This window comes from Streptomyces sp. NPDC004065, assembly GCF_044903565.1.
Classification (GTDB): Bacteria; Actinomycetota; Actinomycetes; order Streptomycetales; family Streptomycetaceae; genus Streptomyces.
In genome coordinates this window covers 76,613-189,172 of record NZ_JBJDQT010000003.1, presented here as the reverse complement: position 1 = coordinate 189,172, position 112,560 = coordinate 76,613, and the positions used below count along the sequence as shown (strand labels likewise).

Genomic DNA, 112,560 nt, shown 5'->3' with positions numbered 1-112,560 from the left:
CCCGGAGCCGTTTCAGCAGCCGCTCGCACATCTCCTCGGTCGAGCCGGACGGCGCCGCCAGCAGGCCCAGCAGATCGTTCAGACGTTCGTCGATGGGGTCGTCGCGGGTTTCGACCAGCCCGTCGGTGTAGAGGACCAGCCGGTCGCCGGGCCGCAGTTCGACGGTGGTGTTCTCGAAGGGGACACCGCCTACTCCCAAGGGGGTGGCCGTGGGCAGGTCGAGGAGCTCGGGCGGGTCGTCACCCCGGACGAGTACCGGGGGCAGATGGCCGGCGGAGGCGAGCTGCAGCCGGCTGCGATGGGGGTCGTAGACCGCGTACACGCAGGTGGCGATGTAGGGGTCCAGGCCCTGGGTGATCCGGTCCAGGTGGGTGAGGACCCGGGCGGGGTCCAGGTCGAGGCCGGCCAGGGTCGAGGTCGCCGTGCGCAGACGGCCCATGGTGGCGGCCGCCGGGATACCGCTGCCCATGACGTCGCCCACCGACAGGACGGTGCGGTCCCCGTCGAGGGGGATGATGTCGTACCAGTCGCCGCCCACCTCGCTGAAGGCCTGCGCCGGCCGGTAGCGGGCGGCGACCTCCAGACCGGGATGCCGGGGCGACAGCTCCGGGAGCAGGCTGCGCTGGAGGGTTTCGGCGGCCCTGCGGATGTGCTGGTGCAGGACGGCGTTGTCGATGCTCAGCGCGGCGCAGGAGGCCAGTTCGCAGGCGAGGGCGAGGTCGTCCTCGTCGAACGGCACCGGGGTGCGGGCGCGGGCCAGGCCCATCACGCCGATCAGGTGGCCGCGGGCGATCAGCGGGACGGCCATGTCGGTGTGGACGCCGGCCTCGGCGAGCAGGTGGGCCGCCTTCGAGTCGGCGGCCACGCGGGTGAGGTCGCGGCCGTCCAGGTGCCTGATCAGCAGCGGCCGGCGGGTGCGCAGGCAGTGGGCCGCCGGGTGGTCGGCGTGGTAGGCGGTGAGATGGCCGGGCGGGGCCAGTGCCTGGGTGGCGCTCGTGGGGTAGGCGGTCTTCACGGCCAGGGCGCGGAACAGCGCCGGGTTCTCCTCGATGTCCGTGCGGCCCGTGCGCAGCACGGAGTCCAGGACGTCCACGGTGACCAGGTCCGCCAGGTCGGGCACGAGGACGTCGGCCAGTTCCTGCGCGGTCCGCTCCACCTCCAGCGTGGTGCCGATGCCGGCCGTGCCGCTGGCCACCAGGCGCAGTCGCCGCTGGGCCTGGTCCGCCTTCATGGCCGCCCGGTAGCGGTCCGTCACGTCCACGACCACGTTGGCGATGCCCAGGGCGTGTCCGTGGTGGTCGTCCAGCCGGTAGAAGGAGACCGCCCAGGCGTGGTCGTGGTCCGGATCGCGGGGGGTACGCCCCACCACCTGCTCGTCCACCAGGGGGACGCCGGTCGCCAGCACCTCCCGCATCGCCTCCTCCGCCTTCCTGAAGTGCGGGCCGGACATGACCTCGCGGAAGGGACGGCCGACGTGGTCGGCCTGGGGCACGCCGTGCATCTCGGCCAGAGCCGGGTTGACGACCAGGTACCGCAGATCGGTGTCGAGCACGGCCAGCCCGATCGGGGCCTGGGTGACCAGGCGGTTGGACAGGGCCAGGTCGCGTTCCACCCGCTGTACCGTGGACCGGTCGGTGGCCAGCCCCAGGGCGTAGTGGTCGCCGACGTTGTCCGTCAGCCGCATGTTGCGGAACTCCACCATCCGGGTGCTGCCGTCCTTGTGCCGGACGGGGAAGGCCCCGGCCCAGCCGCGGCCGGTCGCCATCAACTCGGCGAAGAGCCTGATGGCGGCCTCCTGGTGTTCGGGGTGCAGAAGCAGGGGCGCCGCGTACTGTCCGACGGCCTCCTCCCCGGAGTAGCCGAACAGCTCCTCGGCCTGCGGGCTCCACATGTCGATCCGGCCGTCGGCCTCCAGCAGCACCGCGGCGACGCTCAGCATGTCCATCAGGCCGCTGGCTTCCGCGGCCTGTTCCGGCTCCGGCGGGCTGAACTTCGGGCTCATGGCAGTTCGCTCCTACAGCATCCATGGTGCGCTCATCCCGCCGGGCCGTTCATCAGCACCGCTCCGAGCAGGCCGTATCGGAGGCGGCCGGACCGCGGAAGGCCCGCGGACTGGGGCGGGCGGCTTCCGGCGCCGCGCCCTGTCGGCCGTACCCGGCGGCCGCGCGATGCCGGCCGTAGCCGTCGGCCGTGCCCCGCCTGCTGCACCCGTCGGATGCACCCGTCGGCCGCGGCTTGCCGGCCGCGGGCCTCCCGCCGGCCGTACGCCCCGGGCCCCGGCGCGCGGGCAGCCCCGGCGGGCCCTGCGTCCCCTGTCCTTCCGCAGGACCGGCCCCGACGGCTCGCCGGACCGGTCACCGGACCCGGAACCTGCCCCCGCGGCCCGAGCGCGATCCCCGGCACGCGGCCCGGCGGGCCCCGGCCAGGGTGTCTCCGGGCGCGAAGTCGCGCAGGGCGCGCCGGTGGACGTCGAAGTCCGGGCTCTCCTCCCACTCCACGGGCAGCGCCCTGTTCAGCGTGAGCACCGCGAACCCGCGCCAGGGCCGTCCGGCCGTGCCGGCGCACAGGTCGAGGACGAGCGGTCCGGCGGCCGGGGCGCCGGCCGGGCTCGCCGGGCCGCCGTGCACGGGCGCCTGCCGGGTACGGCGCGGAAAGGCCGCCAGGACTCCCGTGCTGGGAGCCCGCGCGGCGGGCGAGCGGAGTGGAGTACGCGCCGCGCGGCGCGTCGCAGCGCGACAGCGGCAGCGGCACACGCCGGGTGATCCGGCCGCGGCCGCTGCCGGTCAGGAGCAGGTCCAGGGTGCGGCCGGGGCCGTCGGCGCCGGGCACACGAACGGCAGGCCCCAGCGCGTCGGGCGGCCACCGGGGCAGCCCGGCCGCCCGGGAGAGCCGCGCCGTCGCGATGTGGTGCCGCGGGCTGTGCCGCCGGACGACGCCCAAGGCGTCGCCGCCGTGGTCCGCGACCTTTGGGTCCGCCGCGCATGTCGGCCCGGCCGGATGAAGCGCCGGTGCGCGGTGCGGCCGGGCCGGACCCCGGAAGCCGTTCGCGAGCACGGCGAGCGGTCCCGGGCCGGCCGCCTCCTGGCTTCTCACAGATCACTCCTCCTCGCCGTACCGCGCCACCCCGTCCGGGTCGAGTGTTCCCAGGTTCCCAGGGGAAGCCCTCGAGAACGGATTCCTCCCCCGTTCGCGCGGAGGCTTCCGGGCCGGGCCGTCGGCATCCCGCGTGCACGGCGGGCCAGGTGCCCGGGGGCGGCGACCGCCGCGCGGAGCGGCCCCACCAGGCACACCAGGCACCAGGCCGATCGCGCCGCCCCGAGACCGAGCGGGCCGCACCCGTCAGGACGGCGATCGCGCCCACCCGATTCACGGATTCACGGATTCACGGTGCCGTGCCCTGCCGCGCCGCAAGGTGTCATTCCGTGTCGTTCCCTGTCATTCCGTCCCGCGGCCACGGCTTCGCGCGGCGCCGTTTGGGCGGTCGGCGCGGGGAAACCCCGAGTACCCATGAAGACAGACACCCGCTCGACCAGCGCACTTCGACATGATCCCCTCGTCCGTGGACTCGGCGTGGCCAGTGCGCTTCTCGGCGCACCGCAGGTGGCGAGCCCGACGGGCTTCGTCCGGAGCCTGGGAATGGGCCCGACACCCCGGAACCGCCTGGCCACCACCGCGGTGGGCGTGCGGGAACTGGCCGCGGCCGCCGCACTGCTCGGCCGGCCGCATCCGGCCTGGCTGTGGAGCCGGGTCGGCGGTGACGTCATGGACCTGGCGATGCTGGCCCGGGCGCTCAGGAACCACGACGGCCGCGGCATGGCCCGGACGGTCGCCGCGACCGCCGCCAGCACCGCGATCACCGCCACGGACCTGTACGCGGCCGTGACCCGCACGCGCCGGAGGGCGCCGACGGAACTGACCGCGACGACCACGGTCATGCGGTCCCCCGACGAGGTCTACGGCCTGTGGCGCGACCTGGAGCGGCTGCCGTCGTTCATGGCCCACCTCGACGAGGTGCGCGTCACCGGGCCGTCCATGAGCCACTGGAAGGCGCGGGCGCCGTTCGGCCGGACCGTGGAGTGGGACGCCGAGACCACCCAGGACCTGCCCGGCCGGCTCATCGCCTGGCGTTCGGTGCCCGGCACGGGCATCGACAACTCCGGCGAGGTGCACTTCCATCCCGCGCCCGGCGGCCACGGCACCGAGATCCGGGTGACCCTGCGCTACACCCTTCCCGCGGGCCCGCTCGGCAAGGCGGCCGCGCGGTACTTCGGCGAGGAGCCGCACCAGCAGCTGGACGACGACCTGCGGCGCTTCAAGCAGATCGCGGAGACCGGCGAGGTGATCCGCTCCGAGGGCGCGCCCGGCGGCAAGCGGGCCCGCCAGGAGTTCCCGCAGCACCCGGCCCGGCCGCTCGCCGAGGACGAGCTGGAGGAACTGCGCCGGCACGGCGAACTGGACGAGTCCGAGGAGGCTCTGTCGTGAAGGCGAACTGCTGGACGGGACGCAACTCGGTCGAGGTGCTCGACGTGCCCGACCCCTCCATCCTCAACAGCCGCGACGCGATCGTGAAGATCACCTCCACGGCGATCTGCGGCTCCGACCTGCACCTGGTCGACGGCTATGTGCCTACGATGCAGAACGGCGACGTACTGGGCCACGAGTTCATGGGCGAGGTCGTGGAGGTGGGGCCGGGTCTGACCGACGGGAAGCTGCGGGTCGGCGACCGGGTCGTGGTGCCCTTCCCGATCGCCTGCGGCGCCTGCGCGGCCTGCCGGGCCGAGTTGTACTCCTGCTGCGAGAACACCAATCCCAACGCGGGGCTCGCGGAGAAGTTCTTCGGCCACCCCACGGCCGGCATCTACGGCTACTCCCACCTCACCGGAGGCTTCGCCGGGGGCCAGGCCGAGTACGCGCGCGTGGTCCTCGCCGACGCCAACGCGCTGAAGATCGAGTCGGACCTGACCGACGAACAGGTGCTGTTCCTGTCGGACATCCTGCCCACCGGTTACATGGGCGCCGACATGTGCGACATCCAGGACGGTGACGTCGTGGCCGTGTGGGGTGCCGGGCCGGTGGGCCAGTTCGCGATGGACAGCGCCCGCGTGCTGGGCGCGGAGAAGGTCATCGCGATCGACAAGGAGCCCTACCGGCTGGAGATGGCCGCCGGGCAGGGGTACACCACGATCAACTTCGAGGACACCGACGTGCGCTCGGCCCTCCTGGAACTGACCGGCGGCCGGGGCCCGGACAAGTGCATCGACGCGGTCGGCCTCGAGGCGACCCACGGCGCCAGCCACGTCCAGCTCTACGACCGGGCCAAGCAGGCGGTCCGCTCCGAGACCGACCGGCCGCACGCGCTGCGCCAGGCGATCACCTCCTGCCGCAGCGGCGGCATCGTGTCGGTGATCGGCGTCTACGGCGGGCTGATCGACAAGTTCCCGGCGGGCGCCTGGATGAACCGGTCGCTGACGCTGCGTGCCGGGCAGTGCCATGTGCACCGGTACCTCAAGGCACTGCTGCGCCTGATCGAGCAGCGCCGGATCGATCCCACCCGGGTGATCACCCACCGGCTGCCGCTGAACGAGGCGCCGCGCGGTTACGACCTGTTCAAGAACAAGAAGGACGGCTGCGAGAAGGTCGTCCTCAGCCCCTGAGGCGGAGCGCGTCCAGCGCACGGCGGTGCCCCCGTCCCGGCATGTGAGGGACGGGGGCACCGCCGTGCGTCCCAGGGGCGTACTGGCGTACCGGATCGTTTGACGGCAGAATGAGCAAGCGCTTAGTCGCCGGGCTCGCCGCCCGGGCTCGCCGGGTTCGCCGGTGGTCGGTACGGAGGGAGAAGGACACCCATGACGTCGCAGGCGGAGGCGTTCTACGAACGCGAGACGGGCGGCCGGTTCCTTCCCACCGCCTACACCCGGGGCCCCTGGGACGCCGGCTCGCAGCACGCCGGCCCGCCGGCCGCGCTGCTGGGCCTGGCGGTCGAGCAGCGTGAGGGTGCCCGGCCGGACCTGCGGGTCGCCAGGCTGACGTACGAGATCATGCGGCCGGTCCCGATACGGCCGCTGACCGTGGCCACGCGGGTGCTGCGGGCCGGGCGCAGCGTCGAGCTGGTCGAGGCCGTGCTGACGCCGGAGGGCGGCCGGGAGGCGATGAGGGCGACGGCCCTGCTGATGAAGACCGCCCCGGACTCCGTACCGCAGGTCTCGCCGGGCCGGCAGGTGCCCGGACCGGAGGCCGCGCCCGCGCAGGAGTTCTTCCCGGTCCCCTGGGAGCAGGGCTACCACACCGCGATGGAGGCGCGCTTCGCCGCCGGCTCCTTCCTCGAGCCGGGCCCGGCCACGGCCTGGATGCGCATGAGGGTGCCGCTGGTCGCGGGGGAGGAGATCACGCCGCTCAGCCGGGTCCTGACGGCCGCCGACTCGGGCAACGGCGTCAGCGCCGAACTCGACTTCGGCCGCTACGTGTTCGTCAACGCCGACCTCACCGTGAGCCTGCACCGCCACCCCGAGGGCGAGTGGGTCTGTCTGGACGCCCGCACCATGGTCGACGGCGCGGGCATCGGCCTGGCGGAGTCCGCGCTGCACGACGAGAAGGGGCCGATCGGCCGCGGCACCCAGAGTCTGTACGTGACCCCGCGCGCCTGAGGCGGGCGGACCGTCACTCCCGCCGCGCGGCCTGTTGCCGCGGCCCGTTCTGCAGTAGCCCGAAGGCGAGTTCCGCGTCGGCCGCCGCACCCGCATACCGCGCGTCGGCCGGCTCCCCGTGCGCCAGGCGCTCGGCGTTGTCCGGCCCAGTGGACGGCTGCGATCCGCACGGCGGCGATCCGCACGGCGGCGATCCGCACGGCGGCGATCCGCACGGCGGCGAGCCGCGCCGCGGGGTCGGGCGTGCCGCCGTCTCCCGCAGCGCCTCGGCGAGCGCGCGCTCGGCGCCCGCCTTCGCCGGGGCGCGCTGCGGCCGGCCGGCGGCGGCCGCGCGCGGCGTCGGGCGTCGACGGCCGCGCACCACGGCGTCCCCCTGCTTCCGGCCCGCCGCCGCCCCTGCGCGCCGGGCCGTAGGTGCCCTGTGCCGAGCTCCACAGCCGCGCCCGTGCCACACAGCGGGGCAGAGCGGGTAACAGGACGGCATGAGACGGCCGGAGGACGAGGTGTGGAGGTGTCAGGCGGTGGACCGGCCCGACCGAGGTCAGCACGCTCTGGACATGATCGACTGGCTGCTGGAGACCGCCTCGTTGCGGGAGTTCCTGCAGCACCTCATCGACGACGCCGTGAAGGCCACGGGCGCGGACGGCTGCGGGGTCACGCTGCAGCGGCACGATCGCCCGCTGACCGTGGTCAGCACCGGGGGACTGGCGGGCCGGCTGGACGAGAAGCAGTACGGCCTGGACGAGGGGCCCTGTCTTCAGGCCCTGCGGACCGGCCGGATCGTGGCGGTGCCCGACATGGTGCGGGAGACGAGGTGGGGCTCCTATCCGGGCTTCGCGGCCGGCCTGGGGGTCCGCTCCTCGCTGTCGCTGCCGATTCCGGTGCGCAGCCACACGGCCGGCGCGCTCAACTTCTACGCCACCGGGCGGGACGCCTTCACCGACCACGACCGGCACACCCTGGCCCGGTTCGCGGCACAGGCCGGCGGCGGAATCGCCCTGGCGCAACGGCTGGCCGACGCGGAGGACTTCGCCCGCGACCTGCAGACCGCGCTCGCCTCCCGCAGCGTGATCGACCAGGCCATCGGCAGCGTCATGCAGCAGCGGCGGTGCACCGCCGAGGAGGCGTTCGACCTGCTGCGCCGGCTGTCGCAGGAGGCCAACCTCAAGCTGCGTGACGTCTGTACGCGCCTGCTGACCGAGCTCGCGGGCCGTCCCCCCGCCCCGCGACCGCCCCTGCGGCCCCGGCCCTGACGCCCGTGGGCGTCCGCGGCCGGCGCGGCACCGTCACAGGAAGCGGCGGACCGGGGTGACCGCGACCTCCTTGCACCGCTGGAGTACGGCCCGCCGTCTCCAGCGGTGCAGGTCGATGTCCACGCTGTGTTGGAGGTCCGCGTCGTAGTCCCGGTCGAGGGCGGCGGTGAACGTCTCGTCCAGGACGGCCAGCATGACCTCTTCGTCGTGGTCCATGGACCGGCGGTTGAAGTTCGTGGACCCGATCAGGGAGGCGACCGAGTCCACGGTGATGATCTTGGCGTGCATCATCGTGGGCTGGTACTGGCGTATGCGCACCCCCGCCTCCAGCAGGCGCGTGTAGTGGTGCTGGCCGGCGAGCTGACAGGCGCGCTGGTCGGTGTGCGGGCCCGGCAGCAGGATCTCCACCCGCACGCCGCGCCGGGCCGTCCGGCACAGCAGGTCCACGAAGTAGGTGTCGGGCGCGAAGTAGGCGGTGGCCAGCCGGAACCGCTCCTCGGCCGAGGTGAGCATGATCCGGATGAGCGTCTGCATGTCCTGCCAGCCGATGCTGGCCGAGCCGCGTACGACCTGGACGACCGCCGAGCCGGCCTGCGGGTGCTCGCCGAAGCGGTCCCGCTCGTCGAAGAGGCCGTCCTGGCACTCGGCCCAGTTCTGCGCGAACGCCGCCGCGATGCCGTCCACGGCGGGACCGCGCACCTGGACATGGGTGTCGCGCCACTCGCCCGGATGACGGGCGTCGCCGCACCACTCCTGCGCGATGCCGACGCCGCCGGTGAACGCGGTGTGCTCGTCGACGACGAGCACCTTGCGGTGGCACCGGTGGTTCTGCTTGAACGGCGACAGCCACACCGGCTTGCGGAACCAGGCCACCTGCACGCCCGCGGCGTCCATCAGGTCGAGCAGCCGCTGTTCGATCCTGCTGGCCCCGAACCCGTCGAGCAGCAACCGCACCCGGACGCCCGCACGGGCCCGGTCGGCGAGGGCGACGGCGAAGTCCCGGGCGATCCGGCCGCGCCAGTACACGAACGTCATCATGTCGATGGTGTGCCGGGCCGAGCGGATCGCGCCGAGCATGGCCGGGAAGATCGCGTCCCCGTTGCGCAGGGGCACCAGCTCGTTGCCCTCGGTGGCGGCCACGCCGATCAGGCGCTCCAGGCGGCGGCGCAGACGCTGCTTGCGGGCGGCCGCGTCGAGCACCGGACCGTCGGCGGGGGCCTGCGGTGTGTCGTCGAGGATCATGTGTCATCTCCCGGGGGACAGGAACTCGGACCTGTTCGGGCCGCGGGTCGCGCCCGAGGGACGCATGCCCCCCTGTCATCTGCTCACGCCCTCCGCCGTGTCCGTCCGCCGGCCACCCGCTCACGCCCGCCGCCGTCCGCCCGCCGGCGGAGGGGCGCGAGCAAGGCAGGCATGCGGCCCGCGATGGGGGGTAAGCGGCGGGACGTCGGTGAGTGAACCGGCGACGACGAGACCGATCCACTGGGAGGGGCGCATCATGGCGACGACAACCGTGCGGGCTGCGGGGCGGACGGTGGACGTCCCGGAGATCGCGGACCCGGCCCGGGTCGCGCCCCGGGACGCCCGCGAGTTGTCGAAGCTGTTCTTCGACCGGCTGGCGACGCTGGAGGAGGGCACGCCCGAGTACAGCTACGCGCGCAACACGCTGATCGAGATGAACATGTCCCTCGTCCGGTTCGCGGCGGCCCGGTTCCGCAGCCGCGACCGGGAGGAGATGGAGGACATCGTCCAGGTCGGCATGATCGGACTGATCAAGGCGATCGACCGGTTCGAGCTGACCCGGGAAGTGGAGTTCACCTCGTTCGCGGTGCCGTACATCGTGGGCGAGATCAAGCGGTTCTTCCGCGACACCTCCTGGGCCGTGCACGTGCCGCGCCGGCTGCAAGAGGCGCGGGTCCAGCTGGCGCGCGCCAACGAGGAACTGCGCAGCCGGCTCGGCCGGACTCCGACCACGAAGGAACTGTCGGAGCTGATGAGCCTCCCGGAGGAGGAGGTCGTCGAGGCCCAACTGGCCTCCAACGGCTACAAGTCGGCCTCCCTCGACGCGGCGATCTCCGGCAGCGAGGACGGCGAGGCCGCGCTGGCGGACTTCATCGGCGACGAGGACGCGGCCCTGGGTCTGGTGGAGGACTTCCACGCGCTGGCCCCGATGATCGCCGAACTGGACGAGCGCGACCGCCGTCTCATCCACTGGCGGTTCGTGGAGGAACTGACCCAGGCGCAGATCGGCGAGCGCCTCGGCGTCTCGCAGATGCACGTCTCCCGGCTGCTGTCCCGCCTGCTGGCCCGGCTGCGCGAAGGCATGCTCACCACCCAGTGACGGCGGCCGCGCCCGTCCGCCCGCGAGGACCTCGTCGCGCGGGCGGACGGGACGGAGGCGGTCAGCGTCCGGGGGCCCGCTGGGTGACCTCCTGGAGCACCCAGCCGTTGCCGTCGGGGTCGCTGAAGGTGGCGTAGGAGCCGTAACTGGCGCGGGCGGGGTGCGGGCCGGCGATCCGCCCCTGGCCCGGGCCGTCGTGCACCACGCCCCCGGCGTGGTGTCCGTGGAAGAAGATGCCCTTGTCGTCGTGGAACACCTCGCTCACCTCGACACCGCGCTCGACGAGCGCCGCACGGGCCTCCTCGATGTCCGCGACGACGAGGTACAGCCCCTGGGCGGAGCCCGGCGCGGCCGTGGTCAGGCCCTTGCCGAAGATGATCGAGGCCTCGGACCCGGGCGGCGTGAGGTGGACGGCCCGGAACTCCTCGGTGACGTCCGCGGCGAGGTCCAGCCGGAATCCCGCCTGCTCGTAGAAGGCCCTGGCACGGTCGACGTCGGAGACGGGCAGCACGAAGAGCTCGAGCCTCATGGCCGGGTTCTGGTTCATTGTTCGCTTCCTTGCTGTCCCGCCGCTTGCCGACGGGACGTGTGGGGGTGGTACCCGTGACGCGTGCCCTTGCCGGGTGACGCGGAGGGGCCGGGGGCGCGGCCGTCCGTAGGTCGGTCGGCTCACGCGTGCCCGGGTTCACGGGAAAGGCCGGGTGGCGCATGCACGCCATCGCCCGGCCGCTGATAGGAGCATATGCTCGTAATGGGGGAGAGGCAAGTGGAGACCGGTGGGGGAGCCGCTGGCACCGGTGGCCGCTAGGCGCATATACTCATAACCCGGAGCGGGTACTGGAGGAGATCATGGCGCACACCGGGGCGGACCCCGTCGACTCCTGCAACAACCTGGCCCTGCGCAAGGCGGCCCGGTACCTCGGCGCCACCTACGACAAGGCGCTCGCCCCCACGGGTCTGCGCGCGACGCAGTTCAGCATCCTGCAGAAGCTGAGCACCCAGGAGCGGACCACCATCACGAGCCTCGCCGAGGTGATCGCCATGGACCGCACCACCCTGGCCACCAATCTCAAGCCACTCGCCCGCGAGGGCCTGGTCACCGTCGAACCCTCGCCGACGGACCGGCGCGCTCGCGTCGTCACCATCACCGACGAGGGCCGCGCCCGTCTGAGGACCGCCCTGCCGTACTGGCGCACCGTGCAGGCGCGGTTCGAGGAGAGCTTCGGAGCGGAGAGGGCGGCCCGGCTCCGCGAGACCCTCGAAGCGGTCCTCGGTACCGGATTCCAGCCCTGGAGCGAGTGAGGCCCTCGACCTCGTGATCCCCGTGATCCTGGTGATCCCCGTGGTCCCGTGATCGAGGGCGAGGCGGAACGAGCCGCACCGGCCGTGGTGCCTACTTCGGCGGTGTGAGCACGGTGTCGACCAGGTTCACGGTGGCGTTGAGCGCCTTGAGATCGCCGCAGACGATGGTGGCGGTCTTGTTCACCTTGTACGTGTCACCGGACCCCGACGTGGTGAGTGTGGAGCCCTCGCGCGTCTTGAACGTGCCGTCGGCCAGCTCGCCACGGGTGATCTCCTGGTCGACGACGTGGTAGGTGAGAACCTTCTTCAGCTGCGAGCGGTCGTTGAGCAGCGACTGCAGCTGGGACACGGTCAGCTTCTTGAAGGCGTCGTCCGTGGGCGCGAAGAGCGTGACCTTCTTGGCGTCGTTGAGCTCGGTGTCGAGGCCGGCCTTCTTCAGCGCGGACGCGAGTTGGGTCAGCCTGGGGTTGTCGGCGACGGCGTCGGCCACCTTCTCCTTGGCCATCGCCACCGCGCTGCCCGGCCCCCCGCCCGGCAGGGACGAGCAGCCCGGACCGAACGCCTGGGAGGACCTGGAGGGCGTCGGCGACGGGCTGTCGGCGCCGAGGGCGAAGGAGTGGGGCGTGAACCCCGCCCACACCAGCGGGGCCGCCGCAACAGCGGCCACGGCCGTGCGTACGCGTGTTGATCTCATGGTCTGCCTCCCGTGACGGGCGGTAGGGGCTGACCCGCCGGCGCTCGGCCGGCCGGGCGCCGCCGTCCCCGCGGGCACCCGGTCCGCGGGACGTGCCGCATGTCCAGGGTCACCGCTCTCACGGCGCCGCGCATCTCAGCGCGGCCCGCTACCGCTGGGCCCGCACGAGGCCGAGTTGGCGCAGCATGCCGAGTTCGTCGCTGCCGCCCCAGCGCTCGACGAGCCGGCCCTCGTCGTCGAAGCGGCCGATCCGCATACCGCGGCAACTCGCCCCGCGTCCCGTCGGCGGATGCCCCATCGGCGGACCCCGATGCGTCCCGCTGATGGTGCAGGCGAAGGCCAACTCGTCGTCGGTGGCGACCACATGCTCCACCTCCAGGCTCAAGTCGGGGAAGACGGCGCGCAGTTCGCCGAACATGGCCTTGTATCCCTCGGCTCCCGGCCCCTGCCCGGGGGCCGGGTCGTGGTCGACGGAGCCGGGCGCGACGACGTCCGAGGCACTCCGGGAGGCCGCCGCGCCGGACTCCCGGAGCGCCGCCGGGCCGGCGCACCAGGCCCCGCGCCCGAGTGGTCGGGCGGACGCGGCCCGCCGAGACTGGGGGGTGAGTTCCCTGCCGCGGGCCCTCGCCGTGGATCCCGCCACGGCGTGACGGCCCCGGCTCGGCCCCGGCTCGGGCTCCGGCTCCGGCTCCGGCTCCTGGAGGAACACGTGTCCGCACCCCTCGGCGACGACGTCGTGGCACTGCTGCGCCGCCCGAGCATCTGCTTCCTCGCGACGACGATGCCCGACGGCTCGCCCCAGCTCACCCAGACATGGGTCGACACGGACGGCGAGCACGTCCTGATCAACAGCGTCGAGTCGAGCCAGAAGACACGCAACATCGCGCGCGACCCGCGGGTCGCCGTCGCGGTCGCCGATCCCGCACAGCCGGCGTCCTACGTCCAGATCCGCGGCCGTGTGACACGCGTGTCCACCGAGGGCGCCGTCGACCACATCGAGGCCCTCTCGCGGAAGTACCTCGGCGGCCCCTACCCGTGGTTCGGCGGCCGCGACCAGGTGCGGGTGGTCTACCGGATCCGGCCCGAACGGATCAGCAGGCCGGAAGGCTGACGGCGAACCGGGCCCACGGGACCGGGCCGGCGAGCCGCGGCGGGCCGGGGACCGGCGGACCGGCCCGGACCGGAGGACCGGCGGAAACCGGAAGGAAATCCGGTCCGCCCGCTTGCAGCCGTCAGCGGGCCGAAGTGCCGCCGTGCCCGCCCCACCTGCGGGAACAGCTCCGGCGGGCGCGGCTGGGACACGAAACCGTTCAACGTTCACCTTGGCTCGCTCGCCGGGCGACGGCGCATCCGCGCTGCACCCCGCGGCACGCCGGTGCAAGTCCCGCCCCGGCGCGAACCGTCCGCTGCGGCGCCCCGGCCGGGCGCGGACGCTGAATACTGCGGTTCCTGAGCGTCGGTCTCAACGGCGAGGGCGACTCCAAACCGTTGGGATGCACACAGCGCTTGGGAGCCACCATGCGGTCACGACTCATGCCCCTCACCACACGCCTGGCCCTCGCGGCGGGGCTGTTCCTCGCGGTCTTCCCGCCGGCCGCCGCCTCGGCGGCACCCGCGGCGGGTGAGCCGGCCCCGTCCTGCGTGGCCCTGTACGAGAGCTGGCGCTACACGCAGGCGGCCAACGCCTGCGCCACCACCGTCACCGTCAAGGTCGTCTACGCGGACGGGGCCGAGGGCCAGTGCCTCACCCTCGCCCCCGGTGACACCGCCACCGTGGGACCGGGATACCTGGGGGAACACGGTCACGCCGCCTGGCTGGCCACCTGCCCGGCCACCCCGGCCACCCCAGCCATCCCGGCCACCCCGGCCGGCGCACGGGCCGCGGGCGCCCGCTGACCGGGACCGGGGCGGGCCGCGGCGGGCGGTCCGGCCGCGGCGGCGCCCTACCAGCGGATGACGACCGCTCCGGTGCCGCCGTTCCCACCGTTGCCGCCCTGGCCGCGCACTCCCGCGAGGCCAGGCACACCGGAGCCCTGGACGGTGCCGGCGTACCCGCCCGCCGCACCGCCGCCGCCTCCGTCGCCGCCCGCGCTCCGGGTGCCGCCGCCCCCGCCCCCGCCGCCCCCGCCGCCACCGTAGAGGCGGCCGTTGCCTCCGTCGCCGCCGTCATGCACGTTGCCCCCGGCCGTGCGGTGGCCGGCGGCACCGCGCCCGCCGGCCGCACCGGCCCTGGTGAGGGTGCCGCCGCCGCGGCCAGGGCCGCCGTTCGCGCCGGTCGCCGTGGCGCAGCGGCCGGCGCCGTCGGCGCCGTGCCCGCCGCTGCCGCCCGAGCCTCCCGCTCCGCCTGCGAGGACGCCCCCGGCGCCGCCGCCCGCTCCGCCGCCGCCTCCGGTGGCGAGAACGAGGCTCGTGCCTCCCTGGGCGGGGGTGAGCGAACTGTTCCCGCCCGTGCGGCCGCCGCTGCCCGCAGAGGAGTTGCCGCCGATGCCCCGGTATCCGCCGGATCCGACGGATACCCGGTACGTCTGCCCCGGCGTCACCGGTACGGCACACTCGGCGTGGCCTCCGCCGCCCCCGCCGCCACCGCCGCCCCCGCCCTGCCGGGCACCGGCGCCGCCGCCACCCCCGGCCCCGCCACCTCCCCACGCCTCGACGTACAGCGTGGTGACGCCCGCCGGAACGGTGAACGTGGCGTCCGAGCGGAAGGTCCTCAGCGGCTGATGCCCGGCGGCCTGCGCCGCGGGCGCCGCCGACAGGCCCACCGCCCCGCCGCCGAGCAGGGCCAGGGCCGCCGCACCCGCTCCGATCCGGTGGCGGTGCGACGGACTCGGGCCCCCGAGCGGGCTGCGCGGCATCGTGCGATTGCGGAACATCTGTTTCCTTCCGTCCCGGCCGGGCGGACGGCCCGGCCGGCTCGAGGACGCGAACAGTGAGCTGGGTCCAGCGTGATCACGCCTTCCATGCGTGGCGGCCGCGGTAACGGACCGCTCCCGGCATTCGCCCGGCCGAGGACGTGTCCGCACCCCGACGGCCCAGCGCCGGAGGCGCCTGCCGGCGACCGCTATGGATGTAGGAACCATCCATTCGGGGCCCGGGAAGATGGACGAATCGTCCTCTGGTGCGCGTGTTCGGCACCGCCGTAGCGTCGGCAGACAACCGAGCGACTTGCCGCCCGGCGCACACCCCGCGCCGGGCGGCAGCCCTCCCGCCACCGCGCCACCCCCGCGCTCCGCCGTCGTCACTCCACTGGAGCCCGTCTTGTCCTCCCCGTCCCCCTCCCCACAGTCGGCCCCGCAGTCCTCGTCGCAGGACTCCGCCGCCGAGGCTCCCTCGCTCACCGAGGTGGAGCCCTACGGCGTCGAGCGCATACCCGACGCCGACCGGTCCGCCACCCCGCTGGACCTGTTCCGGGTCGCCTTCGGCGGCGCGAACACCTTCTCCACCTGCGTCCTCGGCGCGTTCCCGATCCTGTTCGGGCTCTCCTTCTGGCAGGGCCTCGCGGCCACCCTCCTCGGTGTCGTGGCGGGCGCGCTGATCCTGTGCCCGATGGCCGTGTTCGGGCCGGTCAACGGCACCAACAACGCCGTCTCCTCGTCCGCGCACCTCGGCGTGCACGGCCGCGTGGTCGGCTCGTTCCTGTCGCTGCTGACCGCGATCGCCTTCTTCTCCATCTCGGTGTGGAGCTCCGGCGACGCGCTGGTCGGCGGCGCCCACCGGCTGTTCGGCCTGGAGCGCAGCAACCTGTCGTACGTCATCGCCTACGCGCTGTTCGCGGGGCTGGTGCTCGCGGTGTGCGTGTACGGCTTCCGCTTCATGCTGTTCGTGAACAAGATCGCGGTGGCCTCGGCCAGCGTGCTGTTCCTGCTCGGCGCGGTCGCCTTCGCCGGTGACTTCGACCCCTCGTACGCGGGTGTCTTCACGGCCTCGGCGGACGCGGCCACCCAGTCGATGTTCTGGCCGTCCTTCATCGGCGCGGCGCTGATCGTGCTGTCCAACCCGGTGTCGTTCGGGGCGTTCCTCGGCGACTGGTCGCGCTACATCCCGGCCGGCACCCCGCGCCGCAAGGTGGTCGGCGCGGCGTTCCTGTCGCAGATCGCCACGCTGCTGCCGTTCGTGTTCGGTCTGGGCACCGCGAGCATCATCGCGGCGAAGGCACCCAAGTACGTCGATCCCGCGGCTCCCGACTTCGTCGGCGGGCTGCTGGCGATCTCGCCGGGCTGGTTCTTCCTGCCGGTGTGCCTGCTGGCCCTGATCGGCGGCATGTCGACGGGCACCACCTCCCTGTACGGCACCGGCCTGGACTTCTCCTCGGTGTTCCCGAGGCTCTCGCGGGTGCGGGCGACCATCCTGGTCGGTGTGCTGTCCATCGCGTTCATCTTCATCGGCCGGTTCGGCCTGGACCTGGTGCAGTCGATCTCCACCTTCGCCACCATGATCATCACCTGCACCACGCCGTGGATGGTCGTGATGATGCTGGGCTTCTACACCCGGCGCGGCTGGTACGACCCGGACGCCCTCCAGGTCTTCAACCGCCGCCAGCGCGGCGGGCGGTACTGGTTCGCGCACGGCTGGAACTGGCGCGGCATGACCGCCTGGTGGGTCTCCGCGGTGGTCGGGGTGCTGTTCACCAACATCCCGGGCCAGTTCGTCGGACCGCTGGGCGACCTGGCCAACGGTGTCGACATCAGCCTGCCGCTGTCGCTGGCGGTGGCCGCCGTCCTGTTCCTCGCGCTGCTGTGGCTGTTCCCCGAGCCGCGGGCGGTGTACGGCCCCGAGGGCGCCCGGCTGGCCCGTACCGTCGACGCGCCGGTGCCGCCGATCACCGGACCGGGCGCGGGCCCCGACGGCGACCTGGCCCCGGTGGCCGCCGCCGAGGCCGGCTGATGTCCGCCTGGCTCGACCTGTCGGTGCCCGTGGTCACCGGGATGCCCGTGTATCCCGGTGACCCGGAGGTCACGGTCGGCGCCGCGCTGCGGGCGCCGGCCGACGGCGTCAACGTGCTGCGGCTCCACCTGGGTTCGCAGTCCGGCACGCACGTCGACGCGCCGTACCACGTGGACGACGCCTGGCCGCGCCTCGACGAGCTGCCCCTGGACCGCTTCGCGGGCCGCGCGGTGGTCGCCGACCTGCGCGGCCTGCCGCCCCGGGCGCCGATCACGCCGGAGCTGCTCGCGCCCGCGCTGGACCGTGTCCGGCTCACCTCCTGCGCGATCCTGCTGCTGGCCACCGGCTGGTCGGCCCACTGGGGCAGCGACGCCTACCTCGACCATCCCTGGCTCACCCCCGACGCGGCCGAGGCGCTGGTCGGGGCGGGGATCCGCACGGTCGGGGCCGACGCGCTGAGCATCGACCCCACCCCCCACCCCGGGCAGCCCGGCCCCGCCGACGGGCTGCCGGCCCACCGGGTGCTGTGCGGCGCCGGCGGCGTCATCGCCGAGAACCTCACCGGACTCGCGCCCCTGCTGGACGCCCACGAGGTGGAGGTCTTCCTCTTCCCGCTCCGGCTGCCGGGGGCGGACGGCGCACCCGTACGGGCCGTCGCCCGCCTCTCCTGACCGGCGGGGCGCCCCGCTCGCGCCGGTCAGAGAGCCGGGGTGTCCGGGGAGAGCACGGCGTCGAGGGCGGCGGCGGCCCGCAGCAGAGCCCTGGAGCGGGCTTCGATGCCCGCGTCCCGGGCGGCCAGCGCGGACACGACGTCCCCGAGGCGGTGGGCGTCGCGCAGCCGGGGCATGAGGGCCCGCAGGGGCGCGACGCCGTAGCCGGCCTGGCGCAGCTGATGCACGATCCGCGCGTCCCGCACCTGGACGGGCGTGTACCGGCGGGTCCCCCGCCCGGCATCGCGGTCCGGGACGACCAGGCCCTCCGCGTCCCAGTGCCGTAGAGTCGAGGGGCGTACGCCGAGCGCGGCGGCGAGTTCGGAGACGCTCATCGCGTCCGACGGGCGTACGTCGCCGACCGGCTCCCCGGAAATAGCCCGGGCCGCCTCCCGGGCCTGCCGCAGCAGCGCGCGCTCGGCGTCGAGCCGGGTGTGCGCCGCGTCGAGGAGAGCCAGCGCCTGCGACAGGGGCGAGTGGTGGAAGGCCCGCACGATCCTCTTCGCCTCGACCGGGCCGGCGCCCGCCGCGAGCGCGCGGTACGCGAGCGCGGACCGCAGATGCCGCTCCCCGTACACCCGGTGGCCCGTGGCGGTGCGCGAGGCCGGCGGGAGCACGCCGTCACGCTCGAGATTGCGGATCTGCTGCACGGAGTACCCGGCGCGCCGCGCCACATCGACGGTGCGCATACCCCTCGATTCGAGGCTTTCCACCCCGGACCGCCTCCTCACTCGCGTCGAAGTCTCCACAAGCACATGAATGCCACGCTGGAGCACATGACCATGGAGGAGATCATCGGATTTGTAAACGGCCTCGACGGCGTCCTGACCCTCAGGCCCGCACCCGGCGACGGCTCGCCGGAGATCAGCTGGGGCGACACGTTCTTCTACTACGCCCCGGACGGCATCGTGCCGGCCACCGGGCAGCCGTTCGCGACGATCGTGACCAAGGACTACCCCGGAGACGAGGGGTCCCTGCTGCACCGGGCGGACGCCTTCCGGGTGAACGTGTTCGCCGGGAGGGACGCCTTCACCCGGTGGACCGGGCACGCGCCCCGCGAGCAGGGCCCGGCCGCGATCGATCCCGGCACCGCCGACACCGTGATGGCGCACCCCGTCTACGGCAGGCAGGGCTGGCTGGCGGTGGTGAACCCGGGCCCCCGCACCCGTGAGGCCACACGTGAACTGCTGCTCGCGGCGCACCGCGTGGCGCGCTCACGCCATGAGCGCCGCGCCGCGCCGCCCGCGCGGTGACGGCGTACCACGGTGACGTGGCGCCTACGGACGGTCGGCGGCGGGCACGGCGGCGTCCCCGCCGGCGCCGGTCCGTCCCGGTGCCGGGATGCCGAGGCGTTCGGTGAGTTCGGTGAGGACCCTGCCGAGCGGTCGCGCCACGTGGGCGTGCGCGATGTCGTCGGCACGTGTGGGACCGAGGTTGACCAGGGAGACGGTCTTGCCGTCCTTCGCCGCCCGCCGCACCAGGCGCAGTCCCGACAGGACGGCCAGCGAGGAGCCGAGGACCAGCACGGAGCCGGCCGCGTCGACCAGGTCGAAGCAGTGCCGCATGCGCGGCTTGGGCACGTTCTCGCCGAAGAACACGACGTCCGGCTTGAGCACGCCGCCGCACCGCTCGCACGGCACGACGCGGAAGGCGTCGACGAGGTCGTCGGGCAGTTCCAGGTCGCCGTCGGGGTTGACGGCGAGCGCGGCGGTGCGCTGCGCGTCGACGAACTCCCCGTTGGCGGCCAGAAGCCGGGCATCCAGTGCGTCGCGCGGGCCGACGGTCCCGCAGCCGAGGCAGACCACGCGGTCCAGGCTGCCGTGCAGGGCGACGGTGTCCGTGGTCCCGGCGGCGTGGTGCAGCCCGTCGACGTTCTGCGTGATCACCGCGTCGACGTGGCCGGAGGCGCGCAGCGCCTGCACGGCGAGGTGCCCGGCGTTGGGGCGGGCGGCGGCGATGGCGCGGCGCCCGAGGTAGCCGCGGGCCCAGTAGCGGCGCCGGTTCTGCTCGTCGGAGACGAAGTCCTGGTACGTCATGGGGGAGTGGCGCCGGTGCCGCCCGCTGACGCCCCGGTAGTCGGGGATGCCGGACTCGCAAGGCATGGGCAGATGTAACACAAGCCACTGGGACGGGTGCGTACGAGACAGCCGTGGGTGGGTGCTGTGGGGGCGGGTGGGCGCACCGGGCTCAGCCGCCCATGACCCACCGCACCATCGCGACCACTCCGAGCAACAGGGCCGGTCCTACCCACCACCACCGCATGACCCGACGTACCGGCGGCAGTACCCACAACGCCGTCGCCGCACCGGCCGCCCCGATGGTGAGGACGCACGACAGAACGATGCCGGCGTACGCGTCGTCGTCCCAAGGCCCGGACGGCTGGATGGTCAGTGCAGTCCAGCAGAAATATGCGGCGATGAGGGTGAGCAGGACGAGTGGTACGGCGAGGACCAGGCGGAGGCAGCCGCGGTCGTCGTCCACGTGGGAAGGGCTGGTCATCAGCGCAGTGCGCTCCTTGCGTTGTCCAGATTGTTCATGAAGCCACGCCCGTACGCCTGGGCGTCGTCGGTCTGCCAGTACGGGCCACCGTTGTAACGAGAAGCGAGCTCCTGGTATTGAGCTGGAGTCATTTCCTCGGCGGGCACGTTGGCGAACTCGCTCTCCGCCTTGAGCTGGGCCAGGTACTCCGAGGCGATGAAGATGTTCTGCGCGGGATCCTGGAGGGAATCTTCTACTATGTTGCGCTGCTGGTCGGTGAGGTGGTCGGGGTTGTAGCCCAGGACCTCGGCGCCGCGTCGCACCTGGATGGCGATGGGTCCCATGGATGTGTTGTCGGGGTCGCCACCAAGGCGCCAGGGCAGGCTCTCGGGGGCGATCGGGCTGAGCGGGGAGTCAGCCTGTTCGCGGATGGTGTCGGTGATGTCGTCGAGGATGCCGGGCTGTCCGCCGATCTCCTGCCAGGCGATACCGGCGACCATGTCCGGCGGGAGCCCCGAGTTGCGCGCCGCCGCCTTGATGATCTCCTTGTTCGCCGCGATCCAGTCGGCGCGCTCCTGGGCGTTGGCCGGCGGGCTCCAGTAACTGTCCTTTGCTCCGGGGAGGTTGGCGACCTGGAGGCGGATGTCGCGCAGAGTCGGGGAGACGATGTCGTTCCCGGCGGTGGGGTAGTAGTCCTGTTTGGGGCCGCTGCCGGGCAGCCGCGTCAGCGGGTTCGTGCTTGCCTCGGCCGCCTCTCGCCGCAACTCCGCGATTGCGGAGACGATGTCGACGCGGTGGATGAAGCCCATGCGGAAGTCCGGCAACAAGTCGTACGCCTGCTTGAGCTGGTGGACGCAGAGCTCGCGTGCCTCGTGCTCGGTGGTCTTGGCCAGATGGAAATCCCCGCCGGCGGCATCGTGCAGCCGGTTCGCGTCGTCGCGGATGTCGTCGACGTCCATGGTGAGTTCGGCGAAGAAGTCCATGACACCGGTGGTGGCGCGCATGTCCTCCCACTGGCGCATCGGCTCCGCCTCCTGGGCATCGCGGGTGATCGCCGTGCCCTTGGTGTGGATCAGTTTCGCCAGGGCCTGTTCGTTCGCCTTGCCGTTGGCGTAGTGGGTCTTGGCGACCTCCAGTGCGAACGCGTAGTCCCGCAGGGCCCCGGCGGCTTTGTCATAGCCTTCGGCGAGTTGTGCAACGAGTTTGCGGCTTTCGGTGAGTCGGGCCTCGTAGTGCTGACTGCCCTCGCTCTTCCACTGCGTGTGCTTCTCGGCCCGCTCGGCTGAAGGGACGACCGCCACGAGCATGTCGTGAAGGCGCTTGAACTCGTCCGCGTTTCGCTCGACGAGGGGAGGACTGCAGCTCTCCAGGAACTCGACGTCCTCGCGGTGACTGATGCCGCTGCTCATCGCGCCTCCGGAGCGACGTACTGGCCATAGCGCAGGACGTTGTCGAGGAAGTGCTGTGCCGTGTCGCCGTCGACCTTCACGAAGTCGCTGCCGGCGGTGCGCAAGCGGGTGGAGAGTGCCGCGAACAGGGCGACCGCATCGAGGTACTGGTCATCGGCGAATTGGGCGAACCGTGCCACCTGCTTGGCCACGTCCTCGTGCGCTCGGGGCTCCCGGGCCATGGTGGTGAGTTCGGCGTCCGGCCGGCCCTCGTGGAGGAACCCTGCTATCTCGATCAGCAGATTCGCATTGCCGTTGATCGAATCGGTTTTGGCCACCAGGCTCCCGGCGGCTGGTGCACCTGTGCCACCGCCCACATCCGCCGGCAGCTGATCGATCTGCATGCCCGTCGAACGCCGCGCCAGCGCATCGGCCTTCAACTGGGCCCACTCCTCTTCGAAAGACAACCCGTTCCCCTTCGATCGGCCGTCTGTTCTGCCCTGGATGATCAGTCAACCATGTCATCGGATGGCTTCACGGGGAACCTCGTCCCCTTGGCCAGTGGCAGCCTGCCACCCGGGCGTTGCAGGGTCGCGCAGGCCGAACCCGCCTGAATCGGCGGTTGTCAGCAGTCGCTTCCGGTGCTCAGTCGGTGCAGCAGTGTGGGCAGGGCTGTGCCGATGGGTTCGCGTAGGACCTCGTCGGCGAGGTCGTCGTAGGGGGTCGGTTCGGCGTTGACGATGATCAGGCGGGCGCCGTGGTCGGCGGCCACGCCGGCGAGGCCGGCGGCGGGCTGGACCTGGAGGCTGGTGCCGACGGCGATGAACACGGTGCAGGCCTTGGTGATGGCGACCGCCTCGCCGAGGACTTCCGGGTCGAGGCGTTCGCCGAACATGACGGTGGCCGACTTCAGGATGCCGCCGCAGTCCCGGCAGGGCGGGTCGTTCTCGCCGGCCTCGACCCGGGCGAGGGCGTCCTCCATCGGGCCGCGCGCGCCGCACCGGGTGCACACCACGCTGTGTACGGTGCCGTGCAGTTCGAGGACCTTGCGGGCGGGCAGCCCGGCGCGCTGGTGCAGGCCGTCGACGTTCTGTGTGATCACCCGGACCGGGATCCCGGAGCGCTCCAGTTCGGCCACGGCCCGGTGCGCGGCGTTCGGCTCGGCCTGCAGAGCGCGGTTCCTGCGCCGCATCTGCCAGGACCGCCGCCGGATGTCCGGGTCGCTCATGTAGTACTCGTACGTCACGAGCTTCTCGGCCTCGGGGTCCTTCCGCCACAACCCGTTGGGCCCGCGGTAGTCCGGGATGCCGGAGTCGGTGGAGATACCGGCGCCGGTCAGTACGGCCACCCGGCCGGCGGCGAGCTGCCCGGCGATCTCGTCGATGCCGCCGGCGGGACGCACCCCGCTGTCGGGTACCGGGCCGACGATCGGACGTATGCGCATTCACGCAGTTTAGGCGTCCGAGCGCCGGACCCCGCCCGGGCAGGCGGAAGAAAACAGTAGTCATGTACATAGTAGCCATGTACGGTATTGCCATGAGCTCAGCAGCGGAGAGCGCCACGCCCGGATTCCTCGTGTGGCGCCTGTCGATGAAGTGGCGGGTGGCCGTCGACCGGGCGGTCGGTCCGCTGGGCCTGACCCACGCCCAGTACGCGCTGATGGCGTCGCTGTACGGCATGCAGCGCTCCGGGCTGCGGCCCAGCCAGCGCCGCCTCGCCGACCACACCGGGCTGGAGCCGCTGTACGTCTCCAAGCTCGCCCGCGCGCTGGAGGCCGGCGGGCTGCTCGCCCGCACCCGGGACCCGGACGACCCGCGCGCCATGCGGCTGTCGCTCACCGGGCAGGGCCGCGACGTCGCACGCCGTGCGATCGGCGTGGTCCAGGGCCTGCTGGACCAGATGCTCGAGCCGCTCGGCGGACAGGACAGCCCGCGTACCCGCCAGTTCGTCCGCGAGCTGGCGACCCTGCTCGACGCACCCCTCGATCCGTACGCCCAGGAAGCAGACCACGACAAGGAGCAGCCATGACCACCACCGAGCCCGCCCTCGACGGCCGGGTCGTTGCCCTGGCGCACCACGCCGCACGAGCCCTCCTGGAGGGCGTGCTGGCCCGCCACGGCATGACGTTCCACCAGAGTGTGACCCTCCGGTCCGTCGTGGCCGCGGGCGGGACCAGGGACGGCGACGAGCTGGCCGCCGACGTCACCGGCTCGCTGAAGACCGAGGAGTCCGTCGTCCGCGCCGCGATGGCGGAGCTGACGGCCGCCGGGCTGCTGGAGGCGGACCCGCAGCACGTGTCCGCGGTGCGGCTCACGGACACCGGACGGCGCCGGTACGAGACCACCACCGCCGAGACCGCCGAGATCTCCGCCCGGCTGTACGACGGAATCCCGGCCGGGGACCTCGCGGTGGCGGGCCGTGTGCTGACGCTGATCACACGGCGCGCGAACGCCGAACTGGCCGGCGTCTGAGGGATCAGCGGCGGCTGGAGACCGCGTAGTACTGCAGGTCCTGCACGGCGACCGTGCGCCGGACCGGGAAGCGGGTCGTGACGGAGGCGACGGCGGCCCCCGCGCGGCGGACCACGGCCTCGGTGCGGCCGGGAGCCAGCGGCAGGTACTGGGCGTGCACGCCGATCGGGGCACGGCAGGCGTGCGGGACGGCGCCCACGCGTGCGGACACCGTGGCCGGCGCGGTCAGGAAGGTCAGCAGCTCCACCTGGTCACGCGGGGGCGCGGTGCCCGGGCGCGGGCGCATCAGCCGGGGCTGCCGTGCGGCGCTGCCGGTGCCGGTGAACTGGACGCGGGAGGTGACGTACACGGTGTCGCGGACGATCCGCGGCCAGGCGCCGGTCTTGAAGCGGGTCAGGTAGTAGGAGGAGATGTCCAGATAGGCGTGGCCGTTGTGCAGCGACGGCGCGAACTGGGTGCCCTCCGAGTAGTCGTTCCAGGTGGTCAGCTGCACCCAGTCGGCGCCGTCGGAGATCGCGTGGTTCCAGGTGGACCGCAGGGTGGCGGTGTTGCCGGCCTCGTCGTAGACACCCTGGTTGGGCCGGGTGTCCTGCACGGACACCGCCTGCATCCACTTCTTGCCCAGCGCGTGGGCGAGCCGGACGTTGCCGGGCACGTCGTCCTGCCGGGTGTAGCTGCGGTTGCCCCAGGACGAGAAGGCGTAACTGACGGGCGCGAACCGCTCGGCGTTGGCGCGGAAGTTCAGGAAGACGGGGACGAGGGCGGTGGCCACGCCGTGCTCGCGCAGACGCGCGGTGACCTGCCGCCACCAGGCGGGCCCGTGTTCCTCGGCCTTGAACGGCGCGACCACGAGGCGTCCGTCGGCCAGACGGTGGGCGGCCGGGGAGGCGGCGAGCACCGCCAGCTGGTCGGCCAGGGCGCGCGGGTCGGTACGCAGGGACGTCATGTCCGGCATCAGCACGATCCTGAAGCCCGGGTCGACCCGGTGCGCGGCGCGCAGCAGCAGGTCGACGCGGTGCCGGTTGGTGCCGGTCAGGGAGAGGATGTCGACGGTGAAGCCGTCCACCCCGGCGTCCCGGGCCGTCCTCACCTCCCGCTCCAGGTTGGCCAGTTCCCAGTCGCCGCGCGAGGGCGGCACCGGCAGCGGCCGGTCGCGCAGCAGCCCGCCGTAGAACGCGTGCCTGCCCTGCTCGCCCTGCGGTGTGAGGTAGTTGCGGGCGTAGTAGTCCCGCTCGGCCGGCCGGTTGTCCAGGGAGAGCGGGTAGGGCGGGAAGTAGTGCGCGAAGACCAGCCGCGGGCTGTGGCGCAGCACCTCGGTGCCCGGCAGGTCGAACGGCAGCGCCGCGGTGTGCCGGTGCTCCGCGCCGCGCGGGCCCACCTCGCGGTCCAGCGCCAGCCCGGTGCCCGCGATCAGCGCGAGCAGCAGCAGACCGGCCAGGGCGCCCAGCGCGGTGCGCCGGCGGCGGCCCGACGGCCTTCGGTGGTGGCGCGCGACTGGAGCGGCCCGATCGGTCATGCTGTCCTCCGCGGACGCCGGTGGCTTCCGGTGCGAACTGTAGTGTGCCGGGCGGCCTGTTGTGCGGCGAACCGCACCCTACGGCCGCTTCGGTGGTGATCGGCCCCGCCTCGTCACCTCCGTACACCGGTGCCGCGACCGCCGCGACGCCGGAACACCCGCCGACCCGGCGGCGCGACAGCCGCGACGTCCGGAACACCCGCCGACCCGGCGGAATTTCCCCCCGGATGAGTCAAGTGCCTCCCATGGGGTGTCATGTACTCGTATGGTTCACGAGACAACAACACGTACGTTCGGGCCTGTTGGATTTGGGGAAATCCGCGGGTCCGTCAAGGCAGGGGCCCGCAGCCGGGCCCCGGAGCCGGGGGGTACATGAGAAGATCCAGGCGGCTGAGCGCCGCCCTCGTTCTGTCCACCACGGCCGGGCTGGGCCTGGTGGCCCTGCCGCAGCCGGCCGCCGCACTGACCCCGCCCGTCGCCTTCACCGCCGACGACCTGCCCACCTGGCAGACCAACGGCGTCGTGTGGGCCCTGGCGGAGGCCAACGGCACGGTCTTCGCCGGCGGCACCTTCTCGCAGGTGCGCCCGCCCGACGGGGCGAGCGGCACCGCCCAGAACGCGGTGAACTTCGTCGCGCTGGACGCGGCGAGCGGCAGTCCCACGTCCTGCAAGCTGTCCTTCACCGTCGGCAGCGGCACCGCGACCGTGCGCGCGCTGGCCGTCTCGCCCGACAAGAAGACCCTGTACGCGGGCGGTTACTTCGGCGCGGTCAACGGCACACCGGTCAGCAGCCTCGCCGCCATCGACATCGCCACCTGCACGCCCAGGGCCAGCTTCCACCCGAGCGTGTCCGCCACCGTGCGGGCGCTCGCCGTCACCGACGACACCGTGTACCTGGGCGGCGACTTCTCCACGGTCGGCGGCAGCGCGCACGCGCGGTTCGCGGCCGTGGACGCCGGCAGCGGAGCGGTCAGGCCGTTCCAGGCCGACGCCGACGAGCCCGGCCGGGCCCTCGCGGTCACCCCGGACGGCGGCAGCGTGATCCTCGGCGGTGACTTCTTCACCGTCAACGGCGCCAACTCCCACGCCCTGGCCGTCGTCGACGCCACCACGGGCGCCAACGTCCGCACCTACCCGGGCTTCATCGAGACCAACTCGGTGGTCAAGACGATCGACACCGACGCCACGGGCTTCTACACCGGCAACGAGGGCACCGGAGGCGGCGTCTTCGACGGACGTATCGCCCTGGACCTGTCGACGCTCGGCCAGCGCTGGCGCGACACCTGCCTGGGCGCCACCCAGGCCGTCAAGTCCTACCAGGGCGTGCTCTACAGCGCCTCGCACGCCCACGACTGCTCCAGCGTGGGCGAGTTCCCCGACGGGCGGCGCCACCACCTGCTCGCCCAGCCGACCACCGGCACCGGCAAGCTGGGCTGGTTCCCGGACACCAACGACGGGCTCGGCGAGGGAATCGGCCCGCGCGCCATGGCCGTCTCCGAGACCGACGGCAACAAGTACATGTGGGTCGGCGGCGAGTTCACCACCGTCAACGGCTCGCCCGCCCAGGGCCTGACCCGCTTCGCGGCCTCCCCGGACACCGGTGCGCCGACGGTGCCGGTGGCCGGCGCCGACTCGGTGCGGCCGACCGAGGTCCAGGTCCGCTGGCGCGCGAGTCTGGACACGGACGACACCAGACTGACGTACAAGGTCTACCGCAACGGCGGCTCCACACCCGTCCACACCGTGGAGGGCGACTCCGTGGAGTGGTCGCGCCCGCAGCTGTCGTTCACCGACACGGACGTCACGGCCGGCTCCACCTACACCTACCGGGTGACCGCCACCGACGGCGCGGGCAACACCTCCGCGCTGTCCGCCGCGGCCACGGTGACGGTGCCGGCCTCCGCCCAGAAGTACCCCTCGAAGGTGCTCGACGACGGCGCGGGCCTGTACTGGCGCTACGACGAGTCGACCACGCCGTTCGTCGGCGACTCCTCGCCCGCCGACCAGAACGGCGTGCACTTCAACGGCGCCTCGCTGAGGCAGACCCCGGCGGCCGTGACCGGCCCGTCCACCGCCATCGGCTTCAACGGCAGCAACCAGCTCGTCTACAGCGACAAGCGCACCACGGTGCCCAGCCGGTACTCGGTCGAGACCTGGTTCCGGACCACCACCACCCGGGGCGGCAAGCTGATCGGGTTCGGCAACAACACCACACGGGCCAGCGGGAACTACGACAAGCACGTCTACATGCGCAACGACGGCCGGCTGGTCTTCGGCGTGTGGACGGGCACCGCCCGCACCATCACCTCGCCGGGCAGCTACAACGACGGTTCCTGGCACCACGTCGTCGCCACCCAGGGCCCCTCCGGGATGGTCCTGTACGTCGACGGCGCCCAGGCCGGCACGCTGGCCGAGACGAGCAACCAGGCCTACCAGGGGTACTGGCACGTCGGCGGCGACAACCTCAACGGCTGGCCGAACCGGCCCACCAGCGACTACTTCGCCGGGCAGGTCGACGAGACCGCGGTCTACCCGTCGGTGCTGAGCGCGGCCCAGGTGCAGAGCCACTACACCCTGGCCTCGGCCCCGGCCGACAGCGTGCAGACCGTGAGGGCGTCCGAGGACACGTACGTCAACGCCGGTGCCGCCGGCACCAACTACGGCACCTCCACCTCGCTGGCGGTCCGCGGCAGCGCGGCGTACGAGACGTATCTGCGCTTCGACCTGCCGTCCGCGCCGGCCGGGACGGTGCTCAAGAGCGCCCGGCTGGCGGTGAAGACCACGACGCTGAGCAGCGCCGGGAGCACGGACGACGTCTCCGTGCGGCCGGTCACCGGCAGCTGGACGGAGACGGGAACGACCTACACCTCCAGGCCCTCCCTGTCGTCGTCCGTGATCGGCACGCTGGGCGGGGCCACCGACGTCTCGGCGGTGTACTCGGCGTCGCTCGACACCGCGGCGCTCTCCCCGGCCCTGGGCGGCAGCTACGACCTGGCGCTGACCAGCGCCGGGACGGACGCCCTGTGGCTGTGGTCCAGTGAGGCGCCGGCCGCGGAGAACACCCCGCAGCTGGTGCTGACCTTCGGGGCGCCGTAACGGGCCCCACCCCTTCCCGTGCGGGGCACCGGACCGAGCTCCGGTGCCCCGCACCCCTCCCGCCCTGCCCGCGGCCCGCCGCGGGCCGCTCGTCACCCATGGCCCATCGGGGCCGCAGGAGCCCGTATGCGCACTTCCACTTCCCGGACTCTGCGGCGCGGCGCCGGCACCGTCGCCCTCGCCGCGTTCCTCGTACTCACCGGCTGCTCCTCGCACGGCGGCACACACGCCGGGCCCGAGCCCACCCGCGGCATCTCCGACGACCAGGCCGCCGCCGTGCCCGAGGACGGGGCGAGCCCCGCGCCGGGGGCGACCGCTACAGACCCGGACGGCCCGCCGGCGTCCTCCAAGAAACCGAAGAACGGCAAGGGCAGCAAGCAGGAGGTCCTGCCCGACGCCCGACTCACCCCCGCGACCGGATCCTTCACCGCCAAGGAGAAGAAGTACCTGCACGGCCGGGTGCCCCGGAACATCGACCCCGCCGCCGTGCTCCAGGCCGGGCAGGAGACCTGCCAGCGCATGGAGCGCACCGCCGCCCACGACAAGGACGCCGCCGTCGGCGCGATCATCACCGACGAGGTGCCGTCCGCGGAAGCCGCGATCAGCCAGCTCTGCCCGGACCTCAAGCCGCTGCTGACCACCGCCGCGACCGGCTTCGCCGACGGCACCCGCAAGAACCCGGAGCCGGGCGCCTACCGGTCGCTGACCACCGCCACCGGCTGCACCTGGAAGGCGCTGGGCGCGGACGGCAAGGTCCTGGCGTCCGGTCCCGGCCCGGCCGGCGGGAGCAGGATCACCGCCAGGATCCCGGCCGGCACCCGCACCTTCGTCTCGTCGGGCTGCTACGCCTGGCTGCCGAAATAGCCGGAACGGGCGGGGCGCCGGGGGCACTCTCCTCAGGGGGAGCCCCGGCGCCACCGGGGCGTTCCGCTACGGCTTCCGGGCCAGCCCGGCGGCGATCAGCCGCTCCCAGACGGTGAGTTCGCGGCCGCCGCCGGCCCACGGTCCGTCGACCGTGTCGGGCCGCCACAGCGGGGCGGGGACGATCCCCGGGTCGAGAATCTCCAGACCGTCCAGCAAAGCCGCGATCTCCGCGTCGGTGCGCCACCTCCCGCGGCCGAAGGTCTCCTGGAGGACCTTCTCGGCCTCCACCGTCTCCGGGTTGTTGCCGGAGCGGAAGTGGCTGACGAAGAAGTAGCTCCCGGAGGGCACTTGGTCGCGCCAGTAGCGGACGATGCCGGCCGGGTCCTCCTCGTCGTTGACGTGGTGCAGGATCGCGCTGAACATGACGGCGACGGGCTGCTCGAAGTCGATCAGCTGCCGGGTGTCGGGGTGGGTGCGGATGTCCTCGGGCTTGCGCACGTCGGCCGGAACGACCCGGGTCCGGTCGTTCTCCTCCAGCAGCGCCCGCCCGTGGATCAGCACCTGGGGGTCGATGTCGACGTAGACGACCCGGGACTCGGGGGCGTGCCGCTGCGCGACCTGGTGGACGTTGTCGGCGGTGGGCAGGCCGCTGCCGAGGTCGATGAACTGCCGTACACCGGTGCTGGTCGCGATCTCCTTCACCGCCCGGGTCAGCGCCGCACGGTTGGCGAAGGCGATCGCCACCGAACCGGGCAGGTCGCGTTTGAAGACCTCGCCGATCTCCCGGTCCACGGCGTAGTTGTCCTTGCCGCCGAGGAGGTAGTCGTACACGCGGGCGATACTGGGCTTGGTGGGGTCGATGGAGGAGCCTTCAGCCGTCATGGCCGCCATCTTCCCCCCGGTAACGGCCTGTTGACCAGCGCTTCGGGGAACCTCGGCACCGCCTGGGCCGCCGCGGCGATGACGGCGGCCCCGGCGATGGCGACGTCGACGCGGGCGTGCACGACCAGACGGGTGCCGTGACCGGCGGCACCGGCCTCGAGCCTGCGCCGCGCGGGGGCGTCGTGCGTGGCGACCGCCATCACCGCTCCGAGACGATCGCACAAGCGGTGGGCGTCCAGGACGGCGCCCACCACGGCAGGCGACACCGCCGCGCGGTCGAGGACGACGACGACAGAGGCCGGCCGGTACGCCTGGAGCAGGTCGGCGATCCGCGAGGCCGGCTGGGACCGCTCGTCCGTACCCGGATCGTCGTGCACGGTGATGACCAGCACTCCCTGCTGGAGTGCATGAGAGAGCGACACGGCCCCGGCCTCCCTTCCGTCGCCGGTCGGACACCGTTCGGATACCCGGTGCACGATGCGCGATGCACGCTGCCTGAGGCGGCACGCGCGGCCGCCCGGACGCCCTGCACGTCCCGGACACCCCGAGACGCCGCGGACGTCCCGGACGCGAGGCGACGCCACGCGGCGGGGCGGTGCGGGCGACGCCACGGGGCGGGGGCGGTACGGGCTTGCGTTCGGGCAGCGGTCGGCAAGGACGGGTACGGCCGCGCCGACAGGCCGCACGAGCGGGAGACCTGCCGCCCGCGGCGGCGACCGCGTGCCGAGAGCCCTCCCGCCCGTGCGTAGGAGTCCCGTGTCCCGGACCACAGGCCCCGCCGCCGACGACGCCGGCCGCCGTCCGGCCGGTCACGCCCCCGAAGCGACGGGCGTCCTCGGCCGCAGCGGCGTGCAGGTCACCGCCCTCGGCTTCGGCGGCGCCGCGCTCGGCAACCTCTGCACGCCCGTGGGCGAGGAGGAGGCGCACGAGGCGGTGGCCGCCGTCTGGAGCAGGGCGTCCGCTACTTCGACACCGCTCCGCACTACGGCCTCGGCCTGTCCGAACGGCGCCTGGGGGCCGCCCTGCGCGGGTACGACCGCGCCTGCCGCACCGTCTCCACCAAGGTCGGCCGCCGCCTGGAGCCGGGCGACGGGGACGGGGACGACCTCGCGCACGGGTTCGCCGTCCCGGCCACGCACCGCCGGGTCCCGGACTTCAGCGCCGACGGCGTCCGCCGCTCCCTGGACGCCTCCCTCGGCCGGCTCGGCCTGGACCGCGTCGACGTGGTCTACCGCTGATCTCGCGAGAGTGCCCCGGCCTCCAGGCCGGGGGTGAATCGCATCTCTGACCTGCTCTGACCTCAGCCGTGGGCACGGGTCCGCACTGTCTGCCCGCGCCCACAGCCGGCCGCGCTCGGCGGCCGAACTCCGCGACTGCGCCGCGCAGTTCCGCACGCCCGTCCCGGCTGCCTGCCGGCAGGAACTGCGGGAGAGCGGCATGCTGCCCACGGAGCCGTGACGGCGACGCCGGCCGCACGGACGGCGGTGGCGCCCCCGAGGCCGGCCGGGTCGGCGCGTCAGCCGCCCAGCGACGCCAGCGCGGCGGCGACCCGTTCGCACGCCTCGGGCGGGGTCGAGGCGTGCGGCGACAGCCGCAGCGAGTCCTCGCGCACGGTCGCCGTGACACCCTCGGCGTGCAACGCCTTGGCGACGAGCGACGGATCGCGGCCGGGCACCGTGAAGGAGAGGATGCCCGCGCGCCGCGCCGGTTCGGCGGGGGAGAGGACCCGTCCGCCGAAGCCGGCGACCACGTCGGTCAGTTCGGCCACCCGCGCGGCGATCGCCGCCTCGATCGCCGCCACGCCGTACCGCTCGACGAGGTGCAGCGCGGCGGCGAACGAGGCGGCGGCGACCGGGCTGAGATGGGTGATCGACCAGCGTCGCGCGTCCGGGGCGGGCGGGTGCTCGGCTCCGTCGAACAGGCCGGCGTCCTGCACGCCCGTCCAGCCGGTCAGCACCGGCTCCAGCGACTCCAGCGCCCGGTCGGACAGCGTCGCGAAGCCGGTGGCCCAGCCCGCACGCAGCCACTTCTGACCGCCCGCGACCAGCACGTCGGCCGCCTGCCACGCCATGTCGGCCACCCCGAAACCCTGGATGGCGTCCACGATCAGCAACCGGTCCCGGCCGATCGCCTCGCGCAGCGCCGCCAGGTCGGCGCGGAAGCCGGTGCGGAAGTCCACGGCGCTGACGGACACGGCGACGACGTCGTCGGTCAGCGCGGCACGGACCAGGTCGGGGGTGACCCCGCCGCCGGGCGCCGGGTCCAGCCAGCGCGGTACGACCCGGCCGAGGTCCGCGGCACGGCGCCACGGATAGTGGTTGGCGGGGAAGTCGGTGCGCGGCGCGAGGACCACCCCGGCACGCATGCCGAGAGCGGCGTGGAACAGGCCGGTGGACGCGTTCGGCAGCAGCACGGTGTGCCGGGCGTCGGAGCCCGCGAGACGGGCGGCCGCGTCCCGGGCCGCCTCTTCCGCGCGCATCAGAGCGTCGACCGTGGTGTGACCGGCCCGGGCGGACTGCTCCATGGCCCGCGCGGTGGCGGCCACGGCGTCCCGCGAGGGGGGACCGAACCGGGCGAAGTCCAGGTAGCCGGCGGGCGTGTCGAAATGGGCTGCGTACGACGTGAGCACGGGGCTCGTCCTTCCGAGGCGGTGCGGATCCGGCGGTGCGGCGCGGCCCCGGCGAAGACCCGTCGCGCCCCGCGCGGACCGGCGTTCCGCCGTCGACCGCGTGTGCGCCACCTTCGCCCGTACAGTACGGCACCGCGGCGGGCGCCGGCGCGCACGGCCCGCGCGGTGGCGGCCGCGGCGTCCGGCGAGGGCGGGCCGGCGCGGGCCCGCCCGGGTCTCTTCCGGCCGTATGCGGAGCGGTTCCCGGCGCACCCGGCGACCGGCGTGCTCGGCGGCAGAGTGGCCCATGCCGGCGGCTCGTGCAATATGGCGGTTCTCACTTCGGCCCTCCCAGGCCGCCCGTTCGCCGCCCGGCACGGCGGACTCGCCGCCCCCGCTCCGGCCGCACGCCCACCGGATTGGCCAACTCCCCCCTGGCCACAGCGGTGTTGTCCGCTTCGGACGGCGACCGGCCCCACCGCTCGGATCCGGCCAACCCCCGCCGGGCCCCCCGCACAACCAGGCTTGCGACCCGCCGTCCCATTACGACAGGATCACCGGCGATCGCTCCCAGTGACGGGATGCCGACTCCGCGCGCCCCGCCCCGCACACCGGTACACGACGGGCAAACCCACCTGAAGTGCCGGCCCGCTGGGACACCGGCGTCACCCGACCGCCGACGGCGGGCGCAGCGGAGCCCCGGCAGGCGGCCGGCGATCCGGACCGCGGCCGGACCGGCCGGAGGCGAGCAGGAGAGCACACGCACACGGGGATGAGGCACACCGGCGTGCCGCCGTTCGACGACCACGGATGAGGAAGGCGCAAGTGACGGACACCACGCAGCCCGAGGCTGCCACCACGCACCCGCAGGAGCCGGCCGCGGACCGGCCGGGAACGGCCTACTACCAGCGGATCGGCGGCGCCCCGACCGTCAGGACGGTCGTCGACGACCTCTACTTCCACGCCTTGCGGGACGAGCAGCTGTCCCCGTACTTCGCCGGCACCGACCTGTCCTCGCTCAAGCGCCACATGGTGCTGATGCTGACCAAGGTGCTCGGCGGGCCGGACACCTACACCGGACGGGGCCTGGCCGAGGCCCATCAGGGGCTGGACATCACCGGGGAGCACTACGAGCGGGTGGGGCACGTCCTGCTGGACGTGCTGAGGCAGAACGGTGCCGGAGCGGACGTCATAACGCACGTGTCCGGGGTACTGGCCACGGTCCGCGAGCAGGTCGTGCGGCAGCCCGGCGACGAGCCGGCACGGGAAGCCTGACACGGTGATGGACGCTCGCCGCCTGCAGGAGAGCTGGAACCTGGTCGCCGGCCACGGCGACCAGGTACCGCTGTTCTTCTACTCGACGCTGTTCTTCACCCATCCCCAGACCCGGGACATGTTCCCGATCGGCATGGCGGGGCAGCGCGACAAACTCTTCACCGCGCTGGGCACCATCGTGTCCCGCGTCGACCGCGTGGACGACCTCGTGCCGTACCTCGGGCAACTCGGCCGGGACCACCGCAAGTTCAGCGTGACCGCCGACCACTATCCCGCGGTGGGGGCCGCGCTGCTGGCGACGCTCGCCCACTTCCTGGGCCCGCGCTGGACGGAGGAGCTGGCCGCCGACTGGCAGGCGGCCTACGAACTCGTGGCCAAGGTCATGGCCGAGGCCGCCGAGAAGGCCGCCGCCGACAGCCCGCCCTGGTGGGACGCCGAGGTGATCAGCCACGAACGGCGCACCCTGGACGTGGCCGTACTGACCGTCAAGCCCACCTACCGACTGGAGTTCCGGCCCGGCCAGAGCCTGTCGGTCGAGACCCACCTGCGCCCCGGACTGTGGCGCTACTACAGCCCGGCCAACGCGCCGCGTCCGGACGGCGGCATCGAGCTGCACGTCCGCATGGTGCCGGGCGGCCCGGTCTCCTCCGCGCTGGTGCACGGCGTCCAGGTCGGCGACGTGCTGCGCCTCGGCGCCCCGGTCGGCGACCGGCTGACCCTCGACCCGGACGGCGACCGGCCGCTGCTGCTGCTCGCCGGCGGCACCGGGCTGGCGCCGATGAAGGCCCTCATCGGGCAGCTGGCCGGGCAGCCGGGCGGGCGGCCGGAACGCACGGTGACGCTCGTGGCCGGCGCACGCACCGACCACGACCTGTACGACTGGGCGGCGCTGGAGCACCTCGCCAAGTCCCACCGCCGCTGGCTGACCGTCACCCCGGCCGTCTCCGAGGTGGCCCTGGGCCCCCAGGAGCGCGGCACCGCGGTGGAGGTGGCCCTGCGCCTCGGCCGCTTCACCGACCACGAGGTGTACGTGTGCGGTTCCGACCAGATGGTGCGCGACTCGGCGCAGCGCCTCGCGCAGTGCGGCGTGCCGGCCGAACGCATCCGGTTCGAGTCGTTCACCGGCCTGGGCGGCGAGCAGTACGGCATCGCGTTCCACGGGAAGGACTTCGAGGCATGAACCCGCCCCACCACCAGGCCCAGCGCCGGCTGACGCCCGAACAGGTCCGCACCAAGCGGTTCACCCGCACCCCGATCGGCCGGCGCGGCCTGAGCGAGGAGGAGGTCGGCCGGTTCATGCTGCGGGTCGCCGACGAGATCGCGGCACTGCACCAGGACGTGGCCGGGCTGTGGGCCGAGAACGACCGTCTGCGCAACTTCTACCGCGACCGCGGCGAGCGGACGGACGGCCCGGACGGCGGCGACGCCAGGCCGGTACTGCAGCGGCAGCCGACCGTGGAAGCGGTCAACCTGCTCTCCCGCGCCCAGCAGCAGGCGGACTCGCTGATCGCCCAGGCCCGCGAATACGCCCGGCAGGTCGCCGACCAGGCCCGGCGGCAGTACCACGACGTACTGCGCCAGGCACAGCAGCAGGCCCAGCGGGAGGCCGAGCGGGCCGTACTCCAGTACCGGGCCCGCGCCGGCACCCACTACTCCGCCGAGTTCGAGGAACTCGAACGCCGGCTGGCCTGGGCGCGCGCCTTCCTCGACGCCATCCAGTCCGTGGAGACGCAACTCAAGTCCGCGCGCGAGGCCCTGGCGTACGAGGTGGAGAAGCTCGCCGGGGCGGGCGGCCCCGCCGCGCCGCCCGCCGTGCCGCACGCGCCGGCCCACCGGCGGCCCTCGTACACGCCCGAACGGATCCAGGGCCCCTCTCCGGAGCGGCCGTACACCCCGGAGGCGGGCGGCCCGAGCGCCATCACCGGCACCGGCACCGGCACAGGCACCAGCACCGGCACCGGCACAGGCACTGGCACCGGCACCCGCTGAGCCGGCCGGCCGCCGGGTGCCTGCCGCACGCCCGGCGGCCCGCGCCTGCCGCACGCCCGGCGGCCGGCCCGCGGATCGGTCACGGCCGGCCCGTGGTTACGGTCACGGGCGGCCATCCGGTCACGGCCGCCCCGTGGATTCGGTCACGCGGGCAGCCATCCGGGCACGGGCGGTCCGCCGATCCGGTCACGGCCGGCCGGTGGCCGGGAACTCCTCGGGCGGGAGCGCCGCGCGCAGAGCGGCGTGCAGCACGGGCGCCGCGGTCAGCTCACGGCCGCGGGTCGCGGGCACCTGCCAGTACAGGCCGGGGCCGGCCGTGCGGTGCGGCGGGGGCACCGCCACGTAGGAACCCGGGCCCAGGACGGTCACGCGCGGCAGTCGCCAGCCGGCGGCGTCGCCGCGGGGGACGAGCCAGTACAGGATGCCCCCGTAGCCGTCCCTGATCACGGCTCCCGTCGCGTCCCCCAGGTGCCGCAGCGCGCGCAGACCGGGTCCGAGCGGCACGCGGACGGCGTCCCACCAGTCCCCGGCGGCCAGGGTCCGTACCTCGACGCCGTGCGCCGGCAACCATCGCGGTACCCCTCTGCCTGTCATCGCACCCACCGGCTCTCCCGTCCGACACACACCGACCCTAGGGCGCACACGGTGTCGTCGACTTGCCCCCGCGCGCAGGGGAGTTGTGCTCGTGCGCAGCGCGCGCCGGGCGGTCTCGCCAGACACGTTACGCCCGAGTAGCTTCACCGTTCGTACCGGTGTCCGAGCGCCAGGAGGCTGCGGTGGAAGACCCCCGACCCTTAGTGATCGACCCGACCGGACGCGACATCCACGGCGAGGCCGACCGGATGCGCGCACGCGGACCGGTGACCCTCGTCGAACTCCCGGGCGGAGTCCGGGCGTGGGCCGTCGGCGCGCCCGAACTCCTCAAGCGCCTGCTCGTGGATTCCCGGGTCTCCAAGGACCCGCGCCGGCACTGGACCCGGTGGATCGAGGGCGGGATATCCCCCGACTGGCCCCTGTACACCTGGGTGGCGGTGCGGAACATGTTCACCGCCTACGGCGGCGAGCACCGGCGGCTGCGCGCCCTGGTCTCCAAGGCGTTCACGGCCCGCCGCACGGCGGCGCTGCGGCCCCGCATCGAAGCGATCACCAAGGCCCTGCTGGACGACATCGAGGAGGCCGGGCGGCGCGGGGGAGCCGTCGACCTGCGCGAGTCGTTCTGTTATCCGTTGCCCATCCAGGTGATCAGCGAGCTGTTCGGTCTGCCGGAGGAGCAGGGAGCGGAGCTGCGGGCGGTGGTGGACGGCGTCTTCCACACCTCCGCCACCCCGGAGCAGGTCACCGAGAACCAGGCCCGGTTCTACGCGGCGCTCGGCGAACTCGTCGCCCTCAAGCGGCGTTCACCGGGCGACGACCTGACCTCGGCGCTGATCGCCGCGCGCGACGGCGAGGACGGTACGGGGCTGAGCGAGCAGGAACTGCTGGACACCCTGGTCCTGATGGTCAGCGCCGCCCATGAGACCACCGTCAACCTCATCGACAACGCCATCCACCTCCTGCTCGCCCACCCCGCCCAGCTCGCCCACGTCCGCGCGGGCCGTGCCTCCTGGGACGACGTGATCGAGGAGGTGCTGCGGGTGGACGCGCCCGTGGCCAGCCTGCCGCTGCGCTATGCCGTGGAGGACCTGGAGATGAGCGCGTTCGGCGGACCGGACGGCGTGGTGATCCGCAAGGGCGAGGCGATCCTCGCCGCCTACGCCGCCGCCGGGCGCCACCCGGACAGGTACGGCGAGACCGCCGCCGTCTTCGACGTCACGCGCGGTGACAAGGAGCATCTCTCCTTCGGCCACGGGGTCCACTTCTGTCTGGGCGCGCCCCTGGGGCGGCTGGAGGCCCGGGTCGCGCTGCCGGCCCTCTTCGGCCGCTTCCCCGGGCTCCGGCTCGCCGTCGACAGCGCGGAGCTGACGCCGGTCGACTCCTTCATCTCCAACGGCCACCGGGCGCTGCCGGTCCACCTGTCCTGATCAGTCCCCCCGCCACCAGGCCCGCAGCCGGGCCGCCCAGCCACGCCGGGCACCGCCGGCCGCGGGCGCCGTGGCGGACGGTCCGGGGCCGTGGGCGGGCCCGGCCACGGCGGAGCCTTCGTCGAGCGGCGCGGGCCCGCCGACCACGGCGGCCGGCGGGAACTCCACGGGCAGCGCGACCAGTGCCCGGTGGAAGGGCCCCGGCCGCCAGGCCAGCTCCTCGGCGGGGACGGCCAGTTCGGTCTCGGGCAGGCGGTCGAGCAGTTTCTCCACCGCGGTGGCCGCGATCAGGCGGGCCGGGCCCTGGGCCGGGCAGTTGTGCGGGCCCGCGCTCCACGCCAGGTGCGCCCGGTTGCCCGTCCGCCGGTCCGCCGCCAGGGCCGGGTCGGTGTTCGCGGCGGCGAGCGAGACGACGACGGGACAGCCCTCGCGCAGACTCACCCCTTCGTACACGACGTCGTGCACCGGGTAGTGGACGGCGTAGTTGGCCATGGGCGGGTCGGTCCACAGCACTTCGTCCAGGGCGTCCTCCACCGGCAGGCTGCCGCGCGACAGACTGCCCCCGAACCGGTCGTCGGCGAGCAGCAGCCGCAGGGCGTTCGCGATCAGGTTCTGCTGCGGTTCGGTGCCCGCGCCCATGAGGAGCACGAGGGTGTGGACCATCTCCTCGTCGGTGAGCTCGGCCGGGTGGGCCATGAGCCAGGACGTCACGTCGTGCCCGGGCCGCTCCCGCTTGAGGGCGACGAGGTCCAGCAGTGTCGTGGCGAGCAGGCCGTTCGCCTTCTCGGCGTCCACCCCGTCGAAGATGCCGGACATCCCCTCGACCAGCCGGTCCCCGTAGTCGGCCGGGCAGCCGAAGAGGCGGTTGAACACCAGCAGGGGCAGCACCCGGGCGTAGTCGCCCAGCAGATCGGCCCGTCCGGCGGGCGCGACGCGGTCGATCAGGGTGTCGGCGCACGTCTCGACGTAGCCGCGGAGGGTGGCGGGACTGACCCGGGCGAGGCTGTCGGTGATGGCGCCGCGCAGCCGGCGGTGCTCGGCGCCGTCGGTCCACAGCGCGTTCGGCCGGTACATCATCATCGGTACGACCGGGCTGTCCGCGGGTACGGCGCCGGCCGCCAGCTCGCGCCAGCGGCGGGGGTCCTTGGAGAAGGTCCCGGTGCCGCGCAGCACGTGCAGGGCGGCCTCGTAGCCGACGACGAGCGAGGCGCGCACGCCCGGTGCCAGCTCGACCGGGGCGATCGGGCCGTGCTCGCGCAGCCGCCGGTAGGCGGCGGCCGGATCGGCGGCGAAGCCGGCGCCGTAGAGCGGCTCGTGGGCCGGGCGGACGGGCGGTGGCTGGGGTGGGAGGGAGGTCACAGGTGCTCCAGGTGGCCGGTGGGGACGTCCCCGTCCGGGCGGGACCCGGGGCGGGGGAGGGTCAGGAGGTACTCGACGAGACGGATCAGGGCCCGGGTGGACGAGACCCGGTCGCGTGCGTCGCAGCGGACGAGGGGGGTCTCCGGGAGCAGGTCGAGGGCCTCGCGGACCTCGTCGAGTCCGTGCGCGGGCGCGTCGTCGAACTGGTTCAGCGCGACCGCGTAGGGCAGGCCGAGTTCCTCCAGCACGCCCATCACCTCGAACGACAGGCCGAGGCGGCGGATGTCGGCGAGGACGAGCGCGCCGAGCGCCCCCCGTGTCATGTCGTGCCACAGCGGGGCGAAACGCTGCTGACCGGGGGTGCCGAACAGGTACAGCACGAGACGGTCGTTGAGCGTGAGCCGGCCGAAGTCCAGGGCCACGGTGGTGGTGGTCTTGTCCGTCAGGCCGGCCAGGTCGTCGACCAGGGCGCCGGCCTGCGTCATCACCTCCTCGGTGCGCAGCGGCCGGATCTCGGAGAGTGCACCGACGAAGGTGGTCTTGCCGACCGCGAAGTGGCCCACGACCAGCAGCTTGACGGCGGTGTGCACACCGGGCGGCAGGTGGACGCCGGCCGCGGCGGGTTCAGAGGCGGGCACGGAGCCCATCGAGCACCTCCTGGAGGATTCGGGCGTCGGCCGGCCGGGCGGCGGGGACCGGCGCGCGGGTGACGAGGTGACCGCTGTCCATGAGGTCGGCGATCAGGACCTTGGTGACGCTGACCGGCAGGCCGAGGTGGCCGGCCACCTCGGCGACGGACAGGGCGCCGGGCCGGCACAGCCGCATCAGCCGGCGTTTCTCCGGGTTCAGGCCGGCCAGGGGCCGGTCGTCGGTCACGACCAGCAGCGTGACCAGGTCCAGGGTGTTGCGGGTGGGGTGCGCACGGCCGTCCGTGACGACGTACGACCGCACCAGCCGGTCCGCGGGGTGGCGCCGGGCGGTCATGCCGGGCTGCCGGCGTCCTGCCGGGCGGGACTGGTCAGCTCCTGGCCGAGCCGGTCGACGAGTTTGTGCATGCGGTAGGTGACCGCCTCCATGTCCACGTCCTCGCCGGTGGAGACCGCGAGGTAGGCGCCCTCGCCGGCGGCGACCAGGAAGACGTAGCCGCTCGCGAACTCGATCAGTGTTTGGCGCCAGGGGGTGTGCGGGCTGCCGCAGAACTCCGCCGTGCTGCGGCTGATCGACTGCACGCCGGACAGTCCCGCGGCCAGCCGTTCGGCGTCGTCGCGGCCGATGTCCTGCGAGTGCGCACGGAGCATTCCGTCGGCCGAGAGCAGGATCGCGTGCCGTGCGTGCGGCACGTTGAGCACCTCGTCCAGCATCCAGCCCAACGTGTTGTTGGCGGGCCCGGTCATTTCTCGCTGTTCCCTTCGTCTGCGTGGGCGGTGGACTGCGCGGTCCGGCCGGAGCGGGTGCCGCGGGCGAAGGCGCCCATACGACGGGCGTTCTCCTCGGCCGAGCGGCCCCCGACCTCCACGGCGGGCCCGGCCGCGGGCTCCACGGCCGCTTCCCGCAGGGAGCGGCGGCGGCGCCTGGGCAGGCCACCGGGGGTGGTCGGCTCCCGGTGCCCGGGGGCGGGGGACCGGGAGGGCACCAGATCGGGTGTGGGCGTGTGCTCGCCGGTGGGCGCGGGCGCCGTGGCGGGGGCGTGGGGGGCGGGGGTGAGGGAGGCGGGGGTGGTTCCGGGGGCGGCGGCCGGGCCGGTGCCGTCAGCGGTGTCCGTGGGGGTCAGCAGCCCGGACGGCAGGAGCACCACGGCGCGTACGCCCCCGTAGGGGGACAGGGTGTCGACGCAGACGCTGAAGCCGTAGCGCCCGGCGAGCACGCCGATGACGGCGAAGCCGAAGCGGGGCGGATCGCCCAGCCGGGTGACGTCCGTCGTGCGCCTGCCGGAGAGCAGTTCGGCGGCTGCCTCGACCGCCTGGCTGTCCATGCCCACACCCGCGTCGTCGATCACGACGCAGGCGCCGTTGTGCACGGACTGAACCGTGACTTCGACGGTGGTGTGCGGCTGGGAGTGGCGCGCCGCGTTGTCGAGCAGCTCGGCGATCGCGAGCACCACGGGCTCCACCGCCCGGCTCCGCACGGCGACGCCGATGTCTCCGTTGACGCGGACGCGCCGGTAGTCGCGGATGCGGGAGGTGGCGCCGCGGACGACCTCGACGAGCGCCGAGGCGGCGCGCCGGCGCCCGGGCCAGGAGCCGCAGAGCACGGCGACGGCCTGGGCGCGCCGGCCGAACTGGGCGTTGGTGTGGTCCACTTCGAGCAGGTCTCGCAGCACGTCGGGGTGATCGTGCCGGTCCTGCATCCGGGCGATGGACACCTGCTGTTCGTTGGCCAGGGCCTGCAGGGAGCGCATCGAGGCCTTCAGGGCGGTCTGCGCGGACAGGTCGGCGCGCGACCGCGCGTGCTCGACGGCCGCGGCGAACCGGTGCAGCACGTCCTCGAGCCGGGCCGCGAAGTCCGTGCCGGCCAGGCGCGCCTCGAGCAGGCCGGTCTGCGGCGCCGTCCCGTCGCCGGCGTCCTCCACGGCGGGCAGCCGGACGGCGAGCAGGTGACGCAGCTCGGCGTCCCGCGCCCGCAGGCCGTGGGAGAGTTCCGCGTTGCGCCGGCGCTGGCGGGCGGTGATGCCGTGCTGACGCACGAGCAGGACGACGGCGGTGAACAGGCCAAGGGCCAGGCACCAGGACACGGCCTCCGGTATCCGATCGGTCATGGGGGTCCTCAAGGGCGGGCGGGTCGACGGGCGCTCGACGGTAGCGGCGCCCTCACCCGGCGCACTTGCGCGCACACGCAAGGAAGTTGCCGCGAGGCGCACACGCGCCCCGGAGCGCGGTCACCGGCGGACGGTCTGTCGCCCACATGCCAGTGGCATGTGCCAAAAGCCTTCCGCCGCTCCCGGACACCGCTTGCTGCCCCTATGGTGACCATGTGTAACCAGCCCGTGGACGCACGGGAGTTCTGGGCTGCCACGCACACACCGCCGGAAAACCCGTCGCAGCGGAGGAGTCACGTTGCCCACGGGGCCTTACATCCTGGAGTCGCAGACCACGGGCGAAGTGGACCCGCGTGAGCGGGCCGACTTCTGGAGCGAGCACATCGCCTCCTACCAGCCCCGCATGGGGTACCGCTATGCGTGCCCCGACGACTTCCGCGGCGCGACGGTCCGCCAGCGCAGCCGCACCTACCAGCTCGTCCGGTTCTGGTCGGACCCGGTCGAGTACCACCGGACCGCCCAGCACGTACGGCAGGACCCGGACGAGGACTACCGCCTCCTCCTGCCCGTCGAGGGGCACATCGTCCTGCGGCAGAACGACGAGGTGGCGCACCTTTCCCCGGGGTCGGCCGCCCTGGTCACCTTCGGCGATCCCTTCCAGTGCCGGCAGCAGACCCGGGCTCTCGCCTACATCTTCACCATCCCCGCGCGTGAGGTGGACGGCCCGCTGAACCGGAGGTCACCGCTGGCCACCGGGGTGGACCTGACCAGGGGGCTGGGCGGGGTGGTCGGGTCCATGATCAGCGGCCTGCACGAGGAGCGCCACGCCCTGACCGACGCGCAGTTCGACGCCGTCTCGGACCGGATCGTCGAGCTGCTGTGCATGCTCGTCTCGGGCGACGACCGTCCCGACGCCCCCGGCCATCTCGGCGAGGTCGAGGCACTGGTCCGGCGCCATGTGCGCGACCACGCGGCCGACCCCGGCCTGACCGGGGCGTCCATGGCCCACGCGCTGGGCTGGTCGCTGCGGCAGATCCAACTGGCCCTCCAGCGCGTGGGCACCACCCCACGTGAGCTGATCCGGGAGGAACGCCTGCGCCTGGTGCGCGACCGCCTCCAGTGCGCCGAGTGCGACCACATGACGATCACGGAACTCGCCCACGCCTCGGGGTTCTCCTCGGCCAGCGCGATGAGCACGGCGGTCCGCCGGCGCTTCGGCGTCAGCCCCCGGGAGATCCGCCACCGGGCCCGGGAGACCGCCACCGCGCGGCCGGACCGGCGGGAGCCGTCCGCGAACGGGGACCGCCCGGCATGAGTTGGGGGCCCGCCCGCTATGAGGGGGGACCGCCGGGCATGAGCGGGGGATCCGCCCGGCACGAGCGGGGGACCGCCCGGCATGAAGGGGGCCGCCTTCCGGTGGGATTCCACCGACGGAAACGTGTCTGTGGTGTTACGTTGAGTATCCACCGCCTCGTGACGAGGCCGGGACGCTCGACGGGTGGGGGACGCCGGTGTCAGCAGGGCCAGTTGTGCGTGTGCCGTTGGACGGGGGCGGCTCGATCCTTGTGCAGGCCGAGCCGGCCGACGCGTCGGCCGGACCGGTCATGGCCGGGCGAACGGCCGACGCGATACGCGAGTTGCCGCACAGCCTGCAGAGCGCGATCGGTCCCGTCACCGCCATGGCGCGGGCGGTGCTGGACGAGTTCCGGCGGGCGCGGCCCGACAGCATGGAGATCGAGTTCGGCGTCGATCTGGCCGCGCAGGCGGGGGCGGTGATCGCCAAGAGCGAGGCGGGCTGCCATCTGAGGGTCACCCTGACCTGGAACGCCGCCGAGAGCGCCGCCGACGGCGCCGGTGAGAACCCGGACTGAGGTGGAACCCGTGATCGCGTCCTCCGCGGACGGAAACCCTGTAGCGTCCGGGCCCCCCGGGCGCGGCGGTCCGGCCGCCGCGGTGGCACAGGTCCTCACCCGCGCGGGCACGGTCGCCGGGGCCGGCTTCCTCGTCCCGGGCGGGGCCGTGGTCACCTGCGCCCATGTCGTGCTGGAGGCGGGGTGCGGCCCCGGTGACGAGCTGCCGCTGCGCTTCCCGCAGGCCCTCGGGACGCCTCAGGTCACCGGGACGGTGCTGACGGGGCCCTGGCGGGCACCGCAGGACGAGGACATGGCCGTCGTCCGGCTGGCCGGGCCCCCGCCGTCGGTTCCGGCCCTGCTGGTGGGGCTCGCGAGCGGGGCGGAGGGGCGGCCCGCCTGGTCGTTCGGCTTCCCCGGCTCGACCTTCGCCGGCGGTCACGAAGGCACGGCGGTGGCGGGCGGTCCGCTGCGCGTCCGGGACCACTGGGTGCTCCAGCTGCACGAGGCGAACACCGTCGCGCGGGGATTCAGCGGCGGCCCGGTCGTCGACGTCCGGACCGGCCTGGTGATCGGCATGGTGACCGCGCTGCCGGGAGCCGACCCCCACCAGCGGGGTCTGAACACCGCGTACGCGACGCCCGGAGAGATCCTGCGCGAGGTGTGGCCCGAGCTGGAGCCGGAGGAGGCCTGCCCGTACCAGGACTTCCGCGCGTTCACCCGGGACAGCGCGCGCTGGTTCCACGGCCGTGACCGGGCGAAGGGGCAGCTGCTGCGCCATCTGGTGGGCGGGCGGCGCGGGGTGCTGCTGCAGGGGCCTTCCGGATCCGGCAAGTCGTCCCTGGTGCAGGCGGGTGTGCTGACCGCTCTGCCGCCGGGCTGGCGGCCGGTCGTCGTCCGCCCGGAGCGCGGCCTCACGGCCGGCCTGGAACGCGAGGGTCTCCAGGGAGCCGCCGACGGCATCCTCGCCGCGGCCGAGAGGTTCCTGGCACGGTCCGCCGACAGCCGTCATCTGCTGCTGGTGATCGACCAGTTCGAAGAACTGCTCACATCCCCCGGTCCCGGCGACGGCACGCCGTCCGGGGCCGACGAGGACCTCGCCGTGCTGCGGCAGCTCACCGAGCTCGTCGAGTCCTGCGCCCCCGTCACCGTACTGCTCGTCATGCGCAACGACTTCTATCCGCGACTGGCCGACCGGGCGCCGAAGCTGCTGGAGGCCGTCAAGCCCGTCGTCGACATGCCGCCCACGCTGACCTCGGGCGAACTGCGCGACATCATCACCGAGCCCGCCGCGGACGCCCGGCTGTGCTTCGAGGAGGGACTGCCGCAGACGATCCTCACCGAGGTCCTGTCGGGCGGCCGGTACGACACCGGCCCCGACGAGGTCCGCGCCACCGTGCTGCCGCTGCTGGAGAAGACGCTGACGCTGCTGTGGGAGCGCCGCACCGACAACCTGCTGACGCACACGGCCTACGCCGAGGTCGGCCGGTTCGGCGGCAGCCTGGCCCAGTGGCACGACGGTGTGCTGCGCCAGCTGGACGAGCGTCAGAAGGCGGTCGCCCAGCGCGTCCTGGCCCTCCTGGTGCGCCACGACCGGACGGGGCAGAGCCTGGACACGCGCAGACCACGCGGTGTCGAGGCGCTGCGCGCGATGGTCTGCGGTCCGGCCGCGGACGAGGCCACGGTGGACCAGGTGCTGGCCGTACTGACCCGGGAACGGATCATCACCGTCCGCTCCCCGGAGGGACCCGGGCAGGAAGCCGCGCCCGTGGCCGAACTCGTCCACGACCTGCTCATCGACAAGTGGCCCCGGCTGCGCCAGTGGAGCGCCCGGTACGCCGAGTACGACGCCTGGCTGGACCACGCCCTGGAGCGGGCCGGCCGGTGGCGCGGCTCCAGGAACCGCGGCGACCTCCTGCAGGGAACCGACCTGGCGCTCGGACAGCGGTGGCGCCGTGAGTTCGGACTGCCCGGGCCGGCCGAGGAGTTCCTGCGCCGCAGCGAACGCCAGCGGTACTGGCGCCGGCTGCAGGCCGTCTCCGCCCTGTCGGCCGTACCCGTCGCCGTCCTCGTCGCCCTCGGAGTGATCGACATCGGCATCGGCCCCCCGGGTGGCCCCGGCGGGCCGGCCGCGTCGGCGAGCGCCTATCCCGGGACCGCCGAAGGAGCCAGGGCCCTGCTGGTGAAGGCCGGTGCGGGCAGCGACTTGAGCCTGGTGGACTCCCTGCGGCCCACGCACGAGGACTACCGGACCGTGTTCCAGCCGCAGTTCGCCGAACGGGCCGAGCGCTTCTACCGGACCGCGCCGCCCCTGCCGCTCGGGCCCTGGGCCAAACCCCAGCAGACCGTGCTGCAGATGTGGTCGGCCACCACCGACGAGATCCGGACCGGGACCGCGCCGTCCCTCTCGGCGTTCCCCGGTGGCTACGCGCAGGTCAAGGACGCCTTCAGACCGGGCCTGACCGTCTACCGCTGGAAGTACACCGAGCCCGGTGAGCCGTACGGCATGGCCTACGACGGCCTGGTCTTCGTCAACGGCCACTGGGCACTGTTCCCGAAACCCTGGCTCGTCCCGAAGTCCTGAGCGGCCGCAGCCGACGTACCGCGGCGCCACGAGCCGGCCGGCCGTCCCGCCGTCCCGCACGCCGGTGCCGCTACCGGTGCTCGGGGTTCTCGTAGTCGTGGCGGCAGCCCGCGTCCCAGGCGGTGCGCTGGTTGCCGTAGGCCGGAATGCCGCCGAGATCCTTCAGCGCCCGGGCCAGGTGCAGCAGATTCCAGGTCATGAACGTGGTGTTGCGGTTGGTGAAGTCGTTCTCGGGACCGCCCGAACCGGGATCCAGGTAGGAGGGTCCCGGGCCCGCCTCGCCGATCCAGCCGGCGTCCGCCTGGGGCGGGATCGTGTACCCCAGGTGCTGCAGGCTGTAGATGATGTTCATGGCGCAGTGCTTGACACCGTCCTCGTTACCGGTGATCAGGCAGCCGCCGACCCGGCCGTAATAGGCGTACTGGCCCGCGTCGTTGAGCAGGCTGGAGCAGGCGTAGAGGCGTTCGATCACCTTCTTCGTCACGGAGCCGTTGTCGCCCAGCCAGATGGGGCCGGCCAGGATCAGGATGTCGGCCGCCATGACCGTGCGGTACAGCTCCGGCCACGCGTCGCTCTCCCAGCCGTGCTCCCTCATGTCGGGCCACACGCCGGTCGCGATGTCGAGGTCCACCGCCCGTACCACGTCCACCGCCACGCCCTGGGCCTCCATGATGGCGGTGCTGCGGTCGATCAGGCCCTGGGTGTTGCTCCGCTCGGGCGAGCGCTTCAAGGTGCAGTTGATCACCAGGGCGCGCAGATCGTCGTAGTGGGCCGGCGGCGCGTCGGCGGCGGGCGAAGAAGCGGTCACACGGTCCTCCCTGAACCTTCTGCTCGCACCACGGCGCGAGGCATGTCCACATCCGCCAATCAGCGTGCGGGCCGGCCACGGCAGGCGCCACCGCAACACCCCCAAGGGGACCGGCGCCGAGCACGAGCCCGGACGGCGCACCCCCGGTTCCACCGGCCGGCCCACGAGAAATCGCCGGGGGCGCGCGGTGCGCCTACGGTCCTGCCATGGGCACTGACGACGCGACCGCCCCGCCGCCCGCCGCGCCGGAGGACGTCGCGCACCTGCTGGTGCGCTGTCTGCGGGCCGAGGGCGTGGAGTACGTCTTCGGGATCCCCGGCGAGGAGAACATCCGCTTCGTCGACGCGCTGAGCGGGTCCGGGATCCGGTACGTCCTGGTCCGCCACGAACAGGCCGCGTCCTTCATGGCGGAGATCTACGGGCGGCTCACCGGCCGGGCCGGCGTGTGCTCGGCGACGCTGGGCCCCGGCGCGATCAACCTCCTGCTGGGCGCCGCCGACGCCACGACCAACAGCGCGCCGATGGTGGCGCTGGCGGCCCAGGGCTCGCTGCGGCGCGTCCACAAGGAGTCGCACCAGATCATCGACCTGGTGTCGATGTTCGCGCCGGTCACCCAGTGGTCGGCCTGCGTCCAGTGCCCGGACGCGGTGCCGGAGATGACCCGCAAGGCGTTCAAGACCGCGCAGAGCGAGCGGCCCGGCGCCGTGTTCCTCGCCGTGCCCGAGGACATCGAGGCCGAGCGGCCCGCCGAACCGCTCGAGCCCCTGCAGATCGACGTGGTGCGCGCCGAGGCGCCCTCCCCCTCCCAGATCGCACGAGCGGCCGAGGTGCTGGCCGCCGCCCGGCGCCCCGTCGTGCTGGCCGGCCACGGCGCCGCCCGGGCCGGCGCCTCGGCCGCTCTCGTACGGTTCGCCGAGCGGCTGGACATCCCGGTCGCCACCACCTTCCACGGCAAGGGCGTCTTCCCCGACGACCATCCGAACGCACTCGGCGCGGTCGGCTTCATGCGCCACGACTACGGCAACTTCGGCTTCGACGCGGCCGATGTGCTGATCTGCGTGGGCTACGAGATCCAGGAGTTCGACCCGGCCAGGATCAATCCGCACGGGGACAAGCGCATCGTGCACGTGCACCGCTTCCCCGCGGAGGTGGACGCCCGCTATCCGGTCGCCGTGGGCGTCGAGGGAGACCTCTCCCAGGCACTGGACGCGCTCGCCGCGGCGCTCCCCGACGGCGTCGTCTTCGACTCGGGAAGCAGCCAGAGGATCCGCACGCTGCTCGACGAGGAACTGAGGTACGGACGCGGCAACGACGCCTTCCCGCTCGCTCCGCAGCGGGTGGTGCACGACGTGCGTGCCGCCCTGGACCGGCACGACATCGTGCTCGCCGACACCGGCGCCGGGAAGATGTGGATGGCCCGCCTCTACCCGACCTACGCACCGGACACCTGCCTGGTCAGCAACGGGCTGTCCACCATGGGCTTCGCGCTGCCCGGCGCGATCGCCGCCAAGCTGGCCCGGCCGGACAGAAGAGTGCTGGCCGTGACGGGCGACGGCGCGTTCCTGATGAACTCCCAGGAACTGGAGACGGCCGTGCGCGAAGGCGTCGCGCTGGTCGTGCTGGTCCTGGTGGACGAGGAGTACGGGCTGATCACCTGGAAGATGGAGCTCGAACTCGGCCGCCACAGCCACACCCGGTTCACCAACCCCGACCTGGTCGCCTACGCCGAGAGTTTCGGCGCCCGCGGCTACGCGATCGACGCCGCCGGCCAACTGCTGCCCACCCTGCGCCGTGCCCTCGACGACGAGGGCGTGTCCGTGATCGCCTGCCCGGTCGACTACGCCGAGAACCTGCGCCTCACCGACCGGCTCGGCAGCCTGCACGGCCCGTTCTGACCCACGACCGGCGCGGAACCGTCCGGCAGGTCCCCGCGGATCGGGCCGGACGGCCCGATCCGGTGCGGTCGCCCACCCCCTGCCCCGGTTCCGGCCCGCCGGCCGGGTTTCCGGCCGCCTGCTCTGCCCGTCGGCGCTGACGCGTCCGGGCGCGGAGGGGCGCGGAGGGGCGCGGACGGGCGGGCACAGCCGGGCATCCCGCCGCCGAGGACGTCGCCAAGTGGTGCGATGGGGCGCCCCGGCGGCGGTGTGGCGGGCCGGCCGAGCCGGCCCGGCCGCCGAGGCGCCGGTCCGTCACCCGCGGCCGGGGTGATGCGCGGCGGCGGGGCGCCGCGGCGGACGGCGCCGGCCGAGCAGCAGCACGCCCGCGCCGACGGTCACCAGGGCGGCGGCGGCACCGCCGCCGAGCACCGCGGCGAGTTCACGGCCGCCGCCCGAGCCCGTGCTCGCCGGCCGCGGGGCCGGACCGGCCGCGGCGGCGGTGGCCCCTCGCACGATCAGGCCGGCCACGACGTCCGGGGCGGCGCCGAGGGACACATGGCAGGAGCCGACCTCCCCGGTGCGGGAGTGGGCCCGACGCGCCTCGAAACGCTCCCGCGAGGGCCGGACGGTCCTGTCCTGCCGCCCCGGCGGCGCCCAGGACGGGATGCCGGAACCGCCGCTGCCGGTGGTCCGGCACGGCACGGAGGCGGTGGCGGTGCCCAGGGCACCGGGGAAGTGGGCGGACGGCGACCTGCCGCCGCTCCTCCCGGCGTCCGGCATCAGTGCGTTGATGTAGACGAGGGACTTGACCTGGGGATTTCCGGCGGCGGCGGTGCTGATGACGGCACCGCCGTAGGAGTGGCCCGCCAGAACCAGGGGGCCCTGGACCGTCTTCAGGACGGAGGCGAGGTGGGCGGCGTCGCTGTACAGGCCGCGCAGGGGGTTGACCGGGGCCATGACGGTGTACCCGCCGCGCCGGAGCCGCTCGGTCACCCCGCTCCAGCTGGAGGCGTCCGCGAAGGCACCGTGCACGAGGACGACGGTCGGCCTGGCGGCGCCCGCGGTGGCGCCGTCCGCGACCGCGGGCGCCGTCGTCACCGCGCACAGGGCGGCCACCGCACACCCCGCAGCCGCCCCGCGCAGCGGTCCGCCACGGCGCAGTGAACCGCGTATCGCGGATATCGGCATGTCGACCTCGCTCTCGATCGGTGCCCTACGGCACCTCAGCGTTCACGCAGTCGACCGAACGGGCCCGGTGGCGCCGCCCAACCAGGTGACTCGCGTGCGGCACCCGGGTGACACGCGGCCGGACGCGGGCCCCTTCCGGCCCGCGTCCGCCGGCGCCGGGAGGTCCGCCGGGCCGCTGCCGGAAACCGGAAAGGGCCGGCGGCCGTCGGCGAGGCGTCGATGGTCCGGCGTGCGCCCGATGTGCTCGGGCGTGCGCCCGAAGTGCTCAGCGGTGTCCGCGCAGCCTGCCCAGCAGGCGCTGGGCCTGGGCCCGGCGACGGGGGTCGGCCGCGGCCCGCCGCACCTGCTCGGCCGCGCGCCGCCCCTGCGGGCTCCTGGCGAACTGCTTGATGCGCTCCATCATGCCTGGCATGGCACTCCTTTCCCGGGGCCCCGGGCCTCGGGGTCGTCCTCGCCCGGCGCCGTTGTCCTCTCGACGCTTCAGCGCGGTTACCCCCTGCACGGCGCCTCAGCCGTCCGGGGCCACGGCGGATACGGCAGTTCACCGGCTGCGAGGAAACTACTTGCAAGCGCGGGTAAAGAGCGGAAACGGATTATGTGCGGCTACAATCGGCTGGGGACGCGGTGAAGCCGGTGCGTACGGCGCCGGACCTCACCGCCGGTCCCGCCGCGGTACGCAGCCCTCTCACAAGGAGCCCGACTTGACCTCCCTCTTCACTCCGTACAAGCTCCGGTCGCTGACCATTCCCAACCGCATCTGGATGGCGGCGATGTGCCAGTACAGCGCGGCCCCGGAAGGCGACGCGGTCGGCGCGGCGACGGACTGGCACTTCGCGCACCTGGCCGCGCGGGCCACCGGAGGCACCGGACTGATCATCACCGAGGCCACGGCCGTCAGCCCCGAGGGGCGGATCAGCCCGTACGACCTCGGCATCTGGAACGACACGCAGGTCACCGCCTTCCGGCGGATCACCGGGTTCCTGAAGGCGCAGGGCACCGTGCCCGGCATCCAGCTGGCGCACGCCGGGCGCAAGGCCTCGACCGAGCGCACCTGGGTCGACCGCGGACGCCCGATCGCCCCGGACGAGCCCTACGGCTGGAAGCCCGTCGCGCCCAGCCCGCTGCCGTTCAGCGCGTCGTCGGCGACGCCGGAGGAACTGACCGAGGAGGGGATCGCTCAGATCGTCCGGCGGTTCGCCGCGGCCGCCGAGCGCGCGCTGGCGGCCGGCTTCCAGGTCGCCGAGATCCACGGCGCGCACGGCTACCTGATCCACCAGTTCCTTTCCCCCTACAGCAACCACCGCGACGACGAGTACGGCGGCTCCTTCGAGGGCAGGACCCGGTTCGCCCTGGAGGTCGCCGACGCCGTCCGCGCGGTGTGGCCGGAGGAGCTGCCGGTGTTCTTCCGCGTCTCCGCCACCGACTGGGTGGCCGAGAACCCGCAGGACGGCCGGGAAGGCTGGACCGCGGACGACACCGTGCGGCTCGCCAAGGAACTCCACGCCCGCGGTGTCGACCTCGTCGACGTCTCCACCGGTGGCAACGTGCCGGACGCGAAGATCGTGACCGGGCCCGGCTACCAGGTCCCGTTCGCCGAGCGGATCCGCAGCGAGACGGGTGTGCCCGTGGCGGCCGTCGGCATGATCACCGAACCGGCGCAGGCCCAGGAGGTCGTCGCCTCCGGCAGGGCCGACGCGGTCCTGCTGGGCCGGGAACTCCTGCGCGACCCCTACTGGGCGCGCCACGCGGCCGGCGCACTCGGCGGCGAGGTGTCGGCACCCGTCCAGTACCACCGCGCCTGACCGCGCCCCGCACGCCCGGCCGCGCGGGCGGCCGGGCGGGCGGCCGGGCGGCCGGGCGGGCGGCCGGGCGGCCGGGCGGCCGGGCGCTCTCCCTTCGCGCGCGGGCTGTCACGGCGCGGAGGGGTCGCCTCCGGTGCGCAGAACGGCGCGGGCCTCCTCGGCGGCGCGCGCGATGCTCCGGCTGATGAAGTCGAGGTAGCGGGCGATGTTCTCCAGCCGGTCGGCGGCAGGGGTGTCGGGGCCGAGCACGGCGGCGCCTTGGCGTGCGGTCCGGATGAGCTGGTCATGGGCCCGGGCGCTGGAAAGGGTGGCCTGGTAGAAGAGTTCGTCGTCGACGACGTACCGGTCGCGGCGGCGTTCGTCGCGTTCCCGGCGGACCAGGCTCTGGCCTTCCAGGAACGCGATCGCCTTGGACACGGACGCCGCGCTGACCTGGAGCCGCCGTACGAGCTCCGCCGCGGTGAGGCTGCCCGCGTCGGTGGTGAAGAGGCAGGTCAGCACCCGGGCCGCCATTCTGGGCAGCCCCGAGGCCATCAGAACGGTGGTCAGCGACTCCTCGTACTCGGCCACGGCGCGAGCGTCGCGGCCACGGCTCTCGGGCAGGGGCCCCGCGCCCCGCGAGGGGACCGGCGCCCGTCGGCGGGCGCGGCGCTCGGTGGCGCGGTGGGCCGCGTCGGCGCGGTAGGCGGTGGGGCCGCCGTTGCGCATCACCTCACGGGTGACCGTCGAGGTCGGGCGGCCGAGACGCCGGGCGATCTCGGCGTAGGGAAGGCCGTCGGCCAGCCCCAGCGCGATCCGCCGGCGCTCCTGCTGGGTGAGTCTGCCTCCCGGCATCGCGTTCTCCTGGTGTCCTGTCCGGCCTGTCCGACTGTCCGGTGCCGCCGCTCGCGACTGTAGCGTTCCCTTCTGGGTCATTGCAACGCTCCGCGTGCGCGTCGTTGCGTTCGCTTCACGGTCGTTGCACTGAATTCGCGCCTCTGACCTGCAAGCTGGCTGCCGACGCGCAGTGAACTCGTTGCCGAGAATTGGAACGCAACGTAGCGTTTCCTGTATCGGAAACAGTGGCTCGCACGGTGGAACGCGAAGGAGCAGGGGGAGTACATGGCGAAGAACAGCACGTCCTCGGCCGGCGCCCGGTGGACCGGCATGGTGCCGGTCGAGGACACGGCGCTGGCGGTCACCGACGCCGGGGGCTCCGGCGTCCCGGTGGTCTACCTCAACGGCCAGTTCGCCACCCAGGGGTACTGGCGGCGGGTCATCGCCGAACTGGGCACCGGCTGGCGGCACATCACCTACGACGAGCGGGCCCGCGGCAGGTCGAAGCGTTCGGCGGACTACTCCTTCGAGGCCGCCGTCCGGGACGTCGACGCGGTTCTCGCGGCCCGGGGCGTCGACCGGGCGCTGCTGGTGGGCTGGTCCTACGGCGCGGTCGTCGCGGCGCACTGGGCCCACCGCAATCCGGACCGTACCGTGGGCGCGGTCCTGGTCGACGGAGCGTTCCCGTACGACTGGCTGGACGAGGCCATGGAGCAGCGGATCCGCCGGTTGTTCCGGCGGCTGGGCTGGTTCACGCCGCTGCTGCGCCCCACGGGCCTGACCCCGCGGATGACCGCCGGGCAGCAGGCGGAGAGCAACATCGAACTCGGCAGGCTCTCCCGCGAGCGCGAGCTGGGCCCCGTACTGGACGGCATCACCGTCCCGGTGCGGTACGTGGTCGCCTCGGGAACGTCCTTCGGGAGCCGCGGCGACGAGCAGGAGCGGATCCGTTCCGGCCTCGACGCGGTGACCGCCCGCAACCCGCACATCCGCGTCAGCGCCAAGGCCGCCGGCAACCACGGCGCGATCCTGCGCAAGGACTACCCGGCCATCGCCGGCGCCGTGCGCGAGACCGCCGCGCACGGCGCCGGGCGCCCGTGAACGCACCTTTCGTCCGCTGCGGCGGGGACGGAAACCGGCGCGGACCCGGGTTCGCGCCAACACCCCCCGTCTGCGAACGGGCCGGCCGGGCATACGGACTTCACCCTGCGGAACCCACGGAAGGAGCCCTCGATGCTCGGTCTGGTCGCGGCGGTGCTGTTCTTCATCGCGTTCCTGGTGAACGCGGCGGACATCGCCACCAACGACGCGTTCTCCTCGGTGAACATCATGCTGCTGGGGCTGACGGCCCTGGCCCTGCACGTCGCGGGAATCGGGGCCGGCTGGTCCCGCAGACGCTGACGCCCGCCGGTGAGGGGGACGCTGACGGTCCGTCACAAACCGTCAGCGGCCCCCTCACCGCCTCGGGTCCGCCGCCGCACGGTCACGGCGGTCACGGCAGGATGGAGTCGACGTATCCGCCGTCCACGCGCAGTGCGCCGCCGGTGGTGGCCGAGGCCTGGTCGGAGCTGAGGTAGACCACCATGTGGGCGATCTCCTCCGGCTCGATCAGCCGTTGCAGCAGGGACTGCGGCCGGTGCTCGCGCATGAACACCCGCTGGGCCTCGTCCCACGGCAGATCGCGGTCGACGAGTTCGTACACGAAGTCCTCGACGCCGCCGGTGTGCGTGGGGCCGGCGATCACGGAATTGACCGTCACCCCGGTGCCGGCGGCCTGTTTGGCGAAGCCCCGGCCCACTGCGAGCAGCGCGGTCTTCGACATGCCGTAGTGGATCATCTCCGCGGGGATGACGACCGCCGAGTCACTGGCGATGTACTGGATGCGTCCCCAGCCCCGTTCGGTCATGCCCGGCAGGTACGACCGGGTCAGCCGCACCGCGGCCAGCACGTTGACCTCGAAGTAGCGCCGCCACTGCGCGTCGGTGATCTCCAGGGGGTCCTCGGCGCCGAAGATCCCCAGATTGTTGACGAGGATGTCCACCCGCGGCAGGACGTCCGTGGCCCGGCCGGCTCCCTCCTCGGTGGCCACGTCCGCCGCCACGGGGACGAACTCGGCCCCGGGCACCTCCTGCGCCAGCCGCTCGACGCTGTCCTTCACGCGCTGCGCGTTGCGGCCGTTGACGCCCACCCGGGCCCCGGCACGGGCCAGCCCCGCCGCGATCGCCGCGCCGATGCCCTGCGTCGAGCCGGTGACCAGTGCCGTGCGGCCTTCGAGATCGATACGCATGCGCCGGCCCCTTCCGTCGATGTGTGCGTGCCCGTACGGGTACCCACGGCGGGCACTGCCGCGCCTCCCGCGGGGAGGGGCATCACGTCTGCGCGCGGCGCCACCGGGCGGGGCTGACGCCGTGCACCTTGCGGAAGGTGCGGGCGAAGTACCCGGGGTCGGGAAAGCCCACCCGCCTGCCTATCTCGCCGATCGGCAGGTCGGTCGCGGTCAGCAGCCGCCGCGCCTGCACCATCCGCCGCTCGGTGATCCACTCCTGCACGGTGCGCCCGGTCCGCCGGCGCACGGTGGAGGTGAGGTGGCCCGGGGAGACGCTGACCGCGGCGGCCACGTCGCGCAGCGACAGCGGCAGCGGGTAGCGCTCCTCGATCACCTCGAACACGTCGGCCAGCAGTTGCTCCCGGTTCTCGCGCAGGTCGCCCACGACGTCGGCGGCCAGCCGGGAGACGGCGACCAGCAGCAGGGTCAGGTGGGCGGAGACGGCCTCCCGGTAACCGTCCCGGCGCTGTGCGAGTTCGTCGTGCAGGGCCCGGATGCGGGCGGTCCACTCGGGCCGCTCCGCCGCGGGCACCCGCAGGCGCAGCGCGCCGATCGCGCCGCCGCGGACGAAGGGGAACAGCAGCGGATGGGTGCGCCAGGCCAGATGGGCGCCGGGGACGTCCGGGCCGAGCGCGTCGGAGGTGAAGAACACGCCCCAGCCCTCGGCACCGGCCAGGTCGGTGGCGTGGATCCGGCCCATCACGTCGCCCGGCGCGATGACGAACAGGTCCCCGGCCTCGATCGCCCAGGCCCGCCGGCCGGTGCGCAGCAGCCCGCCGCTCGTCGCGAAGTACGCCAGGCCGGGGAAGTCGTGCGCGTGCTCCTCGAACGTGCCGCCGCTCCGCAGACCGTGGTCCAGCCGCCAGGCCGCCACGGGCAGTTCCCCGGGCGCCGGCAGTATCGAGTAGGTCGCCGGCCGGTCCGGGCCGGGCGCCGAGCGCACCGTCCTCACCGCAGGATCGTCCCATACGAGCCGCACATCGGCACAGAATCCGTGCCTTGTACGCGTCGAGAATGACGGCATGACCGAAAAAACGTCTCAGTCGTCCACCGAACGCGAGTACGTCCCGGGCCTGGGCAAGCGCTTCCTGACGCCGCTGTACGACGTGGCGCACCATGTGTTCGGCCTGCACTCCGTCCACCAGGAGATGATCACGGCGGCCGGGCTGCGGGACGGGCACCGGGCGTTGGACGTGGGCTGCGGCACCGGGAACCTGCTCCGGGCGGTTGGCCGGCGGCACCCGGGCGTGGACCTCGTCGGCCTGGATCCCGACCCCGTGGCGCTGGCGCGGGCCGCGCGCAAGGCCCGCCGGGCCGGCCTGACCGTCCGCCTGGACCGCGGGTTCGCCCAGGAACTGCCCTACGGCACCGGCTCCTTCGACCGGGTCTTCTCCAGCCTGATGTTCCACCACCTGGACAGCGCGTCCAAGGACGCGTTGCTGGCCGAGGTACGGCGGGTGCTCCGGCCCGGCGGGCTGCTGGTCCTGGCCGACGCGGTGCTGGACCCGGACGGGCACGACCACCCGCACGGGCGGGCCATGCGCGGCCGGATGCGCGAGCGGATGCGCGACAACACCGGCGACGCCGTGCCGCGGAGGATCGCCGCGGCGGGCTTCACGGTGGAGCCGACCCGCACGGTGGCCCTGCGGGTCGGCGGCCGTGTCGGCATCGAACTGGCCCGCCCGGACCGGGACGGCGCCTGAAACCCGGTGCCTGCGCCGGTCCGCCGGATCTCTCGAGGCGGCGCGCCGGCCGGTGGGCGTGCCGCGGCTCACCTGTCCGGGCCGCTCCCCGGGCGGGACCGCGCGGCCGGCTCTATACGTGGAGACATGAGCGGGAGGGGACAGGGACCGGCCGTACCCTCCCGGGCGGAGCGACGTGCCCGGCGTACGGGCCGCACGGCGGCCGCCCCTCCTGGCGGAACGGCGGAAACGGCGGAAACGGCGGAACGGAGCACCGATGAGCACGCCACTGCAGGGCCGCACCGCCGTGGTGACGGGAGCCAGCAAGGGGATCGGGCTGGCCGTCGTCGCGGCTCTGGCGCGGTCCGGGGCCACGGTCGTCGCCGGATCCCGCTCCTCCACCCCCGAACTGGACTCGCTGGTGAACCAGGGCCCGGTCACCTGGATCCCGGTCGACCTCGGCGAGCCGCAGGACGCCGAGCGGCTCGTGCAGGCGGCCGGGGGACGCGTCGACGTCCTGGTCAACAACGTCGGCGGCGCGCCGGTCCGGACCGGCGGGTTCCTGTCGGTGACCGACGCGGACTGGCAGCGCGTCCTCGACCTGAACCTGCTCAGCGCCGTACGGGTCACCCGTGCGGCCCTGCCGCTGATGCTCGGCGCCGGGCAGGGCTCGATCGTCACCGTCGCCTCCGTCAACGCCACCCTGCCCGACCCGATGGTGATCGACTACAGCGCCGGCAAGGCCGCCCTCGTCGCCTTCTCCAAGGCGCTGTCGAAGGAGGTCGGACCCCGGGGCGTCCGGGTCAACACGGTCAGCCCCGGACCGGTGCGGACCGATCTGTGGCTGGCCGGGGACGGCGTCGCGGCCACCCTCTCCGCCGCCGCGGGCACCACCCCCGAGGACGTGGTGGCGCAGGCGGCGGCCGCCTCCGTCACCGGACGCTTCTCCACGCCGGAGGAGGTCGCCGAACTGGTGGTGTTCCTCGCCGGGGACCGGGCGGGCAACATCACCGGCAGCGACATGGTCATCGACGGCGGATACATTCCGACCTGGTGACCCACCGGTGCCGCTTCGCCGGAGGGCCGGGACCGGTGGCCGGAGCCGGGGGCGGGGGAGACCCGGGCCGGCCGGTCAGAGGCGGCCGGTGAGCATGCCGTGCCAGTACACGGGCGGCAGGCCGTACCGCTTGAACGCCCACAGGGTGCGCCGCTCCTTGAACGGGTCGAGCAGCGGGAAGCTGGGTGTGGGCTTCAGGTCGTAGTCGAACTCGGCGAGCAGCATCCGGTCGCGGGCCGTCACCAGCGGGCAGGACGTGTAGCCGTCGTAACGGTGCGAGGGGGAGCGCCCGTTCATCACGTCCAGCAGATTGCCGGCCACGACCGGCGCCTGTTTGCGCACGGCCGCCCCGGTCTTGGAGGTGGGCAGGTTCGCCACGTCGCCGAGCGCGAAGACGTTCTCGTGGACGGGGTGCCGGAGGGTGTGCTTGTCCGCGGCGACGAAGCCCTGGGGGCTGGCCGGGTCGGCGAGCGGGCTCGACTTCACCCAGTCGGGCGCGCTCTGCGGCGGCACGGCGTGCAGGAGGTCGTAGGCGATGGTCTCCTTGGTGCCGCTCGCGTGGTCGGTGACGGTGATCTCCCGGGCGGTGCCGTCGACGGCCGTCATCTCCGAGCGCAGCCGCACCTCGATGCCGTACCGCTCGGCGACCTTCTCCAGTACCCGCGACCAGGCGGGCACCTTGAACATCACCGGGTCGGGCAGGACGAGGACGATCCGTATGCCGTCGAGCACCTTCCGTCTGCGCCAGTGGTCGGCGGCCAGGTACGCGATCTTCTGCGGGGCGCCGCCGCACTTCACCGGGGTCGCCGGATGGGTGAACACGGCCGTGCCCGAGCGCAGGGACCTGATCAGCTCCCAGGTGCGCGGAGCGTACTCGGGCGCGTAGTTGCTGCTCACCCCGTCGTGGCCGACCGCCTCGGCCAGCCCTGGCACGCCGTTCCAGTCGAGTTGCAGGCCGGGCGCCACGACCAGGTACTCGTAGGCGAGTCCGGCGCCGTCGGACAGGGTCACCGTCCGGGCCTGCGGATCGACGGCCAGGGCGCGGCGGCGGATCCAGCGCACGCCGTCCGGTATCACCGACCCCTCGGGGCGGTGGGTGGCGTGCAGGGGCGCCTGGCCCCCGCCGACCAGCGTCCACAGCGGCTGGTACCAGTGGGTGTCGGAGGGCTCGATCAGGGTGATGCCGGTGACGCCGGCGCGGCGCAGGCGGGCGGCGACGCTGATGCCGGCGCTTCCGCCGCCGATGACGGCGACACGGTGACGGCCCGGGGCCGGTGGGTCGGAGGGGGAGGGGACGGCGGCCAAGGTGGTGCTCCCTTCCTGCGGGCAGGGGCGGTGTCGGGCGGGGAGGGGCGGGTTCAGGCCGCGTGCTCGCACGGCCGGGCCGTGGCGGGGCCAAGCGCTCCGGGAGTCCTTTCACGGGCCACTTCGTTGCCTCCTCAATTACCCCAGGGGGTATCTCTCCCCCGAGAGTATGGCGGAGCGGGGAAGGGCATCCCATACCTCAGGGGGTATTACCGGGGGTGCGGCTCGCGTCGCGGCGCATGGATCACCGACATCAGCGTCTCGTGGGTGCCGGCGTCCGCCGCGGCCACGAGCCCGCGGCCCGTCCGCCCGAGCGGGCCGCCGTCCACGCCGGTGACCACGCAGCCGGCGGCCCGGCACAGGGCGATGCCGGCGGCGAAGTGGACGCTGGCGGACAGGTCGCCGCCGTCGGTGACGTACGCGGCCCGCCTTCCGGCCGCGACCCAGGCCAGTGCCAGCGTCGAGGACACGACCCGTGCCCGGAAGCGCTCGGCGAACAGCGGGTGCGCCAGCAGGTCCACGGCGCGGAAGTCGGGTGCGCCGCAGAACGGCGGATCCAGGTTCACGTCCACCAACCGGGAGGCGGACGTGGGTGCCAGCCCGGTGTCGGCCCCTTCGTGCCGTACCCGGGCGGTCTCGCCGTCGGTGTGGAAGACCTCCCCGCTGAACGGGTCGGCCACCGCCGCCACCGCCGCCGCCCCGTCGCGCAGCGCGACGTTGACGGCCACCGCCATGGTGCCGGCGGCGTAGTTCAGCGTGCCGCACAGGGGATCCACCAGCCACTCCCGCACAGCCGTGGCAGGGCCTTGCCGCCCGCCCTCCTCGCCGAGCACCGCGTCATCGGGCCGAGCGGCGCGGATGACGCCGACGATCGCCTTCTCGGCCTCCACGTCGGCGGCGGTGGCGAAGTCCCCCGCGCCCTTGTCGATACGGGTCAGCCGCCGGCCGAACATGCCGCGCACCACGTGCGCACCGGCGCGGGCCGCGGCTGTCGCGACCCCGGCATCGTCCTCGGTCGCATACGAGTTGGTCATGCCCCCACGCTATCGGGACCGCGCCGATCCATGATCGGGGACGAACGGCAACGCCGATCCAGGGTCCGGGCACGATCGGCACGATCGGGCGAGGAAGGGGGAGTCCGCTGCCACCGCGGTGCGCGGAACCGCGTTGTCGCATGCAAAGGCCGTCCCGGCGGCACGGGGGATGACCGCCGGGACGGCATGCCAAGCGTAGCGCCGATTCGGGCTGATGGCCGCTGTCTTTGGTGAGTTTTTGCCGTTGCCGGGTGGCGGCCGCAGGGCGCTGTCCGAGGTGAACCGGCGTTGATTGCTTTCGTGATGCCTCTGATGCCTCCGGAGCGACGCTGCCGCAGCGGCCGCTGCGGCAGGACGGTGGGTGACGGTGGGAGTTCGGCCGGACCGCCCCGGGTCCGAGTGGCTATGCCACCGGGCCGAGGTCTCCTTCGAGGACGGTCCGGACGATCAGGGGCCGGTTCCACAGGGCCAGGATCTCGTTCGCGAGGTCCACGACGGGCAGCGGGTCCTGGTCGCCGTGCACCACGATGGCGGCGGCCGACAGGCTGCGCGGGACGGCCCCGGCGTCGAGCAGGGCGCGCCACTCCCGGGGGCCGAGCTCCAGGAACTCCAGCCCGGTGAGCTTGCCGATCTCCAGCGGGTCGGCGAGCGTGCCGGGGTAGGCGGTGAGGGTGCGCAGGCGGGGCAGCCCGGTGACGGGGGCGAGGCTGAACGGCGCGCCGTCCCACACGCCGATGGACAGCACCTCCAGACCGGGGTGCGCGGCGGCCTCGACGGTCTTCAGGCTCGCGATGTTGACCCGGGCCACGACGGGTGGCCGCTCCTCTTCCGCGCGGCCGGACCGTGCGCGGGGCCGGATGCCCAGCACCAGGTCGGTGAGGGAGTCGGCGATGAGCTCGGCGCCGGTGCTCTCCTCGTGGGAGAGCATGACGACCTGTCCCAGGTGCCCGCGGGGGCCGGGCGTCAGATCGACGGCCAGCCGGTCCCCGCCGCCGTTGTCGCCGAAGGCGATCCACCCGGGTGAGCCGACGAGCCCCTGCACCGCGGCGTCGGGCGGGGTGACGACCGCCTCCATCGCCGCGAACTCCCAGCGGCAGTGGCGGGAGCCGGCGTCGGCGACGTACAGGCCGTCGAGGTTGAAGAGCTCGCAGCCGACCGCCGTGCTCTCGCGGGCCGCCGCCTCGTAGTCGTCGCCCAGGTCCTCCCACCGCGCCCGGGTCACCCGGTAGAGGGCCTTCAGTTCCTCGGGCAGCGGGACGCCGAGGCGCGCCTCGGCCGCGGCGATCTCCTCCTCGGTCGCCCCGATCGCATGCGGCAGCCGCTCGCGCAGCGTCCGTTCGAGCAGGGCCGGGTCCGCCGAGGGAGCGGGCACCGCCCCGGGCGCGGGATCGGGCAGCCGGCGCCAGGGCTCGGGAAGGGAGCCGTCGACCAGGAGGAGGGCCCCCGGGTGCGGGGTGCCGATGCCGGGTTCCACGGCGGGGCTGGGCCCGAGCAGGCGGAGCGCGGTCCTCCCGGTCGGCTGTATCTCCGCCGTGAAGGAGACGTCGTCGACCCCCGCGTCCGCGAGCGCGCTCTGCACCCGCCGCACGGCGTCGAACTCCTCCCGCGCGTCCTCCGCCCGGGCGGCCCGGCCCGGCGCCGGCATACGCCGCCTCAGGTCCAGGCTCCAGCTGTGCCGGCCGATCCGTCCCGACACCTGGACGGGCCGCCCGGCGGGCCCGTGCGGGCGGCCGGCCAGCAGGAGCCGCAGCACGGGCTCCCAGGTCGCGAAGTCGTTCATCGATGCCGCGGAGGGCTCTTGATCAACCATGCGCAGACCGTACGCGCCGCCACTGACATCCGGGGCCGCCGGGGCCCGGCCGGCCCGGCCGGGCAAGCGGGCAGGATCACGGCCGGGACGGTGAGGAGTGCCGGCCCCGCAGAACGCGGTCGAGTGCTGCCCGGCCCGCGGGTCCCCACGCCGGCTTACCGCCGGGCAGGCCCCGGTCCCCGTTCCGGCCCATCAGCATGAGGAACAGGCTTTTCAGAGCGGCCAGCCCGCGGGCGCGCCGGATCGTCCCGACGTCCGCGCGCGCGTACACGTCGAAGAACCGTGAGGCGGTGCCCGCGGGAAGGATCACCCATGCGGCCGCGAGGTCCCACGCCGGGTCGCCGGCGAACAGGTCGCCGAAGTCGATCACCCCCGAGAGCGTCCCGTCCGAGACGACGACGTTCGCCGGATGCAGGTCGCCGTGCACCCAGAGCGGCGGACCCTCCCACTCGGGCGCCGCGACGGCGTCGTCCCAGACGGCCCGGACGTCCTCGGCGAGGTCGTCGGGGACGACGGCGTGGAAGAGGTGGTCGAAGCCGTCCGTGCACTCCCTGGGGTGGCCGCCGCGGTCCTTGCCGGCCGGCGCGTCGGCGGGGGCCTCTTCGTGGAGTGCCCTGAGGAACCCCGCCAGGGTGTCGGCCGCGTGGTCGCCGCGGCTGATCGAGGTGCGGTCCAGCGGCTCGCCCGGCACCCACGTCATGACGGTCCAGGGCTTGGGGAAGCGCGCCGACGGTTCACCGGTCCGTACCGGGGTCGGGACCGGAAGCGGCAGTCGCGGAGCCAGCACGGGCAGCCACCGGCACTCCTTGCGCTGGAGGTCCGGGGCGCGTTCCGTGCGCGGCATGCGCACGACCAACTCGTCCCCGAGACGCCACTGCTGGTTGTCCCACCCGCCCGCCACCTCGCGGACGGCCGGCCCCGCGAGGTCCGGATGCTGCTCGCGAAGCAGTTCGTGGACCAGGTCCGCGGTGATCTCGGTCTCGGAGTCGGTCATGCGAAGCCACGGTACCGGGCGGGCGCGGCGGAGCGGCTCTCGCCTGCTCCGCCGCCCCATGATCATCTCGCTGCGGCCTCGCGTGTTCGATTTTATGTTCGATAAGGTGAGGGAGGAGGTGACCTGATGGCGAACGAGGAGGTGCGACGGGTGTCCGGGGAGTCGACGGTGATGCATGTGCGCTGCCCCGACCGGGTGCCCGAGGAGCTCTACCGGCAGGTGCTGGAGCAGCTGGCGGAGCTGTCCCCGGTGGTTCAGGCGCTGCCGCCCACGGCCGCGCTGGTGGAGCTGAAGGGCGCCCTGCGCTACCACGGCGCGGACCCCGGCCGGCTGGGGGAGGTGCTGCGGGTGCGCACCCTGTCCCGTCTCGGTGTCGACGTCCGCGTCGGAATCGGCCCCTCGGCCACGGTGGCGGCCACCGCTTCCGCCCAGGTGCCCCGGCCCGGCGGTGTCCTGACCGTGGCACCGGAGCAGGTTCCCGGCTGGCTCGCCACCCTGCCGGTGCAGGCCCTGCACGGGATCGGCCCGCGCCAGGCCGAGACCCTGCGCGACTACGGCATCCACACCGTGGGCCTGCTCGCCGCCGTCCCGGCCGCGACCGTGCAGCGCCTGCTCGGCGGCAGGGCCGGCCGGCTGGCCGCGGACCGGGCCCGCGGCGTCGACCCGCGCCCGGTCGTCGCCCGCGCCCTGCCCGAGGCCGCCCTCGTGCGCCACGCCTTCACCCAGCACACCCTGGACGGCGCCACGGTGCGCGCCGCGCTGCTCGACCTCGTCGTGCGACTGGGTCTGCTGCTGCGCCGGCGTGGCCAGGCCGCCCGCGCGCTCACCCTCGTGCTGAAGTTCGCCGGCGGAGCCTCCTGGGACCGGACGCGCCGCCTCGCCGAACCGTCCGCGCACGAGGAGGACCTGCGCGCGGTGGCGTACCAGCTGATGGACGCCGCCGGCCTGCAGCGCGGCCGCCTCACGGGCATCGTCCTCAAGGGCGAGGACCTCGTCGACGCCGGCCGGGTCGCCCGGCAGATCACCCTCGACCAGGCCCGCGAGGCGCGCCTGACGGCGGAGGCGGCCATGGACCGCATCCGCGCCAAGTACGGCCCCGACGTCATCGGCCCCGCCGCCGTCTTCCGCCACGCCTCCTGACCCTGCCCCGGTGACCGCGCGCGACCGCGCTCCCAGGGGCCCCGGCCCGGCCGGTCGGGGCACGGTCCCGCCCGGCCGGGCGACCCCCGGCCTGCTTTCCGGTCGGCTCAGGCCAGTTCGAGGACGAGCTTGCCGATGTTCTCCCCGCGGAAGAGCATCTGCAGGGTCTCGGGGAAGTCGTCCACGCTGCCGCGGACCACGTGCTCCTTGACCTTGATGCGGCCAGCGCCGATCCAGGCGGAGATCTCCCGCGCGGCCTGCGGGTAGCGCTTGGCGTAGTCGAAGACGACGAATCCCTCCATACGGGCGCGGCGCACCAGCAGCGACAGGTAGTTGGAGGGGCCCTTGACCGGCGTGGCGTTGTTGTACTGGCTGATGGCGCCGCAGATCACGACGCGCGCGTGCATCGCCAGCCGCGTCAGGGCGGCGTCGAGGACATCGCCGCCCACGTTGTCGAAGTAGACGTCGATGCCGTCGGGCGCGTGCCGGCGCAGCGCCTTGCGGACGTCCTCGGCGCGGTAGTCGATCGCGGCGTCGAAGCCCAGTTCCCCGGTGAGCAGCGCGCACTTCTGCGGCCCCCCGGCGATGCCCACGACCCGGCAGCCCTTGGCCTTGGCGATCTGCCCCACGAGGGAGCCCACCGCTCCGGCCGCCCCCGACACCACGACGGTCTCGCCGTCCTTGAGCGCCCCGACGTCCAGCAGCCCGAAGTAGGCGGTCATGCCGGGCATGCCCAGCGCGCCGAGGTAGGTCGAGGGCGGGGCGAGAGAGGTGTCGATCTTCATGGCGCCCCTGCCGTCGGAGACCACGTGCTCCTGGACGCCGAAGGTGCCGACGACGTGGTCGCCCGGCTGGAAGCCGGGGTGGCGGGAGGCGGTGACCTCGACGACCGAGCCGGCGCGCATCACCTCGCCGATGGCCACGGGCGGCAGGTAGGAGGGGCGGTCGTCCAGCCAGCCCCGCATCGCCGGGTCCAGGGAGATGACACGGGTGCGGCCCGCGAAACAGCCGGGGCCGGGCTCCTCGACGGGGCCGGAGAAGTGCTCCCAGTCCTCGGGCCGCACTTCGCCGACCGGGCGAGCGGCCAGACGGATCTGGCGGTTGGTCGCGGACATCGCGCCTCCTGTCGTTGACGGGCTCGCCGCAGCGTACCGACCAGTAGGTATGAGGGGAAGTGACGAGGGCCACAGCCGGCGCGCCGTCCGTCCCGGAAACGCCGGCGACCGCCGGCGCCGCACCGGCCCCCACGGCTCTTCGATCCGCCGCGACTGCCGCGACGTACTGCGGCGACCGGTGCCACGGGCCTGCGGCGAGTGCCGCGACGGGCCTGCGGTGAGTGCCGCGACCGGCGCGCTGGCGGCGAGTGCCGCGACGCGCCTGCGGCGACCGGCGCGACGGGCCTGGCGGCGAGTGCCGCGACGCGCCTGCGGCGACCGGCGCCACGGGCCTGCGGCGACCGGCGCCACGGGCCTGCGGCGACCGGCGCCACGGGCCTGCGGCGACCGGCGCGACGTACTGCGGTGACCCGCGACGGGCCCGCCGCGGCGCCGCACGGACCGCCGGCTTCGTCGCCGCACCGATCGCCCGTTTCGTCTCCGGCGCGAGCGGGCGCCGCCCTCGGAGCAGTGCGGCGAGGACCGCTGACGTGCGTTCAGGAACCGTCCTCCGGATGCCGGGTTGCTTCCCCGTTCCCACGCGCTCTGCCCCGCTCTCCGCGCCCGTGGACCGCGCGCCGGGGAGCCGGGCGCAGGGGCGGCCGACGGGGCCAGCCGGTCCGGTCCCGCGCTGTCCGATACCTGTCGGCCGACAGCGCAAGGTGAAGTACTTCACCGTCGGTTCACGTTGGCCCGCACCCCTCGGAAGGGTAGGTTCCAGCGATCACGGGAAGGACGTCGTCCCTTCCCCGAGCGCAGATTTCCCTTTCGCGCCCTCCTCTCACGAGAGATACAGGACATGTCTGCTGAAGAACTCTCACATCATCCTCCCCGGCGCATCGGCGTAGTGGCCGAGTCCGTCTCGGGGGAGACGCGGGTGGCGGCGACCCCGGCGACGGTGCGACAACTGCTCGGCCTCGGCTACGAGGTCGTCGTGGAGTCCGGGGCCGGCGAGGCCTCCGGCTTCGACGACCAGGCGTACGCCGATGCCGGCGCGGGGATCGGCGACGCCTGGGACACGGATGTCGTCCTGAAGGTGAACGCCCCCTCCGACGGGGAGATCCGCCGGTTGCGCCGCGGGGCGACCCTGGTCGCCCTGCTGACGCCGGCGCAGAAGCCCGAACTGCTCCAGGCGCTCGCCGGCGCCGGGGTGACCGCGCTGGCGCTGGACGCGGTGCCGCGCATCTCCCGGGCGCAGTCGATGGACGTGCTCTCCTCGATGGCGAACATCGCCGGCTACCGCGCGGTCATCGAGGCCGCGCACGTCTTCGGACGGTTCTTCACCGGCCAGGTCACCGCGGCGGGCAAGGTGCCGCCGGCGAAGGTGCTGGTGGCCGGCGCGGGTGTGGCCGGTCTGGCGGCGATCGGCGCGGCTTCCAGCCTCGGCGCGATCGTGCGCGCCACCGACCCGCGGCCGGAGGTCGCGGACCAGGTGAAGTCGCTGGGCGGCGAGTACCTGCCCGTGGAGGTCGAACAGGAGGCGAGCACCGACGGCTACGCCAAGGCGACCTCCGCCGACTACGACCGCGCCGCGGCCGAGCTCTACCGCGAGCAGGCCGGGGACGTGGACATCGTGATCACCACCGCGCTGATCCCGGGCCGGCCGGCGCCGCGGCTGCTGACAGCCGAGGACGTGGCCGTCATGAAGCCGGGCAGCGTCGTCGTCGACATGGCCGCCGCGATGGGCGGCAACGTCGAGGGCACCGTGGCGGGCCGGACGGTGGTGACCGACAACGGCGTCACCATCATCGGCTACACCGACCTGGCCTCCCGGCTCCCGGCGCAGGCGTCGCAGCTGTTCGGCACCAACCTGGTCAACCTGCTGAAGCTGCTCACCCCCGGCAAGGACGGGCAGCTGACGATCGACTTCGACGACGTCGTGCAGCGGGCGGTGACCGTGGTGCGCGACGGCGGCGTCACCTGGCCGCCGCCGCCCGTCGCGGTCTCGGCCGCGCCCGCGGCGCAGCCCGCGGCCGCGCCCGCGGAGCCCGAGCCGAAGCGGCCGAGGCTCACCCCCGCGTGGCGCTTCGGCCTGATCGGGCTCGGGATGCTGGCGATGTTCCTGCTGGTGGCCTTCGCCCCCGCGCAACTCGCGGGCAACTTCACCGTCTTCGCGCTGGCGGTGGTGATCGGCTACTACGTCATCGGCAAGGTGCACCACGCGCTGCACACCCCGCTGATGTCGGTGACCAACGCCATCTCCGGGATCGTCGTCATCGGCGCCCTGCTGCAGATCGGGCACGAGAGCTGGATCGTCACCACGCTGTCGTTCGTGGCGGTCCTGCTGACGAGCGTGAACATCTTCGGAGGTTTCGCCGTCACCCGCCGCATGCTGTCCATGTTCTCGAAAGGCTGAGCCGAGATGACCTCACTGACGGCTTCACACGCCGCCGACCTGGTGGCCGCCCTGTTGTTCATCCTCAGCCTGGCCGGCCTGTCGCAGCACCGCACCTCCCGCGCCGGCGTCGTCTACGGCATCGCCGGCATGGCCCTCGCCCTGGTCGCCACCGTCGTGGTGGCGGCGCAGAGCATCACCGCCGGAGCAGTCGCGCTGATCGTGCTGGCGATGGCGCTCGGCGCGGCGGCGGGCCTGTGGCGGGCGCGCCGCGTCGAGATGACGCAGATGCCCGAACTGATCGCCGTCCTGCACAGCTTCGTCGGCCTGGCCGCGGTGCTGGTGGGCTGGAACAGCTATCTGGAGGTGGAGTCCCACGGCGCGGCACAGACCCGGATCGGCGCCGATCTGCTGGGCATCCACCACGCCGAGGTGTTCATCGGGATCTTCATCGGCGCGGTGACGTTCACCGGCTCGATCGTCGCGTTCCTGAAGCTCTCGGCGCGCATCAAGTCCCGTCCCCTGACGCTGCCGGGCAAGAACGCCCTGAACGTCGGCGCGCTGGTGGCGTTCGCCGGGCTGACCGTCTGGTTCACGATCAGCCCGGGTCTGCCCCTGATGATCGCGGTGACCGTGCTGGCGCTGGCGCTCGGCTGGCACCTGGTCGCCTCGATCGGCGGCGGTGACATGCCGGTCGTCGTCTCCATGCTGAACAGCTACTCGGGCTGGGCGGCGGCCGCGGCCGGCTTCCTGCTCGACAACAACCTGCTCATCGTCACCGGGGCACTGGTGGGCTCCTCCGGCGCCTACCTGTCGTACATCATGTGCAAGGCGATGAACCGGTCCTTCCTGTCCGTCATCGCGGGCGGCTTCGGCATCGAGGCGCCCTCCGGCGGCGAGGAGGAACACGGCGAGCACCGCGAGGTGCGGGCCGCGGAGGCGGCCGAGATGCTGGCCCAGGCCCGCTCGGTGATCATCACGCCCGGCTACGGCATGGCCGTCGCCCAGGCCCAGCACCCGGTCGCGGAGCTGACGCGGCAGCTGCGCGAGCGGGGCGTCGAGGTGCGCTTCGGCGTCCACCCCGTCGCCGGACGCCTGCCCGGGCACATGAACGTGCTGCTGGCCGAGGCGAAGGTGCCCTACGACATCGTCCTGGAGATGGACGAGATCAACGACGACTTCGCCGACACCTCGGTCGTGCTGGTCATCGGCGCGAACGACACCGTCAACCCCGCCGCGACCGAGGACCCGGGCAGTCCGATCGCGGGCATGCCGGTGCTGCGGGTCTGGGAGGCCGAGCAGGTGATCGTGTTCAAGCGCTCCATGGCCTCCGGGTACGCGGGCGTGCAGAACCCCCTGTTCTTCCGCGAGAACAGCAGCATGCTCTTCGGCGACGCGAAGCAGAGCGTGGAGGAGATCCTGCACGCACTGGGCACCGGCAGCCGGCACGACGCGCCCCCGCCGGCCCGCCAGACCACGGGGGCCGGCCGCTGACAGGCCGCCTCCCGCTCGGCACGCCCCGGGACCGTCCCACGATCCCGGGGCACCCGGCCCCGGGGCACCGGCCCCGGGGCACCGGCCGGGGCACCGGCCCCGGGGCGGCCTCCTACCCGGACGGCCGGCCGCTTCTCCGGCGGGCCGAGAGCCGGGGAGGGGGTCATACCTCCAGGTCGTCGAACCGGTCGAGGAGGAAGTCGACCGGGATGCGGCTCACCGGGGTGCTCGCGCCGTCGTGGAGGAGCTGTTCCGTCCAGATGACCTTGCCGCGGCCGGTGTAGCGCGTGCCCCAGCGCTGGGCGAACTGGGCCACCAGGAACAGGCCCCGGCCGCCCTCGTCCGTGGTCGCCGCCCGCCGCAGCCGGGGGGAGGTGCCGCTGCCGTCCGACACCTCGCAGATCAGGCAGCGTCCGTGCACCAGCCGCACACCGACCGGGGGCGAGCCGTAGCGGATGGCGTTCGTGACCAGCTCGCTGAGGATCAGCTCCGTGGCGAAACCGGCCTCCGCCAGTCCCCACTCCCGCAACGTCTCCCGGCACCGCGCCCGCACCGAGGGGACCACCGCAGGGTCCGGCGGCACGTCCCACTCGGCCACGCGCGAGGCCGGGAACTTCCGGGTGCGCGCCGTCAGCAGCGCGATGTCGTCGACTGAGTGCGACGGCTTCAGCTCGTCGATCACGGCCTGGCAGGTCTCCTCCGGGGTGCGGCTCCCGCAGCCGTCCAGGGCCCGGCGCAGGCTCTCCAGCCCCACGTCGATGTCGTGCGCGCGGTCCTCCACCAGGCCGTCGGTGTACAGGACCAGCTGTGAGCCCTCCGGCAGGACGATCTCGGCGGCCTCGAAGGGGTGGCCGCCCAGACCGAGCGGCGGCGAGGCCGGCACGCCCGCGCAGACGACGGTGCCGTCCGGCCGCACCACCACCGGTTCCGGGTGTCCCGCGCGGGCCATGGTGCACGCTCCCGCCACCGGGTCGTAGACGGCGTAGAGGACCGTTGCCCCCGTCACCCCTTCCCCCTCCTGGCCCTCGGCGTCGTCGTCCGGGCCTTCCTCGTCGTCCATGCGGACGACGAGGTCGTCGAGGTTCCCGAGCACCTCGTCCACCGGCAGGTCCAGGGTGGAGAAGTTGTGCACCGCGGTACGCAGCCGGCCCATCGTCGCCGCCGCGTGCAGCCCGTGACCGACGACATCGCCCATGACCAGGGCCACCCGGGCGCCCGACAGCGGGATGACGTCGAACCAGTCCCCGCCCACCCCCGCCGCGGCGGGCAGGTACCGCCAGGCCACCTCCAGCGCGTCCTGCTCCGGCTGCGCCCGCGGCAGCAGACTGCGCTGCAGTGTGACCGCCATCGCGTGCTCCCGGGCGAACCGGCGGGCGTTGTCCAGGGCCACGGCCGCCCGCGTGGCCAGTTCCTGCGCGAAGGCGAGATCCTCCGGTTCGAACGCCGGTGAGCGCACCGTCCGGTAGAAGTTCACCACGCCCAGCGGCACGTTCCGCGCCCGCAGGGGCACCGTCACCAGCGAACGCAGCCCGGCCTCCAGGGCCCTTCGGGCGCGCTCCGGGTCCTGCTCGCGCCACCCGTGCGCCTGCCGCAGATCCGCCTCCAGCATGACGGTCCGCTCCTGCAGCGTCCGCATCTGCGGCGCCCGGCTCGAGAACGTGATCACCTCGCCCAGCCGGTACACCGGGAAGGCCCGCTGGTCACCGCCGATGGCCGCGCGCCGCAGATGCCGCCAGCCCTCCGCCGTCGGCTCCCACCCCCGCAGCACCGCGTCGAGCAGGTCCACGGTCACCAGATCGGCGAACTGCGACGCCGCGACGTCGGCCAGTTCCTGCGCCGTGCGTTCCACGTCCAGCGTCGTGCCGATGCCCACCCCGGCCGCGTACAGCAGGCTCAGCCGCTCCCGGGCGACCTCGGCCCGGCCCGAGACCGTCGCGAGCTCGGTGGTGTCGCGCAGGGTCACCACGCTGCCTCCCTCGCCGGTGCGCGGATACGTGGGCCGCTTGTTCACCGCCAGCAGCCGGTCCCCCGCGCGGTGCACCTCGTCGGTGACCGCCTCCGGCGACGTCAGCACACGAGTGATCGACTCCGGCAGCCCCAGCTCCCGCACCGGCCGCCCCAGCGCGTCGTCCGGCAGACCGAGCAGCCGCCTCGTCTCCGCGTTGGCCAGCAGCAGCCGCCCGTCGGCGCTGGTGATGAGCACGCCCTCGCGGACCGCGTGCAGGACCGCGTCATGGTGTGCGTACAGCTGCGCCAGCTCCGCCGGGGCCATGCCGTGCGTCTGCCGGCGCAGCCGCCGGGCCACGAAGGACGTGCCCGTGACGGCCAGTGCCAGCGCGGCCGCGCCGCTGCCCAGGATGATCGGCAGCTGCGGCAGCCACAGCGCCGCCACGTTGTGCACCGTGATCCCGGCGGAGACCAGCCCGACCACCTTGCCGCGCGCGTCGTACACGGGGACCACCGCCTGCACGGCCGTGCCGTTGCCCGTGGGCAGGGGCGGGCCGCCGGCCTGCTCGACGACGGTGCGGCCGTGCAGGGCCGGAGCGATGGTGCCGACGAACTTCTTCCCGATCTCCTGCGGGTAGGGATACGTGTACCGGATCCCCTGCGTGCTCATGACGACCACGAAGTCCACGCCCGAACGTCTGCGCGCGTCCTCGGTCCGCGGCTGGAGGACCGCCGTCGGGTCGGGGCCCTGCAGCGCCTGGGCCGTGCCGGGGGCACTCGCGAAGGACTGGGCCGCGACGACCGACTCACGGCGGCCTCGCTGCAGCGCGTCACGCGCCGTCTGGAGCACCATGGCCGCCACCGCCGCGACGACCAGCAGGACCACGATGACGACCTGGAGGAGGAACACCTGACCGGCCGCGCTGCGCACGTCCAGCAGGGAAGCCCGGGACGGCCGCGGGCCTCCGGTGGGCGGACGGCGTTCCGGGACCCGAAGGCGCCCGGAAAATACCTTCATACACCCTTGATAGCACCGCCGCGGGCGAGGCGATGGCCCGGGGTCATGTCCCCCCGGCCGGCGTGGTGGGCGAGCGGCGCGTGGGGGTCGGCGCCGCCGGAAGGGATGTGCGGGTCGATGTGCACGGTGGCGGCGGTCAGCCGCGGCACGGCGTGGATGAGGGCGTGCTCGGCCTCTACGGCGATGGCGTGGGCGCGGGCGACGCTGAGCCGGGGGTCGACGACGATGTCGGTCTCGGCGCGCAGGGCGTGGCCGATCCAGCGCATCCGCACGGAGCCGACGTGCTCGACGCCCTCGACCGCGCGCAGGGCCTGCTCCGCGGCCTCGACCAGGTCCGGGCTGACGGAGTCCATCAGGCGCCGGCAGACCTCCCGGGCGGCGTCCTTGAGCACCACGAGGATCGCCGCGGTGATCAGCAGGCCGACGGCCGGGTCGGCCCAGCGCAGGCCGAGGGCGGCACCGCCGGCGCCGAGGAGGACGGCCAGGGAGGTGAGACCGTCGGTCCGGGCGTGCAGTCCGTCGGCGACCAGCGCGGCGGAGCCGATCTCGCGGCCGGTGGCGATACGGTGCCGGGCCACCCACTCGTTGCCGGCGAACCCGGTCAGCGCGGCGAGGGCGACGGCCCACAGATGCGTGACGTCGCGCGGGTGGACCAGGCGGTCCACGGCCTCGTAGGCGGCCAGCGCGGCGGAGGCGGCGACGGTCAGCACGATGGCGACGCCGGCCAGGTCCTCGGCGCGGCCGTAACCGTAGGTGTAGCGGCGGTCGGCCGCCCGCCGGCCCAGCACGAAGGCGATGCCGAGGGGTACGGCGGTCAGCGCGTCGGCCGCGTTGTGGACGGTGTCGCCGAGCAGGGCGACCGAACCGGACACCGCCACGATCACCGCCTGCACGACGGTGGTGGCCCCGAGGACGCCCAGCGACAGCCACAGCGCGCGCAAGCCCTTGCGGGAGGTCTCCATCGCGGCGTCGACCTTGTCCACCGCCCCGTGACCGTGCGGGGCGACCAGGTGCGCGAGGCGATGCGCGAGGCGATGCGCCGGCCGGTGCCGTGTCCGTGCCCGGCGCCCGTCCGCGGGGGAGTGGTCGTCGCCGGGTGCGCCGCCGTGACCGCGGCCTTGGTGACCATGGCCGCCGGTGTGGCCCGGCGGCCGGCGGCCCGGCTCGTGCGTGTGCGGCTCATGGATGTGCCGCTCGTGGGTGTGCGGCTTGTGCGTGTGCGGCTCGTGGGGGTGTGTCTGCTCGCTCACGGTGCGCCTTTCGCGGACGGCGGGCGACCGGTCCGGCAGTGGACGCCGGGACCGCTGCACACCCATTATGTGCGTATGGACGCACGCATGCACCTATCAGCTGCGCCCGCCTCGCAACAGCCGGACGAGGGCGAACGCGTCGCGGTGGCGGCGGAGGTGCTCGCCCTGCTCGCGGACCGGACCCGCCTGGCGCTGCTGCGACGGCTCGGCGAGGGCGAGGCCGACGTCACCACGCTGACGGCGGCGACCGGGGCGACGCGGACCTCGGTCAGCCGGCACCTGGCCCGGCTGCGGCTGGCCGGCCTGGTCACCACCCGCAAGGAGGGACGACGGGTCGTCTACCGCCTGCGCCACGGCCATCTGCGCCGACTGGTCGACGAGGCGCTGAACGTCGCGGACCACCGCATCCGACATCTGCCGCCCCACGACTGACCGCATCGGCCGCCCGGCCGCCCACACGGCACCGCGGTCCCCGGACGGGGAACGCGGCACGCGGCGGCCTTGCGGGGTCAGCTCTGCCGGGCGAGCCAGTCGGTGAAACGGATCCCGCCGATGTGCGCGTCCGGGCCGGGCAGCAGGGTGTCCTCCTGGAGTTCGGCGCCGAAGTAGCGGGCGCGCGGGTCCGCGACGACCGTACGGGGGTCGTCCAGGCCGGACAGGCCCTCGCGGATCAGCTCGTCGAGCCGGAAGGTGTCGGGGCCGGCGACCTCCACCACACCGTCGACGGGCGCGCCCACGGCGGTACGGCCCACGGCGGCGGCCACCTCGTCGGAGTGGACGGGCCGGATCCGCACCGGCGCCACCCGCACGGTGTCGCCGTCGGTCGCCTCGGCGGCGATGCCCTGCCAGAACTCGAAGAACTGGGTGGCGTGGACGATCGAGTACGGGATGCCCGAGTCCTCGATCAGCTCCTCCTGCGCCTGCTTGGCGCGGAAGTAGCCGCTCTGCTGCAGTCGCTCGGTGCCGGCCACGGACAGCGCCACATGGTGCGTGACCCCGGCCTCCGCCTCCGCCTTGAGGAGGTTGGCGGTGGAGGTGCGGAAGAAGTCCATGACCGCGTCGTCCGCGAAGGACGGCGAGTTCGACACGTCGACCACGACCGACGCGCCCCGCAGGACCTCGGGCAGACCCTCACCCGTCAGTGTGTTGACGCCGGTGCCGGGAGCGGCGGGCACCGCCTCGTGACCGTGCTCGGCGAGCTCGCCGACCAGCTTGGAGCCGATGAGGCCGGTACCGCCGATCACTACGACCTTCATGATGGGGATCCTTTCCGGGGTTTCCTGTGCGTGGCGCTGTGGGGGCCGGTCACTCGGCGAGTTTCGATCGCCGGGCGCAGGCCGGCCCCGCCGGTGCCGAGGACCAGCACCATGGTGGAAAGACGTCGTTCGCTGACAGCCACGATTGCTCCGATCCTCGGTGTCACCCGGTACGACCGGACCGTCGCGCCGTTTGTGACACGGCCGGGGCCGGGCGGGCTCCGAGGCGGGGCGCTCGGCCGGCCGGGGCGTTCAGCCGGCCAGGGCGTTCACGTAGGGCCTCAGCTTCGCCGGGTTCATCACCCACATGATCCGGTCGATGCCGTCGGGGGAGACGTCGACGGCCAGCAGCGCCATGGCCTCGCCGGTACCGGAGCGGATGAGGACGGCGGGCCGGCCGTTGGCCTCCACCCAGCGGACGTCCGTCCCCGGCCAGAACCGCGGCGCGAACGCGACCAGGTACTTGGAGACGTGCGGCCGTCCGACGACCGGGATCCTCGACGCTCCGCGCATGCCGCCGCCGTCGGCGTAGCTGACGACGTCCGCGGAGAGCAGGTCCTCCAGCTTCGCCAGATCGCCGGTCTGCGCGGCCTTGACGAACACCTCCAGCAGGCGCCGGTGATCGGTGGGGCTGACGCGCTCCCTGCGTTCGGCGGCCAGGTGCTTGCGCGCCCGGCTCACCAGCTGGCGGGCGTTGGCCTCACTCGTCTCCAGAATGCCGGCCACCTGCCGGTACGGGTAGTCGAAGGCCTCCCGGAGCACATATGCGGCCCGCTCCACGGGGTTGAGCTTCTCCAGCAGGAGCAGCACCGCGAGTTCCAGCGCCTCCGCCCGCTCCGCGCCCACCTGCGGGTCGTGACTGGTGTCGACGGGCTCGGGCAGCCACGGCCCGACGTACGACTCCCGCCGCACCCGCGCGGACTGCGCCTGGTTGATGGCCAGGCGGGTGGTGACCGTGGCGAGGAAGGCGGCCGGCTCCACCACCTGGGCGCGGTCCGCCTTCTGCCAGCGCAGCCAGGTGTCCTGCACGATGTCCTCGGCCTCGACCGCGCTGCCGAGCACCCGGTACGCGATGCCGAAGAGCTTCGGCCGCGCCGCCATGAAGTCGCTCGCCGCCCGGTCGAGGGAGTCGGAGTCACCGGCGTGCATGGTGGTCCCTTCGGGGGTCCGAGTTCTCCATGCTAGTGCGGTGGCGTGCGCGCCACCGTCCTCACCGTGCGCCGGCCGATGGAGGCGGGTTCCACAGGCGGAGCTTGTCGGGGTTGAGCACCACCCAGATGCGGACGACGTGGGGGCCGGCCACGTCGAGGCCGATCACCGCCACCACCCGCCGCTCGTGGCGTACGACGATCGCGGTGCGGCCGTTGACCGGGTGGGTGTGCAGGCTGGTCAGCGGGCCGCGGGCGAGCAGGGCCAGCAGGCTGCGGGCGACCTGCCGGCCGCCGTGGACGGGTCCGGTCAGGGCGCGCACCTTGCCGCCGCCGTCGAAGACCGCCGTCACGTCGGACGCCAGCAAGGAGGCGAGCAGCGCCGCGTCCTGTGTCGCGCAGGCCTGCCGGACGGCCGCGACCACGGTGTCGTGCTGCCACGCCGGGACCGGGGAGGACCGCGGGCCCCGCGGGCCGCGGCGTGCCGGTGCGGCGGGTCCGGCGCCGGACCCCGCCCGGTCCGGGGGAGGGGCGGCGGCGCGGGTCTGAGGCCGTTCGGGCACGCCGTACCGGGCCGGCCGGTCCCGGCAGATGCCGCCCGCGACCTGCGCGAGCCAGGCGCGCGGCGCCGTGATCCCGGCCCGTGCCGGGGCGGGCAGGGCGTACCAGCGCCGGTAGGTCTCCTCGACGACGCTCTCGGCATCCGGGCCCTCGCCCAGCGTCCGGCGGGCCACCTCCAGCAGATGCCGTCGCTCGGCCAGCAGTTCCTCGATCGGCAGGACGTCCTTCGCGGTGTCCATACGGCGTCCTCCCTCGCACGGGGTCCCGGGACTGCGCAGGGGCCCGTCCCCGGCCGGGCTTCCGGCGTGGGGACGGACCGTGGATGTGCCGCCGGTGCCGGGGTGCCCGGCTCAGCCGAACTGGCCCGGCCGGTAGTCGCCGGCGGGCTGCCGGTTGATGATGTTGACGCGGTTGTAGGCGTTGATCAGCGCGATCAGGGAGATGAGCGCGGCGAGCTGCTCCTCGTCGTAGTGCCTGGCGGCGGCGGCCCACGCCTCGTCGCTCACGCCGCCCGCGGCGTCGGCGACACGGGTGCCCTGCTCGGCCAGTTCGAGGGCGGCGCGCTCGGCCTCGGTGAACACCGTGGCCTCCCGCCAGGCGGCGACCAGGTGGAGCCGCTGCGCGGTCTCGCCGGCGGCCGCCGCGTCCTTGGTGTGCATGTCGGTGCAGAAGCCGCAGCCGTTGATCTGGCTGGCGCGGATCTTCACCAGCTCCTGGGTGGCGGCCGGCAGAGCCGAGTCCGACAGCACCTTGTTGGCCGAGTTGAAGTGCCTCATCACCTTGGCCGCGAGGGGGCTGCCGAAGTAGTCGATGCGCGAATCCATGGTTCCTTGCTCCTGGTCGCTGTTGCGTATGACGTACTACTGACAGCACAGCCCGCCCGGCTGTGACACGCACCGGGCCGGGGGTTCTGGCGGAGTGCCACTGCCCGCCCCCTGGTGCCGAGAGGCGATCCCCACGGTGCCGGTGCCGAAAAGCGGTCCCCGCGGTGCCGCAAGGACATCCCCGCGGTGCCGAAAGGCGATCAGCAACGCTCCAGAGGACACTGGCACCACGGGCCGAGACCGGATGTCCGGGCGCATCCAGGTGGACCGCACCTCCGACCAGCCGCGGGCATCCGCCACAGGAGGGTCGACCATGGACATCGACGGTTCGGCAGCTCTGGTCACAGGAGCCAACCGCGGCATCGGACTGGCCTTCGCCCAGGCACTGCTCGCTCACGGGGCCGGCAAGGTGTACGCCGGTGTCCGGGACCCGGAGAGCCTGCGTGAGCCCGGGCTGACCCCGCTGCGGCTGGACGTCACCGACGAGGACCAGGTCGCCACGGCCGCACGTACCGCCGACGACGTCAGCATCGTCGTCAACAACGCCGGCGTCGCCGGGGGCCCCTCCCTCCTCGAGGGGTCCTTCGACGGCGCGCGGCGCGAGATGGAGGTCAACTACTTCGGCACCTGGGCTGTCTCGCGCGCCTTCGCGCCGGTGCTGGCCGCCAACGGGGGCGGAGCGCTCGTCAACATGCTGTCCGTGGCGTCCTGGGTGGCCAACCGGCGCCTGCCGGGCTACGCGGCGTCGAAGTCCGCCCAGTGGTCGCTGACCAACGCCTTCCGGATGGCGCTGCGGGAGCAGGGCACGCTGGTGGTCGGCGTGCACGCCGGCTATGTGGACACCGACCTGGCGACGGGCATCGACGCGCCGAAGATCCTCGCCTCCGACGTGGCGGAGAAGACGATGAACGCCCTGCGCGGCGACGAACCCGAGGTCCTGGTCGACGAAGGCACCCAGCGGGTACGCGCGGGGCTGTCGGGGGACCTCGAGACGCTGTACGCGGGCCGCTGAGCGGCGGCCCCGCCGCGCGGCGCGGTCGGCCGGCCGGTCCGCCGGCTGGTCCGGCCCCGCGCAGGGCAAGTGAGCGGGCCGACGTCAGGGCCGGGCGATCGCCGCTTCCGCCGCTGCCTTGATCCGGCCGCCGAAGGCGTCGGCGTCCTTGCGGGCGGCGGCGAGCGCCAGGCCGACGAGGAGCTTGCCGAGACCGTGCCCGTCCAGGACGTTGAAGATACGGACGCGTGTCCCGCCGTCGGCCAGTGGCTCCAGGTCGTAGCCGCCTTCGCGCACCGTGACACTGTTCTTCGAGACCTCGGCCCACCGGATCCTCGCCGGGGCTTCCAGTTCGGTGATGCGGAACTCCCTGGCGGTCTTCATGCCCGCGTCCTTGACCGTGCTGCGGAAGACCGTACCGACGGCGGTCGGGGTGTCCGGTGTCCGCTCGATCCTGAGCACGCGGGGGCTGAACTGCGGATCGTTGCGCCCGTCGGCCAGGTAGTCGAACACCGCCGCGACCGGGCGGTCGATCTCGGTCGTCGCCTCGAACCGGCCCGACATGGGCACTCCTCCATCGCACGAGCCGCAGCCTGCCCGCCACCCCACGGCAGACGTCCGCCGGTCCGCTGGACGGCGCGGACTGTCCCGCGCACGGGAAGGGGCACGCCGCCCTCCTGTCGTGGGCGGCACCGCGACCCTACGGGATCACCGGAAGTACCGCGAGGCGAGCGGCGCACGGAGAGGAAGACCCGCGGAAAAGGATGCGGCGGCGATGTCGAGAACCCGCGTCGGGCTCCGTCCCTGGGGTGAACGCGGCCACAATGGGCCGCACGAGCACCGAGGAGAGTCCACGATGGCCAAGTACCTGCTGCTGAAGCACTACCGCGGTGCCCCGGCTCCGGTCAACGACGTGCCGATGGACCGGTGGAGCCCGGAGGAGATCTCGGCCCACATGCAGTACATGCACGACTTCGCGGCCCGGCTGGAGAAGACCGGCGAGTTCGTCGACGGCCAGGCGCTCGCCCCCGAGGGGGAGTGGGTCCGCTACGACGGCGAGGGGCGCCCGCCGGTCACCGACGGGCCGTTCGCCGAGACGAAGGACCTCATCGCGGGCTGGATGATCATCGACGTCGACAGCCACGAGCGCGCCGTCGAGCTGGCCGGGGAGCTGTCGGCCGCCCCCGGGGCGGGCGGCCGGCCGATCCACGAGTGGCTGGAGGTCCGCCCGTTCCTGACCGCGCCCCCCACCGTCACGGATTGACCTCCCCCGTGGACGAGGCCGAACTCCGCACCCTCATACCGGGCGTGCTCACCGTCCTCGTCCGCCGCGGAGCCGACTTCGCGGCGGCCGAGGACGCCGTGCAGGAGGCACTGGTCGAGGCGCTGCGGGTCCCGGCGGCCGGCCCCGCCCAGGACCCCGGGGCCGGCGGGGGAGACCCCGTCCGGGACGCCAAGGGCTGGCTGGTCACCGTGGCCTGGCGCAAGTTCCTCGACGCCACGCGCGCCGACGCCGCCCGCCGCCGGCGTGAGGACCGCGTCGAAGGGGAGCCGGCGCCCGGTCCGGTGCCCGCCGCGGACGACACCCTCCAGCTGTACTTCCTGTGCGCCCACCCGTCGCTGACCCCGGCCTCGGCGGTCGCGCTCACCCTGCGCGCCGTCGGCGGGCTGACCACCCGCCAGATCGCCCGGGCCTACCTGGTGCCCGAGGCGACCATGGCCCAGCGCATCAGCCGGGCCAAGCGCACCGTCTCCGGCGTGCGCTTCGACCGGCCCGGCGACGTCGCCACCGTGCTGCGGGTGCTGTACCTCGTCTTCAATGAGGGCTACTCCGGCGACGTCGACCTCGCCGCCGAGGCCATCCGGCTCACCCGGCAACTGCCGGCCGTCATCGACCACCCCGAGGTGGCCGGGCTGCTCGCCCTCATGCTGCTCCACCACGCCCGGCGTGCCGCCCGTACCGCGCCCGACGGCAGCCTGGTGCCGCTCGCCGAGCAGGACCGGTCCCTCTGGGACACCGCGTCGATCGCCGGGGGCGTCGCCGTCCTCCAGGCGGCCCTCGCCCGTGACCGGCTGGGCGAGTTCCAGGCCCAGGCGGCCATCGCCGCGCTCCACGCCGACGCGCCCACCGCCGCCGAGACCGACTGGGTGCAGATCGTCGAGTGGTACGACGAGCTCGTACGCCTGACCGACAGCCCGGTCGTCCGGCTCAACCGCGCGGTGGCCGTCGGGGAGGCCGACGGACCGCGCGCCGGCCTGGCGGAGCTCGCGGCGCTGGACCCCTCGCTGCCCCGCCACACCGCGGCGGCGGCGTACCTCCACCAGCGCGATGGCGACCTGGCCACGGCGGCGCGGCTGTACGCCGAGGCGGCCCACCGGGCGCCCAACCTCGCCGAGCGCGACCACCTGACACGCCAGGCCGCCCGGCTGAACGCCCGCCCGGGCACCCGCCGGAGCCGGTGAACCGGCAGACCTCCGTACGCCCAGACGTAGAACTACGTACGCCCAGACGTAGAACTACGTACGCCCGGTCGTAGAACTCCGTTCGCCCATTCGGGAGAAAATCTGTCGCCGCCACAGTAGACATTGGCGCGTGGAGGCATATCATTCTGGTGTACCGAGGAAGTCGACAAGGGCGCGGCACGGACGGACCGCCGCGCACGCAGATCAAGCAGGACGCGGCCCCGAAGGGTCGTGCGCAGTACCCGCGTAATCCGTCAGTGAAGCCGAGAAACCAAAGGTAAGGAGCGAAACGCCATCAGGATCGCCCGGGCGAGGAGCAGTCCGCCCGGGTACCGCACGGCCAGGATTGGAAGGTGGTTCCCGGTCACGCACAGACGATCCCCGCAGTCCGGCCCTCCCAGGCGGAACCTGCGGAACAGAAGGCCGGCCGAGCAGGCCGGCGGATGGTGTTGAAAGCTCGGGGCCCGGGTGCCGCACGGCACCCGGGCCCCCCGACGCGTGCCCCCGAAAGAAGAGGTCGATGCCCCCTTCCCCTACCCGCCCCGTCGCCCCTCTCGACGACGACGACTACCCCGCCTACACGATGGGCCGGGCCGCCGAGATGCTGGGCACCACCCCCGCCTTCCTCCGTGCCCTCGGGGAACACCGCCTGATCACTCCGCTGCGCTCCGAAGGCGGCCACCGCCGTTACTCCCGCTACCAGCTGCGCATCGCAGCCCGCGCCCGGGCGCTCGTGGACCAGGGGACTCCCATCGAGGCCGCCTGCCGCATCGTCATCCTCGAGGACCAGCTCGAGGAAGCCCAGCGCATCAACGAGGAACTGCGTGCCCGGGGCGGCGAGCCGGAGCCGGGGACGACGACCTGACCGGATCGCCGGACGACAGCCGGACACCGGCCGTCCGCGCCGTACCCCGCGCGCGGGCACCGCGGCACGTGTCTCCGGGCGAGCCTGTGGGCACTCGGCATCCACGGGTGGCGAATCCCGTGCCGTGCGTCGCCGAGGGAGGCGCCCATGCAGATGCCGTTCCCGCATCCGCTCTTCGTCCGTCACGGGCCGGGGGCGGCCGGGCCGTCCCCGCCGGGCGGCCCGGAACCGGCCTAGCGGGTCCGTCGCAATGGAGCCCGATCATCCGGTCATGCGGGGCCCGGGGGAGCCACGGGTCGCCGAAGCGGCCGAGCGCATCGTCGCCGAGGGCCGGCCACGGCTGCACCGCACCTGGACGTCCTTGGTGGCCACGTCGCTGCTCGGGGGCATAGACGTCGGTGTCGGCGTCATGACGCTGCTGTTCGTCCGGCACGACACGGGCAGTGAGCTGCTGGCCGGGCTGGCCTTCTCCGTGGGCTTCGTCGCCCTGCTGCTCGGACACAGCGAACTGTTCACGGAGGGCTTTCTCGTACCGGTCGCCACCGTGATCGCGGGCGCGGCGACCTGGCGGCACCTGGCCCGTATGTGGCTGACGGTCCTGGTGATGAACCTGGTCGGCGGATGGGCGTTCGTCTGGCTGGTCGTTCAGGCGTTCCCGGAGCTGCGTCGCACCGCGGCCACCGCGGGCGCGCACTTCGTGGACGGCGGCTTCACGCTGAGCACCTTCTGCCTCGCCGTGCTGGGCGGCGGGGTCATCACGCTCATGACCCGCATGCACCACGGCACCGACTCCATGACCGGAAAGATCACTGCCTCGATCGCCACCGCGTTCGTCCTGGCCGGACTCGGGCTGTGGCACTCGGTCCTGGACTCCCTGATCGCGTTCGCCGGCCTGCACGCGGGCGCGTCCTACGGCTATGCCGACTGGCTCGGGTGGCTGGCCTGGGCGGTCCTGGGCAACGTCGTGGGCGGTCTCCTCCTCACCACGGCACTGCGCCTCATCCGCAGCGCCCCGCTCCTGACCGGCGGTGGCCCGTCGGACGAAGCCGGATCCGCCGCTCGCTGAACGCAAGCGCCGCACCCCCCCCGCATCCGCCGGGCCCCCCGTACCCGCCGGGGCCCCCGTATCCGCCGGGGCCCCCGTATCCGCCGGGCCCGCCGCCGGACGCGTGCAGCGGCCGAGGACCGGGGTGGCGCCCCTCTGGCCCGGAAGGGGGTCACCTTGGCTCGTCCTCCCGCGATGTCCACAGCCGCGCGCCGGACCGTGACGCCGGACCATGACGCCGACCGTGACGCCGGGTGGTGGGTGCCGGGCGCGGACGCCTCCGGCCTTCCGTGCGCGTGACGAAGGCTTGCACCGCCGCCGAGGGGTACCTGGGAAAGGCCCGGGACCCATGGAGGCGGACGCCCTTCGGCAGGAGCGGAGACGATCATGCCAGGCACATGGCTGACGGGGGAGCGACCCGGAACGACGAGCGTCGCCGGGGCGGAACCGCGCAGATGGCGCGCCGTTCTGCTCGCGATCGGTCACCGCGACGGCGCGGACTCCGCGGTGGCGGACTCCCTGGACGAGCTGGAGCGCCTGGCCGCGACCGACGGCATCGAGGTGGTGGACCGGACGGTACAGGTACGCCGGCGCCCGGACCCGGCGACGTACCTCGGCTCGGGGAAGGTCCAGGAGCTCGCCGAGCTGGTCGGGACCCGGCAGGCGGACCTGGTGATCGTCGACGGGGAGCTGACCCCGGCCCAGGTGCGCGGCCTGGAGGACCGTGTCGGAGCGCGGGTGGTCGACCGCACCGGACTCATCCTGGACATCTTCGGCGAGCACGCCCGCAGTTCCGAGGGCAAGGCACAGGTCGAACTGGCCCAGCTGGCCTATGAGTTGCCGAGGCTGCGCGGCCACGGCCGGGAGATGTCCCGGATCGGCGGCGGCCGGACGGCCGGCGGTGCGGGGATCGGCGTACGCGGACGCGGCGAGATGCGTCTGGAGATCCGGCGACGCCATCTGCGCCGGCGCATGCGGACCCTGAACGAACAGGTGCGCCGTACCGCTCGCAGGCGGGAGGTGACGCGGCGGCGCCGGCTGCGCGAGCGCGTCCCGTCCGTCGCGATCACCGGATACACCAACGCCGGCAAGTCGGCCCTGCTCAACCGCTTGGCGGGCGCCGACGCCGAGGTCGCCGACGTCCTGTTCGCCACCCTGGACCCCTTGGTGCGCCGACTGCGCATCCCGGACGGTCCGACCTGCACCCTCACCGACACCGTCGGCTTCGTCCGCCACCTCCCGCACCAACTCGTCGACGCCTTCCGGTCGACGCTCGAGGAGGTCGCGCGGGCGGACCTGGCCCTGCACGTCGTCGACGCCTCCTCCCCGCAGGCCACCGAGCACATCGCCACCGTCCACCAGGTACTGCGCGACATCGGCGCCCAGGACGTGCCGGAACTGCTGGTGCTGAACAAGGCGGACCTCGCCGAACCCGGGCATCTGGCCGTGCTGCGGCGGCTCCACCCGGCCGCCGTCGTCGTGTCCGCCCGGACGGGCGAAGGCCTGGACGCCCTCCGGGATGCCCTGCGCGACCGCCTGAACGCGCTGTCCCCGCCTCCCGCGGTCCGCACCGGCAGGCCCGCCGGCGCGGAAGGAGCCCCGTGACGCGGGAACCCGACCCAGCCGTCCACGACTGCCCGCATCCGCAGCGGCGGCGGAGCCCCGGCCGCGCTGCTCGGCGAGCCCCCCGGCGCACCCGTGCTGTTCCACGGCACCGGCCTGGCGCCCGCCCACCCCGTCCGGGGGTGGACGGGCGCTTCGGGCGTGAGGCGAGAGGACCCTCCGGGGCGGGAATACCCCCCGGGCGGGGATCTCCGGGCGGGAATACCCCCCGGGCGGAAAACGAAAAGGCAAGGAGCGCTCTCCTTGCCACTCTCAACTTATAGCGCACAGGGGGGCTTGCGGCAAGGCCCCTCCCGTGGCGCAGAATCGTCCGCCCAGCCCGCCACCAGCGGAAACGGAGCTGCGGCGGTCCGGGCGGAGTGCGCCGCCCGGCGCCGTCGCCGGCCGGTGGCCCATCGGAGGGATGAAGAGTTGAGGACGTGTCCACCACGAAGTGCCGTGGGGCAGGGGATGCCCGGGCGCCGGTCGGCCGGTGCGGGGCGAGGGCGCACGGCGGTTCCGGAGGGGGGCCGATGACCGGGCCGTACGTGCTGGATCTGCGGGAGGCCGGCGACAGCCGGGCCGCGGCTGTCGGCGGCAAGGCCGCGAACCTGGGACGGCTGGCACAGATCGCCGGTCTCCGCGTGCCGCCCGGCTTCTGTGTGACGACGGACGCCTTCCGCCGGGTCATGGCCCAGGCGCCGTCGCTCGACGACCGGCTCGATCAGCTGTCGCGTACGGACCCGGACGACCGGGAGGCCATCCGGGCGCTCAGCGCGGAGATCCGCCGGACCGTCGAGGACGTCACCGTCCCGGACGAGCTCGCCGCGGAGATCACCCGCGCACTCGTCCGGCACGGTGAACACGACGCCTACGCCGTCCGGTCCAGCGCGACGGCGGAGGACCTGCCGACGGCCTCGTTCGCGGGCCAGCAGGACACCTGTCTCAATGTCGTGGGCCCGGCGTCGGTCCTGCGGCACATCAGCCGGTGCTGGGCCTCGCTGTTCACCGAGCGGGCCGTCGCCTACCGCCGGCGCCACGGCATCGACCACCGCACGGTCCGTATGGCCGTGCTGGTGCAGCGGATGGTCCTCCCGCACGCCGCCGGCGTCCTGTTCACCGCCGACCCCGTGACGGGCGACCGGAAGGCCGCCACCGTGGACGCCGGCTTCGGACTCGGTGAGGCGCTGGTCGCCGGCTCGGTCGACCCGGACGTCCTCAAGGTGCGGGACGGCGAGGTCGTCGCCGAGACGATCGCCGTCAAGCGGCGCGCCGTCGTCGCGTCGCCGGGCGGCGGCACGCGGGAAGTGGCGATCGACTCGCGCCGGCAGGCGCAGCCGGCCCTGACACACCCCCAGGTCCTCGAACTGGTCCGGCTCGGCCGCCGGATCGAGGCGCACTTCGGCCGCCCGCAGGACATCGAGTGGTGCCTGGCCGACGACGGCTTCCACATCGTCCAGAGCCGTCCGGTCACCACGCTGTTCCCCGTCCCCGAGAGGGACGACGAGGACAACCACGTCTACGTGTCCGTCGGCCACCAGCAGATGATGACTGACCCGATGAAGCCCCTGGGGCTGTCCGTGTGGCAGCTGACGGCCATGGCGCCGATGCACGCCGCCGGAAGCAGGCTGTTCGTCGACGTCACCCGGCACCTGGCCGCACCCGCGAGCCGTGCCGCCCTGCTCGACCTCGTGCAGAGGTCCGATCCGCTGATCGCGGACGCCCTGGAGACGGTCCTGGAACGCGGCGACTTCGTCCCGTCACTGCCCGACGCGGATCCCGGCGGGCGGCCGTCCGGCGGCGCCCCTGCCCCGATCGCGACCGATCCGGCCGTCGTCACCGAGCTGATCGAACGCAGCCGGGCGTCCATCGCCGCCCTGGGGCGCGACATCCGGACGAAGAGCGGACCGGAACTGTTCGAGTTCCTGCTGGACGCCTTCGAGGAGCACAAGCGGGTGCTCGGCGACCCGCTGAACCTCCAGGCGATCATGGCGGGGATGGAAGCCACGTGGTGGCTCAACGACAAACTGCGGGAGTGGCTCGGCGAGAAGAACGCCGCCGACACGCTCACCTTGTCCGCGCCCGGAAACGTCACGTCGGAGATGGGACTGGCCCTGCTCGACGTCGCGGACGCGATCCGCCCCCATCCCGAGGTCGTCGCCTTCCTGCGCGGCGTCGGCGCCGCCGACCGGGACTTCCTGGACGAGCTGGCGAAGCTCCCGGGCGGGACCGAGGCACGCGACGCCGTCGAGGACTACCTGGACCGGTACGGCATGCGCTGCGCCGGCGAGATCGACATCACCAGGCCGCGGTGGCGCGAGCGCCCCGCCACCCTCGTACCCCTGATCCTCGACCACGTACGGAACTTCGCACCGGGCGCCGCCCGGCACCGCTTCGAGCAGGGACGACAGGCGGCACTGAGGAAGGAACACGACGTGCTGACACGTCTGCGGGCCCTGCCGGACGGCGAGCGCAAGGCCCGCGAGACCAAGCGGATGATCGACCGGGTACGGACCTTCATCGGATACCGCGAGTACCCCAAGTACGGCATCGTCACCCGTTACTTCATCTACAAGCGGGCGCTGCTGGCGGAGGCCGGGCGGCTCGTGCGGGCCCGTGTGCTCCGGGACCAGGAGGACGTCTTCTACCTCACGTTCCAGGAGTTCGCCGAGGCGGCCCGCTCGCACCGGGTGGACGAGCGGCTCATCCAGCGGCGCAAGGAGGACTTCCGCTCCCATCAGGCGCTCACCCCTCCCCGGGTACTGACCTCGGACGGCGAGTGCCTCACCGGGACGTACCGGCGCGACGGCGTACCGGCCGGCGCCCTGACCGGCCTGCCGGTCTCGGCCGGAACCGTGGAGGGCAGGGCCCGCGTGATCCTCGACCTGGCGGAGGCCGATCTCGAGCCGGGCGACATCCTGGTCACCGCCTTCACGGACCCCAGTTGGTCGCCCCTGTTCGTCGGGATCGCGGGCCTGGTGACGGAGGTGGGCGGCCTGATGACGCACGGCGCGGTGATCGCCCGGGAGTACGGCCTGCCCGCCGTGGTGGGTGTGGAGCGGGCCACCCGGCGCATCCGCGACGGGCAGCGCATCCGCGTGCACGGCACCGACGGGTACGTCGAGATCCTCCCCTGACCGGCCACCGCGCCCGTGACCGGCCACCCCGGCAATCAATTGCCGGCACGGCACGGAAGGCGTGTCCTATGATGCCCGCGTGAAGAACACCTTCTCTCGCGGATTGGGGGAATCGTTCGTGCAAGGTGAGTGCTGATGGCACATCACCTCGCGACGGACGTTCCGGCCCACCTGTTGATGTGGCAGCGCGTGCGCGCGTACGCCGTGCCACCGTCCATGATCGAGACCGCGACCGCGCGGCGTACGGCCGGTGACTGGGCGGGGGCCTGCGCCGCCGCCCGGATCGACGTCGATCTCGATCTGCGCGCCGTGCGCGACCGCCACGGCACCGATCTGACCACCCGGCTCCGTGCCGATCTGCGCCGGCTGGCGCCGGATCTGCTGCGCTGGCACATGCCCCGCGTCGCCCCGGACGGGCGGCTCAGGCCCGGCCTCACGGTCTGTCTGGCGCGTTACGACCGCTCCGGTGACCCGCCGCTGCATCTGGTGGTGCGGACCCCGCCGGCCTGGGCGGACGGCGGACAGCGGATGTCCCTGGCCCTGTGGGAGGGGCCAGGGACCGGCGGCGCCGCGCAGCGGTCCCACCCGCACCCGTACCCCGACCGGCGTTTCCGGCTCGACCTGCACCGGCACCTCTGGGACGCCCGCCGGTGCGGAGAGCTGGCGCGACGCAGCGGTGCGAGCGGGCCGCCGCCGTCCGCCAGTCCGCCGGAGCTGCCGGTTCCGGCCGACCGGGCCAATCGGGCCAATCGGGCCGACCGTGGCGCCGTCCGGGCCGATCGTGGCACCGCCTGGGCCGACCGTGGCACCGTCCGGGACGTGCCGTGGGCGGTGGACCGGTGGGCCGCCGAGGCGGAGTTGCTGCTGCGGGCCGATGGCCGCCCCCGCGGGGCGTTCACGGTGCGGCTCGGTACGCGAAGCCGTGCCGTGCTCGAACTCGTCGCCCCCGACGACAGTCACGCCCCGGCCGTCCGGCCGCTGGGCCACGTGCTGCCGCCGCAGGAGGCCGCCGCGCTGCCCGTGCTGCCCGAGGCGGCGGCCCGGGTCCTTCCGGATCTGCGGCTGCTGCGGGCCGGGCTGCTCACGGCCGAGCGGCTGCATCCGCTCGTCGCCGCGGCACTGGCGCCCTCCGGCCCGGCGGCGGCGCCCGGCGCGGCCCCGCCGGCCGGCCCCGCTCCCGAACCCGGCGACCCGCACCGGGTGGAGTGCCGCGGCGAGGTCCACCGGATCGCACTGCGCGACGGGGTGCTGACGGCCGTCGACCACGGTCCGGCCCAACTGCGCCGCGAGGAGCTTCTGGTGGCGCTCGGCGGACCCGCGCTGCCGTGCCTGCGGGCGATCGACGCGGTGCACCGCAGCCCGCAGGAACTGCCCGCGGTCCGGGAGCGGCTGCACCACGGCGACGTGGCCGGGGCGCTGGCCGTCGTCGAGGGACTGCTCGGGCCCGGCGCGATCCTGCGCGACGGGCCGTTGCGGCAGGAACTGGAGTCGGCCGTGGACCGCCGCGTCGACCACGGGCTGTTCCGTGCGGGGCTCCGCAGTCCGCACCCCGCCACCGGCAACGGTGCGGCCGGGGGCGGTACTTCCCCGGGCACGGGACACGCGCGGGCGGGCCGCCGTCCCCGGCTCGGCCGCCACACGGCCGCCGCGGCACGCCTGAAGCTCAGCAGCCGGGAGCGACCGCGCACCGGCCTGGCCCGCTGACCGGCCGGCCTCCGGCTGACCGATCGGTCTCCGGCTGACCGGCCGGCCTCCCGTTGACCGATCGGCCTCCGGCTGACCGGCCGGCCTCCCGTTGACAGATCGGCCTCCGGCTGACCGGCCGGCCTCCGGCTGACCGGCCGGCCTCCGGCTGACCGGCCGGCCTCCGGCTGACAGATCGGCCTCCGGCTGACCGGCCGGCCTCCCGTTGACAGATCGGCCTCCGGCTGACCGGCCGGCCTCCCGTTGACCGATCGGCCTCCGGCTGACCGGCCGGCCTCCCGTTGACCGATCGGCCTCCGGCTGACCGGCCGGCCTCCCGCTGACCGATCGGTCTCTCGCGACCGGCCGGCCGTTCCACCCGCTCCCGTCCTCGCCCGACCCGACACCGCGCCGCGCACGCCTCGCGCGCCCCTCGAATCCTCCGGGGACGGACCGTCCCCCACCCATCCTTCTCCACACACCAGGTGATGCCCATGACTTCGTACGCCCTCCTGCCCACCCCGCACCCGGCCGGCGGCACGCCCGCACCCGCCCGTACCGACACGACCGGACCAGGCACGGACGCCGGCGCGACGGGAACCGCCACCGGCACAGGCGCTCAACTCGCCGTCGCCGGCGACCTTCTGACGCTCCTGCGGACGACGACCACCGAGCCACGCCCCGACGAACAGCTCGAAGCACTCACCCTCGCCGTCGCGGCCGACCTGCCGGTGCTGCTCTGGGGCGAGCCGGGCATCGGCAAGACCGCCGCCCTGACCCAGCTCGCGGCCTCCCTCGACCTGCCGCTGACCACCGTGATCGCCAGCGTCCACGAGCCGTCCGACTTCTCCGGACTGCCCGTCGTGGGCGACGACCCGGCGGTGCGGGGCGTACCGATGGCGCCACCGCAGTGGGCGGTGCGACTCGTGCGGGCCGGGCGGGGACTGCTCTTCCTGGACGAACTGTCCACCGCCACCCCGGCCGTCCAGGCCGCGCTGCTCCGGGTGGTCCTGGAGCGCAGGGTGGGTGAGCTGCGACTCCCGCCGGGGGTGCGGATCGTGGCCGCCGCGAATCCGCGTGCCTCGGCGGCGGACGGCTGGGAGCTGAGCCCGCCGCTGGCCAACCGCTTCGTCCATCTGCACTGGGTGCACGACCGGGATGTGGTGGTGCGCGGTCTGGGCGGGGTCTGGCCCCGGGCCGAGCTGCCCCGGCTGGAGCCGGAGCGGCTGGCGGAGGCGGTGGCGTTCGCCCGGCGCGCGGTCTGCGGCTTCCTGGACGTCAGGCCGACACTGATCCACCGGCTGCCGAGCAGCGAGACCCGGCGCGGCGGTGCCTGGCCGTCCCCCAGGAGCTGGGAGGCCGCGTTGACCCTGCTGGCCTTCGGCACGGCGGCATCGGTCTCCCGGGAGGTGCTGGCGCTGCTGGTGCGGGGCGCGGTGGGCGACGGACCCGGGCTCGAACTCCTCGCCCACCTGGACCGGATGGACCTGCCGGATCCGGAGTCGCTGCTGGCCGACCCGGCCCGCGCCGAGCTGCCGGAGCGGGGCGACCTGCGGCAGGCGGCGCTGGAGGCGGTGGTGGCCGCCGTCGGGGCACGGCCCCGGCGGGAGCGCTGGGAGGCGGGCTGGGCGGTGCTGGTGCGGGCCCTGGAGACCGGCGCCCCCGACCTGCTGGTCGCCCCGGCGACGGCGCTCGCCGCGCTGCGGCGCGACGACTGGGAGGTGCCGGAAGCGGTGGAGCGGCTGACCGCGGTGGTCGGTCTGGCCCGCCGGGCGGACCGGTCGGTGGGCCGGGTCGCGGCGGCGGCCGGCGCCGCTCGTGGCGCCGCCGGCACGACGGGGGTACGCCGATGACGGGGACCGCCCGGCGTCCGGGGCCGCGCCCGCTGCCGCGCCCCCTGCCCCGGCCCGCGCCGCCACGCCCGGTGGGCGCCACCGTGCCGAAGCCGCCGGCCGCCGGCGACGGCGGTCCGGGCGGGCCGCCAGGACTTCCGCTGGACCTGGAGAAGCTGCTGGCCGCGCGGCTGCACGCGGTGAGGGTCCGCCCCTACCTGGCCGACGCGCTCTTCGCCCTGCACGTGGTGGAGGACCGGTCGGTCCCCACGATGGCGGTGGACGCGTACTGGCGCTGCTACGTCTCGCCCGGCTTCGTGGCGCGCACCCCGGTGGAGGAGCTGGCGGGCGTGTGGGTGCACGAGGTCTCCCATCTGCTCCGGGACCACCACGGGCGCGGCGAGCGGTATGCGCGCGAGCACGAGGAGCACGGGCCCGGCGAGCGGGACGCGGGCGGAGGCCTGGCGGCCGGCGGCCCGGGAAGACTGCGGCGGAACATCGCCGCCGACTTCGAGATCAACGACGACATCTACGGCGACGGGCTGCCCGTGCCCGCCGGTGCGGTGCTGCCGTCGCTGCTGCGGCTGCCCCGGGGGCTGCTGATGGAGGAGTACCTGCGGACGGCCTCCATGTCCGGGCTCGCCGCGGAGCAGGCCTGGCTGGACTGCGGCAGCGGCGCCGACGGACAGCGCAGGCCGTGGGAGCTGGGGCCGGCGGGGGCGCACGGGCTGAGCAGGCAGCAGCGGGACGCGGTCCGCTTCCGGGTCGCCGAGGGGATCAAGGGCCGGCCGGGCGACGCGCCGGAGGGGTGGCGCCGGTGGGCGGACGAGGCGTTCCATCCGCCGCAGCCGTGGCGGCAGCTGCTGGGGGCGGCGGTCCGCTCGGCGGCGGGCGCGCCCGGAGTGGGCGAGAACCACAGCTACCGTCGCCCGTCCCGGCGCTCGGCCGGGCTCCCCGGCGTCGTCCTGCCGAGCCTGCGCCGTACGCCGCCCCGGGTCTGCGTCGTGATCGACACCTCCGGGTCGGTGAGCGACGCGGAGCTGGGCAGCGCGCTGCTGGAGGTGGCGGCGATCGCACGGGCCGTGGGCGGCCGGCGCGACCTGGTCTCGGTGATCTCCTGCGACGCGGCGGCCGGGGTGGCCGTACCGCTCTGCCGTGCCGAGAGCATGGCCCTGATCGGCGGCGGGGGAACGGACCTGCGCTCCGGTTTCGCCCGGGCGTTGCGCTCCCGGCCCCGCCCCGACGTGATCGTCGCCCTGACCGACGGCCAGACCCCCTGGCCCTCCGCCCAGCCACCCTGCCGTACCGTCGTCGGCCTCTTCCCACGACCCGCCCGCGCCGTGGACGAGGAGAACCCCGACTACGTCCCGGACGCCCCGCCGCCTTGGGCGCGCGTCGTCTCCATCGGCTGAGGCGACCGCCGGACCGGAGAAGGCAGCACGCGCCCCGCGGCGCCCGCTCGACGCACCGGTCCGCGCCGTCCGACGGCGTTCACCGCCGCTCCGGTGGGGCCGGGTCCCATCCCGCCGCGAACGACCATGTCACGCCCGGATCCGCGGTGAAGCGCAGTGAGGCGGTGGACCGGGCCTTGCTCATGAGCATCTCGTTCAGGGCGGGAAGCACCTTGCCCTCTTCGCACCGGAGAGGGAAGGAAACCCCCGCCGGCGTCACCTGGACGTCGACGCGGCCCGCCCCCTGGCAGTTGACGGCGATCGCCAGAGTCCCGCCCGCCCTGATGCCTCCGGGAAGCGGATACGTCCCGTGTCCGGTGACGGAAGCGCCGGAGACGAGGACCCACCTGCCGTCCGCGCCGATCCGCGGCGCCTCGGTGACCGAGGGGGCGTGCGGATCATGTGCCGTGACGTGCGCCGAGGCAGGTGGGGTGCTCCGGCCCGGCGCCGCGGCGGAGGGATGCGCGACACCGGCGCTCGCGTGGGTGCCGCAGCCGGCCGGCGCCAGGATGCCCGCGAGCGCGCAGGCAGTCGTCGCGAGCGCGCAGGCAGTCGTGCGGACCGCACCGGGCGCAGCGCCGGGTGCCGTTGGACGGTTTCCCAAGATGTACCAGCCAAGTAGTGGGGGTGCGCGACCCGTGATGGTCTTCCTTGCGCCACCCCTGCTCCTCGCCGGGGCTGACGTGTGCAGATCATTCGCCGTTTCCGGCGGCCCGGTCAAGCAACTCCTCGTGCATTGAGGGAAGTTTGAGGTGGCAGGGCCCGATCCCGCCCGGGGAGCGGCACGGCTCGGATTCCCGGCCCGTCCCCTCGACAGGCGGTCCACGGGAAATGGATTTACGGTCGTGCCGTGGGCGCTGCCCCGCACCGGGACCCCGTGCACTCCCTCGCCGCCGGGTCCCCTCTCGACACACCAACAGGAGACGACCTGTTATGGCCACAGCATCTGAAACCCCGGTACTGGACACCCTCGCCGCGATGACGGTCGACTCGGTCGAGCGGTGCGGGCTGACCCCGGAGACGTTCATGCTCACGCGCATCGCGGCCCTCGCCGCGTCGGACGCGCCGCCCATCTCCTACGTCGCCCATATCGACCCCGCGATACAGGCGGGCCTGACCGCCGAGCAGGTGCAGGACGTGCTGGTCGCCATCGCTCCCGTGGTGGGTACGGCGCGCGTCATGACGGCGGCGGGCAACATCGCCAAGGCCCTCGGCATCACGATCGCGGTGGCCGACGCCGAGGCCCAGAGCCGGGCGTAGAACCGAGGCGCAGAGCCGGGCGCAGAACCCTCGGACCCGCCGGACGATGACCTCGAACCCCGCCATGGGTTCGAGGTCATGCGCTGTGCCCGCCGTGCCCGCCGGCGCGCAGCACCGGACGCAGGGTCTCGATGACGCCCGGGTCGTCGATGGTGGAGGGGATGGGTTCCTCGTGGCCGTCGGCGATGGCGCGCATCGTCTTGCGCAGGATCTTCCCCGAGCGCGTCTTGGGCAGCGCGGCCACGACCGAGACCTCCTTGAGGGAGGCGACGGCGCCGATGCGTTCCCGCACGAGGTGGACGAGTTCGGCCTCGACGTCGCCCGGCTCGCGGCCGGCGCCGGCCTTCAGCACGACGAAGCCGCGCGGCACTTGGCCCTTGAGCGGGTCGGCGACTCCGATCACGGCGCACTCGGCCACATCGGGATGGGCGGCCAGGACCTCTTCCATGCTGCCCGTGGACAGCCGGTGCCCGGCGACGTTGATGACGTCGTCGACGCGGCCCATCACGAAGACGTACCCGTCGTCGTCGATGTGCCCGCCGTCGCCCGTGACGTAGTAGCCGTCGAACGCGGAGAGGTAGGAGGCGACGTACCGGTCGTCGTCGTTCCAGAGCGTGACCAGCGCGCCGGGAGGCAGGGGGAGCTTGACGACGATCGCGCCGTCCACGCCCGCGGGCGCCGGCTTTCCCGAGGCGTCGAGGACGCGGACGTCCCAGCCCGGCAGCGGGAAGGTCGGGGAGCCGGGCTTGACGGGCGCGGCTTCGACGCCGACCGGGTTGGCGACGATGGGCCAGCCGGTCTCGGTCTGCCACCAGTTGTCGATCACCGGGATGCCCAGCAGCGCGCCGGCCCAGTGGTAGGTCTCCGGATCGAGGCGTTCCCCCGCGAGGAAGAGGTAGCGCAGGCTGGACAGGTCGTACGGCGCCGCGAGCGCGCCCTGCGGGTCCTGCTTCCGGATGGCCCGGAAGGAGGTGGGCGCGGTGAACATGGTCTTCACCCGGTGCTCGGCGACCACGCGCCAGAACTGGCCCGCGTCCGGTGTGCCGACCGGTTTGCCCTCGTACAGCACCGTGGTCGCGCCGGCCAGCAGCGGTCCGTAGACGATGTACGAGTGCCCGACGACCCAGCCGACGTCGGAGGCGGTGAACATCGTCTCGCCCGGGCCCACGTCGAAGACGGCGCCCATCGACCAGTGCAGCGCCACGGCGTAGCCGCCGCAGTCACGCACGACTCCCTTGGGCTTTCCGGTCGTTCCTGAGGTGTAGAGGATGTACAGCGGGTCGTTCGCGGCGACGGGCACGCAGCCGGCCGGGGGCGCCGCCGCGACGAACTCCGCCCAGTCGAGATCGCCGGGTCCCAGGTCCGCCCTGGCCTGCGGCCGTTGCAGGATCACACGGTGCCGCGGCTTGTGCGAGGCCAGCTCGATGGCCCGGTCGAGCAGTGACTTGTACGCGATGACGCGTTGTCCCTCGATGCCGCAGGAGGCGGAGACGATCACCTCGGGGGCGGCGTCGTCGATGCGGACGGCGAGTTCGTTCGGGGCGAACCCGCCGAAGACGACCGAGTGGACGGCGCCGATGCGGGCGCAGGCCAGCATGGCGACGGCCGCCTCGGGGACCATGGGCATGTAGATGACGACCCGGTCCCCGTGTCCGACGCCCAGCTCCGCGAGCGCTCCGGCGAAGGACGCCACCTCGTCGCGCAACTGCGCGTAGGTGTAGGTGCGTCGTGTGCCGGTGACGGGGGAGTCGTAGACGAGCGCCGGCTGGTCGCCCCGGCCGGCCTCGACATGCCGGTCGACGGCGTTGTGACAGACGTTGAGCCGCCCGTCGGGGAACCAGCGGTAGAAGGGCGCGTGCGCCGCGTCGAGGGCGCGCCGCGGGGCGGCCTCCCAGTCGAGGGCCCCGGCCGCCTCCAGCCAGAAGTGCTCCGGGTCCTTGCTGCTGCTGCGGAAGACGTCCTCGTAGGTTCCCATCGCGCACCCTCCTCGGGCACTCAAGGAGCCGCGGCCGGGCGCTGACGATCCGCGTCCCGTCGATGTCCGTTCCAGTATGCGACCGGCGGTTCCGGCACACCACATCCTGCGTCCGGGCGTCCGCCCGGCCGCAGCGGGGCGGACGGGCCCGTGCCGGGCTGCGGCGACGGGCGATGCGAGGGAGGATGGTCGGCGGGGGAGGGACCGAAACGGCCGGGGAGAGCCGCACGGGCCGGAGGGACCGCACGGCCGTGCGCCGGATGCCCTGCCCGCGACGCTGTCGAGCGAAGTGGTGCCGCTATGCCCGAACCATCGCACAACCCTGCCTGGCGGCGGATCCCCGAGGACGTGGCCGGCGCGGCCGTCTCCGTGGCGCGGGCCGCCGGGCACGCCGCCCGGCACCCCGGGTCCGCGATCGAGCGCGCACGCCGTCTGCCCGATATCGTGCCCGCGCTGGGCCAGGCGGTGAAGCCGATCCTGACCGGGCGCGTCGCCGACTGGCGCAGTGAGTACGCCTACACGCTCGGTGAGCAGGCCTTCGTCTACGGGTTCCCGTACATCTACAACGCCCGGCTCCGGCACGACTGGGTGACCCAGCCGCGGAACCCCGCGACCGTTCCGTACGCGCCCGTCAACCATTTCTGGCACGCCGAGCGACTGCTCGACGCCACGTACCGCGACGGGGGATGCCCCAACAACGACACCCTGTACTCGGTGGCCTGGGTGGACCTGACCGCCGAACCCGTCATCCTCTCCCATCCGGACATGGGCGACCGGTACTTCACCTTCGAGCTGGTGGGCATCACGTCCGACAACTTCGACTACGTCGGCCAGCGCACCACCGGCTCCGGCGCCGGCAGCTTCGCCCTGGTCGGTCCGGACTGGCAGGGCGGACTTCCCGCCGGGGTGCGCCGCCTGGAGGAGGCCCCCAGTCCCTGGGTGCTCGTGCTCGGCCGTACCCTCGTCGGCGGCCCGTACGACGTGCCGCACGTCCGGGAACTCCAGGAACACTACCGGCTCACCCCCCTCGGCCTGTTCGGCGATCCGGACGCGAAGGTCCCCGAACGCCGTGACGTCCTGACGCCGATCCCGGCGGAGGAGGACCCCCTGGGGCCGTGGAAGACACTGAACGCGATGCTGGCCGAGAACCCTCCACCGTCCCACCACGGTGTTCTCCTGCGGCAGTTCGCGGAGATCGGCATTGGGCCCGGCCTGGACGTCGAGGAGCAGCCCGACGCGGTCAAACGCAGCCTGATCCGTGCCGCGGCCGCCGGCGTGCCCCTGCTCAGACAGCAGCTGCTCAGCGGGGACTGGGCCCACCTCGTGCACGGCTGGCGCTACCCGCCCGCCGAGATGGGACGCTTCGGCGACGACTTCCTCAAACGCGCCGCCGACCAGTCGCTGGTCGGCGTCGCCTCCAACGACCCGGCCGAAGCCGTGTACTTGCTCAACTTCGACGACGCGGACGGGAACAAACTGGTCCCCGAGGGCCGCTACGAACTGCGCTTCCCGGGCGACGCGCTGCCGCCGGTCGACGCCTTCTGGTCGCTGACCGCCTACGGGGAGGACATGAACCTCATCCCCAACCCGGCCGACCGCTACTCGGTGGGCGACCGCAGCCCCGGCCTGCAGTGGGACGCCGACGGCGGGCTGACGATCCGCCTGCAGAGCGAGCCGCCCGGCGAGGGCGGGGAGGCCAACTGGCTGCCCACCGCGAGCAAGGGTGCCTGGTTCGTGGCCCTGCGCATGTACCGGCCCCGCCCGGAGGTGATCGACGCGACCTGGGAGTGCCCACCACTCACCCGCGTCGCCTGAACCGGGACCGGCCGGCCGGACGGGTACGTCCGGCCGGCCGCCCCTGGGCGCGGCGGCTCCCGGGTGCCGTAACAGGGCACACACCAACGGAAGTTGACGCCCTGAGACACGGTGTGGTCTGCTGCTGCGATGCCCGACCTCCGCATACGGCAACCGGACGGCGACGACACCCTCCGGGACTGGCAGCACGTCCACAACGTGATCATCCCCACGCATCCTCTGTCGCTGGAGGAGGTGCGGGAACGCGCCGGGCGCAACCACTTGGAGGTCGCCCACCTCGGCGACGTCCTCGTGGGCTGCAGCACGGTGCGCCCCCCGTCCGACGGCACGGCGACGGCCACCGTGATCGCCCGCGTCCTCGCCGAGCACCGGGGCAGGGGGTTCGGCAAGCAGCTCTACGCGCGCGGGCTCGCCCGTGCGCGGGAGCTGGGCGCCACGGTGATCGAGACGGTGGTGCTCTCCTCCAACGAGGACGGTCTGCGGTTCGCGCACCGGCACGGGTTCGTCGAGACCGAGCGCTACCTGCTGCCGGGGGACACCATCCCCTGGGTCGACCTGCGCCTGGCCTAACCGGCACCGGTCGGCGGTTCAGCGGGACCGCGCGCGGCTGTCGTCCGCGGCGTGGTCGTGGCCCGGTGGACGTTGCGCCAGGGCCTCGGCGCGGGTGGCGATCTCCTCCCTGGAGACGGCGCACCGGTCGACGAGCACGTCCTCCAGGGCGGCCAGCCAGTGCCGGTAGTAGCCGTAGGGCTCGTCCCGCACGGGTGCGCGCTCCCAGGCCGCGATCCGGGCGATGAGCGCGGCGCGGAACGCCGGCCAGGTGAACGCGCCCGCCTCGTGGAGGCCGACGGCCATGCCGAAGGCCCGGCTCTCCCACGGTTCGGCGAAGACCAGCTCGCCGTTGGAGCGGGGCGGGGCGGCGGACCCCTCGATGTCCAGCGGCGCGGTCACGGCGCGGCCACCTTGGCCACGCCCACCATGGCCTCACGGGTCACCAGCGGCACGAGTTCCTCCTCGCTCAGGTGCCCGGTACCGGCGGGCCGTTCGGGCAGCACGAACCAGCGCACCTCGCTGGTGGAGTCGTGCACGGTGACGCGCACGTCGTCGGCGAGGTCGAGTCCCATCTCGGACAGCACGGCGCGCGGTTGCCTCACCATGCGCGCGCGGTAGGCGGGGTCCTTGTACCAGCTCGGCGGCAGACCGAGCAACGGCCACGGATAGCACGAGCACAGTGTGCACACCACCACGTTGTGCTCGGTGGGGGTGTTCTCCACGACGACGATGTGCTCGCCCTGCGGCCCGGAGAAGCCCAGCTCCTTGACGGCGGCGGTGCCGTCCCGCAGCAGCCGCTCCCGGTAGGCGGGGTCGGTCCAGGCCCTGGCGACGACCTTGGCGCCGTTGAGGGGGCCGATCTGGGTCTCGTAGGTGGTGATGATGCCGTCCACCGCCCTGGGGTCGATCAGGCCCCGCTCGGTGAGCAGCTGCTCGAGCGCCTCGGTGCGCAGATCCGGGGGGAGCTGCCCGCCCGGCTCGTCGGCGGTGGTCATCGGGCCGTCTCCAGATAGCTCTCGTACATCTCCACCGTGAGCGCGAAGGGCTCCGACTCCGTGCCCCACAGCTCGCGCGAGTCGAACCGCACCGAGTACACGTGCTGCGGGTGCTCGCCCAGGAAGTGGGCGTTGGTGTCGGGCAGCACCGAGGCGGGCCGTACGGCCTCGACGACTCCGGTGTGTCCCCGCGCGTAGGCCGGCAGCCGGGTGTGTCCGGGCACCGGCGCCCCCCTGGCGCGCACCCGGTCGCCCGCGCCGAAGGCCGGCGCGGTGTCCACCGGGCGCAGCGATCCCGCGTCCACCGGTGCGGCGGTCGGTGCCCAGTCGGGGCGGGGGGCCGGGACCGGCGGCTCCTCGACGTGGTCGCCGCGCAGGTTGCGGGCACGGGCCCGGACCGCTCCCGGCGCCAGGGTGGCGCTCTCGGTGAGCATCGACTCCGCGGCGTTGAGCCAGCGCCCGAAGTAGCCGTCGTCGAGATAGGCGGCCGGGCTCAGACGCTCCAGGGCGTGCCGGAAGGCGTCCGGGTTGTAGCCGCCGCACGCGAGGCGGCTCGAGAGGATCGTCAGCGCGAACGCCCGGCCCTCCCAGGGATGTGCGAAGACCGGCTCGTCAGGCCTCGGCGGGCGGGCCGGCCCCCGGCCCTCGGTACCGCCCATGTCCGCGATACCGTCCATGGCACATCCCGCATGGGTGAGGAAACGTCACATTCAGGACAGTATAGAAAGCCGGTGTGACCGTGTCATGGCGGCTGTTCGCCGTCGGCGGCGCCCTGGCGGCCCTTCGACGGCACAGGATCGACCCGGGCGTCCGCTCGTACGGCGCGGATCGGCCCGCCGGCCGGCTCCCGGTGCCGTGGTGAGGCGGTGAGCGGCGCGGTGCCGGTCCGCCGCCTGACCTTGGCCGCGGCGGCCAGATGCGGTTGCAGGCGGCTGACCGCGTGCAGGTGATCGACGGTCCAGACGACGCGGACGGCGGTGTCGGTGGCGCGCCCGTGCTCGTCGCGCAGATCGCGCCGCACCGAGCCGGCGATGGCCGCTTCCGCGTCGAGGTTGCGCTGCAGCGGCCGAGGGGCCGAATCCCGCTCGGTCAGGCTCGCCGCCAGGTCCCGGAACCAGCCCGTGACCCGCCCCGACATCCCGAGGAGGGCCATCCGGGCGTCGGACCAGTCCGTCCGGGCGGACGGTGCCCGGGGACGCCGCCACAGCCCGAGGACGGCGTCCGCCGCGAGGTGGAGGGCGTTGATGCCCGTGACGAGCGTGGCCAGGTCCGCCATCGGGACCGGCTTGGGGCCGTGCTCCGCCAGATAGGCACGGAAGGCGTCGTCCAGCAGCCGGGCGGCGGCCACCGCCTGGCGGCTGTCCCGCACGGGCGCCCGGACGGCGGCCGGGCGGTCGCCGCACCGGCCGACGGCGTAGTCCACCGCCGCGTCCAGATAACGGGCGCTGTACGTGTACGCGGCGGCCAGGGCCCGGTCCACGGCCGCCGCGGCACCGCGCGGCCAGAAGAACAGCCCCACGAGCACGCTGACCCCGCAGCCGATGGCGATGTCCTCCAGCCGCGCCAGCGCGGTGTGCCAGTCGGGGGTCCGGCCGATGCTGAACAGAATGACGAGGGTGACGGTGAAGGCGGCCTGCCCGGCGGCGAACGAGATGGCGGCGGGGGCGATGCCCGCGACGAGGACGGCCACCGGCAGCAGGCACCACAGAAGGGTGCTGTGGTGGCCGATGAGCTGCAGCAGCCCCGCCCCGATGACGGAACCCACCAGCGTTCCGCCCAGCGCGCGGACCGCGTTCTGCCCGGTGCTCAGCGCGTTGGAGCGCAGGACCGACAGAGTGCCCAGCAGGATCCAGAACGAGTGCTGGAAGCTCGTGAGGTTCACCAGCACGACCGCGACACCGAGGCCGAGCGCGCCGCGCAGGCTGTTGTGCAGCCAGACCGAATGCGGATGCAGGTGGGCCGCGGCCCGCTCGCGGGCGGAGGTCAGGGGCTCACTCAGGCCCCCGGGTGCCTGGCCGGTCAGGCGTTCCCGCCACCCGCGCTGCTCGGCGGCCGCGGCCAGACGCACGTTGTCCGCGATCCGGAGCACCACGAATCCGAGCTCCTCCGCGCGGAACGACACGTCCAGGGCCTCGACGAAACCGCGGATCTCCGGTGTGCCCTCGAGGTGGCGGTGCACCGGGAGCCGGCCGGCGGCCCCGCGCTCCAGTCCCTCCAGGGCCGTACGCAGCCGGTTCACGGAGGTCCGCAGTGCGTGGGGGTCCGCGCGTGGTTCCTCGAGCAGGCGGGCGGCGTGCTCGAGGACGTCGGCCGCGGCGGCCAGCGGGAGGTGGGCGTCCGGATCGCAGTCGGCACCGTCACCGGGAGAGTGCCCTCCGTCCTCCATGACGGTGCTGAGCCAGGTGAGCTCGTCGACCAGGCGGACGATCGCGCGGGAGCCGGTGGACAGGCCGCTGGGGCGGTACGGAGTCGCCTCGAACACGGTGCGCAGCTCGGCCGCCGCGGTCGCGGCCTCGTCGGCGGCGACCGCGTACCGTTCCGCGGCCGGCGCCCGCGGCGCGCACGTCAGCCGGGAGGCGTCGGCACGCAGTACCGCGGCGGCCGCGCGGCAGACCCGGGCGGCGGGCGCGCTCAGCGGATCGCCGGCCGGCCGGGGCCACAGCAGCCGGACGGCCGGCAGGGCGGCCAGCGCCGCCAGACCCGCTCCGGCGAGGCGGTCCGGCAGCACTGCCAGGGGCGCGGGTGTGGTGACCGGCAGGATGAAGCCCAGCAGCAGCGCGGTCGTGCTGCCGGCGAGTACGGAGCTGACGACACCCGAGAACAGCACCAGGAAGCCGACCAGCACGGTGACCGCCACCGCCAGCCACATCGTCCCGGCGATCACCGTGCCGAGGCTGATGAGCACCGCCCACGCCGCCGCGAATCCCACGTGGGCCCGTAGCCGCTGCGGCATCGGACCGGTGAAGTCGACCAGCAGCAGCATGGAGAACGAGCCGAAGGCGGCGTAGGAGGCCATGACGGGTGAGTGGAGGACTTCGATGCACAGGGCGAACAGTCCCGGCATGACGATCGCGGCACGCACGGCCCGGCGGGTCGCCGCGAGTTCGGGATCGCGTACGGCCCACCACTGAAGGAGCCGCGAGGACCGGGCTCGGCCCGGCACCTGCATCTGGGTGGAGACCTCCCACGGGCGGGCCGCAGACCTGCCCCGTCGACGCCGGTGCCCCGTCGGGCACCCGGTTCGCCTCACAAGTATGTGGGAGCGGATCCGGCCGCGCACGCGCAGGTCCGGCCCCCCGGGGCACGCGCGGGTCCGGCCTTGCCGGCACGCGCGGGTCCGGCCTGGCACGGGCCGCCGGTGGCGCGGGCGCCGGCCCGCACCACGGAACTGTCATGTGCATGGGCGGAAGTATGGCTTCCGTCATAGCGGAAGTGATCGCGTACTGGTGAGATCATCCGGTGATCGGTTTCCTCGTTCGCCGCCTCCCCTTCTGGGTCCGCGAGCCCCTGCTCATCGTGGTCGGGTCCGTCTTCGGCGTGCGCATCATGTATCTCGCCGTCCATGACCGCGAGTGGGTCCCGGCCGGCATCGGCCTGGTGTTCCTGGTGTTCACCGCGGTCCGCGTCCACATGGTCGTGCGGGTCCTGCGCGTGCGCCGCGCCCTGAGGGCGGCGGCCGCTGCGGACACGGCGGCGGCCGGCACGGAAAGGGCGGGGGCCGGCTCGGACACGGCCACCGTCGGCGCGGGCACGGCGGCGGCCGCTGCGGACACGGCGGCGGCCGGGTCCGTCGCCCATGCCGACGTCCCGGCCTCCGGCGCGCCCCGGGTCCCGGCCCGGTCCGGGTCCGCGGCCCAGCCGCAGCCCGGCGCGCGGACCGCCCAGAAGGAGCCCAACGCCTGGGGGCAGGCCGTGGCGGCGGTGGCCGTGTTCGGGGCGATCGGCGCGGCGCTGTGGCTGGCTCCGGACGTGCTGCCGTCCCAGGACGGCCCGCGTCCCGCCTCGTGCCCGGGCCGCGAAACCGCGGAACTGCCGAAGGCCTACCGGCACAAGCCCGGGGTCCTGACGGGTGACGAGCTGTGCGAGGCGCTGAACCGGCCCGACCTGGCCCGGCTCCTCGGAACCCCCGGTGAGACCGCGACGTCGGTGTCCGGCACCAACAACACCGCCCTCCTGACCGACGGGAAGGTGGCCCAGCCGGAGGCCGAGGTCGAGTTCGACACGTACACCGTGCACGCCTCGGCCACCTACAACGAACTGTCGACCGCCCAGTACGTGAAGCTGATGCGAATCGGCGGTGAGAGGGACGTCAAGACGCTCAAGGTGCTCGGCCGGCCCGCGGTCCTCTCCTCGGACCACACCATGAAGCTCGAGATCGATCTCGGTGGCAGCGCGTCGGGCGGACCGGTCGAGCAGGGGCCACTGGCCAGGACGCTGTCCGTGGCTCTCGACCCGAAGGACCGGGGCGGCTCCTACGACTTCACCGTGTGGAGCAAGACCGGCGCCCTGCCGGACGACCACGTACTCGTCGACATCGCCGCAAAGGTCCTTCCCGCGCTGACCGAGCGGCCCGCCCCGTCGGCGACGTAGGGCCGAGGGCACCGTACCGGCACCCGGCGGCGGCTGCACGCCTCCGGTCGCGGCGGAACGCGTTCCGCCGCGACCGCCCGGGCCTCAGAGGGCGATGCGGACCTTGAGAGCCGTGCGGTCGTGCATCGCGCGGTAGCCGTCGGGTACGCCGTCGAGGCCGACGGTGCGGTCGAAGACCAGGCCGGGTTCGATGGCGCCGGAGAGCACATCGGGCAGCAGTTCGGGAATGTACGCGCGGGCCGGGGCGACCCCGCCGGCCAGCGCGATGTTCCGGTCGAACATGCGGCCGATGTCCACACCGGCGGAGCCGCCGTGCGGCACCCCCACGTAGCCGACCGCGCCGCCGTCGCGGGCGACGGAGATCGCCGTGCGCATCGACTCCTCGGTGCCGACGGCCTCCAGCACGGCGTGTGCGCCCTGGCCGCCGGTCAGCTCGCCGACCGCCTCGACCGCGGCCTCGCCCCGCTCGGCCACCACGTCGGTGGCGCCGAAGCGGCGGGCGATCGCGATGCGCTCCTCGTGCCGGCCCAGCGCGATGATCCGCCCGGCGCCCAGCCGGCGCGCGGCGAGCACACCGCACAGGCCGACCGCGCCGTCACCCACCACGGCGACGGTGACACCGGGCCGTACCCGGGCCGCCACCGCGGCGTGGTGGCCGGTGCTCATCACGTCCGACAGCGCGAGCAGGCCGGGCAGCAGCTTCTCCTCGCCGGCCGCCTCCTCCGGCAGCTTGACCAGGGTGCCGTCCGCGTAGGGCACCCGCACGGCCTCGCCCTGCCCGCCGTCGGATCCGACCTCCCCCCAGAAGCCGCCGTTGGGGCAGGACGTGTGCAGGCCCTCGCGGCAGTGGTCGCAGGTGCCGTCGGACCAGACGAACGGCGCCAGCACGAAGTCGCCGCGCGCGAAACCGGTCACCTCGCGGCCGACGTCCTCGACGACGCCGAGGAACTCGTGGCCGATCCGCTGCCCGGCCACCCTGGACGCCACACCCCGGTACGCCCACAGGTCGCTGCCGCAGATACAGGCGTTGACCACCCGCACCACGGCGTCCGTCGGCCGCCGCACGACCGGGTCGGGCACCTCCTCGACACGGATGTCACCGGGGCCGTGGATCACGGTGGCGCGCACGAACACTCCTGGTACTGCTCGGGAACGGGGCTGAGGCCGCCAGGGTCGCCGTTCACCCGCCCTCGTGTCCAGCTACATCTCCTACAGCATGACCTTAAGATGAGCTGATGCTCGACGTCCGACGCCTCATCCTTCTGCGGGACCTGGCCGTCCACGGCACCGTGACCGCCGTGGCCGAACTGCACGGCGTCACGCCCTCCGCCGTGTCGCAGCAGCTGCGGCTGCTGGAGGAGGAGACAGGCGCCCGCCTCCTGGAGCGCACCGGCCGCTCCGTCCACCTCACGGCCGCCGGCCACCGGCTCGCCGAGGACACCGAAACCGTGCTCACGGCCCTCGAGCAGGCCCGCAACCGGCTGCGGGCCGATGCCGGTGAACCGGCCGGGCCCCTCCACCTCGCCTGCTTCCCCAGCGCCCTCGCGCCGGTGGCCGCCCCCGTGGGCGAAGCCCTGGAGAAGGCCCACGGGGAGCTGCGCGTGCACATCACCGAGGCGGAACCGGAACCCGCCGTACGGCTGCTGCTCCAGCGCCGCGCCGACGTCGCGCTGCTCTACCGCTACACGAACCTCGCCGCACCCGCGCACCCGGCCGTCGAGACGATCACCCTGTGGGACGATCCCCTGGTCGCCGTCCTGCGCGAGGACCACCCGGCGGCCGGCCCCGAGGGATCCCCGGTCGACCTGCGCGAGCTGGCGACCACCCCGTGGATCACCGCCCCGCCGCAGACGGCCTGCGGCGAGGCCGTCCTCCACGCCTGCCGGTCGGCCGGCTTCACCCCGCGGGTACGCCACACCTGCACCGACTTCTCCGCCATGGCCGCCCTCGCCGCGAGCAGCGGCCACACCGTCCTCATGCCGCGCATGGCCGCGCACCGCCTGCCGCCGCCACTCACGGCGCACCCGGTGGCGGACGGCACGCTCACCCGCACCATCGAGACCGCCGTCCGCCACGGCACCGCGCACCAGCCCGCGATCGCCGCCTGCCTCACCGCGCTGCGCGCCCTCGACGCCCGCGCGCTCGGTGCCCCGGACGCCCGGTGGTGACCCCCCGCGCGCTCGGCGGTCCGGGCGCCGGTGACGCCCCCCGCGCTCATGACCCCCGGGCGGTCCTGACGCCCGCGCGCCCCTGACCCCCGGGCGGTCCCTACGCCCGCGCGCCCGGTGAGGCCCGCGCGTGAACGCTATGGGCGGCGCGCGGCGGTGTCGCCCCCGCGGCCGTGCGGGACCGCCGCCCAGGACGGGAGCCAGCACGGACCGGGCAGGCGCGGCAGGCTCGTGAAGTGGTCGATGACCGGCTGCAGTCGGGGATGCGGGTTCGTCCTCGGCACGATGAGCGAGATCGGGTAGGCGATGACCGGGTCCACGATCGGGATGCGCCGCAGGTCGTACCCGGCCGGCCAGAGGTAGCGGTCGCGCGCGCCGACGAGGGTGGCCACCTCGTCGGACTCCGCGAGGGTGTCGAGCAGGACCTCGTTGCCGAAGTTCGGACCGGAGGCGTCGACGCGCAGATCGAACGCCGAAACGAGCTCGTCGTAGAACTCGGCCCACTCGCTGCGCGGCGCGATGCCCGGCACCCAGATGCGGTGCCCGCGCAACTGGGCCGGCGTCAGCGTCCGCGCGGAGGCCAGCGGATGCCCCGGGCCGACGATCAGCTCGAGCGGGGAGTCGAACGCGCGCAGCATCCGCAGATCGCGCGGCAGCGCCGCGGGGTCGGTGACCGTGCGGAACGTGGCGTCGACGTCGCCCGCCCGGACGGCGGCGACCGCCGCGCGCGGATCACTCACCTTGATGGTCACCACGTCCAGCTCGACGTCGGGATGCGAGCGCCAGTACTCGTGGAGGAGCACGGCCTGCGCGGACCTCAGCCCGAGGACGTCGACGCGCAGGGGCCGCGAGCCCCTCCCCAGCGCGGTCAGGGCGCGGTCGGCACCGGTGACGACGGTCCGCGCGTGCGGCAGGAACGCCTGGCCGTCGTGGGTCAGCTCGACCCCTCGGACGGTGCGGGTGAACAGGCGGGCGCCGAGCTCCCGCTCCAGGGCGGCGATCCGCTTCGACACGGCCTGCTGGGTCACGCCGAGCTCGTCCGCCGCATGCTGCAGCCGGCCCAGCTCGGCGGCACGGAGGAACGTACGCACCGCCTCGGTATCCACCGGCCCATGGTAGGCGCGCCCGGCGGACCGGCCCGCGCCCCTCACAACCGATCGTTGTGTCTCCCCGTGGAACGGTTGTTTGATCCCGCTCCCCGCCGACTGATGTCATGCACCGGCCCGCACCCCGCCTTCGCGAAGGAGACGCATGCCCCCGCGCCTGGAACCCGGTTTCGGCCGGCTGTGGTCGGCCTACGCGGTGAGCACGTACGGCACCTGGATCGCCTTCGGGGCGTTCCCGCTGATCGCCGTCCGTGTGCTGCACTCGACACCGTTCGCCGTCGCACTGCTGGAGGCGGCCGGCCTCGCCGTCGCGGCGGTGGCCGCCGTCCCGCTCGCGCCGTGGGTCGAACGCCGGGCCAAGCGGCCGGTGATGATCGGCTCGGACCTGGTCCGCTGTGCGGCGATGGCGAGCGTCCCGGCGGCGCACCTGCTCGGCCTGCTGTCGTACGGACAACTGCTCGTTGTGTCGGTCGTCTCGGGAACCGCGGGCATCGTCTTCACCGCCGCCTCCGGCGCCTACCTCAAGCAGCTCGTCCGAGGCGAACACCTCCTGGTCGCCAACGGGAGGTTCGAGGGCACCAACTGGGCGGCGACCGCGGCCGGACCGCCGCTCGGGGGCGCGCTGACCGGGGCGCTCGGCCCGGTCGTCACCGTCGCGGCCGACGCCCTCAGCTACCTGCTGTCCGCGCTCGCGGTCCTGCGCGCCCCCGCCGTCGACGCCGCGCCCCGCACGGGCCCCGACGACTACGGCGGCGCCCGCACGGGCCCCGACGACGCACCGACCCGCACGGGCCCCGACGAGGCCACGTCCCGCACGGGCCGCGCCACCGGGCCGCACGCCCGGGACTTCCTGGCCGGCTGGCGCCTCATCCTCCACGACCGGTTCCTGCGGCGCCTGTTCCTCAACCAGATGGCCGTCAACGGACTGATCATGGCGACCGGCCCGCTCCTGGCCGTGCTCCTGCTCGGCCAGTACCACGTCCCCGCCTGGCAGTACGGGCTCGCCTTCGCGCTCCCCGCGCTCGGCGGCCTCGCCGGCGCCCGCCTGTCCGCGCGCCTGGTCGCCCGCCACGGACGGCACCGCGTCCTGACCGTCACCGGCCGGCTGCGCGCGGTCTTCCCGCTCGGACTCGTGATGACCCGGCCCGGCGTCTCCGGCGTGCTCACCGTCGCCCTCGTCGAGGGCCTGCTGATCGTCTGCATGGGCGTCTTCAACCCCATCAGCGCGACGGAACGCCTGCGCCGCGCGCCCGCCGGCCACGCCGCCCGGATGGCCGGCGCCTGGAGCATCACCAGCAGGCTGACCCAGGCCACCTGCATGGTCGTCTGGGGCGTGATAGCGACACGCACCGGCCCGTTGCCCGCGATCGCCCTCTCCGGCGTCCTGCTGCTCGCCACCCCGCTGCTGCTGCCCGCACAACCGCCCGCCCCCACGCCCGCGTACGCGCCCGACCGCACAGAGCCCGACCACACAGGGCCCGACCACACAGGGCCCGACCACACAGGGCCCGACCACACAGCGCCCGACCGCACAGGACCCGACCGCAGGGCCCTCGACTGACCCGCTCCCTCGGCTCCGGCGACACGCCCCCCGTCGGACGCCTCACCCGGCCGCCGCACCGCACCTCGCCACCATGGGGGACACCATGTGTTCCGGCGACGCGGACGGACGCCCGTCCCGTCCTCCGGGACCCATCGGACCCATCGGGAACCGCGGCGCCCCCGACGCACAGGCGGCCGTGCCCGACGGGCCGACCGGCGTGAGGGAAGGCGGCCCGCCCATGTCGTACGGCGATCGAAGCGCCCGCACACCACAGGCACGCCGCGTCACGGCACCCGGACCCCGGTGGGTCGACCACGAGGTCGACGGGATGCTCGTGCGCGAAGCGAGCGACCCGCTCGTAGCGCAGCGCGGCACCATCGTCATGATCCACGGAGCCCAGCAGGGCTGGTGGGTCTTCGAATGCTGGATCCCGGTCCTCGTCGACTCGGGCTGGACCTGCCTGGCCCTGTCCCTGCCCCACCACACCGGCTCCCGCACCCTGCCGAGAGAGACGTTCCTGTCGCTGACCCTCATGGACTACGTGGACGACGTGCTGCGCGTGCTGGACCGCCTCGCTCCAGGGGCCGTACTGCTCGGGCACAGCATGGGGGAACTGCTCGCCCAACTGGTGGCCGCACGGGTACGCACCGAAGCACTCGTCCTGGTCTCCACCGTGGGCCCCGGCCAGCTCGGCGCGATGCGCAAGACGCCCTTGCCGCCGGACGAGCCCGTCATGTACAGCCGGGACAGGATTCGCGCCTGGTGGTTCCACCGCATCACCGAGACCGCCCTGGACGCGGTGATGGAGCGCGTCGGCCCGGAACCCCCGCCCGTCGTCAACGGCTACAGCGACGGAAGCGCCCTCGTCGACACACGAGCCGTCCACTGCCCCGTTCTCGTCATCGGTCCGCAGGAGGACCGCACCCCCGTGCACGACGCCCATCGCATCGCCGACCTCTACGGGGTGCGCCCGGTGCTGGTGCCCGGCGTCGGTGACACCATGATGCTGGAGGACGAGGGCGTTCACGTCGCCTCGGTGGTCGCCGAGTGGCTGGACGCCCAGGGCGCCGGCCGGTACGACGACGGTCGCGAACCCGGTGCCACCGGACGGGCCGGTACGCCCCTGAGCCGATGGCCGCCGGATCGCAACCGCCGCAGGGCCCCGGCCGGCGTGGGGGGCCGGCCGGGGCCGCGGGTCCGACGTCGGGGTCCGACGTCGGGGTCTGCCGTCGTCGGCTCACATGACGACGTGGGTGTCGACGGGCGATGTCGACGCGTTGTAGCCGGCGTTGCCGTTGTAGCCAGCGGTCAGCGCGTGCGTCCCGACCGTCAGGCCGGACGTGGTGAACGTCGCCACTCCGCCGCTCAGCGTGCCCGTGCCCAGGAGGGTCGCGCCGTCGAAGAAGCCGACCGTTCCGGCAGGTGTTCCGCCGCCGGGCGGCACCGCGGCGACCGTGGCCGTCAGGACCACCGCCTGCGCGGGTGCCGACGGGTTGGGCGCCGAGGCGAGCGCCGTGGTCGTACTGGCCTTGTTCACCGTCTCGTTGACCGTCGGTGACGTTGACCCGTTGAAGTTCGCGTCACCGTTGTAGGCGGCGCGGACGGTGCGCACGCCCACCGGCAAGGTCGCGGTCGTCAGCGTGGCGACACCGCCGGCCAGGGCGACCGGGGCCTGCGGGATCCCCCCGACGAAGAACGTCACCGTGCCGGTCGGGGTACCCGCGCCCGGGGCCACGGCCGCGACGGTCGCGGTCAGGGTCTTGGGCTCGCCGAACACCGTCGGATCGGGCGATACGCCGACCGCCGTGGTGCTCGACGCCTTGACCACCGACTGCGTGTCCACCGGCGAGGTCGAACCCGTGAACTGCGTGTCGCCGCCGTAGACCGCCGTCAGCGCGTGCGAACCCGCCGCGAGTGACGTCGTGGTGAGGGTCGCGGTGCCGCCCACGAGTGACGCGGTGCCGATGAGGGTGGCGCCGTCGTGGAAGTCGACCGTGCCGGTGGGGGTACCTGCCCCGGGTGCGACGGCGGCCACGGTGGCGGTGAGGGTCTTCGCCTGCCCGAACACCGAGGGGTCGGGCGCGGACACCAGCACCGTCGATGTGGCGGCCTGCGTCACCGTCTGCGTGTCCACGGCCGACGTCGAACCGGTGAAGTTCGTGTCGCCGCTGTAGAGCGCGGTCATCGCATGGGTGCCCACCCCGAGTGACGTCGTGGTGAGGGTCGCGGTGCCGCCCACGAGTGACGCGGTGCCGATGAGGGTGGCGCCGTCGTGGAAGTCGACTGTGCCGGTGGGGGTACCTGCCCCGGGTGCGACGGCGGCCACGGTGGCGGTGAGGGTCTTCGCCTGCCCGAACACCGAGGGGTCGGGCGCGGACACCAGCACCGTCGATGTGGCGGCCTGCGTCACCGTCTGTGTGTCCACGGGTGAAGTGGAGGCGTTGAAGCCGGCGTTGCCGTTGTAGACGGCCGTCAGCGCGTGCGTCCCGACCGCCAGGCCGGAGGTGGTGAACGTCGCCACCCCGCCGCTGAGGGTGGCGGTGCCGAGGAGTGTGGCCCCCTCGAAGAAGCTGACCGTACCGGCCGGCGTGCCGCCACCGGGTGCGACGGGCGTGACGGTGGCGGTGAGGGTCTTCGCCTGCCCGAACACGGAGGGATCGGGCGCGGATGTCAGGGCGGTCGCCGAATTGGCCTTGGTCACCGTTGCGTTGACGTTGGGCGAGGAGGAACCGTTGAAGTTTCCGTCACCGCCGTAGACGGCGCGGACGGTCCGCACGCCCACGGGCAGGCTCGAGGTCGTCAGCGTGGCCACACCGCCCACCAGGGCGACCGGGGCCTGCGGAATGCCGCCGATGAAGAACGTCACCGACCCCGTCGGCGTGCCCGCACCCGGCGCCACGGCGGTCACCGTTGCCGTCAGCGTCTTGGGCTGGCCGAACACAGAGGGATCCGGCGACACGCTCACGGCCGTCGACGACGAAGCCTTGACCACCGACTGCGCGTCCACCGGGGAGGCGGAACCCGAGAAACTCGAGTCACCCCCGTACACGGCCGTCAGCGCGTGGGAACCCACGGACAGACCGGAGACGGTGAGGGCGGCGGTGCCGCCGCTGAGGGGGGACGTGCCGATGAGGGTGGCGCCGTCGAAGAAGCTCACTGTCCCGGTGGGGGTTCCGGTGGCCGGCGACACCGCGGCGACGGTCGCGGTCAGGGTCTTCGGCTGCCCGAACACCGAGGGATCCGGCGCGGAGGTGAGAGCGGTCGCGGTCGCACCCTGCGTCACGGTCTGCGTGTCCACGGGCGAGGTGGAGCCGGTAAAGCTCGCGTCGCCGCTGTAGGTGGCGGTCAATGGATGTGATCCGACTGCCAGGGACGAGGTGGTGAGGGTGGCCGTTCCGCCGGTGAGGGTGGCGGTGCCGATGAGGGTGGCGCCGTCGTAGAAGTCGACTGTTCCGGTGGGGGTTCCGGCTCCGGGTGGTACGGGGGTGACGGTGGCGGTGAGTGTCTTGGGTTGTCCGAAGACGGAGGGGTCGGGGGTGGAGGTGAGGGTGGTGGAGGTGTCGGCCTGGTCGACGGTCTGCGTGTCGACGGGTGAGGTGGAGCCGGTGAAGTTCGTGTCGCCGCTGTAGACCGCAGTCAGTGCGTGTGATCCGACGGCGAGTGTGCTGGTGGTGAGGGTGGCGGTGCCGCCGGTGAG

The 112,560-nt window shown here is 73.8% G+C and carries 98 protein-coding genes and 3 pseudogenes (1 of these 101 running past the window's edge); 50 read left to right on the top strand and 51 right to left on the bottom strand.

Going from position 1 to position 112,560, the window contains the following annotated elements:
* Together ACI2LW_RS07065 and ACI2LW_RS07060 are read right to left on the bottom strand one after the other, a co-directional pair.
* Positions 1-2,002, bottom strand: partial view of a SpoIIE family protein phosphatase gene (locus ACI2LW_RS07065; RefSeq protein WP_404730126.1) — the 5' portion only. The gene continues 98 nt to the left of window position 1, outside the view; 2,002 of the gene's 2,100 nt are visible here — the first part of the coding sequence; its start codon is at positions 2,000-2,002; its stop codon lies beyond the left edge, outside the window.
* A gap of 352 nt (positions 2,003-2,354) precedes the next feature.
* Positions 2,355-2,627 carry a hypothetical protein gene (locus ACI2LW_RS07060; protein WP_404730125.1) on the bottom strand — a complete coding sequence of 91 codons (273 nt, stop codon included), beginning with the start codon at positions 2,625-2,627 and terminating at the stop codon, positions 2,355-2,357.
* Between the two features lie 1,009 nt (positions 2,628-3,636).
* On the opposite strand from ACI2LW_RS07060, the gene ACI2LW_RS07055 reads away from it, so the two are divergent.
* The 3 genes from ACI2LW_RS07055 to ACI2LW_RS07045 all read left to right on the top strand — a co-directional run bounded on the left by ACI2LW_RS07055 (position 3,637) and on the right by ACI2LW_RS07045 (position 6,644).
* Entirely contained in the window at positions 3,637-4,482 is an 846-nt protein-coding gene (locus tag ACI2LW_RS07055) for an SRPBCC family protein (RefSeq protein ID WP_404730124.1), read from the top strand.
* Positions 4,479-5,654 carry a zinc-dependent alcohol dehydrogenase gene (locus tag ACI2LW_RS07050; protein ID WP_404730123.1) on the top strand — a complete coding sequence of 392 codons (1,176 nt, stop codon included), beginning with the start codon at positions 4,479-4,481 and terminating at the stop codon, positions 5,652-5,654. Before ACI2LW_RS07055 ends, ACI2LW_RS07050 begins: the two co-directional genes overlap by 4 nt.
* Before the next feature lie 192 nt (positions 5,655-5,846).
* Positions 5,847-6,644, top strand: a complete 798-nt coding sequence (locus ACI2LW_RS07045) for a thioesterase family protein (RefSeq protein WP_404730122.1) — start codon at positions 5,847-5,849, stop codon at positions 6,642-6,644.
* A gap of 13 nt (positions 6,645-6,657) precedes the next feature.
* Here ACI2LW_RS07045 and ACI2LW_RS07040 read toward each other — a convergent pair.
* A pseudogene (locus ACI2LW_RS07040) lies at positions 6,658-6,939 on the bottom strand (hypothetical protein); the annotation flags it as partial.
* Positions 6,940-7,201: 262 nt separating this feature from the next.
* On the opposite strand from ACI2LW_RS07040, the gene ACI2LW_RS07035 reads away from it, so the two are divergent.
* The gene (locus tag ACI2LW_RS07035) at positions 7,202-7,897 is read left to right on the top strand and encodes a GAF and ANTAR domain-containing protein (protein ID WP_404730121.1); all 696 of its coding nucleotides are present in this window, start codon (positions 7,202-7,204) and stop codon (positions 7,895-7,897) included.
* A gap of 33 nt (positions 7,898-7,930) precedes the next feature.
* Here ACI2LW_RS07035 and ACI2LW_RS07030 read toward each other — a convergent pair whose 3' ends face one another.
* Positions 7,931-9,139 carry a phosphatidylserine/phosphatidylglycerophosphate/cardiolipin synthase family protein gene (locus tag ACI2LW_RS07030; RefSeq protein ID WP_404730120.1) on the bottom strand — a complete coding sequence of 403 codons (1,209 nt, stop codon included), beginning with the start codon at positions 9,137-9,139 and terminating at the stop codon, positions 7,931-7,933.
* 256 nt (positions 9,140-9,395) lie between these two features.
* Between ACI2LW_RS07030 and ACI2LW_RS07025 the strand changes: the two genes are divergently transcribed.
* Entirely contained in the window at positions 9,396-10,238 is an 843-nt protein-coding gene (locus ACI2LW_RS07025) for a SigB/SigF/SigG family RNA polymerase sigma factor (protein WP_404730119.1), read from the top strand.
* Positions 10,239-10,299: 61 nt separating this feature from the next.
* Here the strand turns inward: ACI2LW_RS07025 and ACI2LW_RS07020 are convergent, their stop codons facing one another.
* Positions 10,300-10,785 (bottom strand): VOC family protein, encoded by a 486-nt coding sequence (locus ACI2LW_RS07020; RefSeq protein WP_404730118.1) that lies wholly within the window; start codon positions 10,783-10,785, stop codon positions 10,300-10,302.
* 302 nt (positions 10,786-11,087) lie between these two features.
* Between ACI2LW_RS07020 and ACI2LW_RS07015 the strand changes: the two genes are divergently transcribed.
* On the top strand, positions 11,088-11,540 hold the full coding sequence (locus tag ACI2LW_RS07015; protein WP_404730117.1) for a MarR family winged helix-turn-helix transcriptional regulator: 453 nt from the start codon (positions 11,088-11,090) through the stop codon (positions 11,538-11,540).
* Positions 11,541-11,631: 91 nt separating this feature from the next.
* Here the strand turns inward: ACI2LW_RS07015 and ACI2LW_RS07010 are convergent, their stop codons facing one another.
* Together ACI2LW_RS07010 and ACI2LW_RS07005 are read right to left on the bottom strand one after the other, a co-directional pair.
* The gene (locus ACI2LW_RS07010) at positions 11,632-12,234 is read right to left on the bottom strand and encodes a fasciclin domain-containing protein (protein WP_404730116.1); all 603 of its coding nucleotides are present in this window, start codon (positions 12,232-12,234) and stop codon (positions 11,632-11,634) included.
* A 148-nt stretch (positions 12,235-12,382) separates the two neighbouring features.
* Positions 12,383-12,877 carry an ester cyclase gene (locus ACI2LW_RS07005; protein ID WP_404730115.1) on the bottom strand — a complete coding sequence of 165 codons (495 nt, stop codon included), beginning with the start codon at positions 12,875-12,877 and terminating at the stop codon, positions 12,383-12,385.
* Between the two features lie 66 nt (positions 12,878-12,943).
* On the opposite strand from ACI2LW_RS07005, the gene ACI2LW_RS07000 reads away from it, so the two are divergent.
* Together ACI2LW_RS07000 and ACI2LW_RS06995 are read left to right on the top strand one after the other, a co-directional pair.
* On the top strand, positions 12,944-13,345 hold the full coding sequence (locus ACI2LW_RS07000) for a PPOX class F420-dependent oxidoreductase (RefSeq protein ID WP_404730114.1): 402 nt from the start codon (positions 12,944-12,946) through the stop codon (positions 13,343-13,345).
* A gap of 422 nt (positions 13,346-13,767) precedes the next feature.
* Positions 13,768-14,130 carry an alpha-amylase gene (locus tag ACI2LW_RS06995; RefSeq protein ID WP_404730113.1) on the top strand — a complete coding sequence of 121 codons (363 nt, stop codon included), beginning with the start codon at positions 13,768-13,770 and terminating at the stop codon, positions 14,128-14,130.
* A 47-nt stretch (positions 14,131-14,177) separates the two neighbouring features.
* On the opposite strand, the gene ACI2LW_RS06990 is transcribed toward ACI2LW_RS06995, so the two are convergent.
* Positions 14,178-15,107, bottom strand: coding sequence for a hypothetical protein (locus tag ACI2LW_RS06990; protein WP_404730112.1), 930 nt, complete (start codon positions 15,105-15,107; stop codon positions 14,178-14,180).
* 385 nt (positions 15,108-15,492) lie between these two features.
* On the opposite strand from ACI2LW_RS06990, the gene ACI2LW_RS06985 reads away from it, so the two are divergent.
* Complete coding sequence (locus ACI2LW_RS06985) at positions 15,493-17,118, top strand: purine-cytosine permease family protein (RefSeq protein ID WP_404730111.1); 1,626 nt, start codon at positions 15,493-15,495, stop codon at positions 17,116-17,118.
* Positions 17,118-17,789: a cyclase family protein gene (locus ACI2LW_RS06980; RefSeq protein WP_404730110.1), complete on the top strand. Its 672-nt coding sequence runs from the start codon at positions 17,118-17,120 to the stop codon at positions 17,787-17,789. Before ACI2LW_RS06985 ends, ACI2LW_RS06980 begins: the two co-directional genes overlap by 1 nt.
* A gap of 26 nt (positions 17,790-17,815) precedes the next feature.
* Here ACI2LW_RS06980 and ACI2LW_RS06975 read toward each other — a convergent pair whose 3' ends face one another.
* Entirely contained in the window at positions 17,816-18,517 is a 702-nt protein-coding gene (locus ACI2LW_RS06975) for a MerR family transcriptional regulator (RefSeq protein WP_404730109.1), read from the bottom strand.
* Positions 18,518-18,583: 66 nt separating this feature from the next.
* On the opposite strand from ACI2LW_RS06975, the gene ACI2LW_RS06970 reads away from it, so the two are divergent.
* Entirely contained in the window at positions 18,584-19,081 is a 498-nt protein-coding gene (locus ACI2LW_RS06970; protein WP_404730108.1) for a DUF6194 family protein, read from the top strand.
* A gap of 24 nt (positions 19,082-19,105) precedes the next feature.
* Here ACI2LW_RS06970 and ACI2LW_RS06965 read toward each other — a convergent pair whose 3' ends face one another.
* From ACI2LW_RS06965 to ACI2LW_RS06945, 5 genes are all read right to left on the bottom strand, one after another.
* Complete coding sequence (locus tag ACI2LW_RS06965) at positions 19,106-19,930, bottom strand: Sir2 family NAD-dependent protein deacetylase (RefSeq protein ID WP_404730107.1); 825 nt, start codon at positions 19,928-19,930, stop codon at positions 19,106-19,108.
* Between the two features lie 85 nt (positions 19,931-20,015).
* Positions 20,016-20,327 (bottom strand): hypothetical protein, encoded by a 312-nt coding sequence (locus tag ACI2LW_RS06960; RefSeq protein ID WP_404730106.1) that lies wholly within the window; start codon positions 20,325-20,327, stop codon positions 20,016-20,018.
* Positions 20,327-21,715: a hypothetical protein gene (locus ACI2LW_RS06955; protein WP_404730105.1), complete on the bottom strand. Its 1,389-nt coding sequence runs from the start codon at positions 21,713-21,715 to the stop codon at positions 20,327-20,329. Before ACI2LW_RS06955 ends, ACI2LW_RS06960 begins: the two co-directional genes overlap by 1 nt.
* A complete protein-coding gene (locus ACI2LW_RS06950) occupies positions 21,712-22,161 on the bottom strand; it encodes a hypothetical protein (protein WP_404730104.1) in 450 nt (149 codons plus the stop codon). The genes ACI2LW_RS06955 and ACI2LW_RS06950 overlap by 4 nt, the downstream gene beginning before the upstream one ends.
* A 158-nt stretch (positions 22,162-22,319) precedes the next feature.
* Positions 22,320-23,138: an SIR2 family NAD-dependent protein deacylase gene (locus ACI2LW_RS06945; protein ID WP_404730103.1), complete on the bottom strand. Its 819-nt coding sequence runs from the start codon at positions 23,136-23,138 to the stop codon at positions 22,320-22,322.
* Between the two features lie 92 nt (positions 23,139-23,230).
* On the opposite strand from ACI2LW_RS06945, the gene ACI2LW_RS06940 reads away from it, so the two are divergent.
* Complete coding sequence (locus tag ACI2LW_RS06940) at positions 23,231-23,722, top strand: MarR family winged helix-turn-helix transcriptional regulator (protein ID WP_404730102.1); 492 nt, start codon at positions 23,231-23,233, stop codon at positions 23,720-23,722.
* A complete protein-coding gene (locus ACI2LW_RS06935) occupies positions 23,719-24,165 on the top strand; it encodes a MarR family transcriptional regulator (RefSeq protein WP_404730101.1) in 447 nt (148 codons plus the stop codon). Before ACI2LW_RS06940 ends, ACI2LW_RS06935 begins: the two co-directional genes overlap by 4 nt.
* A 4-nt stretch (positions 24,166-24,169) precedes the next feature.
* Here ACI2LW_RS06935 and ACI2LW_RS06930 read toward each other — a convergent pair whose 3' ends face one another.
* Positions 24,170-25,681, bottom strand: a complete 1,512-nt coding sequence (locus ACI2LW_RS06930) for a glycoside hydrolase family 71 protein (protein ID WP_404730100.1) — start codon at positions 25,679-25,681, stop codon at positions 24,170-24,172.
* Positions 25,682-26,053: 372 nt separating this feature from the next.
* Here ACI2LW_RS06930 and ACI2LW_RS06925 point away from each other — a divergent pair, with 372 nt between their 5' ends.
* Together ACI2LW_RS06925 and ACI2LW_RS06920 are read left to right on the top strand one after the other, a co-directional pair.
* Positions 26,054-28,777, top strand: a complete 2,724-nt coding sequence (locus ACI2LW_RS06925) for a DNRLRE domain-containing protein (RefSeq protein WP_404730099.1) — start codon at positions 26,054-26,056, stop codon at positions 28,775-28,777.
* A 126-nt stretch (positions 28,778-28,903) separates the two neighbouring features.
* Positions 28,904-29,641 carry a hypothetical protein gene (locus tag ACI2LW_RS06920; RefSeq protein WP_404730098.1) on the top strand — a complete coding sequence of 246 codons (738 nt, stop codon included), beginning with the start codon at positions 28,904-28,906 and terminating at the stop codon, positions 29,639-29,641.
* A gap of 66 nt (positions 29,642-29,707) precedes the next feature.
* Here ACI2LW_RS06920 and ACI2LW_RS06915 read toward each other — a convergent pair whose 3' ends face one another.
* Both ACI2LW_RS06915 and ACI2LW_RS06910 read right to left on the bottom strand, forming a co-directional pair.
* Complete coding sequence (locus ACI2LW_RS06915) at positions 29,708-30,523, bottom strand: SAM-dependent methyltransferase (RefSeq protein ID WP_404730097.1); 816 nt, start codon at positions 30,521-30,523, stop codon at positions 29,708-29,710.
* On the bottom strand, positions 30,520-30,945 hold the full coding sequence (locus ACI2LW_RS06910) for a hypothetical protein (RefSeq protein ID WP_404730096.1): 426 nt from the start codon (positions 30,943-30,945) through the stop codon (positions 30,520-30,522). Before ACI2LW_RS06910 ends, ACI2LW_RS06915 begins: the two co-directional genes overlap by 4 nt.
* A 427-nt stretch (positions 30,946-31,372) precedes the next feature.
* Here ACI2LW_RS06910 and ACI2LW_RS06905 point away from each other — a divergent pair.
* Positions 31,373-31,755 (top strand): annotated as a pseudogene (locus ACI2LW_RS06905) (aldo/keto reductase); the annotation flags it as partial.
* Between the two features lie 284 nt (positions 31,756-32,039).
* Here ACI2LW_RS06905 and ACI2LW_RS06900 read toward each other — a convergent pair.
* On the bottom strand, positions 32,040-33,152 hold the full coding sequence (locus tag ACI2LW_RS06900) for an aminotransferase class V-fold PLP-dependent enzyme (RefSeq protein WP_404730095.1): 1,113 nt from the start codon (positions 33,150-33,152) through the stop codon (positions 32,040-32,042).
* Between the two features lie 804 nt (positions 33,153-33,956).
* Here ACI2LW_RS06900 and ACI2LW_RS06895 point away from each other — a divergent pair.
* Genes ACI2LW_RS06895 through ACI2LW_RS06885 form a run of 3 tightly spaced genes read left to right on the top strand, consistent with a single transcriptional unit; the run spans position 33,957 to position 36,395 of the window.
* On the top strand, positions 33,957-34,406 hold the full coding sequence (locus ACI2LW_RS06895; protein ID WP_404730094.1) for a group 1 truncated hemoglobin: 450 nt from the start codon (positions 33,957-33,959) through the stop codon (positions 34,404-34,406).
* 7 nt (positions 34,407-34,413) lie between these two features.
* Complete coding sequence (locus ACI2LW_RS06890; protein WP_404730093.1) at positions 34,414-35,586, top strand: globin domain-containing protein; 1,173 nt, start codon at positions 34,414-34,416, stop codon at positions 35,584-35,586.
* Positions 35,583-36,395: a DivIVA domain-containing protein gene (locus ACI2LW_RS06885; RefSeq protein WP_404730092.1), complete on the top strand. Its 813-nt coding sequence runs from the start codon at positions 35,583-35,585 to the stop codon at positions 36,393-36,395. The genes ACI2LW_RS06890 and ACI2LW_RS06885 overlap by 4 nt, the downstream gene beginning before the upstream one ends.
* Before the next feature lie 186 nt (positions 36,396-36,581).
* Here ACI2LW_RS06885 and ACI2LW_RS06880 read toward each other — a convergent pair whose 3' ends face one another.
* Positions 36,582-36,962: a hypothetical protein gene (locus tag ACI2LW_RS06880; RefSeq protein ID WP_404730091.1), complete on the bottom strand. Its 381-nt coding sequence runs from the start codon at positions 36,960-36,962 to the stop codon at positions 36,582-36,584.
* 209 nt (positions 36,963-37,171) lie between these two features.
* Between ACI2LW_RS06880 and ACI2LW_RS06875 the strand changes: the two genes are divergently transcribed.
* Entirely contained in the window at positions 37,172-38,416 is a 1,245-nt protein-coding gene (locus tag ACI2LW_RS06875) for a cytochrome P450 (protein ID WP_404730196.1), read from the top strand.
* Here ACI2LW_RS06875 and ACI2LW_RS06870 read toward each other — a convergent pair whose 3' ends face one another.
* The 5 genes from ACI2LW_RS06870 to ACI2LW_RS06850 are packed head-to-tail and all read right to left on the bottom strand — an operon-like array spanning position 38,417 to position 42,530.
* A complete protein-coding gene (locus tag ACI2LW_RS06870; protein WP_404730090.1) occupies positions 38,417-39,775 on the bottom strand; it encodes a cytochrome P450 in 1,359 nt (452 codons plus the stop codon).
* Positions 39,772-40,422: a GTP-binding protein gene (locus tag ACI2LW_RS06865; protein WP_404730089.1), complete on the bottom strand. Its 651-nt coding sequence runs from the start codon at positions 40,420-40,422 to the stop codon at positions 39,772-39,774. Before ACI2LW_RS06865 ends, ACI2LW_RS06870 begins: the two co-directional genes overlap by 4 nt.
* On the bottom strand, positions 40,400-40,759 hold the full coding sequence (locus tag ACI2LW_RS06860; protein ID WP_404730088.1) for a DUF742 domain-containing protein: 360 nt from the start codon (positions 40,757-40,759) through the stop codon (positions 40,400-40,402). The genes ACI2LW_RS06865 and ACI2LW_RS06860 overlap by 23 nt, the downstream gene beginning before the upstream one ends.
* Positions 40,756-41,169 carry a roadblock/LC7 domain-containing protein gene (locus ACI2LW_RS06855; protein WP_404730087.1) on the bottom strand — a complete coding sequence of 138 codons (414 nt, stop codon included), beginning with the start codon at positions 41,167-41,169 and terminating at the stop codon, positions 40,756-40,758. Before ACI2LW_RS06855 ends, ACI2LW_RS06860 begins: the two co-directional genes overlap by 4 nt.
* Complete coding sequence (locus tag ACI2LW_RS06850; protein ID WP_404730086.1) at positions 41,166-42,530, bottom strand: ATP-binding protein; 1,365 nt, start codon at positions 42,528-42,530, stop codon at positions 41,166-41,168. The genes ACI2LW_RS06855 and ACI2LW_RS06850 overlap by 4 nt, the downstream gene beginning before the upstream one ends.
* Before the next feature lie 298 nt (positions 42,531-42,828).
* On the opposite strand from ACI2LW_RS06850, the gene ACI2LW_RS06845 reads away from it, so the two are divergent.
* The 3 genes from ACI2LW_RS06845 to ACI2LW_RS06835 all read left to right on the top strand — a co-directional run bounded on the left by ACI2LW_RS06845 (position 42,829) and on the right by ACI2LW_RS06835 (position 46,964).
* Positions 42,829-43,845, top strand: a complete 1,017-nt coding sequence (locus ACI2LW_RS06845; protein WP_404730085.1) for an AraC family transcriptional regulator — start codon at positions 42,829-42,831, stop codon at positions 43,843-43,845.
* A 196-nt stretch (positions 43,846-44,041) separates the two neighbouring features.
* Positions 44,042-44,401, top strand: coding sequence for a CU044_2847 family protein (locus ACI2LW_RS06840; RefSeq protein ID WP_404730084.1), 360 nt, complete (start codon positions 44,042-44,044; stop codon positions 44,399-44,401).
* A 10-nt stretch (positions 44,402-44,411) separates the two neighbouring features.
* Positions 44,412-46,964 (top strand): trypsin-like peptidase domain-containing protein, encoded by a 2,553-nt coding sequence (locus ACI2LW_RS06835; RefSeq protein WP_404730083.1) that lies wholly within the window; start codon positions 44,412-44,414, stop codon positions 46,962-46,964.
* Between the two features lie 70 nt (positions 46,965-47,034).
* Here the strand turns inward: ACI2LW_RS06835 and ACI2LW_RS06830 are convergent, their stop codons facing one another.
* The gene (locus ACI2LW_RS06830) at positions 47,035-47,772 is read right to left on the bottom strand and encodes a flavodoxin family protein (RefSeq protein WP_404730082.1); all 738 of its coding nucleotides are present in this window, start codon (positions 47,770-47,772) and stop codon (positions 47,035-47,037) included.
* A gap of 206 nt (positions 47,773-47,978) precedes the next feature.
* Here ACI2LW_RS06830 and ACI2LW_RS06825 point away from each other — a divergent pair, with 206 nt between their 5' ends.
* Complete coding sequence (locus ACI2LW_RS06825; RefSeq protein ID WP_404730081.1) at positions 47,979-49,667, top strand: acetolactate synthase large subunit; 1,689 nt, start codon at positions 47,979-47,981, stop codon at positions 49,665-49,667.
* Positions 49,668-49,961: 294 nt separating this feature from the next.
* On the opposite strand, the gene ACI2LW_RS06820 is transcribed toward ACI2LW_RS06825, so the two are convergent.
* Entirely contained in the window at positions 49,962-50,837 is an 876-nt protein-coding gene (locus ACI2LW_RS06820) for an alpha/beta fold hydrolase (RefSeq protein WP_404730080.1), read from the bottom strand.
* A gap of 265 nt (positions 50,838-51,102) precedes the next feature.
* A complete protein-coding gene (locus ACI2LW_RS06815) occupies positions 51,103-51,249 on the bottom strand; it encodes a hypothetical protein (protein WP_404730079.1) in 147 nt (48 codons plus the stop codon).
* 289 nt (positions 51,250-51,538) lie between these two features.
* On the opposite strand from ACI2LW_RS06815, the gene ACI2LW_RS06810 reads away from it, so the two are divergent.
* A complete protein-coding gene (locus ACI2LW_RS06810) occupies positions 51,539-52,639 on the top strand; it encodes an NADH:flavin oxidoreductase/NADH oxidase (protein WP_404730078.1) in 1,101 nt (366 codons plus the stop codon).
* Positions 52,640-52,747: 108 nt separating this feature from the next.
* Here the strand turns inward: ACI2LW_RS06810 and ACI2LW_RS06805 are convergent, their stop codons facing one another.
* The gene (locus tag ACI2LW_RS06805) at positions 52,748-53,473 is read right to left on the bottom strand and encodes a helix-turn-helix domain-containing protein (protein ID WP_404730077.1); all 726 of its coding nucleotides are present in this window, start codon (positions 53,471-53,473) and stop codon (positions 52,748-52,750) included.
* Positions 53,474-53,740: 267 nt separating this feature from the next.
* Between ACI2LW_RS06805 and ACI2LW_RS06800 the strand changes: the two genes are divergently transcribed.
* A complete protein-coding gene (locus tag ACI2LW_RS06800; RefSeq protein ID WP_404730076.1) occupies positions 53,741-54,556 on the top strand; it encodes an alpha/beta fold hydrolase in 816 nt (271 codons plus the stop codon).
* 132 nt (positions 54,557-54,688) lie between these two features.
* Positions 54,689-54,856 (top strand): hypothetical protein, encoded by a 168-nt coding sequence (locus tag ACI2LW_RS06795; RefSeq protein WP_404730075.1) that lies wholly within the window; start codon positions 54,689-54,691, stop codon positions 54,854-54,856.
* Between the two features lie 91 nt (positions 54,857-54,947).
* Here ACI2LW_RS06795 and ACI2LW_RS06790 read toward each other — a convergent pair whose 3' ends face one another.
* Complete coding sequence (locus ACI2LW_RS06790) at positions 54,948-55,742, bottom strand: SDR family NAD(P)-dependent oxidoreductase (protein WP_404730074.1); 795 nt, start codon at positions 55,740-55,742, stop codon at positions 54,948-54,950.
* Positions 55,743-55,824: 82 nt separating this feature from the next.
* A complete protein-coding gene (locus ACI2LW_RS06785) occupies positions 55,825-56,733 on the bottom strand; it encodes an AraC family transcriptional regulator (RefSeq protein WP_404730073.1) in 909 nt (302 codons plus the stop codon).
* Between the two features lie 70 nt (positions 56,734-56,803).
* Here ACI2LW_RS06785 and ACI2LW_RS06780 point away from each other — a divergent pair, with 70 nt between their 5' ends.
* Entirely contained in the window at positions 56,804-57,484 is a 681-nt protein-coding gene (locus ACI2LW_RS06780) for a class I SAM-dependent methyltransferase (protein ID WP_404730072.1), read from the top strand.
* A gap of 256 nt (positions 57,485-57,740) precedes the next feature.
* Positions 57,741-58,520, top strand: a complete 780-nt coding sequence (locus tag ACI2LW_RS06775; RefSeq protein WP_404730071.1) for an oxidoreductase — start codon at positions 57,741-57,743, stop codon at positions 58,518-58,520.
* A 75-nt stretch (positions 58,521-58,595) separates the two neighbouring features.
* Here the strand turns inward: ACI2LW_RS06775 and ACI2LW_RS06770 are convergent, their stop codons facing one another.
* The 4 genes from ACI2LW_RS06770 to ACI2LW_RS06755 all read right to left on the bottom strand — a co-directional run bounded on the left by ACI2LW_RS06770 (position 58,596) and on the right by ACI2LW_RS06755 (position 63,663).
* Complete coding sequence (locus ACI2LW_RS06770) at positions 58,596-59,825, bottom strand: FAD-dependent oxidoreductase (RefSeq protein ID WP_404730070.1); 1,230 nt, start codon at positions 59,823-59,825, stop codon at positions 58,596-58,598.
* A gap of 209 nt (positions 59,826-60,034) precedes the next feature.
* Positions 60,035-60,859: an inositol monophosphatase family protein gene (locus ACI2LW_RS06765; protein WP_404730069.1), complete on the bottom strand. Its 825-nt coding sequence runs from the start codon at positions 60,857-60,859 to the stop codon at positions 60,035-60,037.
* Positions 60,860-61,262: 403 nt separating this feature from the next.
* Positions 61,263-62,669 (bottom strand): SMI1/KNR4 family protein, encoded by a 1,407-nt coding sequence (locus ACI2LW_RS06760; protein ID WP_404730068.1) that lies wholly within the window; start codon positions 62,667-62,669, stop codon positions 61,263-61,265.
* A gap of 76 nt (positions 62,670-62,745) precedes the next feature.
* The gene (locus ACI2LW_RS06755; protein WP_404730067.1) at positions 62,746-63,663 is read right to left on the bottom strand and encodes an aminoglycoside phosphotransferase family protein; all 918 of its coding nucleotides are present in this window, start codon (positions 63,661-63,663) and stop codon (positions 62,746-62,748) included.
* Between the two features lie 126 nt (positions 63,664-63,789).
* Between ACI2LW_RS06755 and ACI2LW_RS06750 the strand changes: the two genes are divergently transcribed.
* Positions 63,790-64,803, top strand: coding sequence for a hypothetical protein (locus ACI2LW_RS06750; protein ID WP_404730066.1), 1,014 nt, complete (start codon positions 63,790-63,792; stop codon positions 64,801-64,803).
* Positions 64,804-64,910: 107 nt separating this feature from the next.
* On the opposite strand, the gene ACI2LW_RS06745 is transcribed toward ACI2LW_RS06750, so the two are convergent.
* Positions 64,911-65,918: an NADP-dependent oxidoreductase gene (locus ACI2LW_RS06745; RefSeq protein ID WP_404730065.1), complete on the bottom strand. Its 1,008-nt coding sequence runs from the start codon at positions 65,916-65,918 to the stop codon at positions 64,911-64,913.
* An 838-nt stretch (positions 65,919-66,756) separates the two neighbouring features.
* Here ACI2LW_RS06745 and ACI2LW_RS06740 point away from each other — a divergent pair.
* Positions 66,757-68,313 (top strand): Re/Si-specific NAD(P)(+) transhydrogenase subunit alpha, encoded by a 1,557-nt coding sequence (locus ACI2LW_RS06740; protein WP_404730064.1) that lies wholly within the window; start codon positions 66,757-66,759, stop codon positions 68,311-68,313.
* 6 nt (positions 68,314-68,319) lie between these two features.
* Positions 68,320-69,786, top strand: coding sequence for a Re/Si-specific NAD(P)(+) transhydrogenase subunit beta (gene pntB, locus ACI2LW_RS06735; RefSeq protein ID WP_404730063.1), 1,467 nt, complete (start codon positions 68,320-68,322; stop codon positions 69,784-69,786).
* Between the two features lie 163 nt (positions 69,787-69,949).
* Here the strand turns inward: pntB and ACI2LW_RS06730 are convergent, their stop codons facing one another.
* Both ACI2LW_RS06730 and ACI2LW_RS06725 read right to left on the bottom strand, forming a co-directional pair.
* Positions 69,950-72,751 (bottom strand): SpoIIE family protein phosphatase, encoded by a 2,802-nt coding sequence (locus ACI2LW_RS06730; RefSeq protein ID WP_404730062.1) that lies wholly within the window; start codon positions 72,749-72,751, stop codon positions 69,950-69,952.
* The gene (locus ACI2LW_RS06725) at positions 72,748-73,938 is read right to left on the bottom strand and encodes a cation diffusion facilitator family transporter (protein WP_404730195.1); all 1,191 of its coding nucleotides are present in this window, start codon (positions 73,936-73,938) and stop codon (positions 72,748-72,750) included. Before ACI2LW_RS06725 ends, ACI2LW_RS06730 begins: the two co-directional genes overlap by 4 nt.
* 138 nt (positions 73,939-74,076) lie before the next feature.
* On the opposite strand from ACI2LW_RS06725, the gene ACI2LW_RS06720 reads away from it, so the two are divergent.
* The gene (locus ACI2LW_RS06720) at positions 74,077-74,433 is read left to right on the top strand and encodes a metalloregulator ArsR/SmtB family transcription factor (RefSeq protein WP_404730061.1); all 357 of its coding nucleotides are present in this window, start codon (positions 74,077-74,079) and stop codon (positions 74,431-74,433) included.
* A gap of 77 nt (positions 74,434-74,510) precedes the next feature.
* Here ACI2LW_RS06720 and ACI2LW_RS06715 read toward each other — a convergent pair whose 3' ends face one another.
* From ACI2LW_RS06715 to ACI2LW_RS06700, 4 genes are all read right to left on the bottom strand, one after another.
* Entirely contained in the window at positions 74,511-75,257 is a 747-nt protein-coding gene (locus ACI2LW_RS06715) for an SDR family oxidoreductase (protein ID WP_404730060.1), read from the bottom strand.
* A 252-nt stretch (positions 75,258-75,509) separates the two neighbouring features.
* Positions 75,510-76,406, bottom strand: a complete 897-nt coding sequence (locus tag ACI2LW_RS06710; RefSeq protein WP_404730059.1) for an RNA polymerase sigma-70 factor — start codon at positions 76,404-76,406, stop codon at positions 75,510-75,512.
* Between the two features lie 61 nt (positions 76,407-76,467).
* Positions 76,468-77,205 carry an RNA polymerase subunit sigma gene (locus ACI2LW_RS06705; RefSeq protein ID WP_404730058.1) on the bottom strand — a complete coding sequence of 246 codons (738 nt, stop codon included), beginning with the start codon at positions 77,203-77,205 and terminating at the stop codon, positions 76,468-76,470.
* A 111-nt stretch (positions 77,206-77,316) separates the two neighbouring features.
* Complete coding sequence (locus ACI2LW_RS06700; protein ID WP_404730057.1) at positions 77,317-77,790, bottom strand: carboxymuconolactone decarboxylase family protein; 474 nt, start codon at positions 77,788-77,790, stop codon at positions 77,317-77,319.
* Between the two features lie 313 nt (positions 77,791-78,103).
* Between ACI2LW_RS06700 and ACI2LW_RS06695 the strand changes: the two genes are divergently transcribed.
* Positions 78,104-78,802 (top strand): SDR family oxidoreductase, encoded by a 699-nt coding sequence (locus ACI2LW_RS06695; protein WP_404730056.1) that lies wholly within the window; start codon positions 78,104-78,106, stop codon positions 78,800-78,802.
* A gap of 84 nt (positions 78,803-78,886) precedes the next feature.
* Here the strand turns inward: ACI2LW_RS06695 and ACI2LW_RS06690 are convergent, their stop codons facing one another.
* Positions 78,887-79,345, bottom strand: coding sequence for an SRPBCC family protein (locus ACI2LW_RS06690; RefSeq protein ID WP_404730055.1), 459 nt, complete (start codon positions 79,343-79,345; stop codon positions 78,887-78,889).
* A 292-nt stretch (positions 79,346-79,637) separates the two neighbouring features.
* Between ACI2LW_RS06690 and ACI2LW_RS06685 the strand changes: the two genes are divergently transcribed.
* From ACI2LW_RS06685 to ACI2LW_RS06645, 9 genes are all read left to right on the top strand, one after another.
* Positions 79,638-80,045: a YciI family protein gene (locus ACI2LW_RS06685; protein WP_404730054.1), complete on the top strand. Its 408-nt coding sequence runs from the start codon at positions 79,638-79,640 to the stop codon at positions 80,043-80,045.
* An 8-nt stretch (positions 80,046-80,053) separates the two neighbouring features.
* Entirely contained in the window at positions 80,054-81,244 is a 1,191-nt protein-coding gene (locus ACI2LW_RS06680) for an RNA polymerase sigma factor (RefSeq protein WP_404730194.1), read from the top strand.
* 520 nt (positions 81,245-81,764) lie between these two features.
* Positions 81,765-82,109, top strand: coding sequence for a MerR family transcriptional regulator (locus ACI2LW_RS06675; RefSeq protein ID WP_404730053.1), 345 nt, complete (start codon positions 81,765-81,767; stop codon positions 82,107-82,109).
* 271 nt (positions 82,110-82,380) lie between these two features.
* Entirely contained in the window at positions 82,381-83,175 is a 795-nt protein-coding gene (locus tag ACI2LW_RS06670) for a formate/nitrite transporter family protein (protein WP_404730052.1), read from the top strand.
* Positions 83,176-83,541: 366 nt separating this feature from the next.
* A complete protein-coding gene (gene hflX / locus ACI2LW_RS06665) occupies positions 83,542-84,759 on the top strand; it encodes a GTPase HflX (protein ID WP_404730051.1) in 1,218 nt (405 codons plus the stop codon).
* Between the two features lie 530 nt (positions 84,760-85,289).
* Positions 85,290-87,893, top strand: a complete 2,604-nt coding sequence (rph, locus tag ACI2LW_RS06660; protein WP_404730050.1) for a rifamycin-inactivating phosphotransferase — start codon at positions 85,290-85,292, stop codon at positions 87,891-87,893.
* Between the two features lie 135 nt (positions 87,894-88,028).
* Positions 88,029-89,597, top strand: a complete 1,569-nt coding sequence (locus tag ACI2LW_RS06655; protein ID WP_404730049.1) for a hypothetical protein — start codon at positions 88,029-88,031, stop codon at positions 89,595-89,597.
* A 473-nt stretch (positions 89,598-90,070) separates the two neighbouring features.
* Positions 90,071-91,429, top strand: coding sequence for an AAA family ATPase (locus ACI2LW_RS06650; RefSeq protein WP_404730048.1), 1,359 nt, complete (start codon positions 90,071-90,073; stop codon positions 91,427-91,429).
* A 146-nt stretch (positions 91,430-91,575) separates the two neighbouring features.
* Complete coding sequence (locus tag ACI2LW_RS06645) at positions 91,576-92,820, top strand: VWA-like domain-containing protein (protein WP_404730193.1); 1,245 nt, start codon at positions 91,576-91,578, stop codon at positions 92,818-92,820.
* A 79-nt stretch (positions 92,821-92,899) separates the two neighbouring features.
* On the opposite strand, the gene ACI2LW_RS06640 is transcribed toward ACI2LW_RS06645, so the two are convergent.
* Positions 92,900-93,463 carry a hypothetical protein gene (locus ACI2LW_RS06640; protein WP_404730047.1) on the bottom strand — a complete coding sequence of 188 codons (564 nt, stop codon included), beginning with the start codon at positions 93,461-93,463 and terminating at the stop codon, positions 92,900-92,902.
* A gap of 329 nt (positions 93,464-93,792) precedes the next feature.
* On the opposite strand from ACI2LW_RS06640, the gene ACI2LW_RS06635 reads away from it, so the two are divergent.
* On the top strand, positions 93,793-94,119 hold the full coding sequence (locus ACI2LW_RS06635; RefSeq protein ID WP_404730046.1) for a carboxymuconolactone decarboxylase family protein: 327 nt from the start codon (positions 93,793-93,795) through the stop codon (positions 94,117-94,119).
* 76 nt (positions 94,120-94,195) lie between these two features.
* Here ACI2LW_RS06635 and ACI2LW_RS06630 read toward each other — a convergent pair whose 3' ends face one another.
* A complete protein-coding gene (locus tag ACI2LW_RS06630; RefSeq protein ID WP_404730045.1) occupies positions 94,196-96,094 on the bottom strand; it encodes an acetate--CoA ligase in 1,899 nt (632 codons plus the stop codon).
* A 300-nt stretch (positions 96,095-96,394) separates the two neighbouring features.
* On the opposite strand from ACI2LW_RS06630, the gene ACI2LW_RS06625 reads away from it, so the two are divergent.
* Positions 96,395-97,909, top strand: coding sequence for a DUF1254 domain-containing protein (locus ACI2LW_RS06625; protein ID WP_404730044.1), 1,515 nt, complete (start codon positions 96,395-96,397; stop codon positions 97,907-97,909).
* A gap of 129 nt (positions 97,910-98,038) precedes the next feature.
* Positions 98,039-98,479 (top strand): GNAT family N-acetyltransferase, encoded by a 441-nt coding sequence (locus tag ACI2LW_RS06620; protein WP_404730043.1) that lies wholly within the window; start codon positions 98,039-98,041, stop codon positions 98,477-98,479.
* Positions 98,480-98,497: 18 nt separating this feature from the next.
* Here ACI2LW_RS06620 and ACI2LW_RS06615 read toward each other — a convergent pair whose 3' ends face one another.
* The 4 genes from ACI2LW_RS06615 to ACI2LW_RS06600 form a co-directional block, all read right to left on the bottom strand.
* The gene (locus tag ACI2LW_RS06615) at positions 98,498-98,860 is read right to left on the bottom strand and encodes a nitrile hydratase accessory protein (RefSeq protein WP_404730042.1); all 363 of its coding nucleotides are present in this window, start codon (positions 98,858-98,860) and stop codon (positions 98,498-98,500) included.
* Positions 98,857-99,456 (bottom strand): nitrile hydratase subunit alpha, encoded by a 600-nt coding sequence (gene nthA, locus ACI2LW_RS06610; RefSeq protein WP_404730041.1) that lies wholly within the window; start codon positions 99,454-99,456, stop codon positions 98,857-98,859. Before nthA ends, ACI2LW_RS06615 begins: the two co-directional genes overlap by 4 nt.
* A complete protein-coding gene (nthB, locus tag ACI2LW_RS06605; RefSeq protein ID WP_404730040.1) occupies positions 99,453-100,133 on the bottom strand; it encodes a nitrile hydratase subunit beta in 681 nt (226 codons plus the stop codon). Before nthB ends, nthA begins: the two co-directional genes overlap by 4 nt.
* A 65-nt stretch (positions 100,134-100,198) precedes the next feature.
* Positions 100,199-102,625 (bottom strand): FUSC family protein, encoded by a 2,427-nt coding sequence (locus ACI2LW_RS06600; RefSeq protein WP_404730039.1) that lies wholly within the window; start codon positions 102,623-102,625, stop codon positions 100,199-100,201.
* Between the two features lie 290 nt (positions 102,626-102,915).
* On the opposite strand from ACI2LW_RS06600, the gene ACI2LW_RS06595 reads away from it, so the two are divergent.
* Entirely contained in the window at positions 102,916-104,046 is a 1,131-nt protein-coding gene (locus ACI2LW_RS06595) for a DUF6215 domain-containing protein (protein WP_404730038.1), read from the top strand.
* Between the two features lie 84 nt (positions 104,047-104,130).
* Here ACI2LW_RS06595 and ACI2LW_RS06590 read toward each other — a convergent pair whose 3' ends face one another.
* Positions 104,131-105,174, bottom strand: a complete 1,044-nt coding sequence (locus ACI2LW_RS06590) for a zinc-dependent alcohol dehydrogenase family protein (protein WP_404730037.1) — start codon at positions 105,172-105,174, stop codon at positions 104,131-104,133.
* Between the two features lie 107 nt (positions 105,175-105,281).
* Between ACI2LW_RS06590 and ACI2LW_RS06585 the strand changes: the two genes are divergently transcribed.
* The gene (locus ACI2LW_RS06585; protein ID WP_404730036.1) at positions 105,282-106,214 is read left to right on the top strand and encodes a LysR family transcriptional regulator; all 933 of its coding nucleotides are present in this window, start codon (positions 105,282-105,284) and stop codon (positions 106,212-106,214) included.
* A gap of 137 nt (positions 106,215-106,351) precedes the next feature.
* Here the strand turns inward: ACI2LW_RS06585 and ACI2LW_RS06580 are convergent, their stop codons facing one another.
* The gene (locus tag ACI2LW_RS06580; protein WP_404730035.1) at positions 106,352-107,320 is read right to left on the bottom strand and encodes a LysR family transcriptional regulator; all 969 of its coding nucleotides are present in this window, start codon (positions 107,318-107,320) and stop codon (positions 106,352-106,354) included.
* A 145-nt stretch (positions 107,321-107,465) separates the two neighbouring features.
* Between ACI2LW_RS06580 and ACI2LW_RS06575 the strand changes: the two genes are divergently transcribed.
* Together ACI2LW_RS06575 and ACI2LW_RS06570 are read left to right on the top strand one after the other, a co-directional pair.
* Positions 107,466-108,881, top strand: a complete 1,416-nt coding sequence (locus ACI2LW_RS06575; RefSeq protein WP_404730034.1) for an MFS transporter — start codon at positions 107,466-107,468, stop codon at positions 108,879-108,881.
* A gap of 73 nt (positions 108,882-108,954) precedes the next feature.
* Positions 108,955-109,533, top strand: a pseudogene (locus tag ACI2LW_RS06570) (alpha/beta hydrolase); the annotation flags it as partial.
* A 567-nt stretch (positions 109,534-110,100) separates the two neighbouring features.
* Here ACI2LW_RS06570 and ACI2LW_RS06565 read toward each other — a convergent pair.
* The coding region (locus ACI2LW_RS06565) for a beta strand repeat-containing protein (protein WP_404730033.1) at positions 110,101-112,560 on the bottom strand (2,460 nt) is incomplete at its 5' end.

What these genes read in the sequence shown, in the direction of transcription:
- ACI2LW_RS06620 (WP_404730043.1), top strand. Translation starts at nt 98,039, where the DNA reads ATGCCCGACCTCCGCATACGGCAACCGGACGGCGACGACACCCTCCGG.
- ACI2LW_RS06695 (WP_404730056.1), top strand. Translation starts at nt 78,104, where the DNA reads ATGGACATCGACGGTTCGGCAGCTCTGGTCACAGGAGCCAACCGCGGC.
- ACI2LW_RS06815 (WP_404730079.1), bottom strand. Translation starts at nt 51,249, where the DNA reads ATGCCAGGCATGATGGAGCGCATCAAGCAGTTCGCCAGGAGCCCGCAG.
- ACI2LW_RS06920 (WP_404730098.1), top strand. Translation starts at nt 28,904, where the DNA reads ATGCGCACTTCCACTTCCCGGACTCTGCGGCGCGGCGCCGGCACCGTC.
- ACI2LW_RS06890 (WP_404730093.1), top strand. Translation starts at nt 34,414, where the DNA reads ATGGACGCTCGCCGCCTGCAGGAGAGCTGGAACCTGGTCGCCGGCCAC.
- ACI2LW_RS06930 (WP_404730100.1), bottom strand. Translation starts at nt 25,681, where the DNA reads ATGACCGATCGGGCCGCTCCAGTCGCGCGCCACCACCGAAGGCCGTCG.
- ACI2LW_RS06820 (WP_404730080.1), bottom strand. Translation starts at nt 50,837, where the DNA reads ATGCCGATATCCGCGATACGCGGTTCACTGCGCCGTGGCGGACCGCTG.
- ACI2LW_RS06715 (WP_404730060.1), bottom strand. Translation starts at nt 75,257, where the DNA reads ATGAAGGTCGTAGTGATCGGCGGTACCGGCCTCATCGGCTCCAAGCTG.
- ACI2LW_RS06975 (WP_404730109.1), bottom strand. Translation starts at nt 18,517, where the DNA reads ATGCGCACCGTCGATGTGGCGCGGCGCGCCGGGTACTCCGTGCAGCAG.
- ACI2LW_RS06575 (WP_404730034.1), top strand. Translation starts at nt 107,466, where the DNA reads ATGCCCCCGCGCCTGGAACCCGGTTTCGGCCGGCTGTGGTCGGCCTAC.
- ACI2LW_RS06915 (WP_404730097.1), bottom strand. Translation starts at nt 30,523, where the DNA reads ATGACGGCTGAAGGCTCCTCCATCGACCCCACCAAGCCCAGTATCGCC.
- ACI2LW_RS06635 (WP_404730046.1), top strand. Translation starts at nt 93,793, where the DNA reads ATGGCCACAGCATCTGAAACCCCGGTACTGGACACCCTCGCCGCGATG.
- ACI2LW_RS07025 (WP_404730119.1), top strand. Translation starts at nt 9,396, where the DNA reads ATGGCGACGACAACCGTGCGGGCTGCGGGGCGGACGGTGGACGTCCCG.
- ACI2LW_RS06740 (WP_404730064.1), top strand. Translation starts at nt 66,757, where the DNA reads ATGTCTGCTGAAGAACTCTCACATCATCCTCCCCGGCGCATCGGCGTA.
- ACI2LW_RS06795 (WP_404730075.1), top strand. Translation starts at nt 54,689, where the DNA reads ATGCTCGGTCTGGTCGCGGCGGTGCTGTTCTTCATCGCGTTCCTGGTG.
- ACI2LW_RS06865 (WP_404730089.1), bottom strand. Translation starts at nt 40,422, where the DNA reads ATGGGCTCCGTGCCCGCCTCTGAACCCGCCGCGGCCGGCGTCCACCTG.
- ACI2LW_RS06690 (WP_404730055.1), bottom strand. Translation starts at nt 79,345, where the DNA reads ATGTCGGGCCGGTTCGAGGCGACGACCGAGATCGACCGCCCGGTCGCG.
- ACI2LW_RS06850 (WP_404730086.1), bottom strand. Translation starts at nt 42,530, where the DNA reads ATGACCGATCGGATACCGGAGGCCGTGTCCTGGTGCCTGGCCCTTGGC.
- ACI2LW_RS06960 (WP_404730106.1), bottom strand. Translation starts at nt 20,327, where the DNA reads ATGACCAGCCCTTCCCACGTGGACGACGACCGCGGCTGCCTCCGCCTG.
- ACI2LW_RS07030 (WP_404730120.1), bottom strand. Translation starts at nt 9,139, where the DNA reads ATGATCCTCGACGACACACCGCAGGCCCCCGCCGACGGTCCGGTGCTC.
- ACI2LW_RS06720 (WP_404730061.1), top strand. Translation starts at nt 74,077, where the DNA reads ATGGACGCACGCATGCACCTATCAGCTGCGCCCGCCTCGCAACAGCCG.
- ACI2LW_RS06970 (WP_404730108.1), top strand. Translation starts at nt 18,584, where the DNA reads ATGAATGCCACGCTGGAGCACATGACCATGGAGGAGATCATCGGATTT.
- ACI2LW_RS06755 (WP_404730067.1), bottom strand. Translation starts at nt 63,663, where the DNA reads ATGACCGACTCCGAGACCGAGATCACCGCGGACCTGGTCCACGAACTG.
- hflX (WP_404730051.1), top strand. Translation starts at nt 83,542, where the DNA reads ATGCCAGGCACATGGCTGACGGGGGAGCGACCCGGAACGACGAGCGTC.
- ACI2LW_RS07055 (WP_404730124.1), top strand. Translation starts at nt 3,637, where the DNA reads ATGGGCCCGACACCCCGGAACCGCCTGGCCACCACCGCGGTGGGCGTG.
- ACI2LW_RS06675 (WP_404730053.1), top strand. Translation starts at nt 81,765, where the DNA reads ATGCCCCCTTCCCCTACCCGCCCCGTCGCCCCTCTCGACGACGACGAC.
- ACI2LW_RS06990 (WP_404730112.1), bottom strand. Translation starts at nt 15,107, where the DNA reads ATGTTCCGCAATCGCACGATGCCGCGCAGCCCGCTCGGGGGCCCGAGT.
- pntB (WP_404730063.1), top strand. Translation starts at nt 68,320, where the DNA reads ATGACCTCACTGACGGCTTCACACGCCGCCGACCTGGTGGCCGCCCTG.
- ACI2LW_RS07035 (WP_404730121.1), top strand. Translation starts at nt 7,202, where the DNA reads ATGATCGACTGGCTGCTGGAGACCGCCTCGTTGCGGGAGTTCCTGCAG.
- ACI2LW_RS07010 (WP_404730116.1), bottom strand. Translation starts at nt 12,234, where the DNA reads ATGAGATCAACACGCGTACGCACGGCCGTGGCCGCTGTTGCGGCGGCC.
- ACI2LW_RS06805 (WP_404730077.1), bottom strand. Translation starts at nt 53,473, where the DNA reads ATGCCGGGAGGCAGACTCACCCAGCAGGAGCGCCGGCGGATCGCGCTG.
- ACI2LW_RS06855 (WP_404730087.1), bottom strand. Translation starts at nt 41,169, where the DNA reads ATGACCGGGCCCGCCAACAACACGTTGGGCTGGATGCTGGACGAGGTG.
- ACI2LW_RS06585 (WP_404730036.1), top strand. Translation starts at nt 105,282, where the DNA reads ATGCTCGACGTCCGACGCCTCATCCTTCTGCGGGACCTGGCCGTCCAC.
- nthA (WP_404730041.1), bottom strand. Translation starts at nt 99,456, where the DNA reads ATGACCACCGCCGACGAGCCGGGCGGGCAGCTCCCCCCGGATCTGCGC.
- nthB (WP_404730040.1), bottom strand. Translation starts at nt 100,133, where the DNA reads ATGGACGGTATCGCGGACATGGGCGGTACCGAGGGCCGGGGGCCGGCC.
- ACI2LW_RS07045 (WP_404730122.1), top strand. Translation starts at nt 5,847, where the DNA reads ATGACGTCGCAGGCGGAGGCGTTCTACGAACGCGAGACGGGCGGCCGG.
- ACI2LW_RS06685 (WP_404730054.1), top strand. Translation starts at nt 79,638, where the DNA reads ATGGCCAAGTACCTGCTGCTGAAGCACTACCGCGGTGCCCCGGCTCCG.
- ACI2LW_RS07020 (WP_404730118.1), bottom strand. Translation starts at nt 10,785, where the DNA reads ATGAACCAGAACCCGGCCATGAGGCTCGAGCTCTTCGTGCTGCCCGTC.
- rph (WP_404730050.1), top strand. Translation starts at nt 85,290, where the DNA reads ATGACCGGGCCGTACGTGCTGGATCTGCGGGAGGCCGGCGACAGCCGG.
- ACI2LW_RS06670 (WP_404730052.1), top strand. Translation starts at nt 82,381, where the DNA reads ATGCGGGGCCCGGGGGAGCCACGGGTCGCCGAAGCGGCCGAGCGCATC.
- ACI2LW_RS06630 (WP_404730045.1), bottom strand. Translation starts at nt 96,094, where the DNA reads ATGGGAACCTACGAGGACGTCTTCCGCAGCAGCAGCAAGGACCCGGAG.
- ACI2LW_RS06825 (WP_404730081.1), top strand. Translation starts at nt 47,979, where the DNA reads ATGGGCACTGACGACGCGACCGCCCCGCCGCCCGCCGCGCCGGAGGAC.
- ACI2LW_RS06655 (WP_404730049.1), top strand. Translation starts at nt 88,029, where the DNA reads ATGGCACATCACCTCGCGACGGACGTTCCGGCCCACCTGTTGATGTGG.
- ACI2LW_RS06945 (WP_404730103.1), bottom strand. Translation starts at nt 23,138, where the DNA reads ATGCGCATACGTCCGATCGTCGGCCCGGTACCCGACAGCGGGGTGCGT.
- ACI2LW_RS06940 (WP_404730102.1), top strand. Translation starts at nt 23,231, where the DNA reads ATGAGCTCAGCAGCGGAGAGCGCCACGCCCGGATTCCTCGTGTGGCGC.
- ACI2LW_RS06800 (WP_404730076.1), top strand. Translation starts at nt 53,741, where the DNA reads ATGGCGAAGAACAGCACGTCCTCGGCCGGCGCCCGGTGGACCGGCATG.
- ACI2LW_RS07015 (WP_404730117.1), top strand. Translation starts at nt 11,088, where the DNA reads ATGGCGCACACCGGGGCGGACCCCGTCGACTCCTGCAACAACCTGGCC.
- ACI2LW_RS06625 (WP_404730044.1), top strand. Translation starts at nt 96,395, where the DNA reads ATGCCCGAACCATCGCACAACCCTGCCTGGCGGCGGATCCCCGAGGAC.
- ACI2LW_RS06925 (WP_404730099.1), top strand. Translation starts at nt 26,054, where the DNA reads ATGAGAAGATCCAGGCGGCTGAGCGCCGCCCTCGTTCTGTCCACCACG.
- ACI2LW_RS06710 (WP_404730059.1), bottom strand. Translation starts at nt 76,406, where the DNA reads ATGCACGCCGGTGACTCCGACTCCCTCGACCGGGCGGCGAGCGACTTC.
- ACI2LW_RS06980 (WP_404730110.1), top strand. Translation starts at nt 17,118, where the DNA reads ATGTCCGCCTGGCTCGACCTGTCGGTGCCCGTGGTCACCGGGATGCCC.
- ACI2LW_RS06935 (WP_404730101.1), top strand. Translation starts at nt 23,719, where the DNA reads ATGACCACCACCGAGCCCGCCCTCGACGGCCGGGTCGTTGCCCTGGCG.
- ACI2LW_RS06860 (WP_404730088.1), bottom strand. Translation starts at nt 40,759, where the DNA reads ATGACCGCCCGGCGCCACCCCGCGGACCGGCTGGTGCGGTCGTACGTC.
- ACI2LW_RS06760 (WP_404730068.1), bottom strand. Translation starts at nt 62,669, where the DNA reads ATGGTTGATCAAGAGCCCTCCGCGGCATCGATGAACGACTTCGCGACC.
- ACI2LW_RS06780 (WP_404730072.1), top strand. Translation starts at nt 56,804, where the DNA reads ATGACCGAAAAAACGTCTCAGTCGTCCACCGAACGCGAGTACGTCCCG.
- ACI2LW_RS06730 (WP_404730062.1), bottom strand. Translation starts at nt 72,751, where the DNA reads ATGAAGGTATTTTCCGGGCGCCTTCGGGTCCCGGAACGCCGTCCGCCC.
- ACI2LW_RS06765 (WP_404730069.1), bottom strand. Translation starts at nt 60,859, where the DNA reads ATGACCAACTCGTATGCGACCGAGGACGATGCCGGGGTCGCGACAGCC.
- ACI2LW_RS06600 (WP_404730039.1), bottom strand. Translation starts at nt 102,625, where the DNA reads ATGCAGGTGCCGGGCCGAGCCCGGTCCTCGCGGCTCCTTCAGTGGTGG.
- ACI2LW_RS06775 (WP_404730071.1), top strand. Translation starts at nt 57,741, where the DNA reads ATGAGCACGCCACTGCAGGGCCGCACCGCCGTGGTGACGGGAGCCAGC.
- ACI2LW_RS06965 (WP_404730107.1), bottom strand. Translation starts at nt 19,930, where the DNA reads ATGCCTTGCGAGTCCGGCATCCCCGACTACCGGGGCGTCAGCGGGCGG.
- ACI2LW_RS06745 (WP_404730065.1), bottom strand. Translation starts at nt 65,918, where the DNA reads ATGTCCGCGACCAACCGCCAGATCCGTCTGGCCGCTCGCCCGGTCGGC.
- ACI2LW_RS06995 (WP_404730113.1), top strand. Translation starts at nt 13,768, where the DNA reads ATGCCCCTCACCACACGCCTGGCCCTCGCGGCGGGGCTGTTCCTCGCG.
- ACI2LW_RS06705 (WP_404730058.1), bottom strand. Translation starts at nt 77,205, where the DNA reads ATGGACACCGCGAAGGACGTCCTGCCGATCGAGGAACTGCTGGCCGAG.
- ACI2LW_RS06700 (WP_404730057.1), bottom strand. Translation starts at nt 77,790, where the DNA reads ATGGATTCGCGCATCGACTACTTCGGCAGCCCCCTCGCGGCCAAGGTG.
- ACI2LW_RS06790 (WP_404730074.1), bottom strand. Translation starts at nt 55,742, where the DNA reads ATGCGTATCGATCTCGAAGGCCGCACGGCACTGGTCACCGGCTCGACG.
- ACI2LW_RS06955 (WP_404730105.1), bottom strand. Translation starts at nt 21,715, where the DNA reads ATGAGCAGCGGCATCAGTCACCGCGAGGACGTCGAGTTCCTGGAGAGC.
- ACI2LW_RS06650 (WP_404730048.1), top strand. Translation starts at nt 90,071, where the DNA reads ATGACTTCGTACGCCCTCCTGCCCACCCCGCACCCGGCCGGCGGCACG.
- ACI2LW_RS06885 (WP_404730092.1), top strand. Translation starts at nt 35,583, where the DNA reads ATGAACCCGCCCCACCACCAGGCCCAGCGCCGGCTGACGCCCGAACAG.
- ACI2LW_RS06750 (WP_404730066.1), top strand. Translation starts at nt 63,790, where the DNA reads ATGGCGAACGAGGAGGTGCGACGGGTGTCCGGGGAGTCGACGGTGATG.